Raw genomic sequence first — 115,343 nt, forward strand, 5'->3', positions numbered from 1 at the left:
TGGGCAGCTATGTGGTACTGATCTGGGGCATGGTTCTAGCCGTGACTTCCAAGCGACTGAATCTAGAAATTGGGCAGTGGGGTGTGTTAGCGGGAATTGCAGCCTTGGGGATTGCTGTAGCTATTTGGGTTGCTGCACCTGACTCTTGGAGGGCCCAGCTAGGAATGGCTCCGGCAGCCACTCAAGAAGTAGTGACAGAATCTGAACCAGCAACCGCTGCCACAGGAAGAGCGCCTGCTTTGGACAATTCGTCCAAGATACAGCCAAAAGCAGCAGCGACTGATGCTGCATCCGCACCCGAAGAAGAAGAAGCAGAAGCAGAAATCAAAGCTCCGGGATGGGTAATAGCACTTGACAAGCAACTGTCGCCTTACGCCTATGCAATCAATTTGTTTTACATCGTTGGGGACGTTTTTCTGCTGATTATTGCTACTGCATTGCTGCTGGCGTTTTGGGGAGGACGTTTTTCCCAATCTTGGAGAATGATTGCGGCTGCTACTTTTTCGCTTTACATCGCAGATATGTACTTTAAATGGCGCGATACTCAGGCTGAGGGTACTTATCAAAGCGGCAGTTTGCTGGAAATCTTTTTTGTTTTCAGCGGCATCCTGTTTGGGATTGGAGCTATCTTGGAACATGACATCTCAACCCGTTCTCGCCAGAGTAGGCGCAGTCGTCGCGCCGCGTAGCGATTTGAGATTGGGGTTGCTTTGGCAAGCGATGGGGACGCGAAAGCTTTTTTGCCATTGTCGGCATCTCTGAGCTTGAACTTGAAAATGAAAAATCACAGTTCGCTGCCTACTAGCCTGCGTCTTTTCACGTCTTTTTGCTGGGAAACTTGGCATGACGCCTACAAAACTCTCCGATTCAGACAAACGCGAACTCATCAGGCTGTACCGACAGTCAAACGAGAATACTATCACTCTGGCAAAGCGCTACGGAGTGAGCAGTTCGACTGTGAGGCGCATCCTTCAGGGTGCTTTGTCGGAGCCGGAATACGAATTTCTAGTGCAGCAAAAACAAAAGCGTTTGTCCGATCGCACCAGTGTTTCTGAACCGACAGAGGCGACTACTGAGTCGTCGGCAGATGGCGAAATCGATCCTGTAGGTGTCCCCCTGTCGGAGTCAGTCCCTGTCCTGCCGTCAGCCTCAAATTTGAGACCGACAATCCGAAAGCGTTCTAACTCAGTCCCCGAACCAGTTGCAGAACTCGAAATTCGAGGGAATGTAGAGTCAGATTTAGATGTTTCTAATTTGCCAGATGCCCAAGCAGCCAATATTGCCGATCGCAGCCAGCGCGCTGTTGTGACTGGTGAACTAAAGGCAAGGCTGCCAGCAGAAGGGCTGCTGGCAGGTGAAGATTTTAGCGATTTCGAGGACGACGATGAGGACGAGGAGGATGAGGAGGATGATGAAGACGATTTAGATGACGACTTCGACGAAGATGTAGAGGATGAAGACTCTCTGTTTGAAGGCAGTCTCCTGGGTTCACTATCGTCGGGTGAGTCTATCGAGCTTCGGGGTACAGGACTGATTCAAGTTTTGCCTTTAAGCGAAGCATCTCTGCCCACAATTTGCTATTTAGTGGTCGATCGGGCAGCGGAGTTAATCACCAGACCTCTAAAAGCTTTTGGCGAACTCGGTCAAATTCCGGCGGCGGAAATTCGCGAGAAAACCCTAGCAGTGTTTGACAATCACCGAGTGGCCCGCCGATTTGCTACTCGCAATCAAAGAGTTTTCAAAATTCCTGACAGCAGTATGCTGCAAAAAGCAGCGCCTTATTTGCGAGCTAAGGGAATTACTCGGCTGCTAATTGACGGTCAGGTATATTCCCTCTAAGGGATCAAATCTATTTAATATTGTACGGTGTCGGATTCTTCTGGATTTGCCTGAAATTTAGGACGTGAGTTTTGGGAATCTGAAATGTTCCACAGCGGTTGCAGTAGCGCACCTCCGATCAGTCCTGCACTCAGGCTCATTGCCAATACTACTCCTACGGGCAGTTGTATCGATTGAAAAAAGATAAAGTTTAAGGATACTGGGGCGGCGTTCTGCACTGAGATAATGCCGATCGCGCTTACTAAAATTGCTACTAAAAAACTAATGGCGAGCAGAGGAATTGTTTTCATAAACTGGTTGACAGGCTAATAATTTAACTTGTATACTTGTTTTATAATTGAAATATGTTTAAAAATTTTATTTTTGCAAACACCCCATTATTTAATAATATAGAATAACATTAGGGGAAAAGTCAAGTAGAGACGGAAAAAATAGAGAATTTTTTTAATTAATTAAAAAATTAACAAACATAAATAAATTTACGCTTCCCAAACTTAAACAAATCCAAGTCGATTGCAAATATATAACTGGCCCAGCAGTATCGATGATTAATGTTCCGAGGCTTTGCCAGAGTTATCAAAAATATGTAAGGTGCGCCAAGCGCACCTCACAATCTCAAGCGCTAGGGGAAAAACCCCCGTTGGAATAGGTAGAAAATTAAACAGGTTCTAACTGAGAAATTACCTTTTCCATGTGTTGGGCAACTTGGCTTTCTTTTTCCACAGAATTGGTTTCCATGTAAACGCGCATCAAGGGTTCGGTTCCCGAAGGCCGCAGCAGTACCCAGCCACCGTCTTCAAGATAAAGTTTAATTCCGTCTTTGCGACCGATTTCCTTAACGCCGATACCTGCTACTTCTGTGGGGGGATTCTTGGTAAAAGATTCCAAAACGGCTGCTTTGTGGGCTTCTTCTAGGTGCAAGTCCAAACGTTTGTTGTACAGGGGGCCGTCGGCTTCTTTAATGGCTTCTTCGACTAGCTGAGACAGCGGTTTGCCTTCATAGGCGATCGCCTCAGCAACTAGCATATCAGCCAAAATCCCGTCTTTTTCGGGAATGTGACCCAAAACGCTCAAACCGCCAGATTCTTCGCCACCGATGAGCACAGCAGTTTCCCGCATTTTTTCGCCGATGTATTTAAAACCGACTGCGGTTTCGTAAATTGTTAAACCGTACTTGGCGGCCAAATTGTCCAGCAAGTGGGTAGTTGCGACTGTACGGACGATCGCCCCAGTCAAGCCTTTATTCTTAACCAAGTGACGCGCCAGCAGCAACAGCACGGTGTTTGGAGTCAAAACATTTCCCAACTCGTCAACAATACCAAATCGATCGCTGTCGCCATCGGTAGCTAAACCCAAATCCGCCGAATCCTTCTTAACAGCTTCCACCAACTCAACTAACTGTTCCCCCTTGGGTTCGGGCATTCCGCCACCAAACAGCACGTCGCGGTAGGTATGAAAACTTTCGACATCGCAGCCGCAGTGTTCCAAAACGCCGTCGAGATAGCCGCGAGAAGTCGAGTAGAGAGCGTCGTACTTCACCTTCAACTTAGCAGAGCGAATCCGCTCCACATCGATCAAAGTATAAAGAAACTTCAGATATTCGGGTTTCGGGTCAAAACTGGAGATTTTATCGTTGTGGCTGCCTTTGGCTGGGGCATCAGAAGCACCAGCAATATTTGCCACAATTGTATCGGTAATTTCTGGGGTTGCCGGGCCCGCGTAGTCGGGGATGTATTTGATGCCGCAGTAAGGTGCGGGATTGTGCGAAGCCGTGAACATCAGGGCTCCTGCGGAGTTGAGATGCTTGGCGCTGTAGGCGATGACTGGTGTGGGGCAATCTCGATCGACCACTTTCACAGTCCATCCCAAATCTGCCAATACTTCAGCCGCCGTGCGGGCGAACTCGTCTGCCAGAAAGCGGGTATCGTAGGAGACTAGAACTGGGCGGTCTTTGGTGTAAGCGGTTTCTAGGTAACTGGCGATCGCCCGGGTGACTTTTCGCACGTTGGCAAAAGTAAAGTCATGGGCAATCAGCCCCCGCCACCCATCGGTTCCGAACTTAATTTCTGTTGAATTGCTGCTAGCGCTCATTTTATCCACTTCCTCTCGTCCTACTAATCCTACCCGAAGCCATAGCCTTAAAGACGTACTGGCCGTGCTGTTTGTGAGGATCGATCGCCCGTGGGGCCCGCATCAACCTCATCCTATCGTTGTAGAGACAGGCTTCGGGTTCCGGGAGAGGACTCGAAAAACTCAGAGTTGGCAAAATGTGGGAGTTATCGGGCTACTCAGTCGCTAATTCTGGTTTTGAAGGGTAGGTGGTCGATCGAACCGACGGCGATCGATTGGGGGTGATTCCCTACGGGATAGCTTCGCTTCACGGGGAAGCTAAAAAACCGATCGCAAAAAACGGCCCTGGCAATGGTATTAACTAAATGCACATAAATCTGATTCTCATCTCAAATTTAATTTTTTATTTAGAAAATCCCAGCGTTAAATTTGTTAGGGTTTCCTAACAATCGCCAGACTAAAAATACATTTCTAATTCAGCTATAGAAATAAATTAACCAAAGTCACCCCTAGATCGTGCTGTAGCCTAGCTTCTTGAAGAAACGAAGGCGCTCAACCAAAGCGCTCCAAAACAAAAATAAGGTATTTCAAGCAGCAGTTTTTTTAAGCAGACTTAACTTTAATTCTCAGTTTTTCAGACAAATTAAATTTATTTCCAGCCTTCTTTATACGTCAAAAAAATAGATTAGGGTCGCGATCACAGAGTGATGGTGATCGATCTCACAATAAATAATGTTATTAACGTGCAGCTTATAAAAGATGCAAGCAGTCGAGCCAAATGGCTTATAGCTTTAAGCGTAATGGCTGATGACTATCAGCGTACAAATGCAGAAAATTGTAGTTAACAACATTAAAAATTAGGGGAATCCATCGGGTGCGACTTAATAAAAAAACGAGGTTTATCATGACGGGTATTTCACAAATATCTTCAAAATCTTTACCAGCAGCCGACCAACTTCAACAGGGCGCAAGTCAGGCGTCCGAAGGTATTATCGGATCGGAAACTGACAAACTCCCAAAAGCTAAAGGTGTCAGCGTTTCTTCCTTCGCAGTTAGCTGGGCAAAAAAATATTACAGTACAGTTGCGACACGAGAGAACCAAGCGCCACGCCAAATTCTCCCAAGCCTCGATTTAACTAATTTTGAGGGAAATAGAGCCCAAATAGTTGACAAATTGACAGATACGCTGAAATTAGCCAGCGAGATAGCTTGGAGTAGAGTAGAAGCTCTTTTAGAGAAACAAATAGAGCGGCACGCGATCGATCCAAGTTTAATTAATTCTTTAGAAATGGCCGCCGATTCTCGCACCTTATATAAGAAAGCAATAGACGCTTATGCGGATAGAGAACCTGTTTTCCGCTTGTCAGTCCTGGTGGGAAAAGATATTATCAAAGTGAGGCGAAAATATTCAAAGACTGATCCGTTAGTGCTGGGATTTGTGACAATGGAGTTTCAATACACTAGCAAAATCTTGTTAGGATGTCTTTCGGAGTCAGAGCGAGCGGAATTTGCGCCCTACTTAAAAGTTGTAGACGACTACCTGCACATTCCCTACGGAGAGATTAACGAGGCTGCGGCGAATCACCCCCCGAATTCAAGAGCTCTATTAGCCGTTCAGCATTTATTGCAGCACACGACTCAGATTGCTAGTGCAGTGTACGATCGAGCTAGTGCCCAGCATCAAGGATACCGCAGCAGCAGCGGGTATTTGAGCGATCGCGAGGTAAAAATTTCTGGTATCCGGGATGTCGAGATTTTTCAAAGCTATTTGTGCTGGTGCGTTTTGGAAGGTAGCATTCACCCGGTACAACAAGAATTGTTTCCAATTTGCGTGATGTTGTACCCGAAACTTCATGTAAGTTGGGAATTAGTGCAGGATATGCTGCTGATTTTGTTTTGGGAAATATGCGAGCGGCTTCCTGCTGAAGATTTAACGGTATTTGTACCTTACTTGCGTACTTTGACAGAGCTGTTTTCCAGGGATGTGTTTGATAATTAGGTAATTTATAATTGGTAATTGCTTCAAAATTTACCTGTTGCCTATTTAAAACTAAAAGCGGCGACTGCCAAACATCCCCAACCAACAATAAAAGCAACTCCCCCCAGGGGCGTAATTGCACCCAGCCATTTGATGTCGCTCAAACTCAGGGCGTACAAACTGCCTGAAAAGATGATAGTGCCGGCAATAAAAGCCCATCCAGCCACTGCAAAAAAGGTTTGAGACTCTTGAGCGCGGCTCAAGAGTAAAGCGACGAGTAATAGAGCCAGGGCATGGTACATTTGATATCGGGCGCCGGTCTCAAAAATTGTTAAAGCTCGATCGCTCAATTGATTTTTCAAAGCGTGGGAGGCGAAAGCACCGCCTGCAACGGATAAACCTCCGAATAAGGCTCCGACTGCTATAAAAATACGAATTAAAATTAGCGTTGACATAATATTTATTGAATTGGGAAGAAGGAAGTTCGGCAACGGATTATGTAACTGATGTAACGGATGTCAGTCCGATGTCCGTCGGAAGAAGGAAGAAGGAAGGAGGAGGAGAGAAAAATATCTAATTGTTGATATCGAATGTGTGCGGTGCGTGGCTTACTTGTCATTGCTAGCCTCCGCGAAGCAATCGCATAGTAGAGATGTTCACTGGCCTAACTCTGGGAAGGGAAGGTGCGCGGGGCGCACCCAAGGCTGAGGAGAAATTAGCTTTTTTGCAAATATTTTTAACCTATTTCCGCACAGCTTCCAGCAAGCGAGAATAGTAAAAGCTAGTGCTAGTCATCGCTGTTCTGTTAATAACAAAACCATTGTTTTCTAGGATTTTGATAATATCAGCTTCGCGGTGCTGGTAAGCGCGGGTAGTTTTGCTCGGGCCGGGGAAAAGTTCACCAATTTTTTTGAGGGCGGTGAGTGCTAAAGTTTTCGGTGCAAAACTAAGAATTAGTCGCGATTCGGCGATCGAACTTAGGTGAGCGATCATTTCTGCAGCCTTATTTTGAGGATAGTGGATTAGCACATCCAAACAAATCACTGTGTGGAATTTGCCGGTTAAAGCTTCCAAATCTTGGGCGGCGAAGGAGATGTTGTAGAGCTTGCCGGGAACTGCTGTCGATCGATCGTAAGCTTCTGCTACCATCTTTTCAGAGATATCGCTAGCGCAAACAATTGCCCCAGCGTCAGCCAGAGGAATGCTCAGAGAGCCTACACCGCAACCAGCATCGCAGACACAAAGCCCGGGTAAATTGCCGTCAGCTTGCAGCCATTCGATGACTGTATCCACCGTTTTCTGGTGCCCGGTGCGGATGTCTAGCTGAACTTTATTGACTTTGCCCTCGCCGTAAATTCGCTGCCAGCGATCGAAGCCCGTCGAGTTAAAATACTGTCTAACTATAGTCTTGTCGTCTACCAAATTCATCGATCTGCCTGCTGCTGAGTTATTGCCAACGGTTAGATATTATATAGCAATCCGGTTCCGAAAATGTGCAACTTGCAACTACAGATTTTAGATTGGCGATTTTAGATTTTCGATGAAAACGGCACATCTAAAATCTGAAATCTATCGGGTAATACCACTTCGCGGATTCCCACTTTTTCAATTTTTTAATCTAGAAGGGTATAACAGGCTAAAAAAGTCGATGCCAAGTCAATTCCTTTGTCGCCGCATTTAAATTCCAGCGCAACAATTGAGTTGCCGATTTGCCCATAATTCCCGAAATTCCGATCGCCCTTCTCGGAGATTCAGTTGCCAGGGCGATCGCACTTTCGGCATCGCAAATTCCCCACTCCACCAAATTCTGAACTCCCGCCAACAGTGGCAGAGTTGTGCCCGCCAAAGTAGCAGATTCCAGGGCCGAGTGGTAATCTAATCTTACCCAAGCTGTACCTTTTCTGACTTCAATTTGTCGGGAATCCCAAGGATAAACACCGTCAGGCAAACCCAAAGGAGCCAAAGCATCGCTCACCAAAAAAACGCCTTTTTCATATCTACCAGCCCGCAGCAAAAAATCAATCATTGTCGGAGAAACGTGCTTCCCGTCAGCAATTAAACCGCATTTTACGCCCGGATAAACAATCGCCGCTCCCAACAAACCCGGTTCTCGGTGGTGCAAACTCGGCATCGCATTAAAAGCGTGAGTTACCATCGAAGCTCCCCGCTCAAATGCTTTTTGGGCTTGCTCTGCCGTCGCTTGGGAGTGTCCGAGACTCACGGAAATTCCCAAACTTTGCAAATAGGAAATGACTTCGCCAGTGCTGTCTAACTCCGGCGCTAAAGTAATTATTTTGACAATATCGGCACAATCTCCTAAAACTTGCTTGACATTTTCTATAGTGAGCGGTAATAAAAACTCAACTGGGTGAGCTCCTCGCTTCTGGGGGTTGAGAAAAGGGCCTTCGAGGTGAACGCCGAGAATTTCCGCTGTTTTGGGTTGAATTGTTGCGGGAGCAGCGGTTTGTACAGTGCGGATATAATCAGCTATAGTCGAGAGCGATCGCCTAAACTTATCCAGTGAAGTTGTCACCAAAGTCGGCACAAAAGCATCGACTCCCTGATTCCACAAAAATTGACAAATTTTCGGCAAAATTTCAATATGTTTGCTTTCTAAATCGGGAAAAGCAAAACCAAGGGCGCCGTTAATCTGCAAGTCAACACCGCCTAGAGAAAGCCAATCGCCTGCTACATCAAGCACTTGCAAATCGGGAGGACAAATCCGTTTAAATACCGCGTCCATCGGGCAAACTTCTTGAATGATACCCGTTTCGTCAACAGCAAGCATCTGCAAATCCTTGCAACCGGGGAGGCGAACATTGAGAATATCTGTGCGGGCGGCAGGTGGGGTTGTGGCTTCAGTCATCCGATTTTAGATTTTAGATTTTAGATTTTAGATTTAATATTCGCTACGGATAAATCCGGTGGCTGGCGATGAGGAGGGGGAGCTTTTTGCTTTTTGCTGGCTCCAGGGCTGCTCAGACGGGGGCTGGTGGCAAAATTGCTTTTAAGGGTCAGTTTGGGTACAAAATATCTAAATTGGAGTTAACGCAATCATTTAAAATTAGCATTTATCTGAAATCTCAAATCTGAAAATTTTATGAATCAAGCGACAGTTGGAATTATCATGGGTAGCGATTCGGATTTGCCAACCATGAAAGATGCGATCGCAGTTTGCGAAGAATTCAGTGTTGCTTGCTCCGTGGCGATAGTCTCGGCGCACCGCACCCCTGAGCGCATGGTGGAATACGCCCAAACCGCGCACCAACGAGGCTTGAAAGTCATTATCGCAGGAGCAGGGGGAGCGGCGCACCTTCCGGGTATGGTAGCATCTTTAACGCCCTTGCCCGTAATTGGGGTGCCTGTACCGAGCCGACACCTGCAAGGGGTAGATTCGCTGTACTCGATCGTGCAAATGCCAGCCGGGATACCCGTAGCAACAGTGGGGATCGGCAACGCTAAGAATGCTGGCTTGCTGGCAGTTCAGATACTGGCAGCTCATCAGCCAGAATTGCTAGAGCGAGTCTTGCATTACCGCAAAAATTTGTCCGAATCTGTACTGAAAAAACAAAATCAACTAGAAGAGCTAGGCTATCATAACTATCTCAATCTCAACAAATAATCCATAAACTTTTGTAGTAAGATTGGAAAGTTTTCCGAATATTGCTGAGCTTACTAGCCGTAAAGAGGGTAAAAGTGATTAAAATGACTGTCGGAAAGAAAAAGTCGAAACAATTCAGGCGAGAGGCTTTAAATTTGCCAGCAGCTAAATATTTTACGAAAGTCAACAGGTTGAAGAAGTTATCATGGGCGATCGCCCGCCTCAGCCCAAGTTGGCAAGCCTGCATACCAATAGCTGCAATCATCGTCTTGGTGTGGGGATATGCGGCAGTAGCCCAAACCCCTGCAACGCCAACCACCGAGGAACAATTAGCAAGCCTTAAGGTGGGCATGGATACCATGTGGGTCATGGTGGCTGGGATGGTAGTGTTCTTTATGAACGCCGGTTTCGGTATGTTGGAAACCGGGTTTTGTCGCCAAAAAAATGCGGTTAACGTGCTGTCCAAAAACTTGATTGTTTTTGCGCTTTCTACGATCGCATATTGGGCGATCGGCTTTGCCTTAATGTTCAGCGACGGCAACGGTTTTATCGGTACCAGCGGCGGATTTTTCCTGTGGAACGTAGCTGACAACAGCCCCGCCACAGGAGACGCTTATCAAGGCATTTTCAGCGCATTAAACTGGACGGGAGTCCCCCTCAACGCTAAATTCTTTTTCCAATTAGTTTTTGCGGGAACTGCTGCCACGATCGTTTCTGGAGCCGTTGCAGAGCGAATTAAATTCCTTGAATTCTTAATTTTCAGCTTGCTGCTAGTAGGAATTGCTTACCCGATTACCGGACACTGGATTTGGGGCGGTGGCTGGCTGGCAAAAGCAGGCTTCTGGGATTTTGCCGGTTCGACAGTGGTTCACTCGGTAGGCGGTTGGGCGGCTTTGATGGGAGCGGCATTTTTGGGGCCGCGAATCGGCAAGTACCGCGACGGCGATACTGTGGCGATGCCGGGACACAATATGAGCATTGCCACCTTGGGCTGTTTGATTTTGTGGTTGGGTTGGTTCGGGTTTAATCCCGGTTCGACAATGGCAGTCGATCCAAATGCGATCGCCCACATTGCCATCACCACCAACACCGGCGGCGCCTTCGGGGGAATTGCTGCAACCATTACTGCTTGGCTGTACCTGGGCAAACCGGATCTTTCCATGATTATCAACGGCATCCTCGCCGGCTTAGTCGGGGTAACAGCGAGCTGTGCTTGGATCAACGTGCCCAACTCTGCCATTATCGGCACGATCGCGGGCATCCTGGTAGTTTTCGCAGTAACTTTCTTCGACAACTTGAAAATTGATGACCCTGTAGGAGCAACTTCAGTTCACTTAGTCTGTGGCATCTGGGGAACTTTGGCAGTTGGGCTGTTTGCGGACGGGCCTACAACTGGACTTTATACCGCAGGCCCGGCAGCCGGATTGCTTGTGGGCGGAGGTTTCGGTCAACTCTGGGCGCAGTTGGTCGGCATTATCTCTGTAGGCGGGATGACCGTGCTGCTGAGTACGATTTTTTGGATGGCACTCAAAGCTTTGCTGGGTATCCGCGTTTCTGCTTTAGAGGAAGCTGAAGGTTTGGATATCGGCGAACACGGGATGGAAGCTTACACCGGGTTTGTGAAGGAAACGAGCTTGGATAACAGAAGTGAAACCAGCTACGGCGGTTATGGTGGGGGTTCTGGAGGCAAGACTACCAAACTGTAGAGTGTGCGAAGGGCTCGACCACTTCAGCTTTCGTGGCCTAGATTAGCTATTTATCAGCTAATTCACGCCTTTATTCAGAAAAACCACCATCTGAAATCCGCCTACTTATGGCTGTCTATCGTTGTGCTCGCGTTTCAATCTTAGATGCGAACGCGGGCATAATTTTATGTTTAGTTGACTTTTAAGGGCTGACATACGGCGTTGCACAATTTGAGGATGATTTTTGTGCCGTGTCCCGCCTGCTGTGAAAATACACGCCTTCGGGCTCATGGGCCCATCCGACAAAAACATCAAAATCATGCCGCTATTATGCAACGCCTTACATATATAGTAGTTTTCGATTGCATGAGATGTGCCCCGATAATTGATAATTGGGAATTGAGAATCTGTAACTAACGGAACTTTGCAAACACGTGTATTGATTAGAGTTTATCGGCAATTGCTTTCAGTTCTTCAACGATCCGCTTGTTCTTGGGATTCCTGCTGCCATTAAGGCGGGCGGAGACAACAGTGATTATTTCTAGTAGATCTTTAGCTAAATCCTCGTCACAGCTAGTATTTTCCGTTTGATTTATAATCACTACCTCTGTCCCAAAGTGTTCGCACAAATTAAAAATTAGTTCAGAACCAAATCTCAGCAGTCTGTCTTTGTGAGTTAATACCAACCTTTCTACTTGATTGTCTGCGATCGCCCGAATTAGATGTTGTAAACCCCCCTTACTGTAATTAACCCCAGAACCTATATCCTCAATGATTTGGAATTGCCACCCCTGAGATGCACAAAACAATTCCAAAACTTGTTTTTGTCTGTCTAAATCATCTTTTTGGTTGTGACTGCTAACCCGAGCGTAAGCCACGGTTAAAGCGCCCTCGCGTTTTAAGCCGAGAAGATGAGCTAGGTCATAGCGTCTGTGACCGTTAGCGGTGCGTTCCGGTATTAGCTTGCCTTCGGCTTCCCACCTGCGTAAGGTGGAAGCACTCACACCTTTAATTTTGGCTGCTTCAGTTATGGTTAATTTTTTCATTTTTGGATTTTAGCATCAGAAATGGGTAATTTCGGTAAGTTTTAGATATATTTTTGTGCACAGCAGCGGCTTTGACAAATCCGATTCCGGTGCCAGAAAGTTTGGTAGGCAGATTTTTTATGGTAAAGTAGTGCGAAAAAGCAAAGTTCTGCATCGCCGCCCTTGCCCAACACAGCACAGTGCTTGATTATTACAAGAATTGAGGCTTTAATTGAGCGGTAAAATTTGATGCAGCAATCAGTGCAAATTATTCGGTGTGAGGCCTGCAAATAGCTTGAGTTTATGGAGAAGTTTGGAGGAGGTAGCAGAAGTAGAACTCATAAATCCCTCTTAGGGATGGAAGTTAGCCGATCGAAAACTGTTCCGGTTTGGGCTTTGCTATCTTTGGTGACTAACGGGGTACTGATACTTACAGTCGCTCAACTACTGCTGCGGGGACACAACTTGACAGAAAGCTTCCAGGCGAATGATGCGGTGACGGCAGAAGCGGCCCAGGAACAAATTGGCCAACCGGTGATCTCTGCAAAAGCAGTGCTAGACGTGCCCATTCCAGGACCGCGACATAAATGGACTTACCAGCAGTGGGTGACGCAGTTGGGTCGCGAAGCTGAGGCGGTGGCGGCGAATCGACCGTCAAGACTGAGTGTTTTGGCTGGGGATTCTCTAAGTATGTGGTTTCCGACGAAGCTGTTACCAGTAGATCAAATTTGGCTGAATCAAGGGATTTCGGGGGAGACTTCCCTGGGTTTGCTGAAGCGGTTGCAGTTGTTCGATAGAACTGCGCCGGATACGGTGTTTGTGATGATTGGGATTAACGATTTGTTGCGGGGGGCCAGCGACGCAGGGATTTTGGACAACCAGCGGCAGATAATTCGCGATTTGCGGTGGGCGCATCCCAAAGCACAAGTGGTTGTGCAGTCGATTTTGCCGCACAGCGGGGAACAAGCTACTTGGGAAAATCGCGATCGGCTGTTGGCGATTCCTAACAGTCGGATTAGGGCAATAAATCGACGGCTGAAAGAAATTGCTAGTTCGGAAAATGTTTTGTATCTGGATTTGTACCCGCTGTTTGCGGATGCTGAGGGCAATTTGCCAACTGAACTCAGCACAGATGGCTTGCACCTTAACGATCAAGGTTATCTAGTTTGGCGATCGGCCCTGCAACTGTTCGATCAGATGCAGTTGAAAAATGAGTCATGAGTTATTAGTAATTAGTCATTAGTCCTTAGTTAGAAAAATAAAGGATGAAGTCATATTCTCCCCAACTCAAAACTCCCGCCCTCTCCTCGACTCCCCCTCTCCGATTACTCGGTTGTCACTGGCTATGTCAAGTATCGACTGATAGATTAAGAAATATGATACTTAGCTATTTAGTATAGGGTGATACAGAATAACGGTTTGTACAAATGGTGGAATCCAAAAGGCACAGACCGTGGGATTGATGGTTGACGAATTTAGATGAGTCCGGCTATACGAAGTCGGGAGGTTGAGGATTGGGGAATTATCTATTGAAGATTTGTTCCGCTAAAACACGGACTTAAAACCAAATAACTATTGCATCTAAAATCCTCGCATCTAAAATCGGCTCGGTCTTCCCTGAAAATTGCTGAGTATGAAAAGGTACAACTAACGTGATCAAAAAAAGTTTAACGATCGGCATCATTGCGCTGTGGCTGTTAAGCGTACCGCTAACGGACAATGCCTTAGCTCAAGATGCTGCTGGTACTGCTGCTGCAGTGGTGCCGAATCCGATCGACACCGGCGATACGGCCTGGATGTTGGTTTCCTCAGCACTGGTATTGCTGATGACACCGGGGCTGGCGTTTTTCTACGGGGGACTGGTGCGATCGCGCAACGTCCTCAACACCATGATGATGAGCTTAATCATGATGGGAGTGATCGGCGTCACCTGGACGCTGTGGGGGTACAGTTTAGCATTTGACGTTTCCACTCCAGTATCCGAAGGGTTTGGTAAAGGGATCGAAAGCTTCATCGGCGGCTTCGACTGGATGTTCTTGAACAAGGTCACGGCGGACACACCAGATCCGATCGGTTACGCACCGACCATACCCCACCAAGTCTTCATGGTGTACCAAATGATGTTCGCCATCATCACTCCAGCTTTGATTTCAGGGGCGATCGTCGAACGGGTAACATTTAAAACCTATTTCTGGTTCGTGCTGCTGTGGTCTACCTTCATCTACTCTCCTTTAGCCCACTGGGTGTGGGGTAGAGGCTGGCTGGAGGCGATCGGAGTTCTAGACTTTGCCGGCGGCACAGTGGTGCACATCAGTTGCGGTGTTTCTGCGGTTGTCGCAGCTTGGGTAATCGGGCCCCGCAAAGACCACTTGAAGAAGCCCCACACCCCCCACAACGTACCCTACGTCTTGTTGGGAATTGGGCTGCTGTGGTTTGGCTGGTTTGGCTTCAACGGTGGTAGCGCTTTTGGTTCTGGTTCTTTAGCAACAGTGGCTTTTGTCACCACCATGATTTCAACAGCAGCCGGCGGTTTAACTTGGACAATTGTGGAATGGGTGCTCAGAGGCAAACCGACAGCAGTGGGAATTGCTAGCGGTTTCCTCGCGGGATTGGTGGGCATCACACCTGCAGCGGGATTCGTGCTGCCAGTGGGAGCGCTTTTGATCGGATCGATCACTTCGGTTTGTTGCTTCTTTGCCATTAGCTGGCGCGCTAAGCTGGGATTTGATGACTCTTTGGATACCTTCCCGGTTCACGGCGTGGGCGGAACTGTGGGCGCGATTCTGACTGGCGTGTTTGCCACTAAAACGGTTAACGCTGCCGGAAATGACGGGCTGTTTGCCGGGAATCCGGGGCAAATCGGCACCCAGTTGATAGGCGTTCTAGCTACTTACGTGTTTGCGGGTGTCGGCACTTTTGTGATCCTGAAAATTTTGGAACAGTTTATGGAACTGCGAGTGCCGTCATCTGCTGAAGACAAAGGTTTGGATATTGACCTGCACGGGGAAGAAGCTTACGGTGAGGATTTTGGCGGCGGTTTCAGTTCGTTTGAATCGGGTTCTCCTTTTGCGCCTAAGAAGATTTGAAGCTGATTTTCTGTGGGAGTTCGATCGTGCAGAGACTCAGTTATCTGGGTCTCTAGGCTTTTTTTAAGTTTTTTTTTAACGAACCGCGAAGGCGCGAAGAGCGCGAAGAACGAAGAGGAAGAAGGGTTAAGAGGAGAGTATGATCCGTTTGATGCCTTCTTTGAGGATGGGAACGTTGAAGTTGATGAGAAGGCCCAAGCTGTTTTTGGTCATTTTAAGATAAGAGATAACTTGGGCTTCGTGGATGGGAGCTAGCTTTTCTACAGCTTTTAGTTCGACAATGAGGATATCGCCAACCATAAAGTCTAATTGACCTTCGCCGACTTGATGACCTTTGTAGGTGATTGCTACGGGCTTTTTAGGCTGACAAGGTATCCCTCGCATCCGAAATTCAACTTCTAAGGATTCCTGATACACTGATTCTAAAAATCCTGGCCCCAAAAGCCGAGGCACCTCAATAGCCGCCCCAATCACTCTATAAGCCAACTGTTCTAGCTGTTCGCCCAATTGTCTCATTGCTCTTTCTTCTTCCTTCGCGTTCTTCGCGTCTTCGCGGTTCATTCCTTCTTCCCCCTCATGTGTCGATCGTATAAATAGCATATCGCCTCTTCGCTACTGAACCCATAATCGCGATCGCACCCCAAGCATTCTAAAATCAAAGGTAATTAACCTAGATTTCAACTCGATACCGCATGGATACTAAAGCTTTTAAAAGATCGCTCCAACAGTCTGAAAACTACCACCGCAAGGGTTTCGGACACGAAGCTGAGGTAGCTGGGGTGATGCAAACGGCTTATCAAAGCAGTCTGATCCAGCAAATTCGCGACAATAATTACAGACTGGAACGTGGCGCAGTTACGATCCGGCTGGCTGAGGCTTTTGGCTTTTGCTGGGGGGTGGAACGCGCTGTAGCTATTGCTTACGAGACTCGCCAGCATTTTCCCTCAGAACGGATTTGGATTACTAATGAGATTATTCACAATCCGTCTGTAAATCAGCATTTGCGGGATATGGAAGTTGGTTTTATTTCTGTTGAGAAGGGACAGAAAGATTTTTCGGTTGTCGATAGCGGCGATGTGGTAATTTTACCAGCTTTTGGGGCAAGCGTCCAAGAAATGCAGTTGCTTAATGATAAAGGCTGCAAGATTGTTGATACTACTTGTCCTTGGGTTTCTAAGGTTTGGAATACTGTTGAAAAGCACAAAAAGAGGAATTATACTTCGATTATTCACGGTCAATACAAGCATGAGGAAACTGTTGCTACAAGTTCTTTTGCTGATAAGTATTTGATTGTATTGAATTTCCAGGAAGCTGAATATGTCAGCAATTATATCTTGCATGGGGGCGACCGCGATGAGTTTCTTGCTAAATTTAGCAAGGCTTATTCTGCTGGTTTTGACCCAGATGTGGATTTGGAAAGTGTTGGTATTGCTAACCAAACTACTATGCTCAAAACTGAGACAGAGAACATTGGCAAGTTATTTGAAAAAACGATGATGCGGAAGTTTGGACCTGAAAATTTGAATGACCATTTTCAGAGTTTTAACACTATCTGCGATGCGACTCAGGAACGCCAAGATGCTATGTTGAGTTTGGTTGAGGAAAAGTTGGATTTGATGCTGGTGATTGGGGGTTTTAATTCTTCTAATACTACGCATTTGCAGGAAATTGCGATCGACAAAACTGTTCCTTCTTATCACATTGATTGTGCGGAGCGCATTTTACCCGGAAATCGGATCGAACACAAGCCTTTGGGGGCTGATTTGATCGTAACTGAAGGTTGGCTACCGGATGGTAAAATTGTAGTCGGCGTGACTTCGGGTGCTTCTACGCCTGATAAGGTTGTTGAAGATGCGATCGATCGCATTTTCGCGATGAAAGCGGCTGCGATTGTGTAATTATATTGTTGCGGCACTGCACTCGGAATCATAATTTTCTCAGTGCAGTGCTTGCGTGATTCCTCGCTCCTGACATCGCTCGATCGCTCTGACGTAAGCCAAGAGAGTATAATTCCGATATAACCGGATTTGAGATTCCACGAATTTCCACCCATTTATTCTCCGCAGTTACCCGATTGCTCGAATTGCTGATACTATTCACCCGGGCCATCGTTCCTGTGAATTTTTCCCCTGCGTCCAACAAATTATTTTTTAAATAAAATATTAAAAATTCGCCTTTTTTTTGCTGTAAAAACCTTGACGCTGCCGGCTTGACAAGGTATTATTTAATAATGGGAATGTTGGCGAAATTAAAATTTGTTTTACCACTCCCATTATCTAAAATATACCCCAAAAATCAACTTAAATCAATAGGTAAAAACTCCTTTTTTGGCGCCGCGATTTGAAACTGTAAAAGCAGCACGATCGATGCAACAAAACATGGCGAATAAAGCTTTGTTTGCCACCCTAGATTGTGTGGCGTTGGTCTGAATCACGAGACGTAAGAGAGCAATTTCGGGCATTTCTGGCTTAAGGGGGATGCGAAAAGAATCGAAACTAAGTTACAAACAAGATCGATCGCACATTTGAGCCTTAAATTTATAGTCTTTAGCAACCTATAGTGCCGCGCCAAAAATTCGAGTAGTCCGCATCCAATTAAAATAAAAAAAAGCAGGACTCGCACAGGGACTATTTCATGAAACAATCACTAACTCCCCAAATCACGGCAGGTATCGGAATGGTCGTGGCCCTGCTAATTTTCAATGCGGCAACTTCGTACCGCAACACTATCAAGTTAATCGAAAACGAACAGTGGGTGAGCCACACTCACCAAGTTTTAACCAAACTCGAAGCTACGCTTTCCACGTTAAAAGATGCTGAAACCGGACAGCGCGGTTATTTGCTGACGGGAGAAGAACGGTATTTAGAACCGTATAACAGCGCGATCGCCCACATCAACCAGCAAGTAGTCGGATTGCAGCAGCTAACCGCTGACAATAAGCGGCAGCAACAACGCCTTCGCGATTTGAAAATTGCGATCGACTCTAAATTAGCCGACCTTGAAAGAACCCTCAATGTGCGACGCAAACAAAACTTAGCAGCAGCCGTGCGGCAAATAAAAACTGGTAGGGGAAAGCAAATCATGGAGGACATTCGGCAGCAGATAGCCGCCATGACTGCCGAAGAAACTCAGCTATTGCAGCAGCGCGCCCGAGAATCTAAAAAAAGCGCTAATTTGACAATCCTGAGTTTTACCGTTGCGAGTTTAGTAAATTTCCTGTTGATGCTGTTGGTTTACTATTTGGTGAAGCGCGATCGAACTTTGCGCGACAATGCCGAAATTAAGCAAAATCAACTGTTAGACCAGCTAGAGCACGATCGCCACTCCCTACAATTAAGCGAAGAACGTTTCCGCAGCGCCATTCTCAACGCACCGCTGCCAATTATGCTGCACGCTGAAAACGGAGAAGTTTTGCAAATTAACTGCGCTTGGACAGAACTCTCAGGCTACGAATACTCAGAAATTCCTACAATTGAAGATTGGACAGAAAAAGCTTACCACAGCCGCCAATCGCTAGTGCAAGCACATATCGATCGGCTGCACCAATTAAACGCCCGCATTTCTGAAGGCGAATATATGATTTCCACAGCCAGCGGCGAAACTCGAATTTGGGACTTTTACTCCGCACCTTTAGGCCAGCTTTCCGACGGTAGAAGCCTAGTAATTAGTACCGCCCTTGACGTAACTGCGCGCAAGCAAGCAGAAGCGGAAATTCGGATGCTCAACGCTACGTTAGAACGGCGAGTAGAACTCCGCACCAATCAACTTCAAGCAGCTAACGAAGAATTAGAAGCTTTCGCCTATACCGTAGCCCACGATTTGCGTGCTCCCCTGCGGGGAATGCAAGGATTGGCTGAAGCTTTATTAGAAGATTACCGTGACATCCTCGACGAACTCGGTCAAGAATACGCCCAGCAAATGGTTAATTCTGGGCAACAACTAGAAGAATTAATCCAAGATTTGCTAGCTTACAGCCACCTGAGCCGCACTGATTTATCGCTGCAAGTTTTGGACTTAGAATCTGCTGTGACCGAGGCAATTGCTATGGTAAAAGCTGACGCTAAATCCAGACAGGCTCAAATCAGTGTTCAAGCGCCCTTGCCTGCGGTAATTGCCCACCGCGTTACTTTAGTTCAAGTAATCGCAAATCTGCTCACTAATGCTATAAAATTTGTGGAAGGCGCACCGCCTCAAGTGCTGATCTGGGGTGAGGAAATAGAGCTGCCTCAAGAGGGAGAGACAGACAGCGAAACAGGGGGAGAATTGGAAAGGCAAACTGTGGGACAGTGGGAACATTCCCAGTTACTTATGGCCAGCCCTCTATTGCCAGTCGGCATAATCCGTCTGTGGGTAGAAGACAACGGCATCGGAATTGCTCCGGAACATCAAAAACGCATTTTTCGGGTTTTTGAACGGCTGCACGGTATCGAGTCTTACCCCGGAACTGGTATAGGATTAGCTATTGTAAAAAAAGGAGTCGATCGCATGGGCGGTCAAGTGGGAGTGGAATCTCAAGTAGGACAAGGCAGTCGATTTTGGATACAACTGAGGAAGCATGAGCCAAACGCAGACGATTTTACTGGTGGAAGATAATCCCGTTGATATTCTATTGATGCAGCGGGCATTTCGCAATGAGACTTTTGCTAATACTTCGCTGCAAATTGTCCGAGATGGAGATGCAGCGGTTTTTTATTTAAATGGGGACGGAGAATACAGCGATCGCGATCGCTATCCTTTGCCTGCGATAATTTTACTAGATTTGAAATTGCCCAGACGATCCGGTCACGAAGTTCTGGTTTGGCTGAGGCAGCAGCCGGAACTAAAACGCTTGCCGGTGGTTATGCTTACTTCTTCTAGGCAAACACTTGATGTCAAGCGCGCTTACGATTTAGGGGTGAATTCTTATTTAGTTAAACCAGTCGGGTTTGCTTCTTTATTGGAAATGATGCAGAGTTTTAGGGAGTATTGGCTCAACTATACTGAACTGCCGGAACCTAGAGAGATTTCTGGTTTGTAGTAGCGGTTTCCCGGTTTTGATTGCTTATTTCCTCGTTAACACGCTCTTTCTGGGAACGAGGAAATTTAGTTTCGAGTGAGGAAGCCCCTCCTCTATCTTAAAGGGGCCACCTCCAAAATTTTTATGATGAGTGATTGAGCGGCCCTCTAGTTAACAGCCAAATTATCAATTGTTAAAGTGGTACACATTCTAGTAATTGACGACAACCCAACGGATCGGCTGCTCGTCAAACGCGAATTAGAGCGGCAATTCTCGCAAGTGCAAATAACGGAAATTTCCGACGATACATTATTGGGGGAAGCACTGAATCGAGGCGGATTCCATCTGGTAATTACCGATTACCAACTACTCTGGACGAACGGTATAGATGTGCTTAAAACTATTAAAGCCCGTTATCCAGAATGCCCGATTGTAATGTTTACGAATACTGGCAACGAAGAAATTGCTGTAGAGGCGATGAAAGCCGGATTGGACGACTACATTATCAAGTCGCCGAAGCACTACGTCCGTCTTTGCGTTGCGGTTCGCGGCGTACTCGATAGAGTTGCCGCCTGGGAACGAGTTGCTCGACTGGAAAACCAACTTCATTCTCTGCTAGAACGCTTAAATGTCGGAGTTTTTCGAGCGAGCTCCGAGGGGCAGCTTTTAGAAAGCAATCAAGCTTTTTTGCGCTTGTTTGATGCCAGCAATTTAGCAGATGTCCAAGGGATTTATCTGCAGCAATTGTTTGTGCAACCCCTAGATGCAGGGGAGTCTAGATCTCAAAATCTCGAAATTACATTTCCTTTGCCAGACGGTCGAGTAAAATGGATTCGGTTTACTCAATATCTCTACAGTGCAGAAGGTGAAAGTACGATCGACGGATTGGTGGAAGATATTACGGAACTCAAGCAAGCTGAACTTGCTTTGCGGGAATTTAATGAAACTTTGGAAGAGCGGGTGAGAGAGCGTACTGCTGAGTTAGAAGAAGTTAACGCACAGCTAGAATCGTTTACCTATTCAGTTTCTCACGACTTGCGCGCTCCTCTGCGGGGAATTTCGTTTTTTGCTGAAATGTTGCTCCAAGATAGAACCAGCGAGTTGGATGCTACCGCACAGGATTACTTGTCTCGGATTAATGACGCTGCAAGTCTGATGAATACTTTAATCGAAAATTTGCTAGAGTACAGCCGCCTCAGCAAAGCTAACTTGCCACTAAAAGCAGTCTCTCTTAATTTAATTGTGGCTGGCTCGATCGCGCAACTAGAGGCTGAAATTGCCCAAAAACAAGCTCGGATAACGGTTGTTGAACCGCTACCTACGGTGTTAGCCCATCCTGGTACGCTGCAGCAAGTCTTGGTTAACTTGCTCTCCAATGCTATTAAGTTCGTGCAGCCTGGGATAGAGCCACAGGTGCGAGTTTATGCAGAAGCTGAGGAGGAATATATCTATCTTTGGGTAGAAGACAACGGCATTGGTATTGCAGAAAAATCTCAAGAGAGAATTTTTGGGTTGTTCGATCGCCTGCACGGTCAAGAAGTGTATCCGGGGACGGGAATTGGGCTGGCGATCGCTCGCAAAGGAGTCGAGCGGATGGGGGGTGCGATCGGGCTGAAATCGACTTTGGGAATCGGTACCCGCTTCTGGGTAAAATTACGCAAGTGCGAGAGTTGAAGAAGCAAGTTCGGCAACGCGCAGTGAATCGGGATTAAAAAAAAGATGAGGTTCTACGCAAGAGGGTTTTAACAGCAATATTCTGCTGTAGCTCAAAAAATCAATCAACCCGCTGGTTCACACCCGAAGACACAATAAACAATTAGTATAATGATAGTTAAGTAATCTCTTGCACCTTTACCGCCTGAGCAGGCTTTCCGATCTGTTTTACAACAACTTACTTAATTAATTTGCTTGTGGGCACGCCCCTAAAAAGCTGGTTGAGGATACTACAACCTTTAAAATATAATAAAATACAAGCAAATACAATAAAATTATTTGCAAGTCTAATTAATCCACCAAGTACATATTTCAATTGTCGAGATTGCTCAATAACATATTGTTAGATTTAAGAATGTTTGCGCTCATACAAAAACTAAAAGGCTAATGCTGTCTATTCTATTAATCGACGACAACCCGAACGATCGCCTGATGATCGAGCGAGAACTGAGAAAAACTTTTCCCGATTTAGAAATTAAGTCGGTTATTGATATCCAAAGTCTCGAAAAAATCCTGACCGCCGGGGGTTTTGACATAGTAATTACCGACTACCAACTGCACTGGAGCGACGGATTAACTATTTTCCAAAAAGTTCACAGTCGCTACCCGAATTGTCCGGTAATTATGTGTACTGACAGCGGCAGCGAACAAGTGGCAGTCGAAGCAATGAAAGCCGGCTTAAGCGATTACGTGTTCAAAGGGCGGCACTTAAAGCGGTTGGCGGGGGCCGTGGACGAAAGCTTGAAAAAACAGCAGTTGCGCGAGAACTACGCGAAAACGTCGGCGCAGTTGGCAATTTCGGAGGAAAGGCTGAGGTTGGCGATCGAAGCCTCGAAAATGGGAACTTGGGATTGGAATTTATTAAATGGCGAGGTGCTGTGGTCGGAGGGACACGAACTGTTATTTGGGTTGGAAAAAGGCAGTTTTGCGGGAACTTACGAAGCGTTTTTTGCCTGCATTCACCAGGATGACCAAGCCTCGATCGCCGACGCTGTTGCCTTTGCTTTAGAAAACAAAACAGAATACAAGTACGAATTTAGAGTCATTTGGCCGGACGGCAGCTTGCACTGGATTGCGGGTAGGGGCAAGTTTTTTGATGATGATACAGGTAAATCGGTGCGATCGATCGGCGTGGTTTGGGATATTACCGATCGTAAATTATCGGAAGCCCGGGTGCAAGAAAGCGAGGAAAACTTGCGCTTTGCCCTAGAAGCAGCTAACACAATCGCTTTTACCTGGGATGTGGCATCGGGGGAAGTCCGCCGTTCGTCTAATGCCGAAACACAGATGGGTTTGGGGCCAGACAGCACCTGTGGTACTTTTGAGCAAAAAAAGAATGCGGTGCATCCAGAAGACCGCGAAAGGTTTTTGGCAGATGTGGATGCCGCATTCAGGGGTACGGGAGTTTATGAGTCGGAATACCGCAAAGTGCGACCCGACGGCTCAGTGATTTGGCTTCACGACAAAGGGCGAGTGGTTTTTGACGCATCAGGTACACCCCTTCGGCTGTTCGGGGTGGCGATCGACATTACGGATCGCAAACAGTTAGAATACGACCGCGAGCGGGCGTTGGCGCGCGAGCGGTCGTATTTGCGCCGCCTGCAAAAGTTAACCTCCGCGTCAGTTGCTATCAACTCCACGCTGTCGGTGGCAGAAATACTTCAGTTAGCTGCCGATAGCGCCCGCCAAATTCTGGAAGTCCACCAGGTAGCGGTCAACCTCAACCCTGGCGCAAACTGGGATGCGGGAATTAGCAAGTTTTCCATGTCCGAAAAATACGCCGCGTGGCAAGATTACTGCGAAGAGCCAGACGGTACGGGCATTTACCAACAAGTTTGCCAGCACCAACAGGCGATGCGAATGACTCAAAGCGAGTTAGAGGCTCACCCGGCCTGGCGGGGGTTCGGCAAGGCTGCGGGGAAGCACCCGCCGATGCGGGGCTGGCTGGCTGTACCGCTGACGACTCGGGACGGCAGAACTCTGGGATTGATTCAGTTGTCGGACAAGTATGAGGGGGAGTTTGCCGAAGATGATGAAACTATTTTAATGCAGTTGGCTCAGGCGGTGTCGGGGGCGATCGACAATGCCCGACTTTACGAGGAATCTCAGCAGGCAAATCGCATGAAAGATGAGTTTTTGGCAACTCTTTCTCATGAGCTGCGATCGCCCTTAAATGCGATTTTGGGCTGGGCGCAACTGCTGCAGCAACGCAGTTTGAGTCCGGCTGCTACTGGGCGGGCTTTAGAAACGATCGAGCGAAATGCTAAATTGCAAACTCAATTGATTGATGATTTGCTGGATATTTCTAGAATTATTCGCGGCAAGTTGACGTTGAATCCTTGTGCGGTAAATTTGATTTCGATGGTGGAAGGAGCGGTTAATACGGTACGGTTGGCTGCCGATGCTAAGTCGATCGATTTGCGGTTTGCAATTGGAGATTTGGGCTTAGAGACTGCTGAATTTTCCAAACTTGGGAAGGTTTCTGGCAATCCTGAATCTGAGTTAAATCGGAGATTTTGGGTATCAGGAGACCCTGGCCGCTTGCAGCAAGTAATTTGGAATTTGCTGACGAATGCGATTAAGTTTACGCCGCGCGGGGGGCGAGTTGAAATCCGGCTACAGCGAGTTGATTTGGAGGTTGAGCTGGCTGTTACCGACACGGGAATTGGGGTGGCACCGAATTTTTTGCCTTACGTGTTTGACTCTTTCCGCCAAGCGGATGCTACGATTACTCGGAATTATAGCGGTTTGGGGCTGGGTCTGGCGATCGTCCGGCAGTTGGTGGAACTCCACGGCGGCACGGTTTGGGCCCAGAGTCCGGGAATGAATATGGGTTCGACTTTTACTTTCCGTCTCCCTGCGATGCAGGTAAATTCGATGGCCGACGAGGAAGCGGAGGTTTTGGCTGGCGCTGGTAATTTACTCGGAGTTAAGATTTTGCTGGTTGATGACGAGGTTGATTCGCGGGAATTTATGAGGTTTGTCTTGACAGATTCCGGGGCCACTGTCAGGGTTGCATCGTCTGCTGCTGAGGCGTTTGAGGTCGCTTCGCAGTTTAGCCCGGATGTTTTGGTCAGCGATATCGGAATGCCGGAGGAAGACGGCTATTCGCTGGTACGAAGGCTGCGTTCTGTGAACACACAGACAAGGAAATTTTGGGCGATCGCTCTGACGGCTTATGCTAGGGATGAAGACCGCGATCGTGCTTTTGCTGCGGGTTTTGACCGACATCTGTCTAAACCTGTGCAACCCGATGTCTTGGTAGAGACTATAGTCCAGTTGAGGCAGCAAGGGCTAACAACTTAAAAAATTCAATTAATAATTGATAATTGGTAATGGGAATTGGGAATTGTGTTTGTAGTGACGACTTTAATCCTCGTCAAACTCGCTCGGACTTGCATTCCTCACTACCAATGTCTAATGCTGATTTTGCCGTACACGAGTTGATTAACCGGACTCGATATCGACGGCAATCGCTCAACTGAGAAACATAAAAATTTGTATTTTTCAAACTATTCAACTTCTTCTTGTGGGGCCTTGGTCCTAGCTCGCCTAAAATATGCAATTTCTATGCCGATTAGGTGATAGGTTTGTGTTAATATGCTAAAATATCCAACAACCACGCGGTAATTAGGTGGACAAACTTCAGACAGATATAGAGGCAATTTACTCTCAAATTGAGGAATTGCGCTTGGAACGCCAGCAGCTTAGTATTGCCGATGCTGTCCCAGCCGGTGATTCGCCCCAAGCGATCGCCGATGCTTATCGGCGTCACGCGAGGGAAAAAGCACAAGTGTCGGCAGAAGTCAAGGGTATAGATGACGCCATCGCGGCTCTGTCTGCTCAACTGGCTCAGAAACAGCAGCAGTCGGTAAAGTTGCAAAGAATCACTCCGATGGAGGAGCAAGTTGAAGAAGGAAGATTGCTGGCTCAGGGACACGCGCAACGGATTAATGAACTGGCGGCGGAACTGGCGGCGGAAGTGAAGGGACTCAAAGCTATCGCCGACCAAATTAGTCCCAGCTACTGGCAGGTTTATTACAAGCCTTTTATTACTGGTTTTAAGAGTATTTCTGTTCCCTACGTGCGATCGGACGGGGATGTTTGGACCATTGTCAATCGAGTAGTTTAGAGAGGCTGCGGGAACAGAAATAATAAGCGCTCAAGACAATTTTTTCCTGTCCCTATTCCTCTACTTCAGCCCCGCAGCAGTTGCTTAATAGTGCCGACCAATTCCTGTGGGTGAAATGGCTTGGCGATGTAAGCGTCGGCTCCTTGTTTCATTCCCCAATAGCGATCGAACTCTTCGCTTTTGCTCGAACACATTACCACCGGCAAATTTTGGGTTTTTGGGTCGCTTTTGAGCCGACGACAGACTTCGTAGCCGTTCATCCGGGGCATCACGATATCCAGAACGACTAAATCTGGGCGGTTAGCCTTGATTTGCTCTAGAGCTTCTACGCCATCACTCGCTACTGTGACGTTGAGTCCTCTACCTTTGAGCAAGTCGGCGATCATCTCCCGCAGAGTGACGCTATCATCAACAACCATAACTGTACTCATAGAATAATCCCTACCAAGTTTCTGGGTTGAAACGTTCTCATTAACGTTTACACTAACGTTCACCTTCAAAGGTGTCTTTTCCTGATTGAGATTGCGCTCTGCTAAATGTAGTTTACCCACTTTTGCTGATTTCTCAATCATTTTCTGAGTAATTACCGCAAAATTTAAAGATCCGCGCAATCTCGGTTGACACACGAGGCTATGTCCGTTAGTCTATCATTTTCTTTCTCAAATGGTACTATTATCAAAAAATCAGGGTATAGCTTGGTGGTGTGTTTCCCGTTGAGGACGGCGGCGCTCGGCCGTCTGCATCAACATTTGTCTAATTAGGATTTTTCGTACCTAAAGCCGAGAATTTTTGGTCGTAGAGCGTGTCTAAAACGACCGGGCGCTGACGGTAGCTGTGACCGGTGTTTTTGCAGCCATTAGCAACGATTCCCAAGACGGAAGCTCCAGAAAATTTTAATTCTTCTAAAACTTTGCGAACTTGCGATCGGTCTGTTTGCCCAATTTGGACGACCATAATCGTAGCGTCTGTGTGAGCTGCGATCAAGTGGGTGTCTGCCAAGCCTCCTAGTGGCGGGGTGTCATAAATTACTAAGTCAAAAAATGCTTGAAATTGCTCCATCAGATACTGCATTTTTTTGGAAGAAAGAAGCTTGATCGGATCGGGGGGAATTTGGCCTGCGGTGAGTACGAACAAATTTTCTTGGTTCGGGGCTCGTTGAATCGCGTCGTTGAGGCTGAGGTCTGTGGAGATGGCCTCGCCCAAGCCACGCACGTTGGGGAGTCCTAACTTAGCGTGCAGTTGCGGGCAGCGCAAATCTGCATCTACTAGCAATACTCGCTGTCCCACTGCTGCTGCTGTGGCTGCCAGGTGCAAAGCTACTGTAGATTTGCCGTCTCCGGCTAAGGCTGAGCCGACTAAGAGCGAGCGAATTGCCGTGCCTGCACTCAGCAAGTGAATGTTCGTGTATAGCGATCGAAATGCTTCTAAAAATTGATAGTCCAAGTCGCTCAAAATACTTGATCTCCCGCTCATCGGACCAGTATGTCTAGCTTCGACAGGTTCGACTACTTCCACTTTCGAGTTCGATCGAGCCGATGTTAGTTTTCTCTGTCTAGCTGGCTGTCGGCGCTTGACTTTTTTGGTAAACGGAATCACCCCGAGTATTGGCAATCTTGTAGCAATTCTCAGTGATTCTGGAGTGTGGAACACAGTATTTAATACCTCTACGAGCAAGCCGACTGCTATGCCCAGCAGACTGCTTAAAATTACTGCCAGCGCTAACTGTTTTCTGGTTTGTTTGACGGTAGCTGTTAGAGGCTTGCCAAATTTGTCTAGCGGAATTTCGGGAGGATTTATCAGCACCCAGGGTATTTGCTGCTGAGCTGCATCGATCCGCAAGGCTTCTCGTTTTGCCAAGAAGTCCGAAAAACTCTTAGTAACTACTTGCAGTTCCCGCTGTAAATTGTCGTATTGTCTGGTTGTGACTGAAAAGTTTCTAATTTTTTGGTTGAGAGCATTTTGCAAAGCTGTCATTTCGCGATCGCGCGCTTCAACTTCTTTGATTTGGGTCTCTAAATTTCCCATCACCACTTCTCTTGCTTGTTGAGTGGCGGTTAAAATCAGTTCTTCCCGACTTTTTCGCAACGCTAAAACTGGTAAACTGTCTTCTCTGTACTGAGCTAATTTTAATGACAATTCCGAGTCTATTCTCTGAATTTGACCTAAGAGTCCGGCGTAAGCTTGTCCTTGGGTCATCAGCAGCCCCTGGGGATTATTTTCGTTGAGTAGTTTTTCATAGCTTTGATAGAGGTTTCGCATCCCTTTTAGCTGAACTCTAATTTCTACTTGCTTGCCCCGAATGCTTTGAACTTGTTCAGAGAGAGATTTTCCCTCCATCTGAGGTTCAAACAAGTTGCTCTGCTGCCGCAGTCTTTGGACTTGCAGTTGCAGAACCTCCACTCTTTCTCGGAGCTTGGGCATCTCCGTATCTATAAATTTAATACCTTGATTAATGCCCATCAGCCGTTGCTGCAAGCTGTAATCTAGATAAGCTTTAGAAATTTTTTCCAATACGCGGTAAATTTTTTTTCGATCGGAATCTTGGTAGCTAACTTGTAAAATTTTTGTGCCTTGCTGTTTGCCGTCTTTCGTGTAGCTAATGCGCTGGATCGACATTTTTGAGATCAGTTCGCTATAGTTCATTTTGGGATACGAAGCCCGCAATTCCTCAATCACTGGCTGCATCATTTTGGGACTTCGCAAAATCCTAATTTGGGTTTCGTAGTCTAGTAGGCTAATTCCTTCTATATTAATTCTTGCTAAGTCTGCCGATTGGGTGTTGTTTAATTGTTTGGATTGCAAACCTTCAGCCGTGGCTGGTTCTACTAACAGGGAAAAGGAGCCTTCATACTCGATCGTTATGCTTTTAGAAGTGGCGACAATCGCTGTCCCTGCCAGGGCGCTCAAAGCTATGGTGGCTGCTGCCATGACCAGGAAGCGACGGCGCACGACGCCTAAGAGCCAGGACAAGTCTAGCTTTTCTTCTTCTTTCTCCTCTACGAAGTGATCTCTGTAGTTCTGAGCAGATAACTCCGGCAGTTTGCCATTCGATTTGGGTGTGAAGGGTTGGTAATCTTGTCTGTTATCCATATTCAGCCAGGGTATTTTTGAGGTTGATATTTTTGAGGTTGATATTTTTGAAGCGGCCAGGTCGGGGCTGGGTAATCTTATTGTTTCGTTTATTCTAGCCTTTGCCAGGAATTATCCACCTCACCCGCCGCCTTCTTACCTGAATAAAAATCGGAGAACGTTTATAAAATTTAACACTCCCGTAGCTGGCCCGACAGGTCCGATTACAGCATTCATACGATCGACAAAATTGACGAGACCCTTGCGAGATACGATAATCATGTCGTTGTTGCGAAGTTGAGGATTGGTTTCTTCGTTAATTCCTTGAGTTAAATTGACTTCGATCGTCCGTTTAGTAGCTGTACCGTCGGTATTGAGGCGGACTAGCTCAACTTTATCCCTTCTAGCTCTGGTATTCTCGTAGCCAAAAAATCCTCTGGAAATTAAAGCTTGATTCAGTGTGGCATTAGCTGGGAGTCTCAAGGGATCGAGGGATGTTCTGAGTTCTCCTACTACATAAACGTTAATGCCGACAGGGGCAAAGTTAGTGCTCGCGAGTACGCCAGCTTCTGCAGGGTTGACGATCGTGGCTTTGGGCACGATGATCGTGTCTCCCTCCTGGAGGATTGTATCTTGGGCGCCGTCGCCGGACTCTAGGAACTGCCACAGGTTGACTGGGATAATTTGTTCGCCTCTTCTGGTGACGCGCCGCACTTGGATTTGCCGGATGTCGGCATCGGAGGTGATGCCGCCAGCTAGCTGAATGGCCCGGATGACGGTGGGAAAACCTTCGCGGCTGAGGTCGTTTGTAGTGTTGCCGCCGATCACGACGTAAGCCCCAGGGCGGGTGACTTGACCGACGATGGAGATCGATCGAGGTTTTTCTGGGGGTGGCGAAAAGTTGGCCGTCGCAAATTGACGAGCTTCTGCTTGGTTGAAGTTGGCGACTGTGGGAATCACGATTGTGTCTCTGTCTTGCAAAATGATGTCTTGAGAGATGTCTCCTTCTTGCAAAAATTTCCACAGGTTGACGTTGAGCACTTGATCGGGGCCGTCTCGTTGGGGACGGCGGACGCGGATGTTGCGGATGTCGGCGACACCCGTGACGCCTTCTGCGAGTCTGATCGCTTGGGTGACGGTAGGGTACTGGACACTCGGCGAGGCTCCCGGGCCAGGAGTTAGGGTAATGGTGAAGTTTCCGGGCCGGGTAACTTCTCCGATGACGCCGACGTTGAGGGGGCGGGCGGCGACGAGACTGACTGTGACTATGGGGTCTTTGAGGACGCGGCGGTAGGCGTTGCGGATGATGTTGGTGGCTTCTACTAAGGTGCGGCCACGGATGGAGACCAAGCCGATCAGGGGCAGGTTGACTGAACCATCGGAAAGGACTTCGTAGCCACGGCTGAGTTCGGGTACTTCGAGTATTTCTACTTGGATGCGATCGCCACCGCCGAGTTTATAGCTTTCCGGCGATCTTGTAACGGGCGCAACATTCTGCGCTTGCTCTGCGCCTAGCGGGATGGGAAGTTGTGCCGGGGTGCTTCTGGCATCAACGAGGACACTGGAAGCAAACAAGACAACACCCACAACCGACCGGGCTATCTGTCTTGGAAAATGGGTGTTAACCATACACCACCTAATTTTATTGACTATGATTTATATAAGTGTAGCCTTTTTAGTGCTGGGCAAAAAGCTCATTATTTTAAGCGATCGCCGAAAAAAAGATGCTCTAGTTTTGCTTTCTGGCTAATTTATGTGTTAGCTTAGTTGCGGGTTGACGGCTATATTTTATATCTATATAATTTGATCTTGTTTTTGATAAAGGAAAGCAATTATGACTCAACCAGTGTCTAACGCAAATATGCTGAAAGAGCTAATTTTAGGTAGTTCTTCATTGACCTGGCTGCTAATTGCTCTACTAGCACTTGCAACTCTATTATTATTTCAATTTGCTAGCTATAAAAAACTAGGTTTAGCTTTAGAAAAAAGTTTTGCTGGTCTTTATATTTTTATCTCTCCCTTTCTGACACAGCCTCCTTTTAATTATTTGCATTTTGTTAACTTGAAAGATCCCGAAGGTGGCATATTAAAACTAATGCCTTATTTTTTTTACCCCTGGGTAGTATTACTTTTAATTTCACGGATTAAAATATTTAGTAACAATTTTATAGAAACTTTTGCCAAAATATTGATAATGAATCCTTTCTTTTTACTTTATATATTACTTCCATTACTGTCTACATTATGGTCTATATTTCCTGAAGCAACGCTAAGAGCAGGTCTAGCTTTTTCAGGATTTACTGCTTTCGGGTTTTACATTGCAGCCCAATATAAATGGGAGGATTTATCTCGTTTTTGGCGGTGGGGATACACGGCAATCGGTTTGGCAAGTTTTGTAATGAAACCCCCAGGAGCAGGCGATTTTGTCGGCTTAACCCAATCTAAAAATTCATTGGGGGGAGTCTTAGCTCTCTGTACGGCATTTTGGTATTTGCATTATTCTCAAGGAGCTAAAACTCAGAAAGAGCGCTGGATTGCTTTGGGAATGATGTTATTTTCATTTTACCTAGTAAGGGCGAATAAATCGGGTTCGGCTCTAGTGATTACTATCATATTAATAATTGCAGTTTCGTCTCTAAACTTTCTAAAAAAATTAAGTTTTCAGTGGGCTTTTACGGCAATTATATGTTTCCTGGTGGTCAGCATAATTATGACTGTTTTTGTAGTAGACAACCTAGAGGATATTATTGTAGGTGGGTTAGGCAAGGACTTGACTCTAACTGGGCGGACAGAATTCTGGCCGCAGTTAATAGCTGCTGTCAATCAACGCCCCTGGTTAGGCTACGGATATGATGGATTTTTTCAACAAGATAAGTTAGGCTCGGCTACTCCTGCTTATTTTATTTATACTCCTAATGGATTTCAACCTAAAAATCCTCACAATGGGGGGATCGGGATCTTGTTAGCCTTCGGTTGGCCGGGATTAATTTTAATGATGACTTCCTTGCTGCTGAATTTAGCTTATGCAGTTCGGTATTTGAGTCGTAGCAGGCTGGAAGAAGCGGGAATACCTATTTGTTTTCTAGTGTCTATTATTATAAGCAACATCACAGAAGGTTATATTATAGAGATAGCAAATCCTTGGCTGAGTTACGCAATGTTGACAGTTCGACTTGCCATAGATAATACTAACAATTCTTCCAACAGTAGCAGCAGCAACCCTCCAAGGCGTTCTTTAGCTCGCACTGTCCATTGAAGTAACCTTTATTGGGCGAAGCGTGAATCTACTTGTGGTATGTTGTTATAGGATCAACAAGTCTAATTTTGCTAGATTGCCGACCCTGCCAGAACCGCGTTTGTGTTTTGTAAATATTTAAAATATTCTGATGCTAGATAAGTTAACTGCGGTGAGTCAAAGGCTCGGCCCTAGTCTGCGCCAGGTACTCAGCAATATAGCTTGGCTGTTCACTGACCAAATCTTGCAGATGGGTCTAGGCCTGTTTGTAGGCCTTTGGGTGGCTCGCTATCTTGGTCCGACACAATTTGGATTGCTCAATTACGCGATCGCCTTTGTGTCGCTGTTTAGTTCGGTAGCAACTATGGGCTTGGGTACTCTGGTAGTGAGGAATATCGCTCGCGACCCAGAATGCAAAAATGAAACCCTGGGAACTGCCTTCGGACTGCAATTTACTGGTGGCTGCATCACTTTGGTGTTAACTGTCACCGTGATTGCGCTACTCAAGCCCAACGACACTCTGACTCGGTGGCTGGTAGGTATCATCGCAGCAGGAACTATATTTAACGCTTTTGAGGCTATCAATTTTTGGTTTCAGTCTCAAATCCAGTCAAAATATACAGTGTTGGCTAAAAATTCGGTATGTTTTTTAGTTGCTGCTGTCAGAATTGGGTTAGTGACAATTAAAGCCCCCCTGCTTGCCTTCGCCTGGGTTCGATTGGCAGAGGTGGCATTGGTAGGAATCGCTTATGTATATTTTTATAAGCTTACGGGGAATAAAATTAAGGATTGGCACTTCAGTTGGAAAAGGTGTAAGGAACTGCTATCGGAGAGTTGGCCGATAATTTTGTCGGGATTGGCAATTTATGTGTACTCAAAAACAGATCAGATAATGCTCGGTGCGATGAATCAAAATGCTCAACTGGGCTATTATGCTGCCGCTGTTAAAATTTCGGAAATCTGCGATTTCTTGCCGATGATCATATCCAGCTCTATTTTCCCCAAATTAGCGAATTTGAGAAAGACAAATTATGAAGGATATCTACATAAATTTCAAGTTTACTCGGATATTATGATGTTTTTATGGTTGGGAGTTGCCATACCGATATCATTACTTTCTCCCTGGATAGTGCATCTACTTTATGGTGAAAAATATACACAGTCAGCAGCGGTACTGTCAATCTATGTTTGGGCGCAATTTGGCAGTAACTTTGGAGTAGCACGGAGTACATATTTGAACATAGAAGGTCAGTTGCGCTACGGTCTTTATTTGACTGTAGTTGGCTCTATTTTTAATGTAGGGTTAAACTTTTTGCTGATTCCTAAGTATGGAGCTCTTGGAGCAACGACGGCTACTCTTATCGCTTATTTTTACGTGATTATATTAGTCAATTTCTTGATTAAGGAATTGCGCCCCTTCGGAAATTTAATCTGGCGATCCCTTAACTTATACAAAGCCGCTTGTAGAATCAGAGGATTAGTAAAATGATTCAAATTAAACCTAACATCGAACAGCGCTCGAATTGCCCCTATTGCGGGACAGAACTAAATGCCAAAAATATTTTATGGCAAGGGATACATATTGTTCTGGACTGTAAGTGCGCGGGATGTGGCAGCGAAATAATCGACGAGTTGAGAGTAGGTCATGGAGTCAGAAATTCCCTCCAAGTTGATACCATCAAAGGTGAAGTTTTTGCAACAGTTGCTTACATAAAAGAATGGCTAGGCAAACCCTTACTAAATTCACTCCAAAATCCTCAATCAGAAAAACTTGAGATTGTCAAAGAAATTTTTAAACCCTGCAAGCGGGTAATTATTTTAAACTGTATCGATCATCTTTATGGTCATTCCCTGCTGAAGTTGCTAAATGCACAAAGGCATTTAGAATGCAACTCTGACTGCGGGTTAGTTGTGATAGTTCCTAAGTTTCTAAGGTGGATGGTTCCTGATGAAGTTGCAGAAGTCTGGACAGTACCTATTTCTTTAAAAAATGGTCAAAATTACTATCCCAGCTTCGCTGAGTTTGTTGAGGAAGAAACTAAACGCTTTGATGAAATTTATGTCAGCGAAGCTCATTCTCATCCGAGCCAGTTTGACATCACGCGGTTTACTAGAGTTCCCAAACACAAATTTGATGAACCAGAAACAAGAATTACTTTTATTTGGCGGGAAGATCGTTTATTAGTTAACAGGGGGCTGTTCCGAGTTCTGAAAAAGCTCAATCAACGAGAAAGGGCATTACCATTGCAAAATTTGAAAATTCAGCAGTTATTTGAGAAAATCAGGTTGCAAGTACCAGAAGCAAAATTTGCAGTAGCTGGTTTGGGGACAAAAACCCAGTTCCCAGCATGGATTGAAGATTACAGAGTGGATAGTTTTAATGAAAAAATTGAAAAGGAAATATGCAGTGTTTATTCACAAAGCCGCTTAGTAATTGGTCTTCACGGCTCTAATATGTTGCTACCTTCGGCTCATGCTGGTATGACAATTGATTTGATAGATGAGCGTTGGGGGAACTTTGCCCAAGATATTTTATACCAAGAGCGTGACCCGAGAATGGCTAGTTTTCGCTATAGATTTTTGCCCTATCAGACTAGCAATGATACACTGGCATTCATAGCGACTGTAATGCTTCTGAATTGGTCTAAGTTTAAATCCCAGATGACTGCTGATGTTATATAACCTAGGGCTAATTAGACATACTACCGAACCCGCGATCGTTCAACTATTTTCCGTGTTATAAAGATGGATAAATTTGTCAATGTTGTGAAAATCTTTGACATTTTTTCTCAACCATTTTTCATCATTGTCCCACCACTTAAACTTCAGCAGAAAATCTATCTTTTGTTCATCAAACCTATAGCGAATAAGTTTTGCCGGAATTCCTCCATATATAGCATAAGGTGGCACATCTTTTGTGACAACGGCTCCGGCTGCGATAATGGCTCCATCACCAATAGTTACACCATCTACAACAATAACATTTGACCCAATCCAAACATCATTGCCGATATGGACAGCTTTTTCCTCTTCCTCAAAATATTTTTGGTCTACAAAGGTTGTCCCTACTAGCATCTTTGGCGAATAAAATATCGGATGGCTTGAAACAAAATTTCCCACAGGATGTAAGCCTAAGCGAATGATGCAGTTGGGCCCTATCGAACAAAAATTGCCGACAACACCATTGAAAATTCGCGTATTATCGCGCACATAAGTGTAAGAACCTATGACAGAACCTTCTATGGCTACACGACTAGACACACTAACATTGTGGCTGATAGTTGAATTTGTAACCAAAGCCATATAGTCTTGATAAAAATTGTTATATTTAAACTTGTTTTTCCACCAATTGACTAAAAATCGCAGATATTCAGTGATTGGATTTTTGAATATAGAACTGAGAAATGTTGAGATTTTAGACATGATTACTAATTACTTAGTGAAGGTTAAATATTGTGTTCCCACATAACTTATTTAATTTTTTCTTGATGCGCCTGATTAATGGGGGATGATAATCATAAAATGTATCTTGAGTGAATTGATCCGCTACAAAATTTCGGATCGCGTGGTTTGGATGCCTTAAAGGAAAGGTTATTGCTTCCGTTGGCATATTACTGTATATACTATCTTCTGCGGAAGTATGGGTGGCTTGACTGCCAAATCCAATATTAGAAATTAAATTTTTTTCTGGAATAATAGCAAGTCCATTTTGAACCCAACAAGTAAAAAGCCATCTAAAAAACCAATTGTTGACAGTTCCATCATAGGAAACCTGAAAAGCACTATCCCAAACTTTTACAGATTGAGGATTAGCTAATAAATTTTCTAGAAAAGCTGCTTCCCGAAGTGGAGGCCATAACTTCATGTCAACATCATAGTATTGCCATGCTCTGCGCCAAGTCGCCCATCCCCAACAGTTACTAAAACGCGAAAAATAGTAACTGTCTTCTGTTCTTTTTCTACCAAATTGTAAATTTACGCCAGCGATTGACATAATCCGTTTGTCATCTCGATAATGCTCTAATAACTGCTCACAAAAAGGGAAGAAGTTTGGGTGGGGCAAACAGTCATCTTCTAAAATAATTGCTTCTTCTACGGTATTAAATACCCAGTCGAAACCGCTAGAAATGCGATCCCTGCAACCTAAATTAATCTCTGAATAATTTTTCAGAACTTCACAGTCCCAATCGACCTGATCGATAATTGCACGAACAGCGGCGCACTTTTCAGCTTCCCCAGGTTTGTTGGCACGAGGGCCGTCAGCAATTACTAACAGCTTAGGGGGTTTAACTTGTCGAATTGCCTCGAAGACTTTTTCAGTAGTATCCACTCGATTGAAAACCACAAAAACAATGGGAGTTTTTGTCTGATAATGGGGCATTTAAACTATTCAACTCCAACGATTATAAATATTTTTGCTTGGTAGAACTCATCAATATGATGAATGTGCTAGGACTTTTGCAGGCTTGGCTTGTTAACTTAAGTTCTCAGTTCCAATTTATCACCAAAAAGTTCGCTGGTCAACTATAATACAGTAATAGTTTACCCAAACAGACTTCTAGGACTGAGGCTCTTAAACTCTAAAACCTTGATACCCCCACACCGTTGCCCAAGTGCAGCGCGAATTTATAGTTGCCGTATAATTATATAATATTGAGAGTGCGCTCGGATCAAACCTGCGAGCGATCACGCTTGACTATCATTACGAAAGTGCATCAGCAATGAATTTAATTGAAGCAATTAAATCAGTACCCGACCACCGACATCCGAGAGGAATTAGACACCCCCTATGGCTGATACTCACAATAATTTTATTGGGCAGTTGTACGGGATATTGGGGATATAAACCCTTGGTGGAGTTGACCAAAAATCACCGCTCGACTCTGATAAAACTCTTTGACATCCCGCAGGATATTAGCTTCCCATCTGACTCAACTTTTAGAAAGATTATTCAGTGATTAGATTTTGAAGTGATTGCCGTTATTGTTAATGTATGGTCGCAACAGACTTTACCGATCGCACGCCTGAGAATTGATGGCAATTGATGAAAAAAGCATTAAAAGTACCAATGTCGGTGGTAATAGCTATTACAAAAATTTTGTGACTATAGTTTATGTATACAGCCCTAAGATCGGGTGGGTAGTGCGGCACAAAGTTATGGAAAATCAGCATCAGAGTGCAATAGAAGTTGTCGAGAAACTCATCAAAGAACTCTCAGGTACTCAAGTAGTTATTACAGCGGATGCCTTGCATTGTCAAAAAAAGCTCTTGCTTTAATCAGTGATGGTGGTAATGACTACATAGTTACTATCAAAAAGAATCAATCAAATCTATTTAAAGTCGCTCAAAAATTAGTCAAATCCACTCCGGCGCTCGACTTAGCTCACACCTCGGAACGCCTACATGGACGCACCACAACTCGCCATACCACAATTTATCCCATGGCAGCTCAATTATTACCGGCGTGGGCGGGTGCCAAACGTATAATTGCGAGAGAACTGGCAGCCGATGGGAAGGTAAAAAAAGCCGTCGTCGCTTGGTTGATTTCCATGAAGTACATTACTATTTAAGTAGTAAGGATTGGTCAGCCCATCAATTTGCTGAGGCTGTTCGGGGACATTGGTTGATAGAGAATCGACTACATTGGGTTAAAGATGTGACCTTAAATGAGGATAACTGCATTCATCGCGGTGGCAACGCACCTGCTAATTGGGCAATGGGCGTGACAGTTTTTAGTATCGCTCGCTCGCATGAGTGAGTGGTACAAATACTCTTCCTCAAGCTTTAAGATTGATGGCTAACAAACTTGAACATATTAGCGAGTTGCTTTTCGGTTTTAAAACTTGAGACCAAGCAGTTAAATTATTCTCGATAGCGTCAGCAAATAACTCTATCCCTTGATTTACTCTTTCGACCATAAATCCACCCTGCCAAACCGTTGCCCAAGTGGGGAACTATTAAAGCCCCCTTGTGAATGGGGGGGGAGCGACTACGTAAGCCCTAATTTCATTTTTGTAGCGACGGTTGCAACCGCCGACCGAGTGGTAAAATAAAACACTGTTACTTTTAGTCTTACCTATCGTTAAAAGCAGCAAAATTGGGAACAATGAACCGTACTAAAATCGCCGCCCTTTTAACTTGCTTCAACCGCAAACAGAAAACATTAGCTTGCTTAGATGCTCTTTTTAAGCAGGCACTTCCAGCCGATGTTGATATTTTAGCATATTTAGTGGATGATGCCAGTACCGATGGCACCAGCGAGGCAGTTCGTCAAATCTATCCTCAAGTCAATATTTTTTCCGGCGATGGAAACTTATTTTGGAACGGGGGAATGCGTCGGGCTTTCACCGAAGCAATGAAAGATGATCCCGACTACTACCTATGGTTAAATGATGACACTCTTATTTATCCAAAAACCATAAGTGTCTTGCTAGAAACTACTCAAAAATTATCAGAAAAAGGAGAAACAAAAGCCATCATTGGCGGTTCAACCTGCGACCCAGAAACGGGTCAAAAAACATACGGTGGTGTGGTGCGAAATAACCCTTTGCACCCCTTCCGATATGGTATCCTCGAACCAACAAAAGAGCCTCAGAGGTGCGATACTATGCACGGCAACTGCGTATTAATTCCCCGCAGCGTTGTGCAAATGGTCGGCAACCTCGATCCAGCTTTTGTCCATTATATTGGCGATTGGGATTATGGTTTACGCGCCAGACAAAAAGGATGTACAGTTTGGATTGCTCCTGGCTATTTAGGCACTTGTTCTCTCAACCCCCAGGTGACCAAAACGGCTGCTGATAATTTAAGTGAAGGATTGGATAAAATGAGCAAACCGAAAGGTTTATCCTTCAAAGATACTACCCTGCAACCGGCTCAAGAGTGGAAAGTATTTACTCAGCGGCATGGGGGCTGGTTGTGGCCAATTTATTGGCTGCTACCTTATCGCAGGTTAGTTTGGCTTTCAGTATTGAGTAAACTGGGATTGACTAAAAACAAAACTCAAGGTGAATAGGATGGTTGATAGAAATGAAGTCCGCATTGCTTGGCTTGTCCCTTCGGCCGAATTTGGGGCCTATTGGCCGCCGATTTTACATGAACTCAAAAAACTAATTCCGAACACGATTTTTTATACAGGTCGCCTCTGGCCTCGCTATGATCCGGAAGCTCCTGGTACAGAAGTAGTGGAAGTTGTGGGAGATACTCAATTCATCACCACCCAAAAGATAGAAACGGGGTACAGTCGTGGTTATATTAAGGCTACTCCTGGGATTATTTTTCCTCTTTTGAAATTCAAGCCCCAGGTCATTTTTGCTAGTGGATTTTCGATCTGGACATTGGTAGCTATAATTTTTAAGCCTATAGGGAAATGGCGACTGGTTTTAGTTTATGAAAGTAGTTCCCCGAATGTAGACTTTCGAGATTCTAAGGTGCGCTCGACTATTCGACGCTGGATGGGGAAATTTGCTGATACCTTTGTTTCTAATAGTCGCCGAGGTAAAGAATATTTGGTAGAAGTGATAGGGGCCGCCGAAAGTAATATCTTTGCTAAACCTTACATGGTTCCTGATGCTCAAGCTTTGGTACAAAAGTTAGAAAATAATAAGTCTGTATCCTTGTCATTTCCCCACCCTATTTTTCTGTGCGTGGGTCAAGTAATTTCTCGCAAAGGGATTAAGAATCTGTTAGAAGCTTGCACAATTTTGCAAATCCAGGGATACTCGAATTACACAGTCATTATCGTTGGAGACGGAGAACAGCGACCGGAACTAGAAGCACTTACAAAAGAAAGGGGTTTAGAAAAACAAATTGTTTGGACAGGGTGGATAGAATACGGATACTTGGGATCTTATTTTCTAGAAGCTGATGTGTTTGTTTTTCCTACGTTAGAAGATACTTGGGGAATGGTGGTGCTAGAAGCGATGGCATTTGGTAAGCCGGTTTTGTGTTCAAAATGGGCTGGGGCTTGCGAAATGATCGTTGAAGGTGAAAATGGTTATATTTTTGATCCCTATGAGTCGGAAGGTATGGCAAACGCGATGCGGGACTTGATTGATTGCCCCGAAAAGTTAGTGAGGATGGGCAAAAAATCCCAGCAACTGATCGCTGAACATACACCGGAAAAGGCGGCCAAATTAATAGCAGATGTGACGTCGCTAGTATTGGAGAAAAGTTGATGAAAATTCTTTTATCTGCCTTTGCCTGCGAACCCGGACAAGGATCTGAGGAAGGAGTGGGCTGGAATGCGGTAGTAGAAGCCGCGAAACATCAAGAAGTTTGGGTACTAACTCGCACCTTTTACCGTACCGCTATTGAAGCTTTCCTCGCCGCGAACCCTAACCCTAACCTGCACTTCGTCTACATTGAGCCTTTCGGCTGGAGCGAAAATTTTAAAGGTAGACAGGGAGGGCTGCAATTGCACTATTACCTGTGGCAAATTTTGGCTTATTTAGAGGCGCGCCAGCTCCACCACCAAATTAATTTCGACATCGCCCGCCACGTCACCTACGTTAAATTTTGGTCGCCCAGCTTCATCTCGCTGCTGCCTATTCCTTTTATTTGGGGGCCTGTGGGCGGTGGCGAAGCAGCCCCTAAACCTTTTTGGGAAGACTTTAGCTTTAAGGCAAAACTTTACGAAACAGCGCGAGACTGGGGGCAGCGCCTGGGTGAGAGAGATCCCTTTGCCAGGATGACGGCTCGGAGAAGCGTCTTAGCTTTGGCGACGACGGAGGACACGGCTAAGCGGGTGCGGGCGATGGGGGCTAATAAGGTGCAGGTGCTTTCTGAAGCCGGTCTGTCAAAGGCAGAGATGGCGCGGCTGGGAGAGTGCAAAATGCCAGGGGATTCGCCGATCAGGTTCATCAGTATGGGGCGGTTGCTGCACTGGAAAGGCTATCACCTGGCGGTACGGGCTTTTGCCGAAGCTAACTTGCCGAATGCCGAATATTGGCTGCTGGGGGATGGCCCGGAACGGGATCGCCTTCAGTCTTTAGCGCAAGACTTGGGCATTGCTTCTCAAGTTAAGTTGTGGGGGAGGCTGCCACGCGAGGAAACTTTGAGTAAGCTAGGGGAGTCTCATGTACTTATTCACCCTAGCTTGCACGATTCAGGTGGCTGGACTTGCTTGGAGGGGATGGCGGCGGGGCGTCCCATCATCTGCTTGGATCTGGGAGGGCCTGCTACTCAAGTGACGGCGCAAACGGGGGTAAAAGTACCTGCTTACAATCCAGAACAGGCAGTGCAGGGTCTAGCTGAGGCAATCACTAATTTAGCCGGCGATGCAGAGTTGCGATCGCGCTTGGGTGAAGCAGGTCGCAATCACGTCCGGGAAGTATATGATTGGGATGTTAAAGGCGAATTCTTTGCTCAATTGTGCGAAGATATAGTCTATCGAAAATCAGGATAACTTCTGATGGGTTCGATCAGGCCAAACAAAGAAAACTATATTTTTTCAGGCGGTGAAACGTGGGCGTTGCAATCATTACTGGCTCGGCGGGTTTAATTGGCTCTGAGGCGTGTCAGTTCTTTGCCAAACAAGGCTTAGATATAGTTGGCATCGACAATAATATGCGCCAGTTCTTTTTTGGTGCTGATGGTTCTACAAACTGGAACCGCCAACTGCTCGAAAAGTCTTTGGGTACCAAGTATTATCACTTAGATGTGGACATTCGCGACTATGAAGCGATTACCAATATCTTTCAGCGGTACGGAGAGTCGATCGAATTAGTAATTCACACAGCCGCCCAGCCCAGCCATGATTGGGCTTCCCGTGCTCCGAAAATAGACTTTACCGTCAATGCCAACGGCACTCTAAATCTTCTAGAAGTAACTCGCTTGTACTGTCCTAAAGCAGTTTTCATTTTCACTTCTACCAATAAAGTATACGGCGATACGCCTAACAGTTTGCCTTTAATTGAATTAGAACACAGGTGGGAAATTGAACCAGGGCATACTTACGAAGGTGGCATTCGGGAAGATATGTCAATCGACCAGTGCCTGCACAGTTTGTTTGGTGCTTCTAAGGTAGCTGCTGACGTTTTAGTTCAAGAATACGGTCGATATTTTAATATGAACACCGCTTGTTTTCGCGGCGGCTGTTTGACGGGTCCCAATCACTCGGGAGCTCAATTGCACGGCTTCCTCGCCTACTTGATGAAGTGTGCTGTCACGGGAACTCCTTACACCGTGTTTGGCTACAAAGGCAAGCAAGTTCGCGATAACATTCATAGCGCAGATTTAATTTCGGCATTTTATGAATTTTATAAAGCTCCCCGAAGCGCCCAAGTTTATAATACAGGAGGAGGCAGGTACAGCAATTGTTCCATGTTAGAAGCTATCCAGATGTGCGAGGCAATTGCCGAACGCAAGTTTAATTGGACTTATGCTGAAGGGAATCGCATTGGCGATCACATTTGGTGGATTAGCGACAATTCCAAATTTTCCAGTCACTATCCCAACTGGAAAATGAAATATGACGTTAAACAAATCTTACAGGAGATTTATGACTGTAACCGCGAGCGTTGGCTTAAAGAGGATTCCAATGATTGAGCGGGGCAAAAAGAATGTGCTGGGAATTTCGGAAAACGATTGAAGAATACAAGGTTAAACAAATCTTAGGGGAGATTTATGACTGTAACTGCGAGCGTTGGCTTAAAGAGGAGTTCCATGATTGATAAAGGGAAAAAGAATGTACTCGGCATATTAGTAAATGCCGTTAATTATGAAGCGGCTGTTAGCCAAATTATTGCGGCAGCCAGCGCCGGAAAACCAATGTCAGTTTCTGCTCTAGCGGTTCACGGGGTAATGACTGGGGTTCTCGACAGAACTCATCGTTATCGGATTAATCACATAGACTTAGTATTGCCAGACGGACAGCCGGTCAGGTGGGCGTTAAATTGGCTATACCATACGGAATTGCCCGATCGAGTTTGCGGGCCGAATGCGATGTTACAAATCTGCGAACGTGCGGCAGAAGAAGGATTACCTATCTATTTGTACGGCTCTCAAGCTTCTGTACTGGAAGCTTTATCTCGCAATCTCTGCGAGCGTTTTCCCAAGTTAATTATTGCTGGAACTCAGCCTTCTAAATTTAGGCAAGTTTCGCCCCAAGAGAAACAAGAAATTGCACAGCAAATTCGCAACAGCGGTGCAGCAATTACTTTTGTCGGTTTGGGGTGTCCCCGGCAAGAAGTTTGGGCTTACGAATACCGGGACGACTTATCAATGCCGTTGATTGCTGTAGGTGCTGCTTACGATTTTCATGCGGGTAATTTGGCTAAATCTCCTGACTTTTTATCTAAAATAGGTTTGGAATGGCTGTTTCGGATGATGAAGGAACCTCGGCGCCTTTGGCAGCGGTATGTTTTTTTGAATCCGCTTTATATCTGGCTGTTTTTGCTACAAGCTTTGAAAATCAAACAGTTCGACCCCACAGACGCCACGCCGCCTGTAGAAGAAGTATTATATGGTTGAGATTTAAAAGTTTCTTGTGAATTTATGGGTGCTCACAAGAAAAAAGTAAAAAAGCAAACACATCGTAACTAATCGTTTTGAGGCGCAACTGCGATCGCCTATTTAAGAATATTTATATCAAATCCGGTGGCATCCGCATTATAGTGGGAGCTTAAGATCTCGCGATTTGGGTAGCGAGATCTTAAGCTCCCACTGACATGATCCAAATATATTATTCCGATGCAACCGGAAACGATATTACGCCCGAAAACAATTTTTACATTATCTATGTGGTAAACTGCGGACTGCACACCTTACATACAAATTTTGTGCGTCAGTCTCGATCGACTCAGGTGGATTGCTGGGTCAATAGTCGCATTTGGTGTGACTGTACTCTTGGCATGGGCGATGAGCGCAGAGGATAGCAAAAGTATGGGGAGTGTGTAACCAAACTTGATAATCAAATCAAAAGTTTATTGCCCTTCCCTCCCTCGGGCTATGGCTTTTGTGCCACAATCCGGATCGAATCGTACTTGTTTTCATCAGGAGCAAAAATTGTTTTTAGCAGTAGCTTCCAAGCTTGGATCTTACTGTTTTCTTTGGGCTTTACTATCTGATGAGATGCCATTGAATCGAACACACGGAAAATTTTTCTTTCATCATTAATCCAAGTGTTGTCAAATTGGCGATAGTAGCCATTAAATTGGGTAGAAATTATCTCAAATCCTACTTTTTCACAGATAGCGCGAAAGCTCTGCGGTGTGAAGAAATACAAATGCCTTGGTACATCTAGATGCATCCATGCAATCCCTGATGACTTCAGCCCAATACAAGAGTTATTTGGTACTTCCATCACCAATTTGCCGCCATCCACGAGCAACTGCATGGCATTGCGGAGTGCAAGTAAAGGATCTCTGGTATGTTCGAGTACGTGGTTCATCACAATTATGTCGTACTGTCTAGACTTGACTTCCGGAGGCAAAGATTCAGCAGTACCATCATATACATTAAGACCTCGCTGCTGTGCCAAAACCAAAGCTTGTGGATCGGGTTCTACGCCCCAGACTTTGTGACCATCTGCTTGCAGTTCTTGCAGCAGGTGCCCGTTGGCGCAACCAATTTCTAAGATCGAGGAGGAAGCAGTCCCGAACTGTTGCTTCCACCATTTACTTGTGACATCTACTCCGCGATCGAAACGCCAAGCTAGATGGGTACGCAATTTATCGAAGAAGGAAATAGAAGAGGCAGATACGAAGCCTGTAAAGTCTATATGATGAGTATAATACTCATCGATGTCGTAGAAGCTGGCGATTTTGTTGAGTTCGGGTAGAGGATGAACGCATCCAAGTTGTGACTTTTGGCACCAGTACAATTGAAATGACTCTTTGTTTCGAGGTCTGCGCCAATCACCGGGTATGAATAGCCACGGTTTCATACTCTGTCCTGATATCGGACAGGCGACGGTAGGGCTTAAGCACGTTTGACTTTGCATTTTAGTTGGCCTTACTTAGGAACTTGATGTACTAATAACCACTCATGTTGGAGCAATCCGGGACGTGATGTACCCGTGATAATTTCGGAATCCGAGATACAGCAGAGGAATGCCTAAAACTTATGAAGTTTTGGGAATACAATTGCTGAGGCGTGGTTTTCCGGTAACATCGAATTTAAGATAACGCATTTAACTGGCTTTGTCACTTTTGATAACAAACTACACCTGCCGCGAGCGGGCTGTGAGTAAGTTGTTCTATTGTCAATAATTCAGCAATCATTCAAGGATATATTAAGTTATAAACAGGGTAGGTCCCTAGGCTATGATACTAATAAAAGCATTTGTGCATATACCTAAATACTGAATCAGTTGATTTAACAAGATTTCAACTAAAATCCCTGTTAGTTTTGCCAGTTCCGGTGGAAAGGAAAATGAGTTGGTCGCTCAATGCTTTAGAGTTGGTGTGGGATCTGGTAGTTGCCCAGAAAATGTAACCCGTTAAATGAGATTTGAGAACCTATGGAAGAAATGCGATCGCCCAATCGATTTTGATGCTATTAAGTTTGAAACAAAACATCTAAATCTAATGGCGATCGCTCACCTCAACCATTGCCTTTACAAGACCTCCGATTTCCGTGGCTACCTTAATGAAACCTGTCTCAATCATAGGCAGAAGCATTCTTAAGGCTGTTGACTGTATGCCAAAACCAGATCTGGAGCATCACCTACTTGACTTTCGGTGACTGGATTAGACCGCGTTGAGTAGGCAATAGCCTGCATATGTTTTATGCGAGCTTGAAAAGTCTTCTCAAATGTGTGCTGTTGAGCAAACTTCAGTGACTTGAACGACATCGATTTAATTTCTTCTCGGTTGTGGCTGAGTTCTGCAATTTTCTTCGCCATCTGTTTAGGCTGATTCATTGGCACCACCCATCCTGCCTCCGACATTTCTGCAATTCCCTGGAATGCTTCGTTAGCATATCCAATAATCGGCACGCCACCAGCCATAGTTTCTATGTAAGTACAAGAAGGGTCGCCCTGCCGGTGACAGCAAACAAACAAATCAATATTGTTCTTGACAAAGGGGAAAAACTCTGTTTTAAAGTCAGGCACTCCGAGCATTTTCACGCAATCATTAAGTTGATGGGCAGCTATTTGCTGGTGCATCATCTCTTCTAATTCACCAATACCACTGATGAACATTTCAAATTTCACCTTAAGTTGTTTGAGCTCTCTAGCGACCTCAAGTAAATGATCGGCTCCTTTCATCTTAATTAGGCGACCTGAGAATACTAGCCGCAGAGGCATATCTTGAGAGCGGTTTTTAGTGCGCCCTTCAATGTTAGCTTCTGTTGCTAACATATCCTCTCTAATCCGCGTGTCAAAGAAAAACTGTGGATTGCGATTGAGATGCTTGTACTCTTCGTAGGTAGGAGTGCCGTTGCACTGCAATCCCTCTGCCATTGCGATCGCCTTGCGCTGCTTATATTCCTGACTGTAGGTCCAGATGATTCTCCGCAAGCGGATCAGGGGATTGCGCGTACTCACATTCACGATCTGTTTGCGAGTTTTCAGACTGTATTCGGAAACATAAATACACGGTACTCCCGCTATTTTACACACTTGACTGATATGGTTCTGTCTGTATTCCGGGGCTGCCAATACCAGCGCACTCTGATGCTGATGTAGTAAAGCTGGGGTGATTTTATCAAAAGAAATTATTTCCAGTTTGAATGGCAATTCATCAAGTTTGAATATTTTTGCATCCATCTGGTCGTTGTCTTCTTTCGTTTCTTCCATGATCACAGTAATTGAACCAGACCAATAGGTGGCTAACTCACCAACTGCTTCTATTAACTTCCGGGTCAGTAAAACTTCACTGTTTGGCAAAAACTTGGCTTTTAGTGGCTGTACGATTGTCAGATTGTTGTTAGTAAGCATAGGTGAGGTAGTTCCTGATTTTAAGTTTTTACTGTTGATGCGGTAGTGAATCTTTAGGTGTCCTTGGCAAGGGCTGTTGAGCGCTCTATATAACAGACATCTACCTAATTGAAATTTCGCCGCCTGATAGGCGAAGCATTTCAGATTATGTTTCGGAGATATCTAATACTTAAGATTGATTCAGCAACTGGATTAAACCTTTATTATTCAAGGTGAGGTCTGTTTGATATCTCGCAATCATCTGCGATTTACGTAGAAGTGTCAATAACCTTTTCCGAGCTTTACTCAATCTTTATAATTGAGCGGTCAATTATAAAGAAGAGCGCAATTTTAGGATAAATTTGGTTAAGATAAGGGCTGTTATAAGTATTTATACTTAAGTAAAATTGTTTAACTGCTTCTAGCTAGCAAGAATGAGGGCGAGCTGCGAATAAGGCGAGACCAATGCTTTAAGTAAGTCGGCGCGAAAAAACGCCCATAGGTAAACGAGGGCAAAGTCTCCAAATGCTCTCTAATGGCTGACTTAAACCTGTTTACATAGTGTTACATTATGCGGTTTAATCTGGCCTACCTACTGAAACCATAAATTTATAACAAATTTATTAAAACTTTACATAAATAGATATGTTGTAACATAATATTACTTTACAATTCAAGGCGAAGCAGAAGGAATAAAAAAAAGAAATTTTATCCCTTCTCTCTTGGCTAATGCGAAGCCTTGATGCTGAACTTTTCTTTAATAAACCGGATATAAAGGTGCTTGAAAGCCGACTTCACCACGCGGGGCATACCAAAGTCAATTGGCATCATGCTTTCCGGCAACTTCCAATCCAAAACCTTGAGATTTTCCGGCTGCAAAAGCGGAAAATCAAGATCCTCTAAATTCGAGCACAGTCCCAATCTCATCGCCGCAGCTACAGTGGGAACCGTCGCCGGATCAGCATTAATAATTTCAACTAAAGTTCTGTCCAAAGCAAACACATCATCAGACGCGGCCAAAATCCCCAAAAACTTAGGTTCGCCGCCGCTTGGCCCGTTACCTTCGTGACCGATAATGCCATCCAAAATCGTCAGATTTGGGTTAATTGCCCGGGCAGTTTCTACAAGCATTTCACCGAATCTGGCGCTATCTTTGCCAGCTTCCATGTGCCACCAAGCCTTCATTTTGCCGGGGACGCAGCCGAACAAGTTTTTCACGCCCATGGTCACCGTTAATTGAACGTGAGATTTGAGTTTGGGCAAATTAATCACTACATCCGCTTCCATTGCTTCTTTGCAAATTCGCAGATGATTGAAATCTTCGCTGACTGTTTCGTAGCGTTTTCCTTGAAACTCAACTACTGGCAAATTCAGTTCTTCCAACAGTGGCAAATAACCGTTGGCTTTGGCCACACCCATAGCGCTACCAAAAGCCGGACTATCACCTAAAAATGGTTTTCCTCCCGCTTCAATCACCATTTTAGCGACGCAGTAAACCAATTCCGGGCGGGTGACACATTCTTTTGTAGGGCGAGAACCGGTGAGGAGATTGGGTTTGAGTAAAACCCGATCGCCCGATTTGACAAAAGCCGAGATTCCGCCCAAGGGTGCGAGCAAACTTTCTAAAGATGCTTGCAAGATTTGGCGATCGTATGAATTGGCACGAATTAAACTAACAGCCGACATAATGGGTAATTGGTAATGGGTAATCTGTAATTGATAATTGGTAATTAGTAATTGGTAATTGGTAATTTTTCCTCGCTATAAATTGTCAGCGATTATCCTTACCCATTACCCATTACCTCTAACTAGCCACTCGGTTTAAGTATCCATCGGCAATCTGCCAACTGCAGCCCGCTGCATGGTACTAACTCGCAGTGAATTAGAAAATATTCCTTGACCTTGAAGTGCCGGAATAGCAGGTTTAACTTCTACTTTTACTACCCGGGCAGTACAGATAAAAACCGTTTGATCTGCTAAATGAAAAGTCAACCAAGGTTGATTTAACAAATTCAGCACTTCCTCTTGGAATTCTTGTGCAGGCATCGGAAGAGTAAAGGTTTCTGCGTGACCTTCCACATAATGAAATGTCACTTGAGTTGTGTTCTCTTTATCTTGAGTTAATTTGCCAAAAGAACCGGCGCGCATAAATGTTGCTCCCAAACTTTAGACTATAAAAAAAATTCAGAATTAAATGTAAAAAAATTGAATTCTGAATTGTTTAACTTTAACCTGTGACAGGGATTAGGCAGAAATTAGAAGGCAGAAGGCAGAATTAAATCGAGTTCAGCCTTCTAGTTTCTAGCTGATACCTGCGATCGCCTATACGTTAGCAGAAGATGTTGGCATCGCACTCATTTTCTCTAAATCTAGAACTTTTGCCAAGTCTTCTGCACTCATTAAACCCCTTTCTAGCACAATTTGTCGCAAAGATTTGCCTGTTTCTAGAGATTCTTTGGCGACGGCGGCGGCGTTGAGATAGCCGATGTGAGTGTTGAGGGCGGTAACGAGGGCGAGACTACCTTCAGCATAAGCGAGACACCGATCGCCCTTAGCTTCAATTTTTTCGAGGCATTGTGTAGTCAATGCGCTGATGGTATTGCCCAAAATTTCGATGCTGTGAATGAGATTGTAGGCAATCAGGGGCATCATCACGTTCAATTCTAATTGTCCGGCTTGGGCGGCAAGGGCGATCGCGCTATCGTAACCCATAACTTGAAAACAAACCATCGATGTCATTTCTGCCATCACAGGATTGTATTTTCCCGGCATAATGGACGAACCAGGTTGCACAGGAGGCAGTTGAATTTCTTTCAAACCCGTTTTCGGCCCGGAGTCCATCAAACGCAAGTCATGGGACATTTTAACGCAATCCTGAGCGAGATTTCGCAGTGCACCGGAGACATTTACAAATGGTGCCATACTCTGCATAGCAGCCATTAAATGCTTTGCTGGTTTCAGGGGGTGGTCGATTAATTCGGAGAGAATTTCAGCAACTTTTTGACAGTATTCAGGGTGAGTATTTAAGCCTGTTCCTGCCGCACTTCCCCCCAATCCCAGCGATGTCAAATCATCGGATGCCCTGTCAATTCTCAAGGTATGTTCTCTGAGAATTTGCGCCCAAGCGCCGAAGGTATCGCCGAGTCGAACCGGTACGGCATCTTGCATATGAGTGCGGCCGGATTTAACAATATCTTTGAATTCTTCTGCTTTGTTTTCTAGGGCGACTACGGCATCCGACAAAGCCGGAAAAAGAGTCTTTTCTAACGCCAACAATCCGCCGATCCGAATCGCAGTCGGAATCACATCATTTGTTGATTGACCGTAGTTTACATGATCGTTAGGACTAACGCGCTTGTAGTTGCCTTTTTCATCGCCCATAATTTCCAAAGCGCGATTTGAAAGAACTTCATTAACATTCATGTGGTGAGAAGTTCCGGCGCCGGCTTGGTAGACATCAACTACAAATTGATCGCGCAATTTGCCAGCTAGGATTTCATCTGCTGCTTGAACAATTGCTTGACTGATATCTTGGGGAATGCAGCCGAGTTCGCCATTGGCGATCGCCGTTGCTTTTTTAATTAAAACACAAGCATCAACGTATGTTGATAAAGGCTTAATGCCGCTAATTGGGAAATTTTCAACTGCGCGCAGGGTTTGGATGCCGTAGTAGACATTAGATGGGATTTGTTTGTCTCCCATCGAGTCGCTTTCGGTGCGATAGGTTGCGATTGGCTTTTGAGTCATATCGTCGGGTTTGTGATAATTAGGAATTGTGCAAACAGAACTTACGCACAGTTGGTCAGAAACCGGGTTTCTTGTCGAGGCATCTGTTTGAAAGGGTAGTTTTTTGTCAATAAACCCGGTTTCTGAAGGTTTTTGTGCGTCGTGGACTGGCAATTTTTTTGGTAACACGGCTGACGGGCGATCTTACTTTTCTGCGCCCGCAGGCAACTTTACAGTAATGCGTAAGTCCCGATCGTACAAAATTATCCCACATCTGAGGGTTCAATCTCAAATCTCAAATCTCCAATCGATTGACAGTTTGCCAAAGCTAAAATTAGTTGAGCGACAAGGGCGATCGCACGAAGACAAGGCGAGTCAGCTATAATCATACAAGTAAATCCATTTCACAAGAGTCTTAAACTCCCATGAACAAACCAGCAAAAACTTTCAAACACCCGCTAAATATTTTGATAATCGGCTTAAGCGCCTTGGCAATTATTCCTGCTTCAGTCAAAGCTGTATCCCGCAATGTTCCCGCCACCAACAGCCTGGAAAAACCGGCGATTTTAATGAGTCAGCGCCAGCAGGAGATTCAGTTTAAGCGCGGTTCTAGTTCAGCGGAAGTAAAAGGAGGAGTAGCCCGCGGCGAAGTCATGATTTATCTGATTAACGCCAAAGAAGGTCAAACCATGAATGTTGAGATTCAATCTGTTGAGGGAAATGCTGCTTTTAAGGTTGTCGATCCGAATACAAACCCCGTAGCTGAAGGAGAAAAAAGCTGGTCTGGAGAATTGCCCCTGACGGGGCAATATCAGATAGTCGTCGGTACAGAACGAGGAGGCGCTAGTTACACTCTATCAGTTTCGATCAACTAATTGTATGGTGCGTCGCCACGAGATATTCAAGCTGCTTATAGATTGTTGGTAGCGACGCACTCTACGTTCTAGAGTAGTGGTGTAATTCCGAGTTTTTTACAGTGCCGAATTCTGTACTTTATCAGATAAAAGTCGAGTGTCTTTAACAATAAATATTAAACCATAATCGGGAAATTTGTAACAAAAATTCAAGTTCCAAATCGGGGAAAGTTGTTATAGTTGGTAGCACAAACAATTTTGCAGCAGGCGAATTGCCAAAAATTATGCCGCGTTACCAAACCCTAGATGATGTTACTACCCTCCAAGAGGCACTCGAAGGAATAATTGTTGAAGATTTAAAAAAGCTGTATGCACTGTTGTCGGGCGATCGCAAATTAACCCGCAAAGCTGACCTGGTTGCTGGGATTAAACAGCAAATGCAGGGAGAAAAACTTAAGCAAGTTTGGGCGCAATTAGACGACCTGCAAAAAGCGGCCGTAGCGGAAGTTATACATGGGTCAGGTGGTGGCTATGATGCCGATGTATTTATGGCAAAATACGGACAACAACCAAACTGGGGAACAAGCGATCGCTATGGATATAACCGAGAACCCTCTCTACTATGCTTGTTCTTCTACGGCGCTGCGATACCCTACGATCTTGAAGAAAAATTGCTGAAGTTTGTGCCAAAACCTCAAGCAACTCCCTTAAATCTGGTTGGGGATGTACTGCCAGATAATTTTATTGTTCGTGTACAAAAACCTAACTTTCGTACATCTCAAACAGAGGTATCCGAGTACGAACTTCCTTTGACAATTTTTGAAATGGAACGGGCAGCCCCAAAGGATTTGGAAGCAGTTTTGCGTCTGATTCAGTCGGGCAAAGTTGCCGTTAGTGAGAAAACCGCATTACCTGGTGCCGCAACTCTGAAAGCGATCGCCTCCGTATTGCAAGGGGGTGATTTTTATAACGACGAACAGCGCCAAGCTACCTTGGAAAAGGGCGATATATTCTACGAGGTTGGTAACATCAAATCCTTTGCTTGGGCCGCGATCGCCCAAGCGAGCAAATTCGCCGAACTATCGGGCAAAAAGCTTGTTTTGACCAAAGCGGGACAGAAAGCTTTGCAAGAATCACCTGCCAAAGGATTACAGACAGCATGGAAGCGCTGGTTAAAAACAAACACTTTTGATGAATTTCGCCGCATTGATGCGATTAAAGGACAAACCGGCAAGGGCGCGCGCGGCATGACAGCGGTGGCGGGGCGGAGAGAGGCGATCGCCTCAAGGCTAGCAGAATGTCCTGTCGGTAAATGGGTTCTGTTTAGCGAATTTAGCAGATATATGTTGGCAACGGGCAATCGGTTTGAAGTAACGCGCGATCCCGACAATCTCTACATTTCTGAATTTGGGTATGGTAACTTAGGATATTCGGGCAGTCACGATTGGCATATTCTGCAAGAAAGATATATGCGCTGCCTGTTGTTTGAGTATGTTGCTACCCTGGGAATAATTGATGTTGCCTATGCCGATCCCTCCCTCCTACCCAGCGATTTTGACGATCTTTGGGGAACGGACGATTTGAGATTTCTCAGTCGCTACGACGGCTTAATATCTTTTCGCTTGACAGCTTTGGGGGCTTACTGTTTGGGATTGACTCAAAATTACACCCCGCCAGCAATTGAGTTCCGTCAAACACTCCGCGTACTGCCCAATTTAGATATTGTTGTAGCAGGAGAAGGCATCGCGACATCAGATGCGATCGTCCTCGATCTCTATGCTAAAAAAGTTTCCGATGTCGTCTGGCAACTCGATCGACAAAAGCTATTTACCGCCATTGAAGCCGGATACCCGCTAGCAGAATTTAAAGAAGTTTTAGAGACAAGAAGTATCGAACCGCTACCCGAAACCGTACAGCAATTTCTGACAGATGTTACAGAACGATCGAATAGTTTGCAAGATGCAGGAACTGTCAAGTTAATCGAATGTACAAACGCCCATTTAGCAGTGTTGATTGCCAATGATTCCCGTACCAAAAAATTCTGTCAGCTAGCGGGCGATCGCACTTTAGCAGTTCCATTATCTCAGGAAACTAAATTTCGCAACGCCCTGCGGCAAGTCGGCTACGTCTTACCCCAGCGGGATAAATAGTACACCTGATACTATTAGTGTCAAAAATTACCCGAAAACCTTTTTATCTTTCGTTTATAGCTGAGTCCAGATCCCCCTAAATCCCCCTTAAAAAGGGGGACTTTGAGTATTTGTAGGGTGCGTCGCTGGCGATAAATCCTAAAAAAAGATCGACAATCTCAATCGCGACGCACCTTGTAACATGGACTGGAGCAAATAAACCAAACTTTTCTGTTCTAACAAACTTATTCCGTCTTCCTTCTTCCCTCTTCCGTCTTCCTTCTTCCGTCTTCCTTCTTCCTTCTTCCTTCTTCCCTCTTCCTTCTTCCCTCTTCCTTCTTCCTTCTTCCTTCTTCCTTCTTCTTATGAATTATGTTCCCGAAAATGCTTTGATCGTGCAAAGCGATCGATCGATCTTACTAGAAGTTCACGCTCCCACAGCACAACAGGCGCGAGAAGCGATCGCTCCCTTTGCCGAATTAATCAAAAGTCCCGAACACATCCACACCTATCGCATCACGCCCCTCAGCGTGTGGAATGCGCGGGCGGCGGGAATGCCAGTTGAAGACGCGATCGCAGCTTTGCGAAAATATGCCAAGTATCCCATTCCTGAGTCCGTAGCGCAGGAAATTGAACTGTTGGGGGCGCGGTATGGATTAACTGTAATTGAAAGAATCGATGCGGCTAGCCCCGATTTACAACTGCGAATTGCCGATTTTCCCCTAGCGGAATTGCTGGTACGGGACGATCGCGTCAAACCAATGTTGGGCAAGCGCATCTCGGATCTTTGCTTTCAAGTCGATGCCGGGAATCGCGGCGTACTCAAGCAAGCTTTACTAGCGGTTGGCTATCCGGCAGAAGATTTGGCTGGATATGTGGAGGGTGCCGAATTAGGGATTTCTTTGCGCGATCGTACTTTAGCGGATTTGCCCTTTAAGTTGCGTGCTTATCAACAAGAAGCAGCAGAGGCATTCTATCAGGACGGGGAGGTAAAAGGTGGAAGCGGGACGATCGTCCTACCGTGCGGGGCTGGTAAAACCATAGTCGGGATGTTAGCGATGAGTTTGGTAAAGCAAAAGACACTCATCCTCACCAGCAGTTTGACTTCAGTGCACCAGTGGCGCAGGGAAATATTAGACAAAACGAGTTTAACTGAGGATGCGATCGCTGAGTACAGCAGTGTCACCAAACAGACGGCTGCTGTCACCCTATCGACTTACCAAATGCTAAGTTATCGATCGAATAAAGATGATGAATTCCCGCATTTCGAGCTGTTTAATGCGGAATCATGGGGACTGATTATTTATGATGAAGTCCATCTATTACCTGCACCGATATTTCGGATCACTGCTGAATTACAAGCACGACGCAGGTTAGGTTTAACTGCGACATTGATTCGCGAAGACGGGAAAGAAGGCGATGTATTCACGTTGATTGGGCCCAAGCGCTATGACGTACCTTGGCGCGAATTGGAAGGACAGGGATTTATTGCGACTGCGAATTGTACGGAAATCCGCGTCGCGCAAAATGAGGCGGAAAAAATGGAATATGCCCTAGCGCCCCGCCGCAGCCAGTTTCGGATTGCTGCGGAAAATCCAGCTAAATTGGATGTGGTGCAAAGTTTGTTGCAAAAGGAGGCGGGACACCGTATTTTAATTATTGGTGAGTATCTCGAACAGTTGGATGCGATCGCCAAAATTACCGAATTGCCTCTGATTACGGGGAAGACAAAACAGTCAGAGCGCGATCGGTTATACGAAGCATTCCGTCACAAAGAGATTCCCGGATTAATTCTATCTCGCGTTGGCAATTTTGCCGTCGATTTACCCGATGCCGATGTGTTGATTCAAGTATCGGGAAAGTATGGTTCTCGCCAAGAAGAAGCGCAGCGCCTCGGACGAATTCTCCGCCCCAAAGCCGACGGACACAATGCCAGCTTTTATACATTAGTATCGCTACAAACTTGCGAGGAAGATTTTGCCCGACACCGCCAACTATTCCTCACCGAACAGGGCTACAACTATCGCATAGAAGTTCAAGGCGAAGGTTAGTTAGCGATCGATAAATTCTTGGTAAAACTGCTCATGCAAACCTAAGAAATTATCCATCCCCTCCTTTGTCAGATACCCGCTATTCTTACCAGTGTGCGGGTTTCTTACGTAGCTAGAAATGGTTTTTGAAACATTAGGATTCTCGCTCCACCTAATGTTGAACGCTGCATAATTTGGGAAAAAGGTCATTTCTGCATAAGCATCAATGTGGTCATGTATCCACCATGCCAATGCTGTCCAATCTTGAGTGCGTTCATAGTAAGGGATGAATGATGTAACAACAATACATACGGTTGCTCCCATATACCCCTGTGAATCTTTTACGTCCCAGATATGTTGTGCATAGTTGGACTCATTACTGGCACAGTTGTACTGATTTTTATTCTCTGCTCCTTTGGCGTTCACCGCACAAGAACGATAGGCTGAGCGGATACTAATCCGACCAAGCGCATCTTGAATGGGTTCAAGCACCCTCTCACACAAATTCTTTCCTGCTGCGATCGCCAAATCAGGATCGCTAGGAATGTTAGGGATACCTTCAATTTGAGAGATTTCTGAATAAAGAAACTCACGCATGAAAAAACTCTTAGAGAGTTGAACCCGTCCTAGCTCTTCCAAAGCTTTAACAGTTTGTGGCTTTCTCATAGAATGAACTACAGCAATTAGAGGTGAATAGCTTAATGTTAAACACTGGCAGATAATTGAGAAGCATTGTTGCAGCCAAAAGCGAAGCCAGCTAACTGATAATTGTACCACATCTGCGGTACTTTACATGATAAAGGCTAAAAATATTGTTATGCAGTATGTCCGTAAAAAACCTGGTTTCTGCGTCCAGGAGTATCAATTAGGAAATTAAATCTAAAAAGCAACAAGTGCAGAATATCTGGCAACCATCGGAATTATACTCTCTAACATCCTGCTACACTATTAATAACCGCATCCTCACCCACATTTATGCTTCCAACAATCATCGCCGCTATCGCTCCCTACATATCGGGAGTGCTCTCACCCATCGCCAGAAATATCGGCCACAAACTAGGAGAAGCCTTCGGCAATCAATCTCAAAAGTACCGAGATATTCTGCTTCCCGCTCCCAATAACTCATCTGATTCGACTGAGATAGAGCGAGCCAAACAGCGTTATTCTCAAGAAATGCTAGAATATGCGAAGGCGAAAGATACCAGAGACCGGGAATTGTTAAAGCTAACAGTAGCACAAACAGCACGCCGCCTTGAGTTGCAGGAACAGGAACAGCAAGATAGAGTGAAGCTAGCAGCCTTGCAGCGGGATTTGATGCGGGAATTGCAAGCAAAGGATATTCAGGTCAAGCTGGCTGAAATTCAAACGATTTGGGATAAAGATACTTGGTTTTCTAAGTTGAATCGAGAGGAAACTAAGCAGATTTTACTTCAGCAGCAACACCGCCTCTTAATCTTACTATCACCGCCCAAAATTAGCAAGCAATGCCCGGAAACATTCTGTGAAGATTTGCCAATTGAGATGAGAAGTGTGGGAGATTTTCTCAGACAGCATTATCCTCAACAGGATGTCTTACGCCCAGTTAAGTTTTATAGCGACTATTTCACTGAGTCGATTGGTGATATTGATGTGGAACGCTTGCAGCGAATTTTATCTCCGGTTCCTACTACAATTTTATATAGCGATATCAGCGATTATGCGGTAACTTTTCGCGTCGGCTTTTGGGGATTCCAGAATAATCAGGAAGTCTCCCTGTTTTCTACCAAAGTTTTTGACTGGGAAGAGGCAAAAGATGCACTTTTAGCATCTGGGGTAAGTGAGAAAAAAGCCCTCCGCATGATTCGGCAGTTAATTGTAGCAATTCACAAGTTACTGGCGGGATTTTTAGCAGATTTGTATTATCTCAATATTGACCCCGGCTATGAGCCTTTGTTATTTAATTTAAAGGATGAATTTGCTGAATATGGATTAGCAGAAGAGTGGGTGAAACCTTATTTTGATATTCTTCAGGATATTCAGCGGCGACAGCGAGAACAGTATGAACAGGAGTTGAAAAATCTAATTGAGCAAATAGAGGCTGAAGGTCAATCTCAAGCATCTGCCAAAGCTGAAGCAAAACGCCAACAACAAATAGAAGAATCTGCCAAATCTGAAGTAAAAAGCCAACAACAAATAGAAGAAAAAATCATTAAAAAAGCTCACTCCTTCAAATGTGTAAAAACTCTTAATCGCGTAGGTAACTCATCTGTTAAGTGCGTAGTTATCAGTCCAGATGGCAAGACTTTTGCTAGTGATAGCAGTGGAGATTGCAGCAAAATTTGGAATTTGCAGACAGGAGAGCTGATTCGTACTTTCTATGGGCATTTATATGAGGTTTCTTGCGTTGCCATTAGCCCTAATGGAAAATTTTTAGCGAGTGGAAGTTCTGACAAACAAATTAAGCTATGGAATCTGGAAAGTGGACAAGAAATTAGCACTCTCAAGGGTCACTCAGGTTTAATTCGGTCTCTTGCTTTTAGTTCAGACGGAGAAACTCTTGTTAGTGGCAGTCAAGACTGTACTATCAAACTGTGGAATCTGAAAAACTCGCAGGAAATTCGCACTCTCATAGGGCATTCATACTCGGTTTGGTCTGTCGCTATCAGCCCGAATGGGAACACTCTGGTTAGTGGCAGTTATGACAATACTATCAAGCTTTGGAATCTGAAAACCGGACAGGAAATTCGCACTCTCACAGGGCATTCAGAGTCGGTTTTTTCCGTTGTCATCAGCTCGGATGGACAAATTCTTGCTAGTGGTAGTAGAGACAACACTATCAAACTGTGGAATCTGAAAACCGGACAGGAAATTCGCACTCTCACAGGGCATTCAGAGTCGGTTTTTTCCGTTGTCATCAGCCCGGAGGGACAAATTCTTGCTAGTGGTAGTGGAGACAACACTATCAAACTGTGGAATCTAAAAAATGGACACACAATTTTCACTCTCACAGGGCATTCAGCCAAGGTTAAGTCGGTCTGTTTTAGCCCGGATGGAAACACTCTGGTTAGTGGCAGTAATGATGGGAGTATCAAGATTTGGCGGTGTGATGGGTGAAGTAAGAGGGAAAGATGAAAATTCTGGCGCGATTTGCAAACATGGAACTACAAAACTTGACTGCGTGAGAAATAAACCGATAAACGCTTAGGGAAGGTAATTGAAATGTCCAAAACAATTAATTTTGAGCAAGCAGTGTTAGAGAATCTGCGACAGTTGCCAAGGGAGAAACAACAAGAAGTGCTCGACTTTGCACAATTCCTCGTGCAAAAAGCGGAACAGAAAAAGCAGTTCCCCAGCGAAAGTTTTGAGTCTAATATTTCGTCAACAACCGAACCTAGTCTCAAGCTATCACAAGCGAGAAATTGCTAGCCTGCCAATAGCAGAACGCCATAAAATACTAGCACCATTTATACCTGCTACAGCCGAAGATTTTTTGACATATCCTGAATTAACCGAGTTTTCGTTACTCGATGGCGAAGACTGGGAGGATGACAGAATTCAAAAAGTCTCAAAACTATATTCATCCTCAAAAACTTCAGACCAAGCAAGTGAGATTAATTGACATTTTTTACCCATTTCATCCTGGGCATCTTTCAGCGCAACTTGAAAACATTTCTCCCAGATAGACTCAATAAAATCACGATTTAAACTCGGCATTTCTTCTTGACTTTCTTCAATCTCTCGCCGCGCCGAACGAATACTAATAGCCCAGCTAGCTGTTCGTTTTTCAGGTTGATTTTTCCATTTAATAATATGAAGCATTAAACGAATTAACTGGCTTTTTAATGCTCGTTTTTCGGTTCTCCCCATTGCTTCAATTAAAGATTCTAAACCTGCCGTTGCTTCCATAGATTTTCCTTCTTTGAGAAGTGTCTGGACTGTGACAGCCGTTTGATAATGAGAACACACTGCTAACCAGTCCCAATCTTGTTTAGTCAGCATTGCCCTATCCTTGAAATTGCTTATATTCCTAAATTTATCATACCGATCGCCCCTCAACTGGGTCCTCCCATCCCCCAACAGCCCAACAATACTTAATAAAAACTTTATAAAACTTACCATTTCCGCATAGATTAGAGTTATCCTAGAAAATCCAGCAATCCTGCAAAGCGTCAACCTTCTCGTCACTTATCCAGTGGTTCGATGACTCAAACCCAAAGCACTAAAACCGCCACCCCAACTGCAATTTATTCCTTGACAATTGCTCCCGCCTGTGTATTGCGTGGTCGATCGGCGATCGCACAAGCCGGAGATGCGATCGCCCGTTTCGGAAAGCGGCCGCTAATCGTCGGCGGCAGCAACTCCCTCGCCGCCGCCCAACCGTACCTGCAACCAATCCTCGAACAGCAGCAGTTAAAATCCGCCGAAACAGCATACGGCAAGGATTGCAGCGAAACCAGCCTCGAAACCCTCCGCGAAGCAGCCCAAACCCATCAAGCCGACTTCATCATCGGTGTCGGCGGCGGCAAAGCCTTAGACGCAGCCAAACTCGTCGCCCATCAGTGCAAAATCCCGATCGTCACAATACCCACATCAGCAGCCACCTGTGCCGCTTGGACAGCCCTTTCTAACATTTATTCAGAACAAGGTGCATTCCAATACGATGTCACATTAGCCAGATGTCCCGACTTATTAATACTCGACTACGGCTTAATTCAAACCGCACCACAGCGGACATTAGTAGCAGGAATTGGAGATGCGATCGCCAAATGGTACGAAGCATCAGTCAGCAGCGGACACTCCGAACAAACCCTGATAATTTCGGCCGTCCAACAAGCTAGAATACTGCGCGATATTTTATTCCAAAAATCAGCCGCCGCCCTCAAAGAACCCGGTAGCGAAACCTGGCAAGAAGTCACAGATGCCGCCGTATTGCTAGCAGGAGTAATCGGCGGAATTGGTGGTGCTCAATGTCGCACCGTCGCCGCCCACGCCGTCCACAACGGCCTAACTCATCTATTAGCAAGTCACGGCACATTGCACGGCGAAAAAGTCGCCTACGGCATTTTAGTACAACTGCGACTAGAAGAAATGCTGCAAAACAATCAACTCGCCGCTAGCGCCAGACAGCAACTGCTAAAATTCTACGCCGAGATTGGATTGCCCCAAACTTTAGAAAACCTCGGACTCGGAGACATTACCATCACAGAATTGCAGCGCGCCGCCGACATAGCCTGCAATCCTAATTCCGACATCCACCGACTGCCTTTTAAAGTTGTTCCCCAACAATTAATGGCAGCGATGGTTTCTACCACCGCACCTGTGGGAGAATTAAAGATTAAGAATTAAAACAGTTTGTAGTAAGGACTTTAGTCCTGAAAAGGCTGTGCTAGCAAGGACGAAAGTCCTTACTACAAACCAGGAAAACTGACAACTGACAAAAAATAAATGACCTTGGATTGGATTACCCCTGCTGACAGGTTGCAAAAACTACCGCCCTACGTATTTGCCCGTCTCGACGAACTCAAAGCCCGCGCCCGCGAACAAGGACTCGATTTAATAGACTTAGGAATGGGAAACCCCGACGGTGCCACTCCTCAACCAGTAGTAGAAGCGGCTGTCGCAGCCATCCAAAATACTGCCAATCACGGCTATCCACCCTTTGAAGGAACTGCCAGTTTCCGCCGTACTATTACTAAATGGTACAGCCGCCGGTACAACGTTGAACTCGATCCAGAAAGCGAAGCATTGCCTTTGTTGGGTTCTAAAGAAGGTTTAGCGCATTTTGCGATCGCCTATATCAATCCAGGGGACTTAATATTAGTACCAAGTCCTGCTTATCCCGTATTATTTCGCGGCCCAATAATCGCCGGTGCAAAAGTTCACAACATCATCCTCAAACCAGAAAACGACTGGGTAATTGACTTAGCCGACATTCCCGACAGCGTAGCCGAACAAGCCAAAATCCTCTATTTCAATTATCCCAGCAATCCGACTGGAGCAACTGCACCCCGCGAATTTTACAAAGATATTGTTGCTTTTGCACACAAACATCAAATCTTGCTGGTTCACGACTTGTGTTATGCGGAATTAGCCTTTGACGGGTATCAACCGACAAGTTTATTAGAAATTCCCGGCGGTAAAGAAATCGGCGTGGAATTTCACACGATGTCCAAAACCTACAATATGGCCGGCTGGCGCGTCGGTTTTGTAGTAGGAAATAGCAAAATTATTCAAGGTTTGCGGACATTAAAAACTAACCTAGATTACGGTATATTTTCCGCTTTGCAAACAGCAGCAGAAACAGCACTGCAATTGCCCGACAGTTACTTGCACGAAGTGCAGAATCGTTACAGGACTCGCCGGGATTTCATGGTTGAAGGATTGGCAGAATTAGGGTGGAATATTCCTAAACCTCTGGCTGCAATGTATCTTTGGGCTCCCTGCACTCCGGGCATGAGTTCGACTGATTTTGCCCTGAATGTTTTGCAGCAAACTGGTGTTGTAGTGACTCCTGGCAATGCTTTTGGGCCGGGCGGCGAAGGATATGTGAGAATTAGTTTAATTGCAGATTGCGATCGGCTGGGAGAAGCATTGCGGCGTTTGAAACAAGCAAACATTCGATATCAATAGTCATTGGTTATTGGTTATTGGCGATCGGCCGCTCACTCTGCATCAACTCATTATTATGTTGAGGATGACACCCATTATCCCCTAAACATAATAATGAGATTAACATAAGATTAACAAGCTCAGGCGCATACAAATTGTACAGTCAAGTTTGATGAAATTATTGTGGGGTGTCCCGCCCGCCCGAAAAATACAACGCAAGATGCGGGACAGCTTAGTGCGTATGGTGCCCCGGAGCAGAATAAACCTGTTAAAATCGAAATAATCAATCTCCGAGGCACTCTACAAGTTGATTTAAGAGTGACTCTTTATTTTGTGCCAAGGTTTTAAACATCCGTGGATGTACGATGTCCGACGCCGTGCCTCCTTAGTTATACTTAACAAAGATCATTAAGGAAGCATTTTTGCCATGCCTGGAATTGAATCTAAGTTAAACAACACGCGCAACCTTTTACAAGAATTAGGCAACTCAGTCTCTAGCTTAGTCAAATCGTCCCCGGATGTTTTTGCTGATTCGGGGATTCAATCTTGCCTACAGGATTTTTTAACTGTTTATCAAGAAGCCGTCCAACGCCTAGAAAATCCTAGTTTTCGGATTGCTACTCTGGGCACAACTTCCTCTGGAAAGTCAACGATTGTTAACGCGCTGATTGGTCGAAAAATCGCACCGATTGAAGCCGGAGAAATGAGTGGGGGTGTATTAACCATCAAACATTCTCAAGAACCGAGATTAATGATTGCAGAAACGGAAGATGCTGCTTGGGATGTTGGTGAATGGACGGGATTAAGCGATGAGGATGTATACCAGCGGATTCGCGAGGTGATGCACTCCTATCACGCGGCGCGGAAAAAGCGTGAGTATGTTGCGCCACAAATAACCGCTCATCTTCCTCTTTTACCTGCTTGTGATGCTTCTTTGCTAGATTTACCCAAGGGAATCGGAGTAGAATTGATTGATTTACCGGGATTGAAATCTGTTCAAGACCGGGCTAACTTAGCCACTATCCAAAAGCAAGTTAATAAAGCTTTTAGTTTAGTGGCTTTGGACTATATGCAGGTAGATGATGAGCACAGAAAACGCTTATTAGAAGAATTAAAGAAAGTTGTCGAATATCTACAAGGTCGCACAGATTCGATGATTTTTATCTTAAATCGGGTCGATAACCTAGGAGCAGATGATTTACCCCTCTCAGTGCGGATTGATAAGTTAAGAGAAGAAATTAAAGAGGTCTTATCGCTTCCAGAACTTCCTGATGTTCTGCCTTTTAATGCTCGTCTTTTATATTATGCTCAGTGTGCTTGGGGTTCAGGAGCTTTTAACGAACCATCACGGATAAATCAGGAACTACGCTTAAAACTTCTGAAAGCTATGTTTCAAGATTGTGCAGGAGTTATTAAATTAAATACTAAGGAGAACCGCGATTTAAAGAATTGGTTTCGTGATTTTGAAGATCGAGTAGAAGACAATGAGGCTATTGATGATGAAACCATGCGACAAATTCTCCACTATTCTTTAGAATGGAGTGGAGGTAGAGAACTTTGGGATCTTTTCCGTGTGCGGGTTCAAGAATCATTTGCTGAACTGGTAATACTTCCTGCATTGTTGGAAGTATTCAATAACTATGAGTCTTTGTCAGATAATCTAGATATTCTGATTAAAACACGAAAGATTAATAATCAAGAACAGGTTGAACAAGAAAGAGAAAAGATTGCTCAAATTCGTCAAGACTTACAAAAAAACATCAAAAAACTTGGAAAAGAATTTAATACCGAGATTGAGCAATTAATAGAAGGATTGAAAAACAACGAGCCTAAAAGTCGGTTGAAGATTAAAGAGGATGCTGTCAAAAAAGCACGTAAGGGGTTTTCTATAATTTTGGAGGCTGTCGCTGAGGTGGAAGGAGACTTAACCAAAGTTCTAATTGTTCCAGTTCGCGATTCTCTTAAGAAGAACCAAGGAGCTTTTGAACTGAGAGATAAACTACGCGAAGTCACATTACCTTCATTAGCGGATAATATTTCAAAAGCTTACGATAATGTTAGTCGAAGACTCAGCAAATTTTCTCCACAGTCAGAATATTTAGTTAAGAGTGTAAGAGCTGATGATGATAAAGGGAAAAAAGAACTTGAAGATGATGAGCGTTATGTTCGTCTCCTGTATCACTATATGAGAGAAGCTATCACCAAAAGAGCAGAGTTTGTTTTACAAGGAAAAGCTCAACAGTTTGCACAAGCTTTAGAATCATTAGTTGATGTACATGTTAATAGCTTAAAAGTTTGTTTGTCCGCCTCAAATTTTTCTGCGATTAATATTGAAAAAGCAGCCATCAGTAATTTACGCAAAAAGTTAGCTCAAAACTTGCCAACTTTACCGGAGAATTTTTTTGAACTTCCAGACGCTATTAAGCAAAATCGCTCCCAACAAAGAGAAGTAGTTGGTACGAAAACAGAATATGAAACTCGCACAAAAACTGAATATCAAAGTTATACAGAATCTTATCAAGATGGTTCTTGTTTTTCTAGCACAAAAACGAGAACAAAAACACGACCCGTAACCCGTAATTACCAAGAAGCTGTAACTCGGAATATTTACGAAGATATCGAGTATGTTGAACTTTTTCTTCCTTCTCCAGACTTAATGGCAAAACAATGGTCAAGTGGAATTGCGAAAAACAAAGCAAGTTTATGGGATATTTTATGTGACTGGATTATCAAACGATTAAATTATGTTACCAGTATCTTTGAAGAATCCGTTGATGAGATTACCAATCTAGCTGAACGTGCTTTGCAACAACAATTAAGTTTTATTGAGGATAACTTTGAACAGGAAAAACAGTTTTGGCGCGATTTTGAAGTGCAAAAAGATAATGCAACAGCAATTTGTCAAATGTTAGCAGAAGATTGTCGTCAGTAAAGTAGGTTTTAAACATAGTAAAATTCAGGAGTAAAAAAATGGAGTCTAGGGAATTGTTAGAAGTAGCAGGAGTAGCAGTAGTAGTAGCAACAGCAGTAGCAGTAGGAACAGCAGTAGCAGGATCAGTAGGAGGGTTATTAGCAGGAGCAGGAGCAGCAGGAGCAGGAGCACATTATCTCAAAAAGCAACAAGACGAACAATCACTACTGCCGAATCGTAGGAAAGAATCTAGAGAATATAACCCCGATCATCATTCATCTTCTACAGTTCAAGAGGGCACATTTCAAAGACAACAACAGACACAGACAAATCCGAGAGAAGAACTTAGACAGCCTTATCCTAATCCTCCATCTCCTACAGTTCAAGCTCCTCCAACTCAAAGAATTACTAAACAGTATTTAGTTTTAGTAGTTTTTGCGTCACAAGCAGATTTACTTGAATCACTCCAAACAAAAAGACGAATTGATATTACTGATGGAGAAGCACTTTACGAAATCACGAAATATTTATGGCTAGGTTCTGAAACTGATTTCAATCAAAGAATAGCTAGTATCGATCAGTATTCAGTATCAAAAGGAGAAGAATCAGAATATGATATTTACTTAGTCTATATTGAACTAAATCAAGCTGACGAAAGATTTAAGTCAAATGTAGATCAAGTCGATAGATATGACGCTTTTCGTAACTTAGCTGATGCTGATTTAGAAGTTAAGTTTGAAAGATCGCCTAGATTGCAAATGGAAGCCTACGGAAACTTTGACGTTTATAATCGCTAAACATAGTAATTCAAATGTTAATTGATACCACTCTTTTAGTTAACAATCCCGAAATCATCCAAGGTTTGTTAAATGGCTCAATGCAACGCTACGGAAGCGTTATTAGATGGGCTGCGGGAACTGTAAATGGTGGTCAAATTGTCCGCCATTTAGCCGAAACTCCCGGACTGACTAGCAAACTGATGACTGTTCCATTTTCTCCCATTGTGGCAGGAATTGATGTTATTGGTCATGGGCTTAACTATCATAAATTAATGGGTGTCGAGAGTAAATTAATCGGTATTGAAAAAACCTTATCCTCAGTGATGGGGCTAAGTCAAATTGCTGCGGGCGCAAGTGTTTTAAACCTTGGTGTCAGTATTGCTGGCTTTGCCTATATGGGCTATAAACTGCACCAAGTACAAAAAAGTTTAGGTCACATTCAACAGTCAATGGAAGAAGGCTTTAACCGTGTTGAAGCTGGCTTAAATCGGATTGATAATCGCATCGAAGAAGGATTTAATCGAGTTGAATATAGGTTAAACCGGGTTGATAATGGCTTAGATATTATCTCTGGACAATTGCCATATCTGTATTTATTGGTAGAAGACAGCCACCAAAAGCAAAAAAGCCTTGCTAAAGCTATTTCCCATCTTCATCAAGCCATGCTAATTCAAGAAATAGCTGCTTTAAAAGCTGAACTTGACGAGCGCTCTCGTTTTCCTGATGAATCACCGAGATCGGCCATTAAAACAGCTTCTAGGGTGGGATTATTTCTCAGTAATCAAGCGATGCAAGCTACCCCAGAATTAGATGCTGAAATTATGCTTAATGCTGATGTTTCTATTCAAGGTTGGGCTGTAGCCACAGCAACAGAAGCCAATCTTCTCTTAGAAATAGGAAAACATCAAGAAGCTAAAGAATTACTGGCGTTACAAATCCCCCTATTTAAACAAGTCGCGGAAAGATGGGCTAAGGCACTAATCAATGATGAAAACACTTATCTATCTACTGCTTATCGCTTTACTAATTCTCGGTTCAAAAACCATATTGCCTCAGAACGAGTAGAACGAATTACGGAAATATCACCAAGCGATCGCACTTTATCTCCTGACCAAATCCGAGGCAAAAAAAATTATGTTGATGTAGAGTTTGAAATGTCCTATAGTTCGGCTAAATTTGATCAAACATGGACACATCGCCAAATTGCTGTAGCTGAGTATTTGGATGGGTTGAGTGAACTTTCAGCCAGATTAGAGGGTTTAGAATCGTTTGCAAATCTGTGCGAAAGTAGAGGTGTTAAAAGCAGCCGTGAAATTCTGCCTGGGCCAGACACTGAACCGGGCATATACATACTACCCAGCACATAGGGTAGGGTGTGTCATATCAAATCCGGTAGCCTCGGAATTAATATTACCCACAATCAGGACACGGCAGGGCTCATAAGTGTCAACTTAAGCTTTTTGTGCGCCAGTCATCCCGCCCACCCAGCACTCCGCCAGGGAATGAATTCCCTGTCTAATAGCGAAAGTCCTCTCAAAGAGGACTGAAAAACTCATTAGTCCTCTTTGAGAGGACTTTCGCTTTGAGGCAGGGGTTTCAACCCTTGCCGGACTATCGGTTTTACGTTAAGTTGACACTAATGGGCAGTGCCGTTTCCCTACAATTAATGGGGGTAGGGAAACGGCACTGCCGTGTCCTCCGTTTCTATCATCTCTGAGTGTAACTATAACGTTTGAATTTGCTCAATCACCCAATCAAAAGTTTCTATAACTTGCTTGAGATCCGATTCATCTTGCAAAGTAAACAAAGGCAGACTCGGCGACCTTCTCTCGCCCGGTTCTGTAGGTAGCGACAGACCGATCGAACTCAGTTTACTTCTCAATTCCAGCCAATTCTGTTCCGCATTAAACGGCGGCTGGGAACCGTAATTATCAGCAGAAATCTCCATTCGGCCAGCAATATTTACAGTGAATAAGTGATAGGGTTTTCTTCCCTTTTGAGGCAATTGAGCGGCGAAACCGCCGTAGGCATCCCCCGTTCCCCAGTGTATTTGAACTTCGGGTTCTTGACTTTTTGCCCAAAGGTAAATAGCTTTTGCCATTTGCGCCTCGTCCGCGCCTTGTCTAGCTTTGATTTCCGCAAAAAATGAAGATTCATCCCAGCGCCTTCTTTCGCGCGTTGCGCTGGATTTTTTCTGCTGTGCTTCCGCTGTCTGACCGATCACTCTGGGAACCAGCGTTTTCAAACCGTCTTCACTTACATACTGCTTAATTTCCAGGGCCAAAACTTCAACCGGGTCCATTTGTTCGTTGAGAAATTCCACAACTCGGCGCATTTCAGCAGAAATCTCGTCAGCTACAAACACTAAGCGAACTTTACCCGCTTGCAAATTAGTTTTAACCTTCTGCCAAAATAGGTCTTCATTAGCATTTGCACCGAGAAACTCTTCAAAAATCTGTTCAGGATCGCGACCCCGATCGCGACAATTAGCTTCAAACAGAGAAATAATTGAATCGATCGGCCAGTAAAACAACGCATTAGCAGCATAGTCGATCGACTGACCCAAAACTTTTTGCCGCAGTTCCGCATTAGGAGTTCGCCTGACATCCACCAAAGTAGGAACTGCATTTTGGTCGAGAAACAAATGATCCAGCGACCACTGCACCGCTGTTTCCTCATCGCTGGGTGCAGATTCCCGCGAAATTAACAGCCACCTCCGCGCCGTAGCCCGATCGATTTGGTCTCCCGCGATCAAATTAGGATAAGTTACTAGCAAGTCTTGTAACTGGTCTTCCGAGTCGTAGGGCTGTTCCATCATTTCTACCAGCCTGTCGTCGTCCTGAATCAGATAAATACCTCCAGCCATGCAAGCCCACCTACTTAATTTTAGATTTTAGATTTTAGATTTTAGATTTTAGATTTCAGGCTTAGTTATTAGTCTTCAGTCTTCAGTCCGCCGCCCATGATTTGTGAAGGCGGAAGGCATTGGTCAGAATTCAATAAAAATTTTGAAGTCAATAATTTTTATTGTTTGTTAATTCAATAAAAAATCCCTTCTGACCAATGACTGATGACTAATAACTGATGACTAATCACTAATCACTAATACAACCAGTAAATACTCGCTGTGCCGGCCCGGTCATGTAAATCCGCCCAGAAACTTCTGCCCATTCGATTTCCAAAACGCCGCCGGGGAGCTCAACAGCAGTTGCCCGATCGCACTTCCCTACCAATACCCCAGCTACCACAGCAGCACAAGCACCAGTCCCACAAGCTAGAGTAACACCCGCGCCTCTTTCCCACACCCGCATTTTTACATAGTCGGAACGTATCACTTGAATAAACTCCGTATTGGTACGCTGCGGGAATGCTTTGTTGTGCTCGAATTGAGGCCCGACAGTTTCTAAAGCAATCGCCGCAACATCCTCTACAAAAGTAATGCAGTGAGGATTGCCCATGCTGACGCAGGTAACAGACCAAGATTTATCAGCAACTTCGATCGGCACATCTATAGCTTTGGCATCCGATGCAGCCAAAGTTGTCGGAATTTCCGCAGCCAGTAGCCGGGGAACCCCCATATCCACCTTAACCTGACCGTCCGATCGCAATTCCGGGCTAATCACACCAGCCAGAGTGTGGATGTGGTACTGAGTTTTCGCCTCTGACCCTTCCAAATCGGCGATAAACTTAGCCAAACAGCGAATCCCGTTGCCGCACATTTCCGGTTCCGAACCGTCGGAGTTAAAAATCCGCATCGTATAGTCAGTATCGTTTTGACCCGGAAGAGCAAATATCACACCGTCTGCGCCAATCCCGAAATGTCGATCGCACATATCCACAGCTTGTTCTGGCGTGATCACCGGTTCTGACGAGTGGCGGTTGTCAATCAGAATAAAATCATTTCCCAGTCCGTGATACTTCGCAAACTCGATCGGCATAAAAACAAACCTCTTTTGGTTAAAACTGATTAGATAATTTGATGACCAAATTACCCATTTCCCAGTATTATAAAACTTTATGCAATTTATAGTCCTTTCTAGTGAAATATAAACAAATATAATATTTATAACTCCACAGGGATATCTAATTAATGCTGATGTCAATGGCTCAATGAATATCCCTCGAAAAGTAGTCGCCAAGGGGTTTATCTCTCATCCGGTAGAGGCGCTTGTAATCGCGCCAGTATCGGTTAAACGGTATAAACAGAAGAATATGGTTTAAGGTAATATTTGACTATATTTTTCTGAACTATGTCTGAATTTGAAACCGGATTGCCCAGCGTTCGCTTAATACAAAGCTACATCAAAGACAAACAACAGGTGGAAATCAAACTCCTGACCGGCGACTTACTAGCGGGTAGAATTTTTTGGCAGGATCATAGCTGCATTTGCCTCGTCGATCCGTCAGAAACACAAATTCTGATCTCGCGGCCAGCAATTGCTTATCTCAAACCCAACGGCTGAGGAGACGGGGAGAGTGGGAGAGGGGGGGGAGAGGGAGAGAGAGAGAGGGGGAGATTGGGAGAGGGAGACAGTGGAACAAATCTTCCTTCTTCCTTCTTCCCTCTTCCCTCTTCCTTCTTCCTTCTTCCTTCTTCCTTCTTCCTTCTTTCTTCTTCCTTCTTCCTTCTTCCTTCTTCCTTCTTTCTTCTTCCTTCTTCCTTCTTCCCTCTTCCTTCTTCCTTCTTCCTTCCCTATTCCCTAATCGCTAAACAGCTTTTCACTGACTTGGGCCTTGACCAAAGGCAGCTTTAAAGCAGGTTGTGGCACCCGCGGTGAGGCCGTCCGCTGCATCAAGCCGAGCTCGTAGAAGCCGCCGCACAGCAGCAAACGATCGCCTTCTTGCAAATGGCTAGTTCCGTCGGGCCAGCGAGTAAATTTCCCTTCCCGGCGGATCGCCCGCACCTGCACCCCGTACTGGGTCAGCAAATCTATCTCTGACAGTTTTTTGCCCGCCCAAGGGCTGTTTGCTGGCAGTCTCAGCCACTGGCAAGAACTGTCGCCCTGCGGCACTGCAACTTCCCCCTTCGCCAGCAACTCAAAACTGATGAGTTCTTCCGGTTCTCCGACTACAAAAAGTCGATCGCCCGACTGCAAAGCTGTCTTCCCGTTAGGATAATCAATTTCCTCGCCATTCTCGCGGACGATCGCCATCACACTGACGCCTGTCAACTGGCGCAGGTTAGTTTCTTCCAGAGTCATGCTGGCAATGGGAGAACCTGACGGCAAGCTGTACCACTCGCTGTTCATATCTCGAACCGCCACTTTCAAATCCCGCGAAACCGCCAAAGGTTCGCGCGGTGGCCGCAATTCCAGATAGCGGCTGCTGCGAATTTGCTGCACATCCCGCGCGATCGCCATTGAGGAGAGCCCCATGCCAGCCAGCAAGTGGGAAGACAGTTCTAAACTGGCCTCAAACTCCGGCTGCACAACTTCCCAGGCCCCGAGTTGGTAAAGCAGTTCGATGTCTTTATCTTGGTTGGCCTGCACCACAATATCCAAATCCGGGACTAATTCTAAAGCCCGCTTCAGACACAAGCGAGTGCTCATGGGATCGGGAAGGGCGATCGCCATTGCTTTAGCCCGTTCCACCCGCGCGGCTTCCAATACGTGCAAGCTGGCAGCATTCCCGTAAATGTAAGGAATTCCTTGCACTCTGCAGTCTTGAATACTACTTTCTGACTCGTCGATCACCACAACTGAACAGTTGCGGCTTTGCAGCATTTTGACTAAAATTCTGCCGACTCGCCCGTAGCCGCAAACCACCACATAATTTTGTTCCGGCAAAGTTTCAGCTATTGCCACAGGTTGAGATGTTTCGTCAAAATAGCGCTGTAAAGGCCCGAAATTTTCCGCCCATTTCAATAACTGGGGCACGCTTCTCAACACAAACGGAGTCAGCACGAGGGTGACTGCTGTCGTGCCTAAAATTAACAGGTAAACATTCCGCGAAACCAGCCCCATGACTTGGCCGGAACTAGCGAGTACAAAGGAGAATTCTCCTATTTGAGCTAAGCCCAAACCTGCGATTAATGCTGTTTTTAACGGATAGCCAAATAGTCGGACGATCGGCGTTATAATCAAGAATTTGCCGACAAATACTATAAATACCAGTCCCAGAATTACTTCTAGATGGTTCCACAGAAACATCGGGTCAATTAACATTCCGATGGTGACAAAAAATAAGGATGCAAAAATATCTCGCAAAGGCTCGACATAAGTTAGAGTTTGGTCGGCATATTCCACCTCCGAAATCATTAAACCAGCCACAAATGCGCCCATCTCGATCGAAAAACCCAAATATTCTGTCAGCAGCGCAATCCCTAAAGCCAAAACCACAACTCCCAGCAAAAACAGTTCCCGGCTTTCTGTTTGCGCGAGGTATCGCAGCAACTGCGGTACCATCCAAATGCCGGCGACTACAGCACCGACAGCAAATAACCCGATCCGCAGCAGGGCCCACGCTACCGTCATGCCGATCTCTTCTGCTGGCTGATTGAGTGCCGGCAAAACTGCTAGCATTAACCCCAAAGCCAAATCTTGAACTACTAATATTCCCAGCATGACTTGACCGTGGGAAGTACCGGATTCATTGCGTTCCATCAAGCATTTCAGTACGACTGCAGTCGAAGAAAGCGACAGAATCGCTCCTAAAAACACGCCTTGGGCGGGCGATTCTACCCACCCTACAGCCAAGGAAATTGCAGTAGTAATGGCGATCGTCAGCACAATTTGCAAGCCCCCTCCGCCCAAACTAATTGCTTTAACTTTCTGGAGTTCGGCGAAAGAAAATTCCACTCCCAAGGCAAACAACAGAAAGGCAACCCCGAATTCAGCCAGGGTGTCTACCTGAATTAATTCTTTAATCAGCCCCAAACCGGCCGGCCCAACTACGATCCCTCCCAGCAGGTAGCCGAGAATTACCGGCTGTCGCAACAGCGATGCAAAGAGTCCTCCTGCTGCGGCAGCAGCGAGAACTAGAACTAAGTCAACGATCAGTCGGAAGTCTTCTTGCACAACTTTATGAAAAAAATATAAAGTTATATTATAGTATCTAATGTGTTGACTATGTTTGGCGCGTTGACTGTAGTTGAGGAATAAGCACAACGGCCACCCTTGACTAAGGTATTTTTTCATGGCACAGAGTTCAACTCCTCACAAAAAACTTAACCTCTTGCAAGTTTATCGAGGGATTGCGGCTGTATTAGTGGTAATGTTTCACCTCAACGAGATGAGCGCCGAGAGATTAAATCAAGTTACTTTTTTTAATTTATTTCAGGCTGGGTGGAGCGGTGTTGATTACTTTTTTGTATTGAGCGGTTTGATCGTGGTGTATGTTCACCGATCGGCGATCGGTAAAAAGGATTAGTTAAAATCGTTTTTATTTATTCCAGCCCTGCTTGCGGATTTACCCGATATATTGGATAATTACTCAGGCACTTTTGTGTTTTTTTCTCGTAATCCCCGGTTTTGCTAACAATAAAGATTTAGGTTTTAGACAAGTAATTTTGTCGTTGCTCTTGATTCCTCAAAAGGACAAGTCCATTCGGGATGTAGGTTGGACAAAGCTGCCGTCGCACCTGTAAACACTGCACTGGAGGCGATCGAGTCCCTAACTGTAGGACACCCGTATTAGCTCGGTCACGAACTGAGCATTGGCGATTTCTACCTAATTCCGGTCTTCACTTACCTATCGCAGACCCCACAGTACGAAGCAACGATCGCGCAAACTTCAAAGCTGCGGACTTGGTGGAATGAGGTCAGTCAACTTCCCAGTGTGAAGAAAGTCTGTGCTTGACATCTGTGCACTTTATAACTCACGGGTTTACAACCATGTCGCATTTATTTGAGCCTTTAGATCAACGTGGTGTTACATTCCGAAATCGCATTGCAGTTTCTCCCATGTGTCAATATTCCAGCGTTGAGGGATTCGCGAATGATTGGCATCTGGTTCATCTCGTCAGTCGAGCCGTAGGAGGGGCAGGGCTGGTGATGACTGAAGCAGCAGCAGTCGAGCCTGAAGGACGAATTACGCCGCAAGATTTGGGAATCTGGCAAGATGCTCACATTGAAATGCTGGCGCGAATCGTCGAGTTAATTCACCGCAACGGTGCGGTTGCTGGAATTCAACTTGCTCATGCAGGTCGAAAAGGCAGTACAGCGCCTCCGTGGGATGGCGGCGATGTGCTTTCGGAATCTCAAGGAGGATGGACTTCGATCGCCCCTAGCGCCATTCCATTTGCTCCCGATAGCCCCGCCCCGATCGCTCTGAGTATCGAAGACATTCAAAAGTTGACCACATCCTTTGTGAACGCAGCCCAACGCGCCCTCGAAGCCGGATTTGACGTAATCGAGATTCATGCCGCTCACGGCTACCTACTGCATGAATTTATGTCTCCCTTGAGCAATCAACGGACTGATGACTATGGTGGCAGTTTTGAGAATCGCATCCGGTTTTTATGTGAAGTCGTAGAAGCGGTGCGAAATGTTTTGCCCGATCGAACACCGCTTTGGGTTCGCATTTCTGCAACCGATTGGGTTCCAAATGGTTGGGACATTGAACAAAGTATTGTACTCAGCTATAAATTAAAGTCACTGGGCGTTGATTTAATCGATTGCTCATCAGGCGCAATTGTACCGGGTGAAAAGATTCCGACGGGTGCAGGTTATCAAACTACCTTTGCCGATCGCATTCGACGCTCCGCCAACATCGCCACCGGAGCTGTTGGTATGATTACTGCACCCGCGCAGGCTGACCACATCATTCGTACAGGTCAAGCAGATATGGTATTACTTGCTAGAGAAATGCTGCGCGATCCTTATTGGCCGATGCGGGCTGCGAAGCAACTACGTCAATCCGTGCCTGCTCCTATTCAATACGATCGCGCTTGGTAATTAAGCGGATTTGCGATCGATTTTAAGTGAGCCGATTTAATCAATTAACAGGAGTGAATATGTCTGAAATTCAAAACAAGGTTGTCATCATTACAGGAGCAAGTAGCGGTTTAGGTGAAGCCACCGCTCATCGTTTAGCCGCCAGCGGAGCCAAACTCATGCTTGCTGCCCGCCGCGAAGATAGACTCCAGGACTTGGTGGCTGCGATCGAAAAAACAGGTGGCACAGTTGCCTATCGAGTCACGGATGTTGCCGATCGCGCCCAGGTGCAAGCATTGGCGGACGCAACGCTGGAAACCTATGGACGCATTGATGTGCTGGTCAACAATGCGGGTTTAATGCCACTGTCTCCCCTTGACCAGATTAAGGTCGATGAGTGGGATCAAATGATTGATGTCAACATTAAAGGCGTACTTTACGGCATCGCTGCGGTGCTGCCGACTATGCGCCAACAGAAGTCTGGGCACGTAATAAACTTGTCGTCTGTTGCAGGACACAAAGTATTTCCGGCGGGGACAGTTTACTGTGCTACCAAGTATGCCGTGCGAGCGATTTCCGAAGGGGTGCGGCTGGAGTCAAACGGTGAAATTCGTTCTACCAACATTTCACCCGGTGCGGTTGCGACTGAGTTAACCAGTACCATCACTCATGGTGATACGGCATCAGGGGTGAATCAGTTGTATTCAGTCGCCATTGATGCGGATGCGATCGCCCGGGCCATTGCCTATGCGATCGAGCAACCCGGTGATGTGGATGTCAACGAAATGATCATCCGTCCGACTCGTCAGGAGTTGTAAAGTGGGGTCATCGCATGAGAGTCGATCGAGTCTCAATTAAATACGGCTCAACGGCTGAACTGTTCATCGATCGTCTATAACTCGATTCCGTAACGCCGAACCGTAAGTAATCGCAGTGGACTTACCGGGCTTCGGCAAAACTCCGCCGCTTACAAGTGAAGTTTCGATGCGAACGCTAGCGGATGCAATCAGCCGGACAGTGTTCTTTGCCCTGTTTTCAGCGCATCCCTGGCAATTGTCGCCTGAAATGACCCTCGAAGAGATGCGGAGTTTTGTCGCTGCGCCGTGTTTGGATGAATTGCTGCATTAGCTTGCTTACGGAAAACTCAGCAAGGTGCATCGGTGGGTTCGATCGCACATCGCCTCGGAATCACTTGGCACTCCCCATTCGTTTCTCGGACTGCATCGTTGTGTCGATCGCACCCTCGCAGGTCCAACTCAACAATCTAATCAATCGAGCAACCATAATATCGGATAATTGTAAAGCAATTCACCAAGCCAAAAGCATGAGTATTGACCAATTAAACACAGACTACGGCATTGCCGGGAACCTCACCTTCGCCACCGGAAACGGTGGTTTCCCGATGATTCACATCGACAACGGTCAAGCCAAAGCCTTAATTTCTGTGTATTCCGGTCAAGTGCTCTCTTTTCAACCAGCCACCGAAGCCACAGACTTGATGTTCGTCAGCGAAAAAGCCTACTATGCCGAAGGGAAAGCCATCAAAGGCGGTATACCCATCTGTTGGCCCTGGTTTGGCCCAGATCCAGAAGGCTTGGGGCGTCCGAGTCATGGGTTTGTGCGGAATCGCCTCTGGAATGTGCTAGAAACCGCCACAACCCCAGACGGCGCAACCAAAGTCACTCTAGGACTCAAGGATACCGATGAAACTAGAGCAATTTGGCCCCAAGCCTTTGAACTGGCGATCGCAATTACGATCGGCACCAGCCTCACTGTAGAATTAATCACCCGCAATCTAGGCGACAAAGCATTTCCCCTCACCCAAGCTTTGCACACCTATTTCCAAGTCGGCGATATCAACCGCGTGCAGGTTTTAGGCTTAGAAAATAGCCAGTATCTTGATAAAGCTGATGGTGGTGTGGAAAAAACTCAAGTGGGTGCAGTGGTAGTAACAGGTGAAGTCGATCGCATTTATCTTGATGTCACCAATGAATTAGTCATTGACGATAGCGCCCTCAATCGCCGTATTCGCATTAAATCCTCTGGTAGTAAATCCGTCGTAGTGTGGAATCCCTGGGTGACAATTTCTGCAAATATGGCTGACCTTGATGATGCAGATTATCAGCGCTTACTCTGCGTAGAAACGACCAATGCGGCTACAGATATTGTGGAAGTTCCCCCTCATGGTGAGTTCCGCTTGCAGGCAATTTACAGCGTTGAACGCGACTAAGAAATTAGAGCTTAATCTTAGCGGTGATGGGGCCAAAATTCCCAGTAAGCGGTTCAACATTTCAATTGGATATTTTCGGCGTTGCTCAAATCCCACCCACAAGACTGGGATTGTTTGTTTAAATACAACTTAAATGCCGATTAGCTGATTGAATTGAAAAACTCTGTCACCCTAATGACTAATAATACCAAATCCCAAATTTCTCCCCTGTTTATTTCTTAGTCCGCGAAAGACGTTCGGCGAAGCTGAGTCGAACGGGCCGCAGAGGAAAGTTTGTATAATCGGTTTCAACCGCCGACTCCGATCTTTTTACTTACCATCAATTATTATGCAAAACTTCAACTGGACAAAACTTCAAAATGGATCAGACATTCGCGGTATCGCCCTCGAAGGCGTTCCCAATGAAAAAGTCAACCTCACCCCCGAAATTGCGACAATCTTAGGTAAATCCTTTGTCAGTTGGCTGGTACAAAAAGTCAATAAACCAGCGGCAGAATTAACGATCGCGATCGGGCGTGACAGTCGCCTATCAGGGCCAACCTTAATGCAAGCAGTCATGGAGGGAATCACCTCAGTTGGTGCAACCGTGTACGACTTTGAAATGGCCTCAACCCCCGCCATGTTTATGAGTACCATTACCCCTGGTTTTGATTGCGACGGCGCGATTATGCTCACTGCTAGCCATTTGCCATTTAATCGAAATGGCTTAAAGTTTTTCACGGCCAAAGGTGGGTTACAAAAGCAGGATATTACAGATATCTTAACACTAGCCCAAAGCAATTACTTTGAGCCAGCCTCATCGCCCGGTAAGATTACAAAGCATGATTTTATCTCAGTTTATGCTAACCAATTTGTCACAAAAATTAGGGAATCAGTCAATCATCCAGATAATTTTGAGGAACCACTAACAGGATTAAAAATTGTTGTGGATGCGGGCAATGGCGCTGGCGGTTTTTATGTTGATAAAGTCTTAAAACCTTTAGGTGCAGACACCACGGGGAGTCAGTTTTTAGAACCAGATGGTACTTTCCCGAATCATGTGCCAAATCCCGAAGATAAACAGGCAATGCAGTCAATTTGTCAAGCGGTAATTGAACATCAAGCTGATTTTGGGATTATTTTTGATACCGATGTCGATCGCAGTGCGGCCGTCGATCAATTTGGCAAGGAACTCAATCGCAATCGCTTAATTGCCTTGATTTCTGCGATCGTATTAAAAGAACACCCAGGCTCTACCATTGTTACCGATTCTATCACCTCCGATGGCTTGACACAATTCATCGAACAGGATCTAAAAGGGATTCACCATCGCTTTAAACGCGGCTACAAAAATGTGATTGACGAGTCGATTCGCCTCAATGAAGCGGGACAGGAATCATGGCTGGCGATTGAAACCTCTGGACATGGAGCTTTGAAAGAAAATTACTTTCTGGATGATGGCGCTTATTTGGTCAGCAAATTATTGATTGAATTGGCTAAGTCAAAGCTAGCAAATCAATCTTTGCCAGATTTAATTGCGAATTTAAAAGAGCCAGAAGAAAGTTCAGAATTTAGGATTAAACTTGGTGTAGATGATTTCAAGGCTCACGGATCTCGCGTTATTGAGCAACTGCAACAATTTGTCTCAACGCAAGCAGACTGGAAAATAGTTCCCAATAACTACGAAGGTTTGCGAATTTCCTGCACGTCAGCTAGCGAATCCGGCTGGTTTCTGTTACGCTTATCCCTCCACGATCCCGTAATGCCTTTGAATGTTGAGTCGAATGTTAAGGGTGGTGTCGCTCGCATAGTCGCTCGGCTTTTAGCTTTTTTCCAAACCACCGAATCCCTTGATTTTTCGGCACTATCCCTCTAAGTTTTACTCGTGTCAGACTATTAGTAAACCAAACCCAAGGAGGAATTTAATCATGTGGCTTTTAATCATAAAATGTTCTGCTGAAAGCTGGGAGACCCATTCCAAAGCTTTCAAAGCGATCGCTGCCAAATATCCGGCCACGCCTTCCTCTTCCAAAAAGATGAAAGGTGATGGTCAACGGATCATGGAATATCAGCTTGAGAATGTCAACGATGTAGAGGAATTTATGGAAGAATGCTTGACCTTAGATGGCTTCACCGCTACCTTTGAATCCCTATAATTCTAGGTGATAAGATTAGAGTAATTATCAATTTTTATCTCATACCATTCATTTTAGAGGTGAGATTTTAAAATAGGGAATCAATACTATTTGGTCAAAAACCGGCTAGAATAACTAGAGAGTTTGAGGAACGTTTTCGGCAAATAAACGGTCAAGAAAGAATTGATTTAACAGCAGAGGAGTTAAAAATAATTCTGTTGTAGCGCCGTGAACTATAAGTAATACCAATTGTTAAAATTTATGTAATAGTACCTAGGACTGATAAAATATAATCATCCGGTTATAGATGAAGAGTGTTTCTGTTGAAACTTGGGTTCTCCTATATTTGTAATGGAAACTCTAGTGTGAGCGTCTGCCTCAAGCGGGCTTTCCTCCCCGCACTACGGGAATTTTTATTATTCTTATCACCTCAAGTTAAGTATTTATTTAAGTTAGTCTCTCATCTCCAAATCTTTGACCAAGCTTTTTACATAAGGCTGTTTCTCTCGACTTATTGCGGATTGCTATAGTTAGTCTAGATAGTTAAAAATATATCAGCGAGACAAAGATTAAGGACACCTAGTGATGATAAGGACTGTGAGTCGAGGCAACGGCGGGCTAAGTACGGAAATAATTACAGGTCTGATTGTGCGGTGGGGGCAGTTGAAAGCAAACAAGCTAACCGCCAGTTCGATCGGGGGAATTGTTGCTGGCTTTCTGAGTTTTGCCCTGCCCGTGCAAGCTTTGCAGGTAGTGGTGACGCCGACAAATCCCCAACTGGGAGATACGCTGTCCGTAATGATTCAGGTTGACAGTAACGGCGGGGAAACTCCAACAGTTTCTCTACAGCAAAAAAACTACCCCGCGTTTCCGATCGGCAACGGCCGCTTTCGGGCTTTGCTGCCGACGACGCCGCTAGAGAAACCCGGTGCCCGCCTTCTTCAAGTCGCAGGTGACGGACAAGTGCAGAAGTTGAGCGTGCAAGTGCGCGATCGAAATTTTCCTACTCAATCCATCTGGCTACCGCCTGGGAAAGACAGCGAAGGTACAGACGCTGAATTCGATCGCGTAGACGCATTTAAAGCACTCGTGACACCCGAAAAATTTTGGGATGGCAAATTGTTGCGCCCCAACTCCGGCGAAATTACTACTATTTACGGGGTGCGACGTTATTATAATGGGGTATTTGCTCAAGACTACTACCACCGCGGCGTCGATTATGCCGGTGCTTACGGTTCCCCTGTAGTCGCACCAGCAGCAGGTCGGGTGTCTCTAGTGGGACGCGAATCGCAAGGCTTCAAAATCCACGGGAACGTCGTTGGTATCGACCACGGTCAGGGGGTAGCAAGTATTTTGATGCACCTCAGCCGGATTGATGTCAAGGAAGGCGATGTCGTGAAAGCCGGTCAAGTAATTGGTACTCTGGGGTCAACGGGGGCTTCTACAGGCCCTCACCTGCACTGGGGATTGTACGTGCACGGGCAGTCCGTCGATCCTGTACCTTGGCGGCTTCAGGGAGTTGAGTAGGAGTTTTTACAGGTTTTGACGGATTTATCAGTCAATTATGGGGTAAGTTTGTGGCTAGGGTGTGCAGATAACTGTGATGGGTTATCAGTATTGAGTTAGGATTTGTATAAAATTTCTCAACTCAACTCTCAAAACTCGAATCTCAAGACGCTAACAATCGCGTCTTCACAAAACTTTATTGATGATGCCGTTGAGCGGGGACGCATATATGAGTATTGAAAAAATTGTTGAACAGGCTTTGCAGGATGGTTATTTAACGCCGTCTATGGAAGCTGAGGTGGGACGGATCTGCAATACGGCTTCGGAATTGTCGATCGAAGAGTACATGGCTCTCGATCGTCTGATGGGCTCTTTGTTGACTGGCGAAGTTGTGGTTCTGCCACGCAAACAGTTCATCAACGTGATGGAAGAGTTGGTACTCAGCGATGCGATCGCTAGGGTGGCTGAAATTGAGGCGACGAGCGACCTAAGTCTGGATGTGGGAGATATTGCAGCTTATGCTTTAAATAGGCTGCCACCTCTGTACGCTACGACGGAAGAGGGAGCTCACTTTCAAAGGGCTAGGGCTAAAGAGCAACTTCACGATTTGATTTCCAAAGAAGTCAACGCAGCGATCGCCCGCAACTTAGACAGGCCCGACACCCCAAACCCCACAGCTTTGGGCAAGTCTTCGGGAAACGAAGTTCTTTCACAGCTAAGCACTTGGCTGCAAGCTAACGCCACTAATTTTGAGCCGCAGCCTTAGTACCTCCCCAACAGCTCTATTTCAGTTAAGTCGATCCCGCTCAATTCAGAAAGCGGGATTTTTAGTTTCTCAGCAACCAACATCTGAAGGCACAAGGCCGAAGCCAGAATTCAAGAAAAAAATTTAAAATTTAAGAGTTTTTTATTTTTTACCCAAAACAAAAAAACTCCTTCTTCTTCCTTGTTCCTGGCATCCGTTACATTTGTTATAGAATCCGTTGCCGAACTTCCTTGTTCCTGGCATCCGTTACATCCGTTACATCCGTTACATCCGTTGCCGAACTTCCTTCTTCCTTCAAACGATTAATTGCTGCTGTCAGAAGAGTCTGCCGAGGGGCTGGCGGTAACTTTTGTTTCTCGCTTTTCGCGTTTTTTCCGTTCCGCTTGGATGACATCTTGAAGCACTATTCGCGCTTGAGCCATTTTTTCCAAATTGCTGCGGTACAAATCTAAATCTTTGCTAACTTTGTCTTCTGGCAGGTGCAAGGCCGCACTGACTTTGGCGATCGCGTTGTTTCGCGTTTCTTGGTCTTTTACTAAGTTAGGGTCAGCTTTTTCTAATAGGGAGAACAAACCGATCGCGAACAAGCGACTGTACTTAAATTGAGGGTTGCTGGCGATCGCCCCTAAAGACGCTTGCAAATCCGCTGTATCTTCAAAGCTAGTCGAGCGATCGAGCCACGAGAGCAACTCTTGCCCGGAAAGTCTATCCGCCAAGCTTTCCAATCGCTGAGCGTCTTGCTTGTAGCGCTCTGGATCGTCTTCTAGGGACTTGCACAAAGCGTTAAAAATCGAAACTCTGTCGGCTTCTGGGGCGTACCCAAGCATGAATCTATCAAAAGCTGTCACTACACCCAAAGCATAAATCGGGTCGTATTGAAAATCGGCATTTGCCGAAAGCAAGTGCATTTCTACCATCAACTCTTCCACCACTCGACGGTAAATTGAGTTGATCGGTCGAGTGTGAATCGTATAGAAACTTCGCTTAGTATCTGAAACAGTACGGTTATTGTTCACCTGAGTCTTATAGATAAATAATTTTGCCGTAGCGGGCGTGCCAGCGCGGCGTGAGTAAAGTCGGGGAGTCAATTCTGCGATCGGGCTGACAAAGATTGCCAGTTTTTTAAGCGTTGCCGCCGGATTGCGAGACAAAATTTTCTCAAAAAGATTTTACGCGCGATCGGCAGCAACAATTAATATGTCGCAATAGGAGGGAAAAACCCCAGTATCTTTACAATCATAGCTTAGCTGGGATCGCTCATAAATCTAATCTTCTGACTTGCCCAGCCTCGATATGGCCTTACATATCACAATAACTTTTTTTTGTCAACCCTAATTGTGAAAAATCAAACAAACATGACAATTTCTCCTGAATTAATAGCTTTAGCCCAGTACATGGCGGGCGAATTTGACAACCGGGAACAAGCGCTAGCAGACCCGGCTTGGTACGTCCACCTTCGTTTGTGGCAAAGACCCCTGCCGGTTCGGTTATTTTCCGAACCCAGCATTGCCCTGTTTGCCGAACAAGCCAACATTCTGGAATTAGACAAGCCATACCGCCCCCGCATCGTGCAACTGAGGCACTCACAGATAGCGCCGGGACTTATCGAAGCTCAGTATTATATGTTCAACGACATTACAGCCGTCAAAGGAGCCGGTTGCAACCCCGACTTGCTTAGAAAGCTAACCAAGGAGCAAATCCAACTCCTCCCCGGCTGCACCCTGTCGGTTGCAGTGGAAAATTTAGCCTCAAACAGCTATCGCTTTCGCGCATCTTTGCCGGAGGGCACTCGCTGCGGCTTTGCCTACGGGGGGCAAAATTACCAAGTAGACTTGGGATTTGAAGCCGCAGGCGAGGAATTTTTCAGCTACGACAAAGGAATAAGCCCCACGACAGGCAAGGCTATCTGGGGAGCTTTAATGGGCCCTTTTAGATTTGTCAAGCGTCAGGATTTTGCTGCTGAGATATGCGTTTGAAGCAAGAAGCAACAAGAAACAAGAAAGAAAGATTTAGCTATCTAGGATAGAAGGCAAGACTTTACCTTGACCTATTCTTCTACTTTTTCTTCTACTTTAGTGTTTTGGTTAACCTCTCAACCTCTCAAGAAAGGAAGAAAGCATAAGGAAGCTGGCAAGAATTTACCTGCTTCCTGTTCTTGTGCAGGGTTCCGGCGCATTTTGTGAACCTCAAGCTTAAATTGCGCTTACACCGCAACCGATGCAAGCGGGAGTGGTCAACTTGCGCGCGGCACCCCCTCTAGAGCTTCTTCTTCCGTTTCAAAGATTTCAAACACAGAATCCATCATGGTGACTTCAAACACCAGTTTGGCTTCGGGATGAACATTGCAAATGCGAAAACTTCCCTTAACTTTATCCGCATCCCGCATACCTGCTACAAGTGAGGTCAGGCCAGAGCTATCGATAAAGTTAACCTGACCAAGATTCACTACAACATGGCGGCTAAGTTTGGAAATACACTCTTGCAACTTGAGGCGGAATTGCCAAGCTGTAGTGATGTCCAACCGTCCTGTCGGTGCTAAGACGATAACTGTTGTACCGTCTTGAAGCGTGTGGGTTTTTTGATCAATATGAATCACTGACCCTTCCCTCAAATTTATTATCTATCGCGGTGGTTACTGTCCCAGTAGTTTAACTCAGGTCGGTGACTGCTGAGGCATCCAATTCGCCCAATCTTGCGGTTTTAAGAACTTCGAGTAGAGTTCGGCTTCGGGAGAGTTGGGTTCTGGCTCGTAACAGTATTCCCAGCGTACCAAAGGTGGCAGGGACATGAGAATCGATTCGGTGCGTCCGTTGGTCTGCAAACCAAAGGTCGTGCCTCGATCGTACACCAAGTTAAATTCAACGTAACGGCCACGGCGGTAAAGTTGGAAATTACGCTCGCGCTCGCCGTATTCTTTCGATCGGTGCTTTTCAATAATAGGGGTGTAAGCCGGCAAAAATGCCCGGCCGCAATCCTGTACGAAGGCGAACAGCGACTCCCAAGTTCTAGGTTCCGGCACCCCGATGTTGTTGCTGCACTCAGCGGCTTTGCCTTTGACATGATGGTCGCGGTAAAGCGCGCCTTGAGCGCTTTGGTAGTCAAAAAACAGGCCGCCCACGCCGCGGGTTTCTTGGCGGTGAGGCAGGTAGAAATATTCGTCGCACCAGAGTTTAAATGTCGGATAATATCCGGGATGGTGGCGATCGCAAACTGCTTTCAGAGTTTTGTGAAAATGAGCTGCATCCTCAGCCAACGGGTAATAAGGAGTCAAATCCACACCGCCGCCAAACCACCAAATCGGGCCGGCCTCAAAATAGCGATAATTCAGGTGAACCGTAGGCAAGTACGGATTGCGGGGGTGCAGCACCATCGAAGTGCCCGTTGCATAGAAATCGTGACCAGCAGCTTCTGGGTGCTTTGCCAGAATCAAAGCCGGCAAACTTTCGCCCCATACTTGGGAAAAATTGACACCCCCTTGTTCAAACACATTGCCTTCGCGCATGACGCGAGAACGTCCGCCGCCGCCTTCGGAGCGTTCCCAAGAGTCCTCCTTAAATTTGCCCAGGCCATCGAGCTGTTCGAGGGATTGACAAATTTCGTCTTGTAGGCTTTTCATAAATTGGCTGACTCTAGCTCTAGAGTCAGCGGGCGGCAAAAACGGGGAAGTGGCGGTTTTAAGTGTTGTAGAAACAGTCATAAAATTTTCTGTTTTCAGATTTGAGTCTTAGATGGGCGATGAATCCCAAATCCAGTCGTCATGTAATTATGCCACCGTAGGTCTGCAAATGATCGCTATGAAGTTACATTAAAAAATAGCAATAAAAATATACTTAAACCTGCGATCGAAAATTCGCTAACCCAATTGCAGAGCTATGGTGGAGAACACAATGCCCAATACACTCGATGTTAGTTCAGTCTTAGAAATCCTGCGACCCGTGCAAGACCCCGAACTGCAAAAGAGTTTGGTGGAATTGAACATGATTCGTAACATAAAAATTGACGGCGGTGTCGTCAGTTTTACTTTAGTGCTGACAACGCCTGCTTGCCCGCTGCGAGAATTTATTGTCGAAGATTGCCAAAAAGCGGTCAAACAGTTGCCAGGAGTCGAAAAAGTGGCGGTGGAGGTGACAGCCGAGACGCCGCAGCAGAAAGGAGTGGTCGATCGCCAAGGCATTGAAGGAGTGAAAAATATTATCGCAATTTCCAGCGGCAAAGGCGGCGTCGGCAAAAGCACGGTGGCGGTAAACGTGGCAGTAGCGCTAGCGCAAACCGGCGCTAAGGTGGGTTTGCTGGATGCGGATATCTATGGGCCCAACGACCCCAATATGTTGGGTTTGGGGGACGCAAAAGTGATGGTTAGGGACGGGAAAAGCGGCGAAAGCCTCGAACCCGCCTTCAACTACGGCGTCAAATTAGTGTCGATGGCGTTTTTAATTGACAAAGACCAGCCCGTCATTTGGCGCGGCCCGATGTTAAACGGGATCATTCGGCAGTTCCTGTATCAGGTGAATTGGGGGGATTTAGACTATCTGATTGTCGATATGCCTCCGGGTACTGGAGACGCGCAGTTGACCATGGCACAAGCGGTGCCTATGGCTGGTGTGGTGATCGTGACGACGCCGCAGACTGTGGCATTGTTGGACTCTCGCAAGGGTTTAAAGATGTTCCAGCAGTTGGGAGTGTCCGTGTTGGGAATTGTGGAAAACATGAGCTATTTTGTGCCGCCGGATATGCCCGACAAGCAATACGATATTTTCGGTTCTGGTGGCGGCGAAAAGACTGCTGCTGAGTTGGGAGTGCCGCTGTTAGGCCGCATTCCGCTGGAAATTCCGTTGCGGGAAGGTGGCGATTCGGGGGTGCCGATCGTGGTGGGACAACCGGGTTCTGCTTCAGCTAGGGAGTTGCGGGCGATCGCGGGTCGCATTGCCGGTAAAGTTTCCGTAGCAGCCTTAGCCTAACTCACATCTTGCATTGTTAATCAGCTTTTGATGGGCGGGCGGGACGCCCACCCCACAAGAAACCTGTTTAGTTTGTGGAACAGGCATCTTGCCTGTTTAGTTTGTGGAACAGGCATCTTGCCTGTTTGGTTTGTGGAACAGGCATCTTGCCTGTTTAGTTTATGGAACAGGCATCTTGCCTGTTTTAGCATCAAGTCTCGATCGCCAAGAAAAGGTAAACTATAAACAGCAAACATAACATTCAAACAATTATGATTTTTCCAGGTTCGGCAGTTCGAGTTAAAGATAAGGGTGAAATTTACTACGCCTTTCAAGGACAAGTCCAGCGAGTTACCGACGGAAAGGTCGCGGTACTGTTTGAAGGTGGCAATTGGGACAAGCTGATCACGTTCCGCCTGTCGCAGTTGGAACTTGTCGATGCTACGGCTGGCCGCGCGAAATAGTCAGCGGTCATTAGTCATTGGTAATGGGTAATCTGTAATTTGTAATTGGTAAAGTACCCAAGACCAGGCTACTAAATGAAAACCCTTGACTAATGACTAATGACTGATAACTGATGACTAATGACTAATCACTAAAACTATGCGTTTACCTTTACCCCAATTTGCTATAAAAGAGCGCCATCCCGATCGCATTGCTGAGGTAATCGAGACGGCAACTTCGGAGTTTTTGGCTCAATGTTTGGAACCGGAAGACTTAAGCTTTCCGGTGATGCCGCCTTTTGGGAGTTGGGTGAAGGCCGAGGATGAAGAGTCGAAAAATCAAATTTACGGCGTGGTGTATTACGCTACGACTAGCCCGATCGACTCGGTGCACAGAGCTCGCGCTTTGGGTTTGTCGCTGGAAGAGTTGCGGGAAGAACAACCGCAGATTTTTGCGATGCTCAAAACCGAGTTTCGAGTGGCGATTGTGGGGTTTGAGGCTGCGCCGGAAAGGTTGAACGGCCACGGCCCATCGAGGGGTAAAATTTATCAGTATTTGCCGCCGCGCCCGCCGCAAATTCACCAGGCGGTTTATCGCTGCGAACCGGATGAGGTGATTGATTTTACGGTGCAGTTAGATTTTTTGAGGACGCTGCTGGGAGTGGCTAATGCGCCGGTGGATGCGCTGACGGCGGCGGCGATTCGGGAGATTTATCAGTTGCGGATGCGCGATCGATCTTGGTTGGTGGAAGCGGGGAGAAGTTTGAGTGTTTTGTTGAAGGATGATTATGACAGGTTGAGAGTGATTTTGAGTCAGATTCATCCGTAAGCATCGCGCTCACTCCAACCAGGCATCTAAATCTAATGTAAAGTGATGGGTATTTTGCAGTAAAAAAGAGCGACCTTGTTTAACTAAATTGCCTTGACAAATAACCGGAATTCTGGCTTGATAAGCTTTGACTGCCAGTTCGTAGACTGGTTCTGCTAGTTCTAACTGAATGCGCCGCAACTTGCCAACAATAACGCCTGTCAAAGTTACTTTTCCGGTGGCTGCTCCTTCTTGCAAATTGGTAACTATGCCTTGAATGGTAATGTTAGGAGCTGATGTCAATAGATTGCTGAGAATTTCGAGCTGCGAACGATTTTCAGCAATTTCTAGGGTTTGTAAAACTTCAGCCATCCGGCGGGGAAAGTCTAAAAATTCTGGTTTTAATGGTAGCAGAATCTCTAACTCTTCTGAGGTTTCGCTGTGGCGATTCCAGAGAGAAGCTTTATCGTCAATTTGTCGCACTTCTTGCCAGCAATGCGTTTCGAGGTAAGTACGCACAATTTCTGGCTGTAGATTTTTGAGAATTTCGGGATCTCGAACGGTGACTATCATAGGGTTTCGCCTGCTTCAATTCGCTGCATGAGGGTGGTAAGAGCTTTTACATTAAAGATATTCTGTCTGGGTATGGAAATTGTAACAGTGGTTTGATTCTGGGTTGGGGGTTGACCTCGCAGAGAAACCCAATAACCGCAATATTTCAGGCAAAGCTCCTGTTGAGATTGGATTAGCCAATTGTCTAAATTGTCGGGTACGATTACAAGGATTAACAGTCGGGGAGTATGAATATTTTCTACTTTCAAGTCATTGTAGTTCTTGACTTCGAGCGGATATCTAATTGCTTCCTGTCCAATCACATCCCTAGATGTGCATTTTACCTGGAGTTCAAGTCTGGGATATCGAATAATTCCACTGCCCATACCGCCAGCAAGAATGATATCGATGCCGTCAAAATCTAATGGTCTAGCTGCTATCTGGAAGGAGTAGCCAGCCGAGGCAGCAACTGCATAAATATACGCATAACTGAACTGTTCTTTTTGCTGGTTAATGTCCACGATCGCTATTTGTTTAGTCTATCTCAAGCATAACTGGCACGGGAGGATCTCCTCCGATCGCCCATATTATTACTCTTCGAGTTTTTCCTCCAAATCATCTAAATACAAACGAATAAAATCCCCTGCTGCATCGGGATTAATTTGCTGTAATCCCTTGCGAATCTCTAGAACCGCTTCAGATGCCGGATCTCTATTCTCGTTAACCCAACGGTTAATGCTCGATCGTCCAATGCCCATAGTCGCTGCCAATTGATTTTGGCTGATGCCATAGGTTTCTAAAACCTGCTTCAGCGCCTTTCCTGCCTTACTCATGGCTTCTATGTTCTCAGAAGCTCGCAGCTAAGTAAAGATTGTGGACATTATTACTCTTCGAGTTTTTCCTCCAAATCATCTAAATACAAACGAATGAACTCCCCTGCTGCATCGGGATTAATTTGCCATAGTGCTTTCCGAATGTCCAACACTGCCTCTGCTACGGGATCTCTACTTTCATTGACCCAACGATGAATGTTGGAACGTGCTACGCCCATTGTCACAGCCAAGCGATTTTGACTGATGTTATAAGTTTCCAGCACCTGCTTGAGTGCTTTGCCTGCTTTTGCCATGCCTCAGATTGTCTCAGAGGGCGATCTCTTCGTAAATGTTGCTTCTAGGCAACAGTGAGGATAGAATGTTTTTGTTGCCTATAGGTAACATTTACCCCAAAAACAGAAAAAACGCTTATGTCGAAAAACTTCCTTGCCAATCCCCCAGCAACCGATACTGCGACAGCGACCGTACCCCTGGCGGAGCCTCCACAACCCGATCTAGAACCCGTCAAAATCCTGCTGATAGGTTCTCCCAAAGCGGTGAGGAGCATCATTCACATCCTTTACTGTTTGGGTTTTGCCTCTGTCAGCGAGTGAAGCCCGCTGCAACCTGCCCAAAAGCCCGGTGAAGTTATGAGCATTCTCATGCGTTACCTGCGGCTGTAGGGGTGATATAACATTCTTTGCGGGCGTGAATTACCGCCAACAGCTTGTACAGTCTATTCAGACTTTAAGAGGTGTTGGCGTTAGAATTAGACAGCGATCGTTCGTTGTTCACTATGCCTTTCGGGCGATCGCGCATTAATTGGCAATAATTTATTTAAAGCGAGAAAGATTATATGTGGGTAGAGGTAACAGCGCTAAATCAAGTTCCGGAAGGGGGTGTGTTGAAGGTAAAAGTTGACGAAACTTCAGTGATTTTGAATCGTCAAGGCATGAATGTCACTTGTTACCGTAATGCTTGCACTCATTTGGAATATCCGATCGACATGGGTAAGGTAAATAACGGTATCATTACCTGTCCGTTTCATAAGTATCAGTACAAGTTAGATAGCGGTAAATGTTTGAATCCACTAGGCGATTCTCTGGAATCTTATCCGGTAAAGATTGAGGGCGATCGGGTTTTTGTGGAGATAGATTAGTTATTCGTTATTCGTTAAGTCCGACAGGGGTTTAAACCCCTGTCTCATAGCTCAAGTCGTCTCAAGACGACTGTAGATTAGTATTTGATATCAAGTCCGGCTTAAATACCCCCTCACTCTCTTAGTCTGCGGAGGCAGACTTTGTTTGACAAGGAGCAGTTTCAACCGCCGAACCATCTTTCAACCTACCATTTTCGCGCGCCGCTGACGGAGGAAAACCGCCAAAAGCCCGATCGCACCTACAGTCAACAGCAGCCATTCTTCGGGCTCAGGAACCCCCGAAACATTCAGAGGATTATTCGGCTTACTCAACTGTTCCTTACCCGATTCTACCTCGCGTTCAAATCGATCGCTCTTAGCTTCCGCTGCTTTTAGCTGCTCCCTTTGCGCGTCATTAACTAACACAATCATCGAAGAATAAGGCGTCACAACTTTGAAATTTTTAGCTACTGCGTGCATCGCATCCAGTTGCATCAATTGATTTGAACTTTTCTGCTTGCTAAGTGCAGTTATCAACTGTCGCGCAGCTATTGGTTGAAAGCCTTCATTTCCGGCATTTTTTGACTCTGCGACGGCCGCCGATTTTGCAGTTTTTTCCGACTGCGGGGTTTTGGCATAACTCCAAGCATAGCCGTCAACAACGCTAACTGTAGATTTGCCCGAAGCTGCTGTTGTTGCTACTCGCTGCATCGCCTCTTTCATATCCGTAGCAACTCCGCCGCCGCTATCTTGAATCACCTTTAAAGTTGCGTCGTCGTAGCCGGGGGGCAAACCACCCAAATGCACTGTCCATAGGGGTGAAGAGATGGAAAGTTTAAGTTTGCGATCGTCCGACAATTCGTAACTGTGGCGATCGCTCACCACAAATACAGTATCGTAACTTTTATCGCCCTGCAACTGTGCAAACTGTTGCAGCATATCTTTGAGCTGGATTGTACCGTAAAATGTCACCTTTGCGGCATCGAAAGTGCGTACATCTTCCACAAACTTAGGTGGCATTCCCGCAGCACTGGCGACATACAAATCAACAGCATTTTTGCCTGCTGCATTAGCTTTCAACCATTCAAAAGTCTCTTTTACTTGCTTATTTTCCGTCGCCATGCTGCGGGAAGTATCCAGAACTATGGCAAATTTTTTGCCTTGCGGTAGCGAGTAATTTGCATCAGCCAACGGCTTAGCAGAAATGATATTTCCTCCCGGTAGAACCGCCTGCTGCGCTGTTAGCGGTTGCTGTGCGACTGCGGGCAAAAAGGGTGGCAACCAAGTTTCTCTGGCTTCTTTCCCGCTGTATTTTACCTCTTTTCCGGCGATCGTGCGGCGAGTATTTTGATCCCAAAAAATGTTGCGTTTTTCAGCCAAAACAGGCATCGCCCAACCCTGCGGCTGGCGCATGACTTTGTAGGTAAGCCACAGGTGCATTTCCTTTGGCCCGTCAGTTTGGGTGAATTCTCGTTTAGCCGGGATTGGAAAAGCCCGCAAGCGGTATTGTTTGGGGCCAATTTGTTCTAGCAAAGCCGGATCGACTCTTTCTACTACCTGTTGATTGTAGACTTGCTGGGCGGCACCTCTAGGCGATACGGTAAATACAAAACGTTTGTTTAAATCGCCAGTATCTCCCAGCCAAACTCCTGTAACTGCGGCGCTTTCCGGCAGCGAAAAGTAGTAGAATACTTCTTGCAAGTTCGGCGTTTGATTTTTGTAAACTTCGTAGAGTTGAACGTCAGCCCAGTCGCCGTTTTCTTTGACTGTCACTTCTTGCGACTGCAACCATACTTTTTCTTGATTGACATTCAGCAAACCAGCTTTAGCTTCTTCCTGGTTTGAGGTTGACTGTACCGCGTGTTTTACTGCTTCGGTGTCGCCTTTTTGCAGTTCCGTATCGAAGAATTCGCCGTAGAGTTTTTCGGCTTTTTCTACATCAGCACTAGAGCCTTGATACAAAAACGGCGACATTAAAAAATTATAGCTGTTCTGCACCGTTTGAGCCGCTCCGTCAGGGAAATTCAAACTATTTTGGTACATCTCATAAATGTGGTTGTTTTCTCCCACAGTGCTGAGGTAGCGGTAAGGGGACAAATAAGCGTTAACTAAGCCAGATCGAATCATATCAGACTTGGCTAATAAAGTTTGGCGGCTGCTGTCGTTTGCGGGGGGAGTTTCCAGCATTTTCAGTGCTGCAACTTGCGGCTGCTGCTGCAAAGCGGAGAAAATAGCCAGCCAAGCTGCTATGACTCCCAAACTTCCGATTAGCGCTTTATTTTTCCCGTATTGTGCAGCAAAACTCTGCCATATTTTCCGCCCGGAATGAATGTAGAGAAAGCCGTACAGCGAAGGCATGACAACGAATAAGCTACAGGTTAAACCAAACAATATAAACGATAGCGGTATCCAAATTAAAGCCGAGGCCCACGCCCCGTATTTAAACATCTCCAGAAATGGTGAAACCCATGTAAACTTGAAAAATTGAATGACGACAAAGAAGAATCCATAAAGTGTATACAATGCCACAGGTACAGCGTAATAAATCAGCAATGTCGCTGCCCAAATGCCAACTACTACCATTAAACTGTGACATCCTAATTGCAGCCACGCACTTCGCTTTTCTCCGATTAAACTGAAAAAACGAGGCTGTTTATTATGGGAATTCTGGGAATCGAAAATATTTTGCACATTTTCTCTTTTACCCAGATATCCGTACAGCATTTCCACCGAAAATGCTGCAATGCACAAAGCAATAGTAGCGATGATTTGATAACTAGCTGGGGTGAGTTCTCGTAGCAGGAACAAGCGGAGCAAACAAAGCAAAAATAGCGGTGCTTCTACGCCGTAAAACCAACGCATTAGCTGTAGGGGTTGCTTCTTAAAACGCCTAGCTCCTATTACGGTACATACAGTGGGTACTGCGATCGTAGCTGCCATCGTCAAAGAAAACTCTAGCGGGATGATGCCATCGATTGTCGCCCTAATTAATGGCCCTCCTATAATAGGCAAAATTCCCAAGTAAACAATGGATAAAAATGTCAAATTCCAAACCCAAAAAATTGTTTGAAAAATTACATCAAATACCTGTTTGGTTTTCATTTATTTCTCCTTATAAGCTTTGTTTAACGGTAGTGTAGACATTACTCGCAAACTCTTTTACTTCAGGATTTTCTGCTTGTAGCGAACTGTCAAATAAAATGGAAACTAGCACCCAATTGTGATCTTTGTGGGTGAGGTCGCTACCGATACGGGACATGAAGTTATCTGTAGTTAGCTGTGCAGATTGCAGCCAGTATACTGCTGATAATTGGTTATTTTTGAGAGACAGCCAGCGCGCTGTTACTGAAGGAGTTAGTTGTTTTTTTTCTATGCGATTGACTGGAATTCCGCTCGCTACAAAACACAACTCGGGGGCGTGATAAGTTTGCCAGGATGTGCTCGCTACTGTGAGCATGGAACCGCGCAAGTTGCCGGCGACAAATCGGATTTTTTGTGTTTGCGTGTCTGGATAGTTGCCAAAGAATTTTTGTTCGCTAGGATTCAGGGGAATCGACTCTGATTTAATGTATTCAGGCAATCTTAAAGGTGCGATCGCCATTTTTGACGTTTCTACATGAGACAGTTGAGCCATGACTGCCAAAACTGTGACTGCTGCAATTATTCCTGGTTTGGCTAAAGGGTGATTTTGCAGAATTTCTGAGTTGGATTTTGCAGAAATACCGCTGGTTTTTTCTGGCTGAAATTTCGGTACTCGTTGCAGCATTAACCACGTCACAAAACAAGCACAGACTAAACCGACTATTCCCAAAGGAACGTGCATAATTTGTGCTAGGTTTGGCTGTTTAAACACTTCTGAAACCAGGACTAACACGGCAACCCGCGCAGCGTTAGCACACACCAACATTAAGAGATTAGCAGCGCCGACTGCTAGCCATCTTAAGCTCAATTTACGCCCTTCCAGCCAGGTAGCAGCAAGCAAAAATAGCGTTCCGACTAAGAGGGTTTTAATGCCGCTACAAGGCACGTCAACGTGAGCGATGCCGTTTTCCAAAACGATAATATCGTAAGAAGAAATAGCCCCAATGTGCAGCATTGAGAGCAACTGTTCTACTACCTGAGCAGTGAGCACTCGCGCCGGCAAACCTAATCCGCTATTAAACTGACTGTTGAATGGTAAAATACAAGCCAGCAAGCCCGCAACTGGCAAGTTTTTTTGCCAAAAATTCTGCTCCACGAATAAGCCGCACAGGCCGTAAGTTCCGAGGATAAATAACAGGACAGTAACTTGTTTGATATCAATTATGTACTGAAGGGCGATCGAGCAAATACCCGCACCCAACATCAATAGCAGCGGATATCGCCTCAAAACGAAATTGGGTGAAAATCCCGGCGGGCGATCCTCTTCGAGGGCTGCGCTAACGGAGTTCCCAATCGATCGCACTACTAATGCTACAATCAGAAAGCCAATTACTATTTTGTACAGTGTGGGTATCTCAACAAACGAGGATAACAGCCACTTAACAGCCGAGATATTGGCCCAAAACCAAGCAAGCGCCAGCAAAAAAGGAGCCAGCCAAACCAAATTAACCGCAGGATGAGGAGTAACAGAATCTGGAATTGCAGAATCAGTGATATTGGTGCGCTGCATGATACCGCTTGACATTCACGTTGGTGACATCTTAGCTCAGCCAAATTGGTAATGTCCAGACCGATTATTTAAGTTTTGTCAAGCTTCGATTTTCTCTACAGAGAAGCTAGCGTTATAATAATTAATTTTATCGGAGGTAAAAATGAGCGAAAAAAGTCCAGGATACAAAATTGTTAGCGATAACCGACAAGCGCGCCATCTCTATGAAATTATAGAGACATACCAAGTGGGAATCGAGTTGAAGGGCACCGAAGTCAAATCAATTCGGGAAGGAAAAGCAAATTTGCGGGACGGATATGGTTTAGTTCGGAACGGAGAACTGTGGCTGATCAACGTTCACATTTCGCCTTGGAGAAGTGCTAGCAACTATTTTAATCACGAACCCCGCCGCACCCGTAAATTGCTGATGCACAAGCAGGAAATTCGCAAATTAATCGGCAAAGTCGAAGAAAAAGGGTTGACTTTAGTGCCGTTAAAAATGTATTTGAAAGGCGGCTGGGTAAAACTGGATATCGGTTTGGGTAAAGGGAAGAAACTGTACGACAAGCGTGAAGATTTGAAGAAACGCGAAGATAAGCGGGATATGGAAAGAGCGATGAAGCAATTTTAGTCATTAGTCATGAGTCATGAGTCATTAGTCATTAATCATTAGACATTAGACATCTCCGAAAAATAAACTAAAACCTTTGCTACTCGAAGGTTTAAAGTTAATTTATGGAGATGTTTATTAGTCAGGAGTCAATCGATTTTAGATTTTAGATTTTAGATTAAAGAATTGAAGTATTGACCCCACGGATAAATTCGGGGGGCAAGTTTCATCGGATACAGGTTTTTTATTTCTGGACGGATGAATCCGGGGGCTTGTATCCTGGATGCTTTCGGTCATTAGTGATTCATGATGGGTGATTGCTCATTAATGATTGGCTATTTTAAATCGAGTTCGGTTCATTACTCATCATAATATTTTTCAAAATCCTCCCTTGAGGATTTTGAGGACTTCCCTCGTCACTACAAACTTAATTAGAGTTATTTCACCGCAGTCCATCTTACAGAAGATTCCAGGTTGAGGAACTACACCCCAGCTCGTTCGCTCCCGGTAGGCAAACGGCCCAGGCTAAGTTCCTACACTTCATAAACCTGGAATACGCTGTCTCTCCTCATACAGTCGCATACTGTCGATCGACTGACCGCTGACTAAGTATTATTACTTAGGCAAGGGAACAATTCTACCTTCTTCCTGCTTCCCGGTTCTTTTTTTCTGAAAATATCCGGATGGCTTGTGAAGTCTCAGGAATGATTAACCTATGCTCGAATACCTCTGGGTAGTGGGAGCATTACCCAAGCATTCGGCTGTGGACTGACAAACTCTTATAAGAAATGGGCTCAAACCTGAGTCATTTCGTAAGATTATATGCCATTAGGGTGGCAATTAAATCTGGCAAACAAAATATCGCCCAACTCTCAAGTTTAAAAATGCTAAAAATGACACCGTTAGCTAACATTTTCAATGCCATGAAAGAGCCAGCCACAAAGCATCAGAACTCCAAATGGGGAGCCTTCTTGCTGATGCTAGCAGTAGGCTTTGGCGGCTGGAAAATTGCTTTGCCGGAACTGGCATCTTTTTTTAATAATATTGCGTTTGAAAACTACAAAGCCAATCGATTGGCTGATACTCAACAAGCATATGAGTTAGCGCTCAGGGTAGATCCAAAAAGCCGAACAGCTCTTTACAATTTAGGATGGCTTTGCGAAGAGGTGCAAGATTTACAATGCGCCAGAGGAAAATATCTGCAAGCTGCAAAACTCGGTCTGCCTGCTGCTTACAGCAACCTGGCTAGGTTATATATAGTCGATCAAAAAAACTATCCGGCTGCCGTTCACTTCCTGTGGCAAGGTTTGAAATTAGCTGAGGACGATCGAGTAAAATATTCTTTACTCAAAAACTTGGGATGGGCTCGCCTGGAACAGGGTCGATATTCAGAGGCATTGCAGCATCTGGATGAAGCGATTAAACTTGATAGTGAAGGACCAGCAACTTACTGCTTAAAAGCGCAAGTCCTAGAAAAGATGAAAAATACTAAGGCAGCGCTACCGCAGTGGAAAATTTGTCTAAAGTATGCGGATTCTCAAGAATTCGATGAGGATATATGGATAGGGATGGCACGTCAACGATTAAACGAGGAAAAAACAAATAAATGAAACGCACAGTTTTGTTTTCATCAACCATACTGGCAATTATAACGGTACTGGAGCTAAGTCAAGCCTCAACAGCACTGCCAACTCCTTCGACTGTTAAAATTACAGTTAATGAATCAGTCGAAACGCCGTTCGACTCCAATCAATCGACGTGGCGGCGGTGCAGAGATAGAGATGGTGGAAAATATCCGTGTCCGAGATTCATCATGCCTTCAGAGAGCGAAGAATAAGAGTTATTTTCAATAAATTTTGTAGAGTGTACCATCACCACTTTACAGCAACAGGTATGTAGTATGTAGTAGTATGCCGGGTGCGCCGTCCGCACCTTATAGCATTTGAGATTTGAGATTAAGAATTGAAGAATTGGAAATAACTTATGGCGATAATGGTTTGCAGCTTGCATAAAGCTGCATTCTTTTTTGGCACTGGTATAACTCTTCATCATTGCTGTATCGGCTATTGCGGGAATCCACACCGGGCGCAGGGCTGTTTCATTCGACCTAGGGGCAAACCCTCGTGAAGATGCCCGATATTTGAAACATCGATTTCATCATCCGTGGAGGGGGTAGGCATTCTTAGCACTACCCCTACAAAACGATGATTTCCCTGAGAATGAAACCACCCTGCCACCGGGCGGGGAGAAAATCCCCGCCAGCAATTCTATCTACTCGCCCTCCGTCAAAGCTGAATCTTGTGGCTGCGGGTACGAGTTGCTGTAAAAACTAGCAATAATCGCCACCATCAACCACCACAGCATATTAACTTCTGGCCGGTACCAGACTGTATCGACAAAACCGTGGGCCATCATGCCGGCTAAAGTTGCGATCGCCCCAATCAACCAAAACCCCTGATTCGATTTGAGATTTGGGATTTGAGATTTGGGATTTCGGGATTCTTCCTCTAAATTAGAGATGTTAAATTGTGAATCCCGCAGATTTTTAATCTGCAACAAACCTTGATTGACGGTGACAGTCATCAGCCACAGGAAACACATTAAACCGATAAAACCGGTTTCCACCACAATTTCCAGCAGCACAGAATAAGCGCTCAAAGCAGTGAATCTCGGCTTCATATAAAGCGGATAAACTTTATTAAAAGCAGTGTTTCCCGGCCCAATTCCGAGAATTGGCCGATCGCGAATCATGTCAATCACTGCCGTCCAAACATTAATCCGAAAATTGTTGCTGCTGTCACCTCGACCGATAAACATACTCGAAACTCGATCGCGCAGAGGCTCGACGAAAGCCACTCCCAAAATTAAGGCTCCCGCCAAACCTCCTAACCCTAACGGCAGCGCCCAAGTTCGCCAGAACCGAGGCATCAAAGGGCTGTACCAGTACCACAGCAGCACTAAAAATACCACAAGTAGAGCCACAAAACCGATCCAAGCACCCCGGCTGTCCGTGTAGCGCAAACACGCGCAATTCACCACCAGCATGGTCAATGCTAAAATTTTTGTTCCCCATCCTTTCCACACAAAAAGTGCGGCGGCGCTCAATGCAATGGCCGGCAGTAAATAGGAACCAAGCAAGTTAGGATTTCCCAGAAAGCTGTAAACTCGCGTGACATTGGCTTGAGTAGAAGTCGGATCGTTCCAAGTAGCTAATGGTGGGACTTTGTCAATCCACTGCCGCACGCCGTAGAAACTGACAATTAAAGAGACGTTCAAAAATACGGCAATTAACCACGATCGCCAACGGGGCGATCGCAATATCCGAGCCATCAGCGCAAAAAACAGCAAATATAGCGTTAGCTTGCTCCAACCAGTAGCAGCGGCGACTTTCACCGGCGACATCGCCGTTGCGACGGTGGCAATCCCCCAGTACAGCAGTACCAGCAAGTAAATCGGCCTCAAGGCGATCGGGCGATCGTCCGAAACAGTCAGCAGCACCCAAAATGCAGCGCTAGCCGCCATCAACACCCCCACCAAGGCATTGTTTACAAACGGCGCCAAACCGAAAGTCAAGGCCAGCAAAACAAAACCCAAGGGTTCGGCCCACTGCATCAGCCAGCTACTCTGCCGCCAACTGCGTAAAGAGCCGATCGCCAAATTGAATAAATAACTTCTACTTTGCCACTGAGAGAGCGGCAAATTTGCCAGAGTTAACTGTTGCCAAACTGAATTCATTTTTAGATTGATTATTGGTAATTGGGAATTGGGAATTGAGTCGAAAAGCATCAACAATTGGTAGTAACTCCCATCTTGCAGCATTCTCGCTTAAGGCTTTTCGGGTCGGCTCCACCAAGAATAAATTTCTTGTGGGCGGGGCACGCGATCCCGCGCATAAAAGCCTTATTGAGAATGGTGCAACATCTCAGTATTAATTAACAAATGACTTGTCTCTTCTTCCTTCTTCTTTCCATCCGTTACATCCGTTAGAAAATCCGTTGCCGAACTTCCTTCTTCCTTCTTTACCCTTCCAACAATTCCGTAGCATTTGTGCAGGGCAGCCAGAGCACGTAGCGATATCCAGATTCCGGGGCTCCTTGAATTGAGAGTTGACCGCCTTGAATTTCCACCAATTGGCAGCAAAGCAGCAGCCCCAAGCGTTCCCGCGCCCCGTAACCAGCTAACACCGGTGCGGTATCCTCGGCATTCTGGGCCACCAAAGCCGCCAACTCAGAAAACGCCAGCGTTAAGCGCTGCGAACCCTGTGTCGGGAGTTGCGCTTCGAGTCCGAGGGAGTCGGTTTCGGAGTTCGAGGGCGAACCGCTACCTGATCCGACCTTCAACAAGTAGTCGGTGTAGAGTTTAGCATGGGGCAAACTTTCCCCTAACCAAGGATGAAAAACCCAAACTCCGATGTTGATACCGTCTTCTTTCCGAGAAACGTGGACTCGAATCACGCTGCCTGCCCCAGCAGATTGAATAATGCTAAAAATTAAGTGGTGCAGCATTTGCTGAACCTTATCTTTATCTACCAACCAGATGCGGTGTCCGGGCCCCATCGACAAATTAATTTCTTGCTCTCGTCTACTTGCCGCCGACGACAGGATTGTCACAACCTGCTGGCACAAAGTTTCTATATCGACTGCGGTTCGCTTCAAGGTGAAAGCGGAATCATCTAGTTCTGACAGTTCCAAAATTTCTTCAACTAGCGATCGCAAAGAGCGGCTGCTGTCTTGGATCACGTCAATATATTCTTTTTGCTTGCTCGTTAAGGGGCCATAAATTTCTTGTTTCAACACGCTTGCCATGCCGAGGACAGAAGTGAGCGGTGTGAGCAATTCCTGCGCTAAATTATTCAGCAGTTTTACTTTAATTGAGTTAGTAGACAAATCGATAGGTTTGTTAGTCATCGCTAATTTTTATTGGTTCATTGTCGAGCGAGGGTTGGCGGTTCATTAGACCTATTCCAAAAGTTTATAACAATCTGTTTATAATTCACCACAAAAAAACGTAGTGAAGAAAAATATATATTCCTTCTTCCCTAGAAGCTCTTCCTTATCTGAGTAATTAAGATTTAATCATTGCTTCTAAAGCTGATTGCAAGTCTTGAGTGAGTTCGGCAACTGCTAACCTGCGGCTGGTTTGATATCGATCCCAACGATCGCTCACTGATATGGGTTCGCCCACGGTCATTTGTACCTGCTGTTTGCCCAACTTCGGTCTGCCGAAAGGATTTCCCCCTTTGATGCGAGCCAGTACGTCCCACAGCAGTAAAGTTGTTTCTGCCAAACGTTCTGCTGTCAGTTGTTCTGCGACATACCTGCCCGTGACAGACACGAAACTTTCTACAAGTCTCATGTGCCACATCCGAAGACTTGCTTCTTCAGCGAGGCGATCGGCTAATCCTCTTTCTAAGGGAGAAAGTGCTGCAATATCTTTGATATCTTCTCGATAAATATACTCCCAGCCTGCTTGTTCCACACGGCGGCAGCGGTCTATTAAACTGCCTTTGGGCTTTAAGTTAAAATATTCTTCTGCTACTTGCAAACCCACGTCTAACAGGGCTTTTAGTCGAGCCATCATTACTTCATTGCCAGAATCATTTCCCGTTTTGTTGGGGAGGGATAATGATGTTAAAATAGATGTTTCGGGGGGTATTTCTTTATGATAAAAACGGCTGTAAAACTCTCCCATTACTGCTAGTAAATGGCTGCCCAGTCGAATCAGACGCAGATATTGGAATTTGTGATTGGGGTTTTCGGAATCGGGATTGGCAGTGTCTAAATTTGCGATATCGGTGCGATCTAAGGGTGGCAGTCCGCAATCAATTTCTAATTGAGTTAAAAGTTTTTCTAGGGGTTGCCAAGGTGGGTTGACATAGCGGTATTGAATGCCGATCGGCACAATTAAAACTTTTTCAGTGCGTCCGGCTTTCAGCAAATCTTCAACGCACCAGAAACCCATTTGAGCAATTCCCGGTTCGAGGGGACTAACTATTTCATTGTGACCGTTGGTGGCGCCTTCTGGGGCGGCGGCGATCGGGAATTGGCTGTTGGCAAATAAATTGCGGGCAGATCGCAATCCGAGGCGATCGATTTTACCGCGAACAATCGGAGTGCCACCGAGTTGGGAATACAACCAGCCGACTCCCGCACCGGCCCACAGGGGAATGCCGCGATCGTAGATAAAGTGGGAATGTACCGGGAATTGCAGGGGAATGCCTTTGGCGCGCGCTGCCTGGGGAACGAGTTTCCAAATTAGTTGTCCCAAACAGTAGGGATCGTCTGAGTTGGGATGGCGGAAGGCTAGCAAGAAGCGAACTTTCTGATTTTGAAATTGGTGGAATAGTTCGGCGAGGGTTTCGACGTTTTCGGCTTGAACCTGGCTGATACTCGTCCGAAATCGCAGCCACCAGGGGAATATTTGCTTACAACCTTGCATCACTAGCGGGTTGTAGGCTGGGGGTATGAATTCCAGCGGCGGCTGAACTTGGCTAATTGAATTGGGCATTTGGCGATTTTAAAGTTTAAATTTTAGATTTTAGATTACTAGGTTGGGGTGAAAACTTCCAATTTTTAGAAGGCTGAAGTTTTTTTTATTAACCGCAGAGGACACAGAGGACAGGGAGGAAGAGAGGAGATAGCACAGCGTGTCAATTTAACGTCAAAAGTATTACCCGTCTTGGATTGAATATCATGTCCAGTCTATCGACTCCAATATTTTGGTCGGGGCGGGTTTACGGGATTTCTGGCTTATATTACAGATCGGGGGTGAACCCGCCCCGACAAGAATTACGATTATTTTACAGGACTAAATATAAACCCATCATCTTTTTTACCCGCCTGCCATTGACAATGGGGATGCGAGGGGGTCAGAAACTCGACTAAAAACGAGATTTATCCTCAGTTTCAGCCTTCAACGCAGATTTTTGCAATCTAAAATCTAAAATCTAAAATCTAAAATCCTATTGTGCGGCTTCAAAAATCATTTCCTGGAAGTTAATGACATCCGATCGCGGATCGCAGTGGGTGACTTTGACTTCTAGCCGATCGCCTATTGCGACCGATCGACCAAATCGCATTGCCAATTCTAAACCCAAATCTTCCAATAAAATCAATCCCAGATTGCTGTCTTCCCTCAGCCAGCGCAGCATTAAAGCTTCCCAAACTTCATCGGGGTTGCGTCGCAAATATTCCAATCCCCAATAGCGGTTAGTTTGGCGTTCGACGGTGGATGCTTCTTTAACGGCGGTGCCGAGACACATCACAATATCCTGTATTTCTTGGGCGGTAAAAGGTAGGGGTTCGCCCCGCAGGTGGGCTTTGATTTGGAAGTGAGCCAGCAAGTCGGTATAGCGGCGGATCGGGGAAGTAACTTGAGTGTATAATTCCAAACCCAAGCCGGCGTGGCGTCCGGGGGTGAGGCCCATTTCGCTGCGGGGCATACAGCGGCGCACGGCGCAAGCGCGGGCGGGGCCTGCAGGCACGGCCAGCAGTTCTTCATCGGGAGGGAGTTCGGGCTGTGGCTGATAGCGGTAGGGTATGGGTAGGCTGTGAGCTTGACCGTAGCGGGCGGCTAGTTCGCCGGCTAGAATCATCATTTCGGCTACTAGCATTCGGGCTGTGGAGTCGTCGATGACGTGGATTTTGATGTCGTCGCCGTTGACTTTGATGACGGATTCTGGCATGAAAATGCTGATTGCGCCTTGGGCTTCCCGCCATTTTTGGCGCAGTTTTGCTGCAGAGGCGATCGCTGCTATTTCTGGTTCTGCTTCGATTCCCAACTCCAGCATTTCGTCTACGTCATCGTAAGTTAAGCGGTAGGTGGGTTTTATGGTGCTGATGTGGATGCTGTAATCTTGAGCCGCGCCGATTTCGTCTAAGGTGACGCTGAAGCTGAGGGCGCTGCACTCTTTGCCTTGAATTAAACTCATCGGCCCGGTTGCCAAAGCTGGGGGAAACATGGGGATCATTCCCGTGGGCAGGTAAACCGTAGTGGTGCGCTTTCTGGCTTCGAGGTCGAGTTCGTCTCCGGGGGAAAGCAAGCGGGTGGGATCGGCGATGTGTATCCACAGGCGCTGCTGGCCGTTTTCGAGGAATTCTAAGCTGAGGCCGTCGTCGATTTCGGTGGTGCTTTCGTCGTCGATCGTGTAAACCTTGAGGTGAGTTAAATCGAGACGATTTGTGTCCGAGTCGGTTGGGGGATTTTCTAGGCAGCGTTGGGCCACTTCTAATACCTTTGCGGAGAATTGTAGGGGAATTTGGCTGCGCCGCAAAAACAGGTTTTCGTGGGTACTCCAGAGGCCGAGATCGACTAGGAGGCCAAATGCTGCTTCGGGGTTTTCGGAACGTTCTAAGCTGGCTAAAGTTTCTAAGGCCGGGGTGCGGTGCGTTGCTTCTTCTCCGAGGAGGGCAAAGCGTTCTAGGGCGTCGAGGCGAGTTCGATCGCTGTGTTCCCAATCTACATTTTCCCCTGCCAGTCGCTGTTTGACTCGATCCCAAAATCCTTGGGATTCTTGGTGTCGCTGCTGTTCTACTTCTTGCTGGTGTTTGATTTCGGCTACTTGGGCTGCCGGTCGCGGTTCGTAGCGATCGCCCTTTTGTTTGAAATACAGTTTGTCTGTTGATAGCAAACAGTAAGCCGCGTAACACTGGGCCGGACTGCGTTCCGAAAATAGCAGCATTGCTAGGGCTTCGGGATCTGTCGTTTCTCCGTCGCCGACTAAAAGTTCCCAAGCGACTTCCAAACTCGACGGATCTGAGTAGGCTTCTACTTCTTTGAGAAATTTGGGAATATCGGAGGGTTTGTAAGTTTCTCCGACTACTTCGTAGGTGATTTGTTTGGGCGGTATGCTGTGCGGTTGACCGTTTTCGTCTACCACGACCCAGTTTTTCTTGCCGTCGGGGCGATCGGCAACTGCCAGACGGCGGTCGCCGTGCACTCTAAATTCTACTAACGTTCCCTTCTCCACTTGCCAGCTTTATATTTGAGATTTTGGATTTTTACAGTAGCCACTTATCGAGTTTCGAGCTTGCGATTTTAGATTTTGGATATTGGCAATTTTTCTGGTCAATTGTGAAAGTTAAAATCTAAAAAGTTGTTTTTTCTTCTTGCTTTCTTTTTTAACTTTTGACTTGTGATTAAGACTTGCGCTGCGGCGACTCTTAACCCTATTTCGCGATTTTTTCGCTGCCTTCTTGCTGCACTATTAATGACAGAAAGACGTTCTTTTCGCGCAAGTCTTATTCCCAGTCCAAAATCTAAAACCCAAAATCCCAAATCCTGTTAACCTTCTTGGTTTACGAAGGGCATCAAAGCTACAATTCTTGCTCTTTTGATGCTTCTGGTCAGGTCTCGCTGCTGTTTTGCCGTCAAACCGGTAATCCGGCGGGGCAAAATTTTACCGCGTTCTGTGACGTATTTTTTGAGCAAATCGACATCTTTGTAGTCGATCGGGTCTCCTGGTTTGATGGGCGAAACGCGCCGGCGAAAGTAAGTCATGGTTTGTTGTTTGTTGACTGTTGACGGTTGACTGTTGACTGTTAGTTTTTAGTTATTAGCCGTTAGTTGCTAGCCGTCAGTAAAGCATTTGTTAGTTATTTGCTTTTTGTGTGTCAATATTCAGTTGCCAACAACTGATGACTGATGACTAAGGACTAATGACTAATCACTACTTGATCTCTTTGTGGGCAGTGTGCCTGTTGCAATGGGGGCAGAACTTATTGAGTTCCAGCCGCGCCGTCGTGTTGCGACGGTTCTTGGTGGTGGTGTACCGAGACACGCCTTTTGAGCGCTTGCTTACGTTTGTACGGCACTCAGTACACTCTAGAGTAATTATGATGCGGACGCCTTTAGCCATAATTCTAAATAAATTTCGACTAATTTAAACACAATTTATTATCTTCTCACATTGCTCTGCACTTGGTCAAGCAATCTTCTAACTTTGATGTCGAGGGAGTAGCCCCGGCGGGTTCCGACGACGATCGTCCCGCCGATGCGATCGTGGAAAGCTTGGGGAAACCTTTCGGTGGAGGTGAGGGCAACGCTACAGTCGATCGCCAGGGGCAGGATCAGCAGCAAGACGGCGGCGTTGGTAGATGTGATCCCAGCTATACCTGCGAAGGCTAAGGCGGCGCAAAAGCCCAGTAAGGCCTCGCGCTTGCAGAGTTCTTGCACTCCGGGAGTCCGGTGGAATCTGGTATCGGCAATTTTCATGTCCAAGGCCCAGCGCCCCAGACTTTGACCTTTGTTTTTCCTGACGATGGGTACGCGCATGATCAGCCACAGGAGAACAAAAAATATCGTTTGGACGATCGCATTATTGCCCAGAAGCAAACTGGGCAGCCAAACTGCGATTCCGTCGATGCAGAGGGCCGCGGCGCGGCGGCCGACGGATACTTTGGGAAGGAGAGGAACTAGGTCGGAACTCATAGGCAAAAAGGTCGATCGCCACTAGCTACTTTTTCATTTTTCATCTTAAGCTGTGGATTAATCAATCGGCATCAATCAGCGTAAATCAACGTCAAAGCCTACCGCTAATTATTCAAGCTGAAAAGGGATTTTCGCCAATTCCCAACTGCTTTTTCGAGTTTTCCACCTCTTCCCAGAGTGTTTGTATCTGAGTAAATGCCTGTTCTACAGAGATTTTACCGTTAGATGTCAAGGAGCTGATGTAACCCACCCGCTGAGAAAACTCTTGTAAATTCGCATTAAATACTAAATTTTCTGGCTTTACTTCACCGTAATAGCGAGTTTGAGGATATAAAAAATTTGAATTGGCTGCCATTGGTTTAACCTCCCATGAAAACTTGTTCCCTGAACATATCAATATTATAAACCACGCTTCCACTCTAAAGTTGTGCTGTAAGTAGCAGAAATCATGTGACACTTGGCGAGTTTTTTTGTGATGGCAATTACACAGAGAGATGAGGGGGCAAAAACCTCAGTAATTTCACTTGTAAAACTTACGCATACGGAGTCAACAATCAGGGTTTTGCCTTAAAGCTCATAACTTGGGAGTTGGCGTCAAAACCAGGTTGGTGTTTTTCCAGGACTGACTTATTGAAATAAGTGACAAAAAAACCACAAATGGATAATATTATTGCAGACATAAATAGTTAGACTTTTAGTAGGAATCTGCGTAATGTCTCCCAATGCGCTATCGCCCCGTCCCAAACCCCGGCTGAGGCAACTTTTAATTAGACTTGCCATCGCCGTAATTGCTGGTATTATCGCCCTCAACCTTCCTCACTCCTTAATTCCAGTGTTTAAAGAATCCGTATCCCAAGCAACGCCGGCACCAGAAATCCAGAACTTGCTCGCCGGCAAGCGCAAAATTGTGATAGTGGGCGACAGCATCACCGAGGCCGCGAAATACCCCGGAGGTTACGTTTGGCTGCTGGAACGCTATCTGAATGCCCTTTATCCCGATCGCACAATCGAAATCGTCAACGCGGGGATTGGCGGTAACAAATCGACTGATATGCAAGCGCGCTTCCAGAAAGATGCGATCGACCAAAAGCCAGGTTTAGTGATGATTAATGTCGGAGTCAACGACGTTTGGAACGCTTTCTTCGACTTCCCAAACAATCAGTTTTATCCGGAAGGCGACTGGACCGCGGGAGTGCAAGTGCCAGAATATCGGGAGAAAATAACTCAAATGGTGCTGGCGGCAAAAGCCGCAGGAATTCGAGTTGTACTGCTTTCTCCTACTCTGATAGGGGAAAGTATCGACGGCCCAGAAAATCGCAGGTTGCAACAGTATGTTGCCGCGATGCAAGAAATTGCGTTAGAGAATCAGTGCTTGTTTATTGATTTGAATACGCCTTTTCGGGAAGTTATCGGCACGTATCAAAAGCACGCAGGTAAAACTATGAATTTGTTGGCTGCAGATGGAGTTCACCCGAATCCGTCGGGATATCGAATTATGGCTTTTACTATTTTGCGAGGTTTGGGAGTACCCGCAAAGGATATTGAAAATTTGGAAATCAAAAAGTGAATTTTTGAATTTAGTTAACAGTTGACGGTTGGCTGTTGACTGTTGACTGTTAATTGAAAGTCTCCAGGGTAAAAGCCCCCTGATTTATCTCTGGGCTAAATTATTCAAATCTCAAATCTCAAATCTCAAATCATTCAATTGGCGGATGATACCGCTTCAACCAACAACTACCGATAATCACCAACGCCACCACAACAATAATTTCAGTCCAAAAAAACGACAGAAAATCACTGGCAGTTCCCACCGGCGGCACTCCCGGTTGAGCGTTGCGAATCGCGGGAAAAGCAAACAGCATCACAGCAGTCCAACTCAGCATTCCCACTTCCGGCAACTTGCCCGATTTCATCACTTTTAATGCGAGCAAAAATGCCATAATTGACAACACCCACATGATCACAATAATCACTAAGGCAAAGAATTTGACCGGGAGCGATCGAGTTGCAGAAACATCAATATAAATAAAGATAGATGAATTCTCTTCCATCGGCTGATAACTAATGTCGAAACCTGGAACGTCGGCATTAAAATTAAATTTAAGTGGCACGGGATTCAGTTCAAACGGAGCAAACTTTTTACCAATTGAAGGCAGTGGGTCGAGCGAAATAGCTACTTTAGCAATGTGCTTGTCAAACGGGTAATTGTTAATTTTTCCTTTGACTAAGTTAAACTTCAATGCAGGAACAATCATCGGTTTGCCTTCTTTAAAGGTAATTTCCGAATCCTGTACATTTGCGCCGTTAACTGTCATTAACAAGTCTTGAGCCGGGTAAGTTGGCCCTTTTTTATAGATACCTTTGAGTTCAAACTGCAAGCGGGCTTCTAGTTCGTTTTTAATGGGATCAACGGCAATTACTGTCATTTTGACCTCAACCAAGCCTTTGGACGCTACCGCGCTTTCTGGAGAGGGATTGTAAGGCTCTTGGGCGTTAGCATTGTGAGAGTAAATAGATAAGATGATTGCCAAAATTACGACCAGACTGCAAATTAAAATAAGTATTTTTTTGGGATTAAATTTGTTGACCGTTTGCATTTATTATGGATATTTTACCTATTGAATAGTTGTTAGCAGTCGCCGCATTCGGCCAGGGCTTTAAACCCCTGGCTCATAGCTAAAGTCGGTTAAAAGTGAGATATTACACCATTCTCAATTACTTGTTTAGGAACAGGCAAGATGCCTGTTCCACAAGAGTTCAATTTTCTTTTTTGTGGGGTGGGCATCCTGCCCGCCCATAGTAGCGCAACTACGAACCAATAGGAAGCAATACATTTGGCGTGAAACTTCCGTGCAAGCCGTAGGGAATGTGCTGTTTTAAATGCAAGCGCGCTACCGGGCCTTTGGTAATATCGCGAGCATCTAAAATCACTAAGGTCGATCGATGATGAGCTGCATCATACATTAAAAGCAGCAGCCAGCCGTCATCCTCAGCAACAGCATCGGGACGGAGAACAAACACCGGTTCCCCCGCAAAACCGCGTGGTGCCGCACTCCAAATTTGCCTTTCACCAGTCACGAAATCCATTTTGAGGATAGCTTGCAAAGGAGCATTTCCCGTGGGAGCATCAGCAGCACCAATGTAAAGATATCGGTAAGGTTGTCCGACATTATTCGGATGCAAAGTGGGAAACTCGCAGCACCTAGTTTCAACAACTTGATGCTGTACCGTTTTGTCTTGCAAATTTAACTTAAACCGCCACAATTCCCCCGCTGGAACGCTCTCAAAATCAACCTCGCGAAAATCGCCGTCCGCCTCTACAGTGGGAAATGATTCGTAGCAAACTGAATCAACAAAAACTTCGTCTCCTTCTTCCCATGCGTTGCAGTGGTGGAAGACAAAACAAGGTTCAGTTTCTAATATCTTTACCTCGTCAGTGCCGTTGCGGGGAATTAAAATTGCTTGCGTTGGCTTGTTTGGCGAAAATTGAATGCACTGGGATGCACTCCGCAATCCTAACACGAATGGTAGAGGATTAAATGAGACGGGATTTTGGAAGAATATGCAGTAATTCGGGGTAATTACCATGTCGTGCAGGAAGGCAAAACCCGGTATTGCATGGGCGTGACGCTGCAAAAGTTTGCCGCTTTCGTCGAGTTCGTAAATCGTGATGGTACTCGACAAACCGGGCTTGACAGAAAAGTTTACTAATCTGTCTCCTTTGCCATTTTTCCCTTTTTCAATTCTCGGGTGGGCGGCGAAGGCTTCACCGGGTTGTAAAATGCCGTCTAGGGTGTCTAAGCCGAATGTTTCTAAGGTGCGGGGGTCGAGTCTGTAGGGTGCTGCGGCTTCCCAAAGCGCTAGCAGTTTGTCGCCCCAATAAATGATGTTGGTGTTGGCAATGTTTTTGATTTTGACATCAAAGATGTTGGCTAGCCAGCCGCCTGGCTTCTGCGTGCCGAAAACGCCTCGGTGGAGAATTTTTCCGGCTTCTTGTTCGGCGAGATAGCCTTCTGTGCGGACGAATCGGTTGCGGAAATGGGCGCGGCCTTCGGATATTACGATCGCACAAACCATCCCGTCGCCGTCAAACGGGTGGTGGATGCGCTGGCCGTTGACATCCAATAATCCGGGCCCGTTGCGAAAGAATGTGCCTTGCAAGTCGGCGGGGATTTCGCCTTCTATGTCGTCAATCCAGTAATCGGATTCGTTGGGTTGGGATTCGTAGCCACGCTGCCAGTCTTTGCGATCGTATGATAGGTTTTGGGCGGCTGTTTGAGGTTTGGAAAGCTGTAAGTTTTGCATTGGTGTTAGGGGAGCGAATTTTTTAACCGCAGAGAACACAGAGGGCGCAGAGAGAAGGAAATGCGGAGAATGGGGAAACACAGTTAAATTCATCCGTGTATCCGTGTCAAAATCCGTTTGTGCCTGCCTTTATTTGCTGTCGGCAGTGCGACTTTGTGACCTTACTGTTGGTACTAAGTCGGGAAAGTATTCGGGCATAAAATGCTGTCCACCTGGTTTGGAACTGCCCATTTCTGGTTCTAATACGGGAAGAGACTTTTGATTGTTTTGACCGCCGCTTTCTGTACTATCGGCGGGCAGCCAATTTAAGAAAGGTAGCGGCAGAAGTGTGGACAGGTTTGTGATGACAATTAGCAGCCAGAGGTTATCGAAATTGCGATCGGTAATTCCTAGCAAGTGGGTCAAAAGTGCGCCGCCTTCATGAGACAAAAGTCCTGCTAAATTTGTGATTGACATCAGCAGCGCAAATAAAGTTGCTTCGACGCCTGGGGGACACAAGCGGGCGGAGAGTACCAGCACCGGCATATAAGCAATTTGTCCGATTACTGTCAGGATCAGGCTGTCTCCGATGCTGAACCATTGATCGTCAATTCCTAAAGCTCGGTTCGCATGAGTTACTAATAATAAAGTAGTCATGCCCAAAGCAGTCGCCAGGACGGTTGACCAGGCAAAAATTACTCGAAATGGAACTGTTTTGAGGAATCGCTGAAACAGCCAGACGCCTGCGAGGGCTGCAATGCTGGTAACGAGGCGCACTCGGCCGAGAAATTCTGGTTGAAAGCCTAATTCGTTGGTGGTGAAAAAGAAGAAGGCGGAGTCTGAGCTTGGGGTGGCTTGCAAGAGGAAGAGAAAGGCGGTGGGCAGCCAAATTGTTTTTTGGGTAACAGCTTGCCGCAGTTGTTTGAATTGGTCTTTGACAGTTTCAAAGTCGGTTTTTTTGTCAGTTTTTTCTTCGGCAATTAACCAAGCTGTTGCTGATACAATTAGCGGGAAAGATGCGGTGATTAAAAATATTGTGTGGGTGCTGAAGTGTTGCAGTAGGGAACCGCTGAGGTAGGCGGTAATTAGTCCGCCGAGGGCTGCAGCGCCCCAAGACAAGGATTGCAGGGAACCGGCGTCGGTAACGGATTCTTTTCTGGCCCTTTCGACTACCAGGGAGTCGGCGATTACGTCGCTGACGGCGAGGGAGAGGGAACTCAGGGCGATCGCGCCTGTAGCGGCAAGCGGTGTGTGTACAATTGTTGCGAGGCTCACCCATGCTAAGGTTCCCAGCAGCCCGGAGAGGACGATGTAAGGGCGTCTGCGGTAGCCGAATATCGGCAAGCCGTCCGACATGAAGCCGAACACGGGTTTAATAATCCAAGGCAGGGCTACGACGCCCAGCATGGCGGAGACTTCTGCCGGACTCATGCCGAGTTCGTCTTTGAGAAAGAAGCTGACGGCTAAGCGGGCGAGTCCGAGAATGCCTTGGACGAAGTAAATCAGTAAGATGGCTATGAGTTCGGGGGTTGGCTCATTCCCAAAGAATACTTTTTCTTTTAAAGATTCTTTGAGTTTGCTGACGCCGGAGGGGGAAACGAGCATTTGAGCAATATTTCTTAATGAATCTCAATATTTATAACACATTCTTAATGACTTCCGGGAACTGTCGGAGGTGGGATGCGAAAGTGACGGGGAAGTGGCACGTAATATAAAATTATGATGAGCTCGAATTAAAGGATTTTTGGTAGCAATGAAAGCAGAGATTAGAATTGTCTTTCTCGCAGCGGCTTGGATTTTAGGAATGGGGGCTAATTTAGCCTCAGCAATACCCGTTGCTAACAAGCAAGGTGATTATCCGGTGCCACCTGCGAGACAGCGGGGCAACAGGCAGGTAAATTGGTTGGTTGTTGACTCTGATTCTAAAGGGTTAAATTGCCGGATGGCTCAGAGATTTCGATCAATTTCTGTAGACGGTTTGGATGCGCCTGCTGAGTTGTTTGAAAGAAATAAACATAATGTTTCGCAGTGGCCTGTGGTGACTGTTTTTCGGCGGGGACAGCGCTTGGAAGCGGTGACGGGAAATAATGCTAATCAAATTATGATTTCTGACAATCAAGGCCAACCTTGGCTGCCGATTTCAACTGATAAGGGTAATTGTTTTGTGCGGGCTAACAGCCGTTTTATTAAACCGATTCGGGAAAATCCTACTACTTTGAAACCTTTAGAATAGCTAATTTTTTTTTTGATAAGAGTGAGCAAGTGGTGAAAGGAATGTTTTATGATTATCGATCCTAAAAATGTGCCAGAAATTACGGGTTCCAAGTACCCTCAGCAATTCCAATCTGCTGTTGCGGGGAGAGTTAAAAAACGCTTGGGCGATGCTGCCGGATTGCAGAATTTTGGGGTAAATTTGGTGAGGCTGGCGCCGGGAAGTTGTTCTGCTCTCAGGCACTGGCATACCCGTCAAGATGAGTTAATCTATGTTCTGGAAGGGGAAGTTACTCTGATTACAAATTCGGGAGAGCAAGTGCTGAAACCGGGTATGGCGGCGGGTTTTCGGGCGGGGGATGCAGATGGGCATCATTTAGTCAACCGCTCGAATGCAGAGGTTGTTTATCTGGAAATTGGCGATCGCACTCCGGGAGATAGTGCGGAATATCCCGATGACGATCTAATTGCGAAAGCTAACGGGAATAGTTGGATTTTTACTCGCAAAAACGGCGAGGTTTATGAGAGTTGAAAATTTATGAGTCAAGTGAATCTTTGGACTTCGGCGGAACACGCTTTGTGGTATCTTGCTAAAGCTGATGGAATTCCTCACCGCACTGAAGGTGAAGCGGTTTTGTTGGAGGAAGTGCCGAAAAATGTTAAGCGAATTCTGGATGTGGGCACGGGAGACGGGCGGTTGTTGGGTCTGCTTAAGTGCGATCGACCAAATATTGAATGTGTGGCGATCGACTTTTCGCCGACAATGCTGGAAAAAGCCAGAATTCGCTTTGCTGATGACCAAAATGTCACGGTAATCGAGCACAACTTTGATGAATCCTTACCGGATTTGGGCAAGTTTGATGCGGTTGTTTCTAGTTTTGCGATTCATCATGTAGCAGACGATCGCAAACGTTCGCTTTACGCTGAGATTTTCGAGCTTTTGGAACCCGGAGGCATCTTTTGCAATTTGGAGCACGTAGCGTCAGCAACTCCCGCTTTACACGAGAAATTTCGAGAGGCGCTGGGTATTAGTCACGAGCCCGAAGATCCGTCTAATAAATTGCTTGATGTCGAAACGCAACTGCGCTGGTTTAGAGAAATTGGTTTTACAGATGCAGACTGTTATTGGAAGTGGCGGGAACTCGCTTTATTAGTTGGGGTGAAACCAGTTTAGCTGCGGATAAGGACACGCCAGTTCCGTGTCCTTTTAAAATTGGAAACATTCAGTCAAAATCGATACTAGCCGTGTCTAATAACGAACCTGCGCCACACTTGCACCTCCTTTCTAGCTTTGAAGCGGGATGGGATGGTTTGAATCTCATCTACGAGCTAGAACCTGCTGACGAAATGCCGGAAACTGATTTAGGTCAGCACTTTATCATCATTGCTCAGAATGATTTTCGGGCTAGTTTTATGTTTAATGGAAGTTGGCAGCACGTAGATTATGCCAACGGCGATATTGCTATTATTCCTGCTACTCAAACTTTTCCTAGAACATTAGTCGATCGCGAAGTTCCATTAATTGAGTTATTTCTCGAACCTGCAATGCTTGCCCGCGCTGCTTTTGAATCTGTGAATGCCGATCGCATTGAGTTAGTGCCACAATTGCAGCTACGCGACCCATTAATTCAGCATATGGGGCTAGCCTTGAAGGAAGAACTAGCAGCCGGAGGTGCAGACAGCCGCCTCTATGCAGAGTCAATGGCAACAGCGCTTTCTGTGCATTTGCTGAGGCGCTACTGTTCCTTTCCAAAGGAGATTAAAAACTATACGGGCGGATTGTGCAAGTATCAGCTCAGGCAAGTATTCGATTATATTGACGAACATTTAGACCAGAATTTAAGTTTGGAAAAACTGAGTAGTGCCGTGCAGATAAGTCCGCATTATTTTGCTAGTTTATTCAAGCAATCTACAAAAGTTACACCTCATCAATATGTGATGAAATGCCGAATAGAGAGAGCAAAGCAGTTGCTTCAGCGCCGGGAGTTGACACTTGTAGAAATCTGTCACCAAGTCGGCTTTCAAAGTCAAAGTCATTTCACCAGAGTTTTTCGCCAATACGCCAAAACTACGCCAAAGGCATATAGAGATGCGCTTTGAAGGTTGGGAAGATTAGGACATTTTTGGGAAGATTGGGCAAGACAGCGGCAAAGTGCGATCGCTAAATTTAGTACCTACCGACAATTTCTTTTAAGGAGTAACCAAGGATGAAAGGTACTAAATTTGCTTTTGAAGGATGGAGCATCGTTGGTTTATCTGCGCTGATAGTTGGCATTGTGCTTGGTGTTATCTGGCTGATTCACGGTGTTGATGAACAAGGGATGCGGATGGCTATTCGAGCAACTGCTCGTACTTCGTGTATCTTATTTCTCAGTGCTTTTGTTGCTTCTGCACTTCGCAGGCTTTGGCCAACTACATTTACACAGTGGCTCTTAAAAAATCGCCGCTATTTGGGGGTATCGATGGCAGTGTCGCATACGTATCACGCGATCGCGTGGAGCGGCTTGTGGTTTGCAACCTCTGGAGCATCGCCTAAGTTTGACCCTCTGGGGATCTTAGGCTATGTCTTCCTTTTTGCGATGACTGTAACATCTTTTGAGCGATCGGCAGCATGGATAGGTCAACGAGCCTGGAAAATTTTGCACAATGCTGGAATGCACTATTTTTGGCTGGCTTTTACCTTTGAATTCAG

The 115,343-nt window shown here is 45.7% G+C and carries 104 protein-coding genes (2 of these 104 cut by a window edge); 60 read left to right on the plus strand and 44 right to left on the minus strand.

From position 1 onward, the window contains the following. Both NDI35_RS01145 and NDI35_RS01150 read left to right on the plus strand, forming a co-directional pair. Window positions 1-689, plus strand: the 3' portion of a protein-coding gene (locus NDI35_RS01145; RefSeq protein WP_445311125.1) for a hypothetical protein. It extends 373 nt beyond the left edge of the window; only the last 689 of its 1,062 coding nucleotides appear in the window; its start codon lies beyond the left edge, outside the window; it ends in the stop codon at window positions 687-689. Window positions 690-843: 154 nt separating this feature from the next. Continuing rightward, window positions 844-1,839, plus strand: coding sequence for a hypothetical protein (locus NDI35_RS01150; protein ID WP_445311126.1), 996 nt, complete (start codon window positions 844-846; stop codon window positions 1,837-1,839). Window positions 1,840-1,853: 14 nt separating this feature from the next. Here the strand turns inward: NDI35_RS01150 and NDI35_RS01155 are convergent, their stop codons facing one another. Further along, complete coding sequence (locus NDI35_RS01155; protein ID WP_445311127.1) at window positions 1,854-2,129, minus strand: lipopolysaccharide assembly protein LapA domain-containing protein; 276 nt, start codon at window positions 2,127-2,129, stop codon at window positions 1,854-1,856. 367 nt (window positions 2,130-2,496) lie between these two features. After that, entirely contained in the window at window positions 2,497-3,930 is a 1,434-nt protein-coding gene (locus NDI35_RS01160; RefSeq protein WP_333180168.1) for a phosphoglucomutase/phosphomannomutase family protein, read from the minus strand. Window positions 3,931-4,813: 883 nt separating this feature from the next. Between NDI35_RS01160 and NDI35_RS01165 the strand changes: the two genes are divergently transcribed. Then, the gene (locus NDI35_RS01165) at window positions 4,814-5,908 is read left to right on the plus strand and encodes a bilin-binding protein (RefSeq protein ID WP_445311128.1); all 1,095 of its coding nucleotides are present in this window, start codon (window positions 4,814-4,816) and stop codon (window positions 5,906-5,908) included. A 41-nt stretch (window positions 5,909-5,949) separates the two neighbouring features. Here the strand turns inward: NDI35_RS01165 and NDI35_RS01170 are convergent, their stop codons facing one another. The 3 genes from NDI35_RS01170 to nagA form a co-directional block, all read right to left on the minus strand. Further along, window positions 5,950-6,342 carry a DUF423 domain-containing protein gene (locus NDI35_RS01170; protein ID WP_333293861.1) on the minus strand — a complete coding sequence of 131 codons (393 nt, stop codon included), beginning with the start codon at window positions 6,340-6,342 and terminating at the stop codon, window positions 5,950-5,952. 286 nt (window positions 6,343-6,628) lie between these two features. Next, the gene (gene bchM / locus NDI35_RS01175) at window positions 6,629-7,315 is read right to left on the minus strand and encodes a magnesium protoporphyrin IX methyltransferase (protein ID WP_333231246.1); all 687 of its coding nucleotides are present in this window, start codon (window positions 7,313-7,315) and stop codon (window positions 6,629-6,631) included. Window positions 7,316-7,523: 208 nt separating this feature from the next. Continuing rightward, window positions 7,524-8,753: an N-acetylglucosamine-6-phosphate deacetylase gene (gene nagA / locus NDI35_RS01180; RefSeq protein ID WP_445311129.1), complete on the minus strand. Its 1,230-nt coding sequence runs from the start codon at window positions 8,751-8,753 to the stop codon at window positions 7,524-7,526. A 234-nt stretch (window positions 8,754-8,987) separates the two neighbouring features. On the opposite strand from nagA, the gene purE reads away from it, so the two are divergent. Both purE and NDI35_RS01190 read left to right on the plus strand, forming a co-directional pair. Next, window positions 8,988-9,509, plus strand: a complete 522-nt coding sequence (gene purE, locus NDI35_RS01185) for a 5-(carboxyamino)imidazole ribonucleotide mutase (protein ID WP_445311130.1) — start codon at window positions 8,988-8,990, stop codon at window positions 9,507-9,509. A gap of 83 nt (window positions 9,510-9,592) precedes the next feature. Then, a complete protein-coding gene (locus NDI35_RS01190) occupies window positions 9,593-11,194 on the plus strand; it encodes an ammonium transporter (protein WP_445311131.1) in 1,602 nt (533 codons plus the stop codon). A 422-nt stretch (window positions 11,195-11,616) separates the two neighbouring features. Here NDI35_RS01190 and NDI35_RS01195 read toward each other — a convergent pair whose 3' ends face one another. Continuing rightward, window positions 11,617-12,219 carry an IS607 family transposase gene (locus NDI35_RS01195; RefSeq protein WP_445311132.1) on the minus strand — a complete coding sequence of 201 codons (603 nt, stop codon included), beginning with the start codon at window positions 12,217-12,219 and terminating at the stop codon, window positions 11,617-11,619. Window positions 12,220-12,501: 282 nt separating this feature from the next. Here NDI35_RS01195 and NDI35_RS01200 point away from each other — a divergent pair, with 282 nt between their 5' ends. Beyond that, window positions 12,502-13,419 carry an SGNH/GDSL hydrolase family protein gene (locus NDI35_RS01200; RefSeq protein WP_445311133.1) on the plus strand — a complete coding sequence of 306 codons (918 nt, stop codon included), beginning with the start codon at window positions 12,502-12,504 and terminating at the stop codon, window positions 13,417-13,419. A 431-nt stretch (window positions 13,420-13,850) separates the two neighbouring features. Then, window positions 13,851-15,284, plus strand: a complete 1,434-nt coding sequence (locus NDI35_RS01205; protein ID WP_445311134.1) for an ammonium transporter — start codon at window positions 13,851-13,853, stop codon at window positions 15,282-15,284. Between the two features lie 126 nt (window positions 15,285-15,410). Here the strand turns inward: NDI35_RS01205 and NDI35_RS01210 are convergent, their stop codons facing one another. Then, on the minus strand, window positions 15,411-15,845 hold the full coding sequence (locus NDI35_RS01210) for a GxxExxY protein (RefSeq protein ID WP_445311135.1): 435 nt from the start codon (window positions 15,843-15,845) through the stop codon (window positions 15,411-15,413). A gap of 131 nt (window positions 15,846-15,976) precedes the next feature. Between NDI35_RS01210 and NDI35_RS01215 the strand changes: the two genes are divergently transcribed. The 6 genes from NDI35_RS01215 (at window position 15,977) to NDI35_RS01240 (ending at window position 26,125) form a co-directional block, all read left to right on the plus strand. Continuing rightward, the gene (locus tag NDI35_RS01215) at window positions 15,977-17,182 is read left to right on the plus strand and encodes a 4-hydroxy-3-methylbut-2-enyl diphosphate reductase (protein ID WP_445311136.1); all 1,206 of its coding nucleotides are present in this window, start codon (window positions 15,977-15,979) and stop codon (window positions 17,180-17,182) included. A 736-nt stretch (window positions 17,183-17,918) separates the two neighbouring features. Continuing rightward, complete coding sequence (locus tag NDI35_RS01220; RefSeq protein WP_445311137.1) at window positions 17,919-19,877, plus strand: sensor histidine kinase; 1,959 nt, start codon at window positions 17,919-17,921, stop codon at window positions 19,875-19,877. Beyond that, entirely contained in the window at window positions 19,840-20,301 is a 462-nt protein-coding gene (locus tag NDI35_RS01225; RefSeq protein ID WP_445311138.1) for a response regulator, read from the plus strand. The genes NDI35_RS01220 and NDI35_RS01225 overlap by 38 nt, the downstream gene beginning before the upstream one ends. A 177-nt stretch (window positions 20,302-20,478) precedes the next feature. Then, window positions 20,479-21,954 carry a sensor histidine kinase gene (locus tag NDI35_RS01230; protein ID WP_445311139.1) on the plus strand — a complete coding sequence of 492 codons (1,476 nt, stop codon included), beginning with the start codon at window positions 20,479-20,481 and terminating at the stop codon, window positions 21,952-21,954. 426 nt (window positions 21,955-22,380) lie between these two features. Beyond that, window positions 22,381-25,299, plus strand: coding sequence for a response regulator (locus NDI35_RS01235; protein WP_445311140.1), 2,919 nt, complete (start codon window positions 22,381-22,383; stop codon window positions 25,297-25,299). 328 nt (window positions 25,300-25,627) lie between these two features. Beyond that, window positions 25,628-26,125: a hypothetical protein gene (locus NDI35_RS01240; RefSeq protein WP_445311141.1), complete on the plus strand. Its 498-nt coding sequence runs from the start codon at window positions 25,628-25,630 to the stop codon at window positions 26,123-26,125. Between the two features lie 65 nt (window positions 26,126-26,190). Here NDI35_RS01240 and NDI35_RS01245 read toward each other — a convergent pair whose 3' ends face one another. From NDI35_RS01245 to NDI35_RS01255, 3 genes are all read right to left on the minus strand, one after another. Beyond that, the gene (locus NDI35_RS01245; protein ID WP_039886668.1) at window positions 26,191-26,556 is read right to left on the minus strand and encodes a response regulator transcription factor; all 366 of its coding nucleotides are present in this window, start codon (window positions 26,554-26,556) and stop codon (window positions 26,191-26,193) included. A 322-nt stretch (window positions 26,557-26,878) separates the two neighbouring features. Next, on the minus strand, window positions 26,879-29,215 hold the full coding sequence (locus tag NDI35_RS01250) for a GumC family protein (RefSeq protein ID WP_445311142.1): 2,337 nt from the start codon (window positions 29,213-29,215) through the stop codon (window positions 26,879-26,881). A 135-nt stretch (window positions 29,216-29,350) separates the two neighbouring features. Next, window positions 29,351-30,823 carry a polysaccharide biosynthesis/export family protein gene (locus NDI35_RS01255; RefSeq protein WP_445311143.1) on the minus strand — a complete coding sequence of 491 codons (1,473 nt, stop codon included), beginning with the start codon at window positions 30,821-30,823 and terminating at the stop codon, window positions 29,351-29,353. A gap of 205 nt (window positions 30,824-31,028) precedes the next feature. Between NDI35_RS01255 and NDI35_RS01260 the strand changes: the two genes are divergently transcribed. From NDI35_RS01260 to NDI35_RS01270, 3 genes are all read left to right on the plus strand, one after another. Continuing rightward, a complete protein-coding gene (locus NDI35_RS01260) occupies window positions 31,029-32,450 on the plus strand; it encodes an O-antigen ligase family protein (protein WP_445311144.1) in 1,422 nt (473 codons plus the stop codon). A gap of 130 nt (window positions 32,451-32,580) precedes the next feature. Next, window positions 32,581-33,918 (plus strand): flippase, encoded by a 1,338-nt coding sequence (locus NDI35_RS01265; protein WP_445311145.1) that lies wholly within the window; start codon window positions 32,581-32,583, stop codon window positions 33,916-33,918. 449 nt (window positions 33,919-34,367) lie between these two features. Continuing rightward, the gene (locus tag NDI35_RS01270) at window positions 34,368-35,111 is read left to right on the plus strand and encodes a hypothetical protein (RefSeq protein WP_445311146.1); all 744 of its coding nucleotides are present in this window, start codon (window positions 34,368-34,370) and stop codon (window positions 35,109-35,111) included. Between the two features lie 39 nt (window positions 35,112-35,150). Here the strand turns inward: NDI35_RS01270 and NDI35_RS01275 are convergent, their stop codons facing one another. Further along, a complete protein-coding gene (locus NDI35_RS01275) occupies window positions 35,151-35,852 on the minus strand; it encodes a CatB-related O-acetyltransferase (protein WP_445311147.1) in 702 nt (233 codons plus the stop codon). A gap of 13 nt (window positions 35,853-35,865) precedes the next feature. Then, entirely contained in the window at window positions 35,866-36,810 is a 945-nt protein-coding gene (locus NDI35_RS01280; protein ID WP_445311148.1) for a glycosyltransferase family 2 protein, read from the minus strand. Window positions 36,811-37,150: 340 nt separating this feature from the next. Here NDI35_RS01280 and NDI35_RS01285 point away from each other — a divergent pair, with 340 nt between their 5' ends. The 9 genes from NDI35_RS01285 to NDI35_RS01325 all read left to right on the plus strand — a co-directional run bounded on the left by NDI35_RS01285 (window position 37,151) and on the right by NDI35_RS01325 (window position 43,901). Then, window positions 37,151-37,387, plus strand: coding sequence for a transposase family protein (locus tag NDI35_RS01285; protein WP_445311149.1), 237 nt, complete (start codon window positions 37,151-37,153; stop codon window positions 37,385-37,387). 76 nt (window positions 37,388-37,463) lie between these two features. Further along, entirely contained in the window at window positions 37,464-37,706 is a 243-nt protein-coding gene (locus tag NDI35_RS01290) for a hypothetical protein (RefSeq protein WP_445311150.1), read from the plus strand. Beyond that, a complete protein-coding gene (locus NDI35_RS01295) occupies window positions 37,682-37,999 on the plus strand; it encodes a hypothetical protein (RefSeq protein ID WP_445311229.1) in 318 nt (105 codons plus the stop codon). The genes NDI35_RS01290 and NDI35_RS01295 overlap by 25 nt, the downstream gene beginning before the upstream one ends. Beyond that, complete coding sequence (locus tag NDI35_RS01300) at window positions 37,894-38,187, plus strand: ISAs1 family transposase (RefSeq protein WP_445311151.1); 294 nt, start codon at window positions 37,894-37,896, stop codon at window positions 38,185-38,187. Before NDI35_RS01295 ends, NDI35_RS01300 begins: the two co-directional genes overlap by 106 nt. 348 nt (window positions 38,188-38,535) lie before the next feature. After that, entirely contained in the window at window positions 38,536-39,444 is a 909-nt protein-coding gene (locus NDI35_RS01305; protein WP_445311152.1) for a glycosyltransferase family 2 protein, read from the plus strand. 1 nt (window position 39,445) lies between these two features. Then, a complete protein-coding gene (locus NDI35_RS01310) occupies window positions 39,446-40,606 on the plus strand; it encodes a glycosyltransferase family 4 protein (RefSeq protein WP_445311153.1) in 1,161 nt (386 codons plus the stop codon). Then, window positions 40,606-41,835, plus strand: coding sequence for a glycosyltransferase family 4 protein (locus NDI35_RS01315; RefSeq protein WP_445311154.1), 1,230 nt, complete (start codon window positions 40,606-40,608; stop codon window positions 41,833-41,835). Before NDI35_RS01310 ends, NDI35_RS01315 begins: the two co-directional genes overlap by 1 nt. Before the next feature lie 59 nt (window positions 41,836-41,894). Continuing rightward, on the plus strand, window positions 41,895-42,977 hold the full coding sequence (locus NDI35_RS01320; RefSeq protein WP_445311155.1) for an NAD-dependent epimerase/dehydratase family protein: 1,083 nt from the start codon (window positions 41,895-41,897) through the stop codon (window positions 42,975-42,977). Window positions 42,978-43,055: 78 nt separating this feature from the next. Then, the gene (locus NDI35_RS01325; protein ID WP_445311156.1) at window positions 43,056-43,901 is read left to right on the plus strand and encodes a WecB/TagA/CpsF family glycosyltransferase; all 846 of its coding nucleotides are present in this window, start codon (window positions 43,056-43,058) and stop codon (window positions 43,899-43,901) included. Window positions 43,902-44,376: 475 nt separating this feature from the next. Here the strand turns inward: NDI35_RS01325 and NDI35_RS01330 are convergent, their stop codons facing one another. The 6 genes from NDI35_RS01330 to NDI35_RS01355 form a co-directional block, all read right to left on the minus strand. After that, window positions 44,377-45,315, minus strand: coding sequence for a class I SAM-dependent methyltransferase (locus tag NDI35_RS01330; RefSeq protein ID WP_445311157.1), 939 nt, complete (start codon window positions 45,313-45,315; stop codon window positions 44,377-44,379). A gap of 738 nt (window positions 45,316-46,053) precedes the next feature. Next, on the minus strand, window positions 46,054-47,313 hold the full coding sequence (locus NDI35_RS01335) for a glycosyltransferase (protein ID WP_445311158.1): 1,260 nt from the start codon (window positions 47,311-47,313) through the stop codon (window positions 46,054-46,056). A gap of 705 nt (window positions 47,314-48,018) precedes the next feature. Further along, window positions 48,019-48,978 carry an Npun_F2552 family protein gene (locus tag NDI35_RS01340; protein WP_445311159.1) on the minus strand — a complete coding sequence of 320 codons (960 nt, stop codon included), beginning with the start codon at window positions 48,976-48,978 and terminating at the stop codon, window positions 48,019-48,021. Between the two features lie 135 nt (window positions 48,979-49,113). Then, window positions 49,114-49,440 (minus strand): hypothetical protein, encoded by a 327-nt coding sequence (locus NDI35_RS01345; RefSeq protein WP_333357471.1) that lies wholly within the window; start codon window positions 49,438-49,440, stop codon window positions 49,114-49,116. 174 nt (window positions 49,441-49,614) lie between these two features. After that, on the minus strand, window positions 49,615-51,039 hold the full coding sequence (locus NDI35_RS01350) for an aspartate ammonia-lyase (protein ID WP_445311160.1): 1,425 nt from the start codon (window positions 51,037-51,039) through the stop codon (window positions 49,615-49,617). 242 nt (window positions 51,040-51,281) lie between these two features. Beyond that, a complete protein-coding gene (locus NDI35_RS01355) occupies window positions 51,282-51,407 on the minus strand; it encodes a hypothetical protein (RefSeq protein WP_445311161.1) in 126 nt (41 codons plus the stop codon). Between the two features lie 36 nt (window positions 51,408-51,443). Here NDI35_RS01355 and NDI35_RS01360 point away from each other — a divergent pair, with 36 nt between their 5' ends. Both NDI35_RS01360 and NDI35_RS01365 read left to right on the plus strand, forming a co-directional pair. Next, complete coding sequence (locus tag NDI35_RS01360) at window positions 51,444-51,893, plus strand: hypothetical protein (RefSeq protein WP_445311162.1); 450 nt, start codon at window positions 51,444-51,446, stop codon at window positions 51,891-51,893. Between the two features lie 263 nt (window positions 51,894-52,156). Continuing rightward, the gene (locus tag NDI35_RS01365; RefSeq protein ID WP_445311163.1) at window positions 52,157-54,022 is read left to right on the plus strand and encodes a hypothetical protein; all 1,866 of its coding nucleotides are present in this window, start codon (window positions 52,157-52,159) and stop codon (window positions 54,020-54,022) included. Window positions 54,023-54,246: 224 nt separating this feature from the next. On the opposite strand, the gene NDI35_RS01370 is transcribed toward NDI35_RS01365, so the two are convergent. After that, a complete protein-coding gene (locus NDI35_RS01370; protein WP_445311164.1) occupies window positions 54,247-54,402 on the minus strand; it encodes a hypothetical protein in 156 nt (51 codons plus the stop codon). Here NDI35_RS01370 and NDI35_RS01375 point away from each other — a divergent pair. Continuing rightward, window positions 54,397-56,052, plus strand: coding sequence for a DNA repair helicase XPB (locus NDI35_RS01375; RefSeq protein ID WP_445311226.1), 1,656 nt, complete (start codon window positions 54,397-54,399; stop codon window positions 56,050-56,052). The genes NDI35_RS01370 and NDI35_RS01375 overlap by 6 nt on opposite strands. Here NDI35_RS01375 and NDI35_RS01380 read toward each other — a convergent pair whose 3' ends face one another. Beyond that, the gene (locus NDI35_RS01380) at window positions 56,053-56,697 is read right to left on the minus strand and encodes a peptidase M15 (protein WP_445311165.1); all 645 of its coding nucleotides are present in this window, start codon (window positions 56,695-56,697) and stop codon (window positions 56,053-56,055) included. A gap of 309 nt (window positions 56,698-57,006) precedes the next feature. On the opposite strand from NDI35_RS01380, the gene NDI35_RS01385 reads away from it, so the two are divergent. Both NDI35_RS01385 and NDI35_RS01390 read left to right on the plus strand, forming a co-directional pair. Next, complete coding sequence (locus NDI35_RS01385) at window positions 57,007-59,124, plus strand: WD40 domain-containing protein (RefSeq protein WP_445311166.1); 2,118 nt, start codon at window positions 57,007-57,009, stop codon at window positions 59,122-59,124. 105 nt (window positions 59,125-59,229) lie between these two features. Continuing rightward, the gene (locus tag NDI35_RS01390; RefSeq protein WP_445311167.1) at window positions 59,230-59,436 is read left to right on the plus strand and encodes a DUF2281 domain-containing protein; all 207 of its coding nucleotides are present in this window, start codon (window positions 59,230-59,232) and stop codon (window positions 59,434-59,436) included. A gap of 129 nt (window positions 59,437-59,565) precedes the next feature. Here the strand turns inward: NDI35_RS01390 and NDI35_RS01395 are convergent, their stop codons facing one another. Beyond that, the gene (locus tag NDI35_RS01395) at window positions 59,566-60,009 is read right to left on the minus strand and encodes a DUF29 domain-containing protein (protein WP_445311168.1); all 444 of its coding nucleotides are present in this window, start codon (window positions 60,007-60,009) and stop codon (window positions 59,566-59,568) included. 201 nt (window positions 60,010-60,210) lie between these two features. Here NDI35_RS01395 and NDI35_RS01400 point away from each other — a divergent pair, with 201 nt between their 5' ends. From NDI35_RS01400 to NDI35_RS01420, 5 genes are all read left to right on the plus strand, one after another. Continuing rightward, window positions 60,211-61,356 (plus strand): iron-containing alcohol dehydrogenase family protein, encoded by a 1,146-nt coding sequence (locus NDI35_RS01400; RefSeq protein WP_445311169.1) that lies wholly within the window; start codon window positions 60,211-60,213, stop codon window positions 61,354-61,356. A 99-nt stretch (window positions 61,357-61,455) separates the two neighbouring features. Continuing rightward, window positions 61,456-62,640, plus strand: a complete 1,185-nt coding sequence (locus NDI35_RS01405) for an aspartate aminotransferase (protein ID WP_445311170.1) — start codon at window positions 61,456-61,458, stop codon at window positions 62,638-62,640. Window positions 62,641-63,046: 406 nt separating this feature from the next. Continuing rightward, window positions 63,047-65,551 (plus strand): dynamin family protein, encoded by a 2,505-nt coding sequence (locus NDI35_RS01410; RefSeq protein WP_445311171.1) that lies wholly within the window; start codon window positions 63,047-63,049, stop codon window positions 65,549-65,551. A 38-nt stretch (window positions 65,552-65,589) separates the two neighbouring features. Next, on the plus strand, window positions 65,590-66,327 hold the full coding sequence (locus NDI35_RS01415) for a hypothetical protein (RefSeq protein WP_445311172.1): 738 nt from the start codon (window positions 65,590-65,592) through the stop codon (window positions 66,325-66,327). A 182-nt stretch (window positions 66,328-66,509) separates the two neighbouring features. Then, entirely contained in the window at window positions 66,510-67,676 is a 1,167-nt protein-coding gene (locus tag NDI35_RS01420; RefSeq protein ID WP_445311173.1) for a hypothetical protein, read from the plus strand. Between the two features lie 356 nt (window positions 67,677-68,032). On the opposite strand, the gene NDI35_RS01425 is transcribed toward NDI35_RS01420, so the two are convergent. Together NDI35_RS01425 and dapF are read right to left on the minus strand one after the other, a co-directional pair. Then, window positions 68,033-69,175 carry a hypothetical protein gene (locus NDI35_RS01425; protein ID WP_445311174.1) on the minus strand — a complete coding sequence of 381 codons (1,143 nt, stop codon included), beginning with the start codon at window positions 69,173-69,175 and terminating at the stop codon, window positions 68,033-68,035. 229 nt (window positions 69,176-69,404) lie between these two features. After that, window positions 69,405-70,247, minus strand: coding sequence for a diaminopimelate epimerase (dapF, locus tag NDI35_RS01430; RefSeq protein ID WP_445311175.1), 843 nt, complete (start codon window positions 70,245-70,247; stop codon window positions 69,405-69,407). 312 nt (window positions 70,248-70,559) lie between these two features. Here dapF and NDI35_RS01435 point away from each other — a divergent pair, with 312 nt between their 5' ends. Further along, window positions 70,560-70,772 carry an Hfq-related RNA-binding protein gene (locus NDI35_RS01435; RefSeq protein ID WP_333368172.1) on the plus strand — a complete coding sequence of 71 codons (213 nt, stop codon included), beginning with the start codon at window positions 70,560-70,562 and terminating at the stop codon, window positions 70,770-70,772. 237 nt (window positions 70,773-71,009) lie between these two features. Here NDI35_RS01435 and NDI35_RS01440 read toward each other — a convergent pair whose 3' ends face one another. Then, window positions 71,010-73,325, minus strand: coding sequence for a monovalent cation:proton antiporter family protein (locus NDI35_RS01440; RefSeq protein WP_445311176.1), 2,316 nt, complete (start codon window positions 73,323-73,325; stop codon window positions 71,010-71,012). A 118-nt stretch (window positions 73,326-73,443) separates the two neighbouring features. Here NDI35_RS01440 and NDI35_RS01445 point away from each other — a divergent pair, with 118 nt between their 5' ends. The 9 genes from NDI35_RS01445 to NDI35_RS01485 all read left to right on the plus strand — a co-directional run bounded on the left by NDI35_RS01445 (window position 73,444) and on the right by NDI35_RS01485 (window position 81,798). After that, window positions 73,444-73,677: an acyltransferase family protein gene (locus NDI35_RS01445; RefSeq protein ID WP_445311177.1), complete on the plus strand. Its 234-nt coding sequence runs from the start codon at window positions 73,444-73,446 to the stop codon at window positions 73,675-73,677. Window positions 73,678-74,141: 464 nt separating this feature from the next. Further along, the gene (locus tag NDI35_RS01450) at window positions 74,142-75,203 is read left to right on the plus strand and encodes an NADH:flavin oxidoreductase/NADH oxidase (protein WP_445311178.1); all 1,062 of its coding nucleotides are present in this window, start codon (window positions 74,142-74,144) and stop codon (window positions 75,201-75,203) included. A 59-nt stretch (window positions 75,204-75,262) separates the two neighbouring features. Then, window positions 75,263-76,000 (plus strand): SDR family oxidoreductase, encoded by a 738-nt coding sequence (locus NDI35_RS01455; protein WP_445311179.1) that lies wholly within the window; start codon window positions 75,263-75,265, stop codon window positions 75,998-76,000. Window positions 76,001-76,115: 115 nt separating this feature from the next. Beyond that, window positions 76,116-76,310, plus strand: a complete 195-nt coding sequence (locus tag NDI35_RS01460; RefSeq protein ID WP_445311180.1) for a hypothetical protein — start codon at window positions 76,116-76,118, stop codon at window positions 76,308-76,310. A gap of 196 nt (window positions 76,311-76,506) precedes the next feature. Further along, complete coding sequence (locus NDI35_RS01465) at window positions 76,507-77,412, plus strand: D-hexose-6-phosphate mutarotase (protein ID WP_445311181.1); 906 nt, start codon at window positions 76,507-76,509, stop codon at window positions 77,410-77,412. A gap of 328 nt (window positions 77,413-77,740) precedes the next feature. After that, complete coding sequence (locus tag NDI35_RS01470) at window positions 77,741-79,267, plus strand: phosphomannomutase/phosphoglucomutase (RefSeq protein WP_445311182.1); 1,527 nt, start codon at window positions 77,741-77,743, stop codon at window positions 79,265-79,267. A 52-nt stretch (window positions 79,268-79,319) separates the two neighbouring features. Next, the gene (locus tag NDI35_RS01475) at window positions 79,320-79,547 is read left to right on the plus strand and encodes a hypothetical protein (RefSeq protein ID WP_190658651.1); all 228 of its coding nucleotides are present in this window, start codon (window positions 79,320-79,322) and stop codon (window positions 79,545-79,547) included. Between the two features lie 564 nt (window positions 79,548-80,111). Further along, window positions 80,112-81,053 (plus strand): M23 family metallopeptidase, encoded by a 942-nt coding sequence (locus tag NDI35_RS01480; RefSeq protein WP_445311183.1) that lies wholly within the window; start codon window positions 80,112-80,114, stop codon window positions 81,051-81,053. A gap of 208 nt (window positions 81,054-81,261) precedes the next feature. After that, complete coding sequence (locus tag NDI35_RS01485; protein WP_006631395.1) at window positions 81,262-81,798, plus strand: late competence development ComFB family protein; 537 nt, start codon at window positions 81,262-81,264, stop codon at window positions 81,796-81,798. Window positions 81,799-82,100: 302 nt separating this feature from the next. On the opposite strand, the gene psb29 is transcribed toward NDI35_RS01485, so the two are convergent. Further along, window positions 82,101-82,814: a photosystem II biogenesis protein Psp29 gene (gene psb29 / locus NDI35_RS01490; RefSeq protein WP_445311227.1), complete on the minus strand. Its 714-nt coding sequence runs from the start codon at window positions 82,812-82,814 to the stop codon at window positions 82,101-82,103. Window positions 82,815-83,153: 339 nt separating this feature from the next. Here psb29 and NDI35_RS01495 point away from each other — a divergent pair, with 339 nt between their 5' ends. Further along, window positions 83,154-83,774, plus strand: a complete 621-nt coding sequence (locus NDI35_RS01495) for a chromophore lyase CpcT/CpeT (RefSeq protein WP_445311184.1) — start codon at window positions 83,154-83,156, stop codon at window positions 83,772-83,774. A 257-nt stretch (window positions 83,775-84,031) separates the two neighbouring features. Here the strand turns inward: NDI35_RS01495 and NDI35_RS01500 are convergent, their stop codons facing one another. Next, complete coding sequence (locus NDI35_RS01500) at window positions 84,032-84,394, minus strand: STAS domain-containing protein (protein ID WP_006631392.1); 363 nt, start codon at window positions 84,392-84,394, stop codon at window positions 84,032-84,034. A gap of 57 nt (window positions 84,395-84,451) precedes the next feature. Then, window positions 84,452-85,495, minus strand: coding sequence for an oxygen-dependent coproporphyrinogen oxidase (gene hemF / locus NDI35_RS01505; protein ID WP_445311185.1), 1,044 nt, complete (start codon window positions 85,493-85,495; stop codon window positions 84,452-84,454). A gap of 190 nt (window positions 85,496-85,685) precedes the next feature. Between hemF and NDI35_RS01510 the strand changes: the two genes are divergently transcribed. The 3 genes from NDI35_RS01510 to NDI35_RS01520 all read left to right on the plus strand — a co-directional run bounded on the left by NDI35_RS01510 (window position 85,686) and on the right by NDI35_RS01520 (window position 88,007). After that, the gene (locus NDI35_RS01510; RefSeq protein ID WP_333057242.1) at window positions 85,686-86,756 is read left to right on the plus strand and encodes an Mrp/NBP35 family ATP-binding protein; all 1,071 of its coding nucleotides are present in this window, start codon (window positions 85,686-85,688) and stop codon (window positions 86,754-86,756) included. Between the two features lie 251 nt (window positions 86,757-87,007). Beyond that, entirely contained in the window at window positions 87,008-87,199 is a 192-nt protein-coding gene (locus NDI35_RS01515) for an NAD(P)H dehydrogenase subunit NdhS (protein ID WP_293145052.1), read from the plus strand. Window positions 87,200-87,338: 139 nt separating this feature from the next. Continuing rightward, a complete protein-coding gene (locus NDI35_RS01520; protein WP_445311186.1) occupies window positions 87,339-88,007 on the plus strand; it encodes an HAS-barrel domain-containing protein in 669 nt (222 codons plus the stop codon). Between the two features lie 9 nt (window positions 88,008-88,016). On the opposite strand, the gene NDI35_RS01525 is transcribed toward NDI35_RS01520, so the two are convergent. The 4 genes from NDI35_RS01525 to NDI35_RS01540 form a co-directional block, all read right to left on the minus strand. Next, window positions 88,017-88,559, minus strand: a complete 543-nt coding sequence (locus tag NDI35_RS01525; RefSeq protein WP_333133746.1) for a hypothetical protein — start codon at window positions 88,557-88,559, stop codon at window positions 88,017-88,019. Beyond that, window positions 88,556-89,059 carry a DUF4365 domain-containing protein gene (locus tag NDI35_RS01530; protein WP_445311187.1) on the minus strand — a complete coding sequence of 168 codons (504 nt, stop codon included), beginning with the start codon at window positions 89,057-89,059 and terminating at the stop codon, window positions 88,556-88,558. Before NDI35_RS01530 ends, NDI35_RS01525 begins: the two co-directional genes overlap by 4 nt. Before the next feature lie 69 nt (window positions 89,060-89,128). Further along, a complete protein-coding gene (locus tag NDI35_RS01535) occupies window positions 89,129-89,371 on the minus strand; it encodes a helix-turn-helix domain-containing protein (protein ID WP_015175929.1) in 243 nt (80 codons plus the stop codon). Window positions 89,372-89,421: 50 nt separating this feature from the next. Continuing rightward, the gene (locus NDI35_RS01540) at window positions 89,422-89,664 is read right to left on the minus strand and encodes a helix-turn-helix domain-containing protein (RefSeq protein WP_333144653.1); all 243 of its coding nucleotides are present in this window, start codon (window positions 89,662-89,664) and stop codon (window positions 89,422-89,424) included. Between the two features lie 117 nt (window positions 89,665-89,781). Here NDI35_RS01540 and NDI35_RS01545 point away from each other — a divergent pair, with 117 nt between their 5' ends. Both NDI35_RS01545 and NDI35_RS01550 read left to right on the plus strand, forming a co-directional pair. Continuing rightward, the gene (locus tag NDI35_RS01545) at window positions 89,782-89,964 is read left to right on the plus strand and encodes a peptide ABC transporter substrate-binding protein (RefSeq protein ID WP_445311188.1); all 183 of its coding nucleotides are present in this window, start codon (window positions 89,782-89,784) and stop codon (window positions 89,962-89,964) included. Between the two features lie 242 nt (window positions 89,965-90,206). After that, a complete protein-coding gene (locus NDI35_RS01550; protein WP_445311189.1) occupies window positions 90,207-90,509 on the plus strand; it encodes a Rieske (2Fe-2S) protein in 303 nt (100 codons plus the stop codon). 180 nt (window positions 90,510-90,689) lie between these two features. Here NDI35_RS01550 and NDI35_RS01555 read toward each other — a convergent pair whose 3' ends face one another. Both NDI35_RS01555 and xrtO read right to left on the minus strand, forming a co-directional pair. Continuing rightward, window positions 90,690-93,590, minus strand: coding sequence for a TIGR02921 family PEP-CTERM protein (locus NDI35_RS01555; protein WP_445311190.1), 2,901 nt, complete (start codon window positions 93,588-93,590; stop codon window positions 90,690-90,692). Between the two features lie 10 nt (window positions 93,591-93,600). Then, window positions 93,601-95,154: an exosortase O gene (xrtO, locus tag NDI35_RS01560; RefSeq protein WP_445311191.1), complete on the minus strand. Its 1,554-nt coding sequence runs from the start codon at window positions 95,152-95,154 to the stop codon at window positions 93,601-93,603. 127 nt (window positions 95,155-95,281) lie between these two features. On the opposite strand from xrtO, the gene smpB reads away from it, so the two are divergent. The 3 genes from smpB to NDI35_RS01575 all read left to right on the plus strand — a co-directional run bounded on the left by smpB (window position 95,282) and on the right by NDI35_RS01575 (window position 97,565). Further along, the gene (gene smpB, locus NDI35_RS01565) at window positions 95,282-95,749 is read left to right on the plus strand and encodes an SsrA-binding protein SmpB (protein WP_006631384.1); all 468 of its coding nucleotides are present in this window, start codon (window positions 95,282-95,284) and stop codon (window positions 95,747-95,749) included. 767 nt (window positions 95,750-96,516) lie between these two features. Then, complete coding sequence (locus NDI35_RS01570) at window positions 96,517-97,338, plus strand: tetratricopeptide repeat protein (protein WP_445311192.1); 822 nt, start codon at window positions 96,517-96,519, stop codon at window positions 97,336-97,338. Further along, on the plus strand, window positions 97,335-97,565 hold the full coding sequence (locus tag NDI35_RS01575) for an Osc7112_2153 family protein (RefSeq protein ID WP_445311193.1): 231 nt from the start codon (window positions 97,335-97,337) through the stop codon (window positions 97,563-97,565). Before NDI35_RS01570 ends, NDI35_RS01575 begins: the two co-directional genes overlap by 4 nt. 434 nt (window positions 97,566-97,999) lie before the next feature. Here the strand turns inward: NDI35_RS01575 and NDI35_RS01580 are convergent, their stop codons facing one another. From NDI35_RS01580 to NDI35_RS01615, 8 genes are all read right to left on the minus strand, one after another. Beyond that, a complete protein-coding gene (locus NDI35_RS01580; RefSeq protein WP_445311194.1) occupies window positions 98,000-99,463 on the minus strand; it encodes an IctB family putative bicarbonate transporter in 1,464 nt (487 codons plus the stop codon). A 284-nt stretch (window positions 99,464-99,747) separates the two neighbouring features. Further along, window positions 99,748-100,635, minus strand: a complete 888-nt coding sequence (locus NDI35_RS01585; protein ID WP_445311195.1) for an ATP-binding protein — start codon at window positions 100,633-100,635, stop codon at window positions 99,748-99,750. Between the two features lie 157 nt (window positions 100,636-100,792). Continuing rightward, on the minus strand, window positions 100,793-102,235 hold the full coding sequence (locus tag NDI35_RS01590; RefSeq protein ID WP_445311196.1) for a 1-acyl-sn-glycerol-3-phosphate acyltransferase: 1,443 nt from the start codon (window positions 102,233-102,235) through the stop codon (window positions 100,793-100,795). Window positions 102,236-102,689: 454 nt separating this feature from the next. Further along, complete coding sequence (locus NDI35_RS01595; RefSeq protein WP_445311197.1) at window positions 102,690-104,696, minus strand: ribonuclease catalytic domain-containing protein; 2,007 nt, start codon at window positions 104,694-104,696, stop codon at window positions 102,690-102,692. A 314-nt stretch (window positions 104,697-105,010) separates the two neighbouring features. After that, a complete protein-coding gene (gene rpsR, locus NDI35_RS01600) occupies window positions 105,011-105,226 on the minus strand; it encodes a 30S ribosomal protein S18 (RefSeq protein WP_006631377.1) in 216 nt (71 codons plus the stop codon). 169 nt (window positions 105,227-105,395) lie between these two features. Further along, window positions 105,396-105,584, minus strand: coding sequence for a 50S ribosomal protein L33 (rpmG, locus tag NDI35_RS01605; RefSeq protein ID WP_445311198.1), 189 nt, complete (start codon window positions 105,582-105,584; stop codon window positions 105,396-105,398). 38 nt (window positions 105,585-105,622) lie between these two features. Beyond that, window positions 105,623-106,156, minus strand: a complete 534-nt coding sequence (locus NDI35_RS01610) for an RDD family protein (RefSeq protein ID WP_445311199.1) — start codon at window positions 106,154-106,156, stop codon at window positions 105,623-105,625. A 112-nt stretch (window positions 106,157-106,268) separates the two neighbouring features. Next, on the minus strand, window positions 106,269-106,511 hold the full coding sequence (locus NDI35_RS01615) for a DUF7219 family protein (RefSeq protein WP_190734548.1): 243 nt from the start codon (window positions 106,509-106,511) through the stop codon (window positions 106,269-106,271). A gap of 357 nt (window positions 106,512-106,868) precedes the next feature. Here NDI35_RS01615 and NDI35_RS01620 point away from each other — a divergent pair, with 357 nt between their 5' ends. After that, the gene (locus tag NDI35_RS01620; RefSeq protein WP_445311200.1) at window positions 106,869-107,723 is read left to right on the plus strand and encodes an SGNH/GDSL hydrolase family protein; all 855 of its coding nucleotides are present in this window, start codon (window positions 106,869-106,871) and stop codon (window positions 107,721-107,723) included. Between the two features lie 130 nt (window positions 107,724-107,853). On the opposite strand, the gene NDI35_RS01625 is transcribed toward NDI35_RS01620, so the two are convergent. From NDI35_RS01625 to NDI35_RS01635, 3 genes are all read right to left on the minus strand, one after another. Next, entirely contained in the window at window positions 107,854-108,687 is an 834-nt protein-coding gene (locus NDI35_RS01625) for a DUF8686 domain-containing protein (RefSeq protein WP_445311201.1), read from the minus strand. Between the two features lie 277 nt (window positions 108,688-108,964). Then, window positions 108,965-110,461, minus strand: a complete 1,497-nt coding sequence (locus NDI35_RS01630; protein WP_445311202.1) for a carotenoid oxygenase family protein — start codon at window positions 110,459-110,461, stop codon at window positions 108,965-108,967. A gap of 129 nt (window positions 110,462-110,590) precedes the next feature. After that, on the minus strand, window positions 110,591-112,045 hold the full coding sequence (locus tag NDI35_RS01635; RefSeq protein WP_445311203.1) for a folate/biopterin family MFS transporter: 1,455 nt from the start codon (window positions 112,043-112,045) through the stop codon (window positions 110,591-110,593). 148 nt (window positions 112,046-112,193) lie between these two features. Here NDI35_RS01635 and NDI35_RS01640 point away from each other — a divergent pair, with 148 nt between their 5' ends. The 5 genes from NDI35_RS01640 to NDI35_RS01660 form a co-directional block, all read left to right on the plus strand. Further along, window positions 112,194-112,673, plus strand: coding sequence for a hypothetical protein (locus tag NDI35_RS01640; protein WP_445311204.1), 480 nt, complete (start codon window positions 112,194-112,196; stop codon window positions 112,671-112,673). Between the two features lie 48 nt (window positions 112,674-112,721). Then, the gene (locus NDI35_RS01645; protein WP_445311205.1) at window positions 112,722-113,183 is read left to right on the plus strand and encodes a cupin domain-containing protein; all 462 of its coding nucleotides are present in this window, start codon (window positions 112,722-112,724) and stop codon (window positions 113,181-113,183) included. A gap of 6 nt (window positions 113,184-113,189) precedes the next feature. Continuing rightward, complete coding sequence (locus NDI35_RS01650; RefSeq protein WP_445311206.1) at window positions 113,190-113,825, plus strand: class I SAM-dependent methyltransferase; 636 nt, start codon at window positions 113,190-113,192, stop codon at window positions 113,823-113,825. A gap of 71 nt (window positions 113,826-113,896) precedes the next feature. Continuing rightward, a complete protein-coding gene (locus NDI35_RS01655; RefSeq protein ID WP_445311207.1) occupies window positions 113,897-114,751 on the plus strand; it encodes an AraC family transcriptional regulator in 855 nt (284 codons plus the stop codon). 107 nt (window positions 114,752-114,858) lie between these two features. After that, window positions 114,859-115,343: the 5' portion of a ferric reductase-like transmembrane domain-containing protein gene (locus tag NDI35_RS01660; RefSeq protein ID WP_445311208.1), read on the plus strand. 112 nt of this gene lie beyond the right edge of the window; 485 of the gene's 597 nt are visible here — the first part of the coding sequence; it begins with the start codon at window positions 114,859-114,861; its stop codon lies beyond the right edge, outside the window.

The organism is Microcoleus vaginatus FACHB-2002 (genome assembly GCF_040004035.1).
In the GTDB taxonomy this organism is placed as follows: Bacteria; Cyanobacteriota; Cyanobacteriia; order Cyanobacteriales; family Microcoleaceae; genus Microcoleus; species Microcoleus vaginatus_C.

Coding starts and splice junctions, on each gene's coding strand:
- NDI35_RS01150 (WP_445311126.1), top strand. CDS start 844: ATGACGCCTACAAAACTCTCCGATTCAGACAAACGCGAACTCATCAGG.
- NDI35_RS01155 (WP_445311127.1), bottom strand. CDS start 2,129: ATGAAAACAATTCCTCTGCTCGCCATTAGTTTTTTAGTAGCAATTTTA.
- NDI35_RS01160 (WP_333180168.1), bottom strand. CDS start 3,930: ATGAGCGCTAGCAGCAATTCAACAGAAATTAAGTTCGGAACCGATGGG.
- NDI35_RS01165 (WP_445311128.1), top strand. CDS start 4,814: ATGACGGGTATTTCACAAATATCTTCAAAATCTTTACCAGCAGCCGAC.
- NDI35_RS01170 (WP_333293861.1), bottom strand. CDS start 6,342: ATGTCAACGCTAATTTTAATTCGTATTTTTATAGCAGTCGGAGCCTTA.
- bchM (WP_333231246.1), bottom strand. CDS start 7,315: ATGAATTTGGTAGACGACAAGACTATAGTTAGACAGTATTTTAACTCG.
- nagA (WP_445311129.1), bottom strand. CDS start 8,753: ATGACTGAAGCCACAACCCCACCTGCCGCCCGCACAGATATTCTCAAT.
- purE (WP_445311130.1), top strand. CDS start 8,988: ATGAATCAAGCGACAGTTGGAATTATCATGGGTAGCGATTCGGATTTG.
- NDI35_RS01190 (WP_445311131.1), top strand. CDS start 9,593: ATGACTGTCGGAAAGAAAAAGTCGAAACAATTCAGGCGAGAGGCTTTA.
- NDI35_RS01195 (WP_445311132.1), bottom strand. CDS start 12,219: ATGAAAAAATTAACCATAACTGAAGCAGCCAAAATTAAAGGTGTGAGT.
- NDI35_RS01200 (WP_445311133.1), top strand. CDS start 12,502: ATGGAGAAGTTTGGAGGAGGTAGCAGAAGTAGAACTCATAAATCCCTC.
- NDI35_RS01210 (WP_445311135.1), bottom strand. CDS start 15,845: ATGAACCGCGAAGACGCGAAGAACGCGAAGGAAGAAGAAAGAGCAATG.
- NDI35_RS01215 (WP_445311136.1), top strand. CDS start 15,977: ATGGATACTAAAGCTTTTAAAAGATCGCTCCAACAGTCTGAAAACTAC.
- NDI35_RS01220 (WP_445311137.1), top strand. CDS start 17,919: ATGAAACAATCACTAACTCCCCAAATCACGGCAGGTATCGGAATGGTC.
- NDI35_RS01225 (WP_445311138.1), top strand. CDS start 19,840: ATGAGCCAAACGCAGACGATTTTACTGGTGGAAGATAATCCCGTTGAT.
- NDI35_RS01235 (WP_445311140.1), top strand. CDS start 22,381: ATGCTGTCTATTCTATTAATCGACGACAACCCGAACGATCGCCTGATG.
- NDI35_RS01245 (WP_039886668.1), bottom strand. CDS start 26,556: ATGAGTACAGTTATGGTTGTTGATGATAGCGTCACTCTGCGGGAGATG.
- NDI35_RS01250 (WP_445311142.1), bottom strand. CDS start 29,215: ATGGATAACAGACAAGATTACCAACCCTTCACACCCAAATCGAATGGC.
- NDI35_RS01255 (WP_445311143.1), bottom strand. CDS start 30,823: ATGGTTAACACCCATTTTCCAAGACAGATAGCCCGGTCGGTTGTGGGT.
- NDI35_RS01260 (WP_445311144.1), top strand. CDS start 31,029: ATGACTCAACCAGTGTCTAACGCAAATATGCTGAAAGAGCTAATTTTA.
- NDI35_RS01265 (WP_445311145.1), top strand. CDS start 32,581: ATGCTAGATAAGTTAACTGCGGTGAGTCAAAGGCTCGGCCCTAGTCTG.
- NDI35_RS01270 (WP_445311146.1), top strand. CDS start 34,368: ATGGTTCCTGATGAAGTTGCAGAAGTCTGGACAGTACCTATTTCTTTA.
- NDI35_RS01275 (WP_445311147.1), bottom strand. CDS start 35,852: ATGTCTAAAATCTCAACATTTCTCAGTTCTATATTCAAAAATCCAATC.
- NDI35_RS01280 (WP_445311148.1), bottom strand. CDS start 36,810: ATGCCCCATTATCAGACAAAAACTCCCATTGTTTTTGTGGTTTTCAAT.
- NDI35_RS01285 (WP_445311149.1), top strand. CDS start 37,151: ATGAATTTAATTGAAGCAATTAAATCAGTACCCGACCACCGACATCCG.
- NDI35_RS01290 (WP_445311150.1), top strand. CDS start 37,464: ATGGCAATTGATGAAAAAAGCATTAAAAGTACCAATGTCGGTGGTAAT.
- NDI35_RS01305 (WP_445311152.1), top strand. CDS start 38,536: ATGAACCGTACTAAAATCGCCGCCCTTTTAACTTGCTTCAACCGCAAA.
- NDI35_RS01310 (WP_445311153.1), top strand. CDS start 39,446: ATGGTTGATAGAAATGAAGTCCGCATTGCTTGGCTTGTCCCTTCGGCC.
- NDI35_RS01315 (WP_445311154.1), top strand. CDS start 40,606: ATGAAAATTCTTTTATCTGCCTTTGCCTGCGAACCCGGACAAGGATCT.
- NDI35_RS01325 (WP_445311156.1), top strand. CDS start 43,056: ATGACTGTAACTGCGAGCGTTGGCTTAAAGAGGAGTTCCATGATTGAT.
- NDI35_RS01330 (WP_445311157.1), bottom strand. CDS start 45,315: ATGAAACCGTGGCTATTCATACCCGGTGATTGGCGCAGACCTCGAAAC.
- NDI35_RS01335 (WP_445311158.1), bottom strand. CDS start 47,313: ATGCTTACTAACAACAATCTGACAATCGTACAGCCACTAAAAGCCAAG.
- NDI35_RS01340 (WP_445311159.1), bottom strand. CDS start 48,978: ATGTCGGCTGTTAGTTTAATTCGTGCCAATTCATACGATCGCCAAATC.
- NDI35_RS01345 (WP_333357471.1), bottom strand. CDS start 49,440: ATGCGCGCCGGTTCTTTTGGCAAATTAACTCAAGATAAAGAGAACACA.
- NDI35_RS01350 (WP_445311160.1), bottom strand. CDS start 51,039: ATGACTCAAAAGCCAATCGCAACCTATCGCACCGAAAGCGACTCGATG.
- NDI35_RS01355 (WP_445311161.1), bottom strand. CDS start 51,407: ATGATTATAGCTGACTCGCCTTGTCTTCGTGCGATCGCCCTTGTCGCT.
- NDI35_RS01360 (WP_445311162.1), top strand. CDS start 51,444: ATGAACAAACCAGCAAAAACTTTCAAACACCCGCTAAATATTTTGATA.
- NDI35_RS01365 (WP_445311163.1), top strand. CDS start 52,157: ATGCCGCGTTACCAAACCCTAGATGATGTTACTACCCTCCAAGAGGCA.
- NDI35_RS01380 (WP_445311165.1), bottom strand. CDS start 56,697: ATGAGAAAGCCACAAACTGTTAAAGCTTTGGAAGAGCTAGGACGGGTT.
- NDI35_RS01385 (WP_445311166.1), top strand. CDS start 57,007: ATGCTTCCAACAATCATCGCCGCTATCGCTCCCTACATATCGGGAGTG.
- NDI35_RS01390 (WP_445311167.1), top strand. CDS start 59,230: ATGTCCAAAACAATTAATTTTGAGCAAGCAGTGTTAGAGAATCTGCGA.
- NDI35_RS01395 (WP_445311168.1), bottom strand. CDS start 60,009: ATGCTGACTAAACAAGATTGGGACTGGTTAGCAGTGTGTTCTCATTAT.
- NDI35_RS01400 (WP_445311169.1), top strand. CDS start 60,211: ATGACTCAAACCCAAAGCACTAAAACCGCCACCCCAACTGCAATTTAT.
- NDI35_RS01405 (WP_445311170.1), top strand. CDS start 61,456: ATGACCTTGGATTGGATTACCCCTGCTGACAGGTTGCAAAAACTACCG.
- NDI35_RS01410 (WP_445311171.1), top strand. CDS start 63,047: ATGCCTGGAATTGAATCTAAGTTAAACAACACGCGCAACCTTTTACAA.
- NDI35_RS01415 (WP_445311172.1), top strand. CDS start 65,590: ATGGAGTCTAGGGAATTGTTAGAAGTAGCAGGAGTAGCAGTAGTAGTA.
- NDI35_RS01420 (WP_445311173.1), top strand. CDS start 66,510: ATGACTGTTCCATTTTCTCCCATTGTGGCAGGAATTGATGTTATTGGT.
- NDI35_RS01425 (WP_445311174.1), bottom strand. CDS start 69,175: ATGGCTGGAGGTATTTATCTGATTCAGGACGACGACAGGCTGGTAGAA.
- dapF (WP_445311175.1), bottom strand. CDS start 70,247: ATGCCGATCGAGTTTGCGAAGTATCACGGACTGGGAAATGATTTTATT.
- NDI35_RS01435 (WP_333368172.1), top strand. CDS start 70,560: ATGTCTGAATTTGAAACCGGATTGCCCAGCGTTCGCTTAATACAAAGC.
- NDI35_RS01445 (WP_445311177.1), top strand. CDS start 73,444: ATGGCACAGAGTTCAACTCCTCACAAAAAACTTAACCTCTTGCAAGTT.
- NDI35_RS01450 (WP_445311178.1), top strand. CDS start 74,142: ATGTCGCATTTATTTGAGCCTTTAGATCAACGTGGTGTTACATTCCGA.
- NDI35_RS01455 (WP_445311179.1), top strand. CDS start 75,263: ATGTCTGAAATTCAAAACAAGGTTGTCATCATTACAGGAGCAAGTAGC.
- NDI35_RS01465 (WP_445311181.1), top strand. CDS start 76,507: ATGAGTATTGACCAATTAAACACAGACTACGGCATTGCCGGGAACCTC.
- NDI35_RS01470 (WP_445311182.1), top strand. CDS start 77,741: ATGCAAAACTTCAACTGGACAAAACTTCAAAATGGATCAGACATTCGC.
- NDI35_RS01475 (WP_190658651.1), top strand. CDS start 79,320: ATGTGGCTTTTAATCATAAAATGTTCTGCTGAAAGCTGGGAGACCCAT.
- NDI35_RS01480 (WP_445311183.1), top strand. CDS start 80,112: ATGATAAGGACTGTGAGTCGAGGCAACGGCGGGCTAAGTACGGAAATA.
- NDI35_RS01485 (WP_006631395.1), top strand. CDS start 81,262: ATGAGTATTGAAAAAATTGTTGAACAGGCTTTGCAGGATGGTTATTTA.
- NDI35_RS01495 (WP_445311184.1), top strand. CDS start 83,154: ATGACAATTTCTCCTGAATTAATAGCTTTAGCCCAGTACATGGCGGGC.
- hemF (WP_445311185.1), bottom strand. CDS start 85,495: ATGACTGTTTCTACAACACTTAAAACCGCCACTTCCCCGTTTTTGCCG.
- NDI35_RS01510 (WP_333057242.1), top strand. CDS start 85,686: ATGCCCAATACACTCGATGTTAGTTCAGTCTTAGAAATCCTGCGACCC.
- NDI35_RS01515 (WP_293145052.1), top strand. CDS start 87,008: ATGATTTTTCCAGGTTCGGCAGTTCGAGTTAAAGATAAGGGTGAAATT.
- NDI35_RS01520 (WP_445311186.1), top strand. CDS start 87,339: ATGCGTTTACCTTTACCCCAATTTGCTATAAAAGAGCGCCATCCCGAT.
- NDI35_RS01525 (WP_333133746.1), bottom strand. CDS start 88,559: ATGATAGTCACCGTTCGAGATCCCGAAATTCTCAAAAATCTACAGCCA.
- NDI35_RS01535 (WP_015175929.1), bottom strand. CDS start 89,371: ATGAGTAAGGCAGGAAAGGCGCTGAAGCAGGTTTTAGAAACCTATGGC.
- NDI35_RS01540 (WP_333144653.1), bottom strand. CDS start 89,664: ATGGCAAAAGCAGGCAAAGCACTCAAGCAGGTGCTGGAAACTTATAAC.
- NDI35_RS01545 (WP_445311188.1), top strand. CDS start 89,782: ATGTCGAAAAACTTCCTTGCCAATCCCCCAGCAACCGATACTGCGACA.
- NDI35_RS01550 (WP_445311189.1), top strand. CDS start 90,207: ATGTGGGTAGAGGTAACAGCGCTAAATCAAGTTCCGGAAGGGGGTGTG.
- NDI35_RS01555 (WP_445311190.1), bottom strand. CDS start 93,590: ATGAAAACCAAACAGGTATTTGATGTAATTTTTCAAACAATTTTTTGG.
- xrtO (WP_445311191.1), bottom strand. CDS start 95,154: ATGTCAAGCGGTATCATGCAGCGCACCAATATCACTGATTCTGCAATT.
- smpB (WP_006631384.1), top strand. CDS start 95,282: ATGAGCGAAAAAAGTCCAGGATACAAAATTGTTAGCGATAACCGACAA.
- NDI35_RS01570 (WP_445311192.1), top strand. CDS start 96,517: ATGGGCTCAAACCTGAGTCATTTCGTAAGATTATATGCCATTAGGGTG.
- NDI35_RS01575 (WP_445311193.1), top strand. CDS start 97,335: ATGAAACGCACAGTTTTGTTTTCATCAACCATACTGGCAATTATAACG.
- NDI35_RS01580 (WP_445311194.1), bottom strand. CDS start 99,463: ATGAATTCAGTTTGGCAACAGTTAACTCTGGCAAATTTGCCGCTCTCT.
- NDI35_RS01585 (WP_445311195.1), bottom strand. CDS start 100,635: ATGACTAACAAACCTATCGATTTGTCTACTAACTCAATTAAAGTAAAA.
- NDI35_RS01590 (WP_445311196.1), bottom strand. CDS start 102,235: ATGCCCAATTCAATTAGCCAAGTTCAGCCGCCGCTGGAATTCATACCC.
- rpsR (WP_006631377.1), bottom strand. CDS start 105,226: ATGACTTACTTTCGCCGGCGCGTTTCGCCCATCAAACCAGGAGACCCG.
- rpmG (WP_445311198.1), bottom strand. CDS start 105,584: ATGGCTAAAGGCGTCCGCATCATAATTACTCTAGAGTGTACTGAGTGC.
- NDI35_RS01610 (WP_445311199.1), bottom strand. CDS start 106,156: ATGAGTTCCGACCTAGTTCCTCTCCTTCCCAAAGTATCCGTCGGCCGC.
- NDI35_RS01615 (WP_190734548.1), bottom strand. CDS start 106,511: ATGGCAGCCAATTCAAATTTTTTATATCCTCAAACTCGCTATTACGGT.
- NDI35_RS01620 (WP_445311200.1), top strand. CDS start 106,869: ATGTCTCCCAATGCGCTATCGCCCCGTCCCAAACCCCGGCTGAGGCAA.
- NDI35_RS01630 (WP_445311202.1), bottom strand. CDS start 110,461: ATGCAAAACTTACAGCTTTCCAAACCTCAAACAGCCGCCCAAAACCTA.
- NDI35_RS01635 (WP_445311203.1), bottom strand. CDS start 112,045: ATGCTCGTTTCCCCCTCCGGCGTCAGCAAACTCAAAGAATCTTTAAAA.
- NDI35_RS01640 (WP_445311204.1), top strand. CDS start 112,194: ATGAAAGCAGAGATTAGAATTGTCTTTCTCGCAGCGGCTTGGATTTTA.
- NDI35_RS01645 (WP_445311205.1), top strand. CDS start 112,722: ATGATTATCGATCCTAAAAATGTGCCAGAAATTACGGGTTCCAAGTAC.
- NDI35_RS01650 (WP_445311206.1), top strand. CDS start 113,190: ATGAGTCAAGTGAATCTTTGGACTTCGGCGGAACACGCTTTGTGGTAT.